This is a genomic window from Streptomyces spiramyceticus, assembly GCF_028807635.1.
Taxonomy (GTDB): domain Bacteria; phylum Actinomycetota; class Actinomycetes; order Streptomycetales; family Streptomycetaceae; genus Streptomyces; species Streptomyces spiramyceticus.
Genome location: NZ_JARBAX010000001.1, coordinates 3933117 through 4047629 on the forward strand (window position 1 = coordinate 3933117; position 114513 = coordinate 4047629).

A 114513-nucleotide genomic window follows, 5' to 3' on the forward strand; every position below is an offset into this window, starting at 1 on the left:
CCACCGCCACCGTGCTGGCCCAGGCACTGGTCCGCGAGGGTCTGCGCAACGTCGCCGCCGGCGCTTCCCCGGCCGCCCTGAAGAAGGGCATCGACGCCGCGGTCAAGGCGATCTCCGAGGACCTCCTCGCGAACGCCCGCCCGATCGAGGACAAGTCCGACATCGCTGCCGTGGCCGGGCTCTCCGCCCAGGACTCGCAGGTCGGCGAGCTCATCGCCGAGGCGATGGACAAGGTCGGCAAGGACGGTGTCATCACCGTCGAGGAGTCCAACACCTTCGGCCTGGAGCTCGACTTCACCGAGGGCATGGCCTTCGACAAGGGCTACCTGTCGCCGTACATGGTGACCGACCAGGAGCGTATGGAGGCCGTCCTCGACGACCCGTACATCCTGATCCACCAGGGCAAGATCGGCTCGATCCAGGACCTGCTGCCGCTGCTGGAGAAGGTCATCCAGGCCGGTGGCTCCAAGCCGCTGCTGATCATCGCCGAGGACGTCGAGGGCGAGGCCCTGTCGACCCTGGTCGTCAACAAGATCCGTGGCACCTTCAACGCCGTCGCGGTGAAGGCCCCGGGCTTCGGTGACCGCCGCAAGGCCATGCTCGGCGACATCGCCACCCTCACGGGTGCGACCGTCATCGCCGAAGAGGTCGGCCTCAAGCTCGACCAGGCCGGTCTGGACGTGCTGGGCTCCGCCCGCCGCGTGACCGTGACCAAGGACGACACCACCATCGTCGACGGCGGTGGCGACTCCGCCGAGGTCACCGGTCGCGTCAACCAGATCAAGGCCGAGATCGAGTCCACGGACTCCGACTGGGACCGCGAGAAGCTCCAGGAGCGCCTCGCGAAGCTGGCCGGCGGCGTGTGCGTGATCAAGGTCGGCGCCGCCACCGAGGTGGAGCTGAAGGAGAAGAAGCACCGCCTGGAGGACGCCATCTCCGCGACCCGCGCCGCGGTCGAGGAGGGCATCGTCTCCGGTGGTGGCTCCGCTCTGGTGCACGCCGCCAAGGTCCTGGAGGACGGCCTGGGCAAGACCGGCGACGAGGCCACGGGTGTCGCGGTCGTGCGCCGCGCCGTCGTCGAGCCGCTGCGCTGGATCGCCGAGAACGCCGGCCTTGAGGGCTACGTCATCACCGCCAAGGTGAGCGAGCTCGACAAGGGTCACGGCTTCAACGCCGCGACGGGCGAGTACGGCGACCTGGTCAAGGCCGGCGTCATCGACCCGGTCAAGGTCACCCGCTCCGCGCTGGAGAACGCCGCGTCCATCGCGTCGCTGCTGCTCACGACCGAGACCCTGGTCGTCGAGAAGCCGGCCGAGGAAGAGGCGGACGCCGGTCACGGCGGCCACGGCCACTCCCACTGACGTCCAGGACGCATGACGTCTGGCGTCTGACGCGTCCGTCCGACGCGTCGTAGAAGGCCCCTGTTCCTGCCGCTCGGCGGCGGGAACAGGGGCTTCCTGTTTTCGTTTCAGCTCAGGGCGCCGAGCTGCCGCATCAGGCCGAGGGCGTCGAAGTGCCACCAGCCTTCCTGGATCATTCCGTCGTGGAAGCGGAAGACCGTGGTGCCGGTCATCTTGCACTGCTGGCCGGTGGGGGCGATGCCCATGAAGGTGCCCCTGTGAGTGCCCACCCAGGTCCACAACGTCACTACGTCGTCGCCTTCGGCGATCTGCCTGTCGAGGTTGAAGGTGAACTCGAAGGCGTCGCGCCAGCCGGTCACGTCGCTGCGGATGACGTCGCTCCCGGTCGTGGTGTCCTCTTCCTTCATGATGTCGTGGTCCTTGTAGTCGGCCACGAACATCTCGTCGATGACGTCGAGGTTGCCTCCGACGGCCACCTCGTGGAAGAAGCGGCGGGCGGTCGCGGCGTTCAGCTGCTCGTCGCGGACCACGTCGAGGTCGGTGAACGACGGCATCCCGTCACAGAGCGCCACCATCTCCTGGAAGATCTGGTCGGTCTCCGGCAGCTGGGAGTTCTTCATTGCCTCTTCGTACGACGGGAACTCGACGATCTCGACGAAGTGCGAACCGTCGGCGCGGTCCTTGCCTATGAGGCTGTGGGTGGCGGTCCGCTTGCCCTTGGTCTGTTCGACCCACCGGTCCATGAGCTGGTTCATGCCGTCGAACCGCTGGGTCTTGTAGTCGACTATCTGTACGAACTTCATGGCGCCTCCCGGCGGTGGAGGGGGATATCTCCAGTTTAGGGAGGAATGCACCCGCGTGGGTGGGTTACGCAGAGTGACCCAGGGCCGCCGGGTGGACGGGATCGGCGAAGGGAAGTCCTGCGGTGTAACGCTCCAGCTCGTCCAGGGACCGGTCGGCCATGCGGTGGAGCTCGTCGCCGAGCGAGCCCGCGATGTGGGGGGTCAGGAGGACGTTCGGGAGGTCGTACAACGGTGAATCGGGCGGCGGCAGCTCGGGGTCTGTCACGTCCAGTACGGCGTTCAGGCGGCCGGAGGCGAGTTCGGAGAGCAGGGCGGACTCGTCGACGAGGGAGCCGCGGGCGGTGTTGATCAGGGTTGCGCCGGTCGGCATGGCGGCGAGCCGGCCGGCGCTGATCATGTGGTGGGTCGCCGGTAGCTGGGGGGCGTGGACCGATACGACGGAGCTCTGGGCGCAGAGGTCGTCGAGTCCGGCCGGTTCGGCGCCGAGTGCGCCGGCTTCCTGTGGGGTGACGTACGGGTCGTACAGCAGGACGCGGAGGTCGAAGGGGCGCAGCAGTTCGATCACGCGGCAGCCGATGCGGGAGGCGCCGATGATGCCCACGGTGCGGCGGTAGTTGCCGGCGGCGTGGAGCTCCGCGCGCCAGTCGTGGGCGGTGCGCAGGGCGCGGTAGCGGTCGGCGGAGTGCAGGACGCGTTTGCCGGCGAAGAGGATCGCGGCGAGCGTGTACTCGGCGACGGGCAGGGCGTTGGCCGCTGCGGCCGAGGTCACGGCGATGCCGCGGTCCCAGCAGGCGTCGGTGATGTGGTGCTTGACGGAACCCGCCGCGTGGATGACGGCGCGCAGTTTCGGGGCGGCGTCCAGCACTTGGGCAGTGAGCGGGGTGGCGCCCCAGCAGGTGAACAGGACCTCGGCGTCGGCGAGGGCGGCCGCGACGTGGGGTGCGGTGAGGTCGTGGGCGACGAGGTGGGGGTCGGTGCGCGCCAGGTCGGCGAGGCGGCTGCGGTGGTGGTCGGTGAAGAGGCGCTCCGCGATGCCGGGGCCCATGGCGAGCAGCGCGGACGGTCGGGGCGCGGACGTTCGGGGCGCGGACGGTTGATTGTCAGTGGCGTGGTGCATGGTGGAACTCGGGCTCCTCTTCAGTCACTTGACGCTTCCGGCGGTGAGCCCGGCCTTCCAGTGCCGCTGGAGGGAGACGAAGGCGACGATCAGGGGGATGACGGCGAGGAGGGAGCCGGTGACGACGAGGGGATAGAAGTCCGGCTCGGCGTGGGCGTTGCTGTTCCACGCGTACAGGCCGAGGCTCAAGGGGAAGAGCTTCTGGTCCGAGAGCATCACCAGGGGGAGGAAGAAGTTGTTCCAGATCGCGGTGAACTGGAAGAGGAAGACGGTCACGAAGCCCGGCATGATCATGCGCATACCGATGGACCAGAAGGTGCGCAGCTCCCCGGCTCCGTCGATACGGGCGGCCTCCAGGGCCTCGTCCGGGATGTAACCGGCGCTGAAGACCCGGGCGAGGTAGACGCCGAACGGGTGGACCAGCACGGGGACGAGCACGGCCCAGTAGGTATTGACGATGCCCACCTCGCTGGCGAGCAGATACATGGGCAGGGCGAGCGCGGTGGACGGGACCAGCACGCCCAGCAGGACGACGCCGAAGAGCTTTTCCTTGCAGGCGAAGTCGTACTTGTCGAAGGCATAGCCCGCGGCGACGCTGATCAGGGAGCTGACGACGGCGCCGCCGCCCGCGTAGAGAAGGCTGTTGAGGTACCAGCGGAGGTAGACGCCGTCGCTGTACGCCGCCAGGGCGGAGAGGTTCGTGCCGAGGTTGAAGTCCTCGAAGGAGAAGGCGTTTCCGGCAAGCAGGCCACCGGTGTCCTTGGTGGCTGCGGTGATCAGCCACACGAGGGGGAGAAGCATGTAGAGCATGGCGAGGACGAGTGCGCCGTTGACCGCGGTCTTGGACAGCAATCGGTTGGTGGAGGTCGAAGAGCTCATGCCTTCCTGCCCTTCCGGCCGGTGAAGCGGGTGACCGCGAAGGAGAGCAGCGCGGCGGTGAGCGCGAGGATTACGGATGCGGCGGCCGCGAGTCCGTAGTCGCCCCGGTCGAAGGCCGCGGTGTAGGCGTACATGTTCGGCGTCCAGGTGGAGGTGACGGACGATCCCGTGCCCTTGTTGATGATCAGCGGCTCGGTGAACAGCTGCAGCGAGCCGATGACCGTGAACAGGGCGACCATCACGACCGAGGCGCGGATCAGCGGGACTTTGATGCTGAACGCGATGCGCCAGGAGCCCGCACCGTCGACGGTGGCCGCTTCGAGCACGGAGCGGTCGACGGCCTGGAGGGCGGCGTAGAAGATCACCATGTTGTAGCCGAGCCATTCCCACAGCGCGATATTGATGACGGAGGGGAGGGCGCCTTCGGGTGAGAAGAAGTCGAAGCCGATGCCGCCGGCCTCCATCGCGTCGACGACCGGGCTGAGTTGGGGCGTATAGAGATAGACCCAGATCAGGGCGGCGATGATGCCGGGGACTGCGTGCGGCAGGAAGAGCGCGAGCTGGAAGAAGCGGCGGGCGCGTGCGAGCGCCGAGTCGAGAAGGAGTGTGAGGGCGAGCGCTCCGCCGATCATCAGCGGGATGTAGAAGACGCAGTATCCGAGGAGTACGGCGAAGCCCTCGCGAAAGGCCGGATCACCCAGCGCCGCCGTGATAGTTGTCGAGACCGGTGAAGACAGTCTCGGTTCCGCCGAAGCCCAGTCCTGACTGCTTCTCGGTGAACAGGCTCAGCCGGACCGCGTATCCGATCGGCACCACCATCACCAGGGTGAAGAGGACGAAGAAGGGAGTCAGCAGGACGCCGGCGGCGGCATTGGTGCGGGTGCGGGCCTTCACGTTCTGCTCAGCCCTCTACCTTCAGGCCGCGCTTCTTCAGCTCGGACACGGTCGCCTCGTGCCCGGCCTTCACCGCGTCGGCGATCGTGGCGCCGCCGTTGGCGATCTTGCCGAACTGGTCCTTGATGACGGTGTTGGTGGTGCCCGTGCCGGGTCCCCACGTCCAGTCGGGGCCGATGGAGGCGCCGGAGTCCTCGAAGAGCCGGTAGATGTCCTGACCGCCGAAGTACGTCGCGTCGAAGGCCTTCTTCGCGGCCGGACGCAGCTCGGCGGCGGCCGGGAAGGCGCTCGAAGTGCCGGACGCGATCCGGGACTTGATGCCGTCCTCGGTGGTCGTCATCCACGTCGCGAACTCGACCGCGGCCTCGGTCTTCTTGCTGCCCTTGGTCACGGCGAACGTGGAGCCGCCCAGCATGCCGCTGGCCGGCTTGCCGTCCCAGCTCGGCATCGGGGCGACGGCCCACCTGCCGCTCTGCTCGGGGAGGGTGCCCGTGAGGACGCCCGCGCCCCAGGAGGCGCCGAGGTAGCCGACGGTGCTGCCGTTCTTGAGGGAGTTGGTCCACTCCGGGCTGAAGGAGGCGTTGTTGTGGACCAGGTCGTCGTCGAGGAGCCCCTGCCAGTACGTGGAGACCTTCGTCGTCGCCGCGTCGGTGGTGTTGATCTTCCAGGTGTCGCCCTCGGCCTTGAACCACTGGGCGCCGGCCTGCCAGGCCATCGCCTGGAAGGTGGTCGGGTCGTCGGGGAAGAAGGTGCCGATGCGGGCCTTCTTGTCGGCCTTCTTGACCTTCTCGGCCGCCTTGCGGAAGTCGTCCCAGGTCTTGGGGACTTCGATGTCGTACTTCTCGAACAGGTCCTTGCGGTAGTAGAAAGCCTGCGGCGACGCGTCGCAGGGGACGGCCCAGTTCTTGCCGCCCAGGGTGGTCAGCTCGACTGCCTGCGGCAGAAACTTCTTCCTGACGTCGTCGGTGACGTACGGGCTGATGTCCTGGACCGATCCCTGGCTGACGAACTCCGGGAGCATCGGGTACTCGATGGAGACCAGGTCGGGGGCGTTGTCCGCCTTCACCGCGTTGGAGATCTTCGCGTAGCCGCCGGCGTTGCCGGAGGGTATCTCCTCGAACTTCACCCGGATGTCCTTGTGCGAGGCGTTGAAGGCGTCGACGACCTCCTTCGATCCCTTGGCCCAGCCCCAGAACGTGATGGTCACGGGCCCGTCTTCGCTGCCTTTTGCGTTGTCGTCACCGCCGCCGCCGCAGGCCGTGAGAACGGCGAGGGCGGTGGCGGCGCCGACTATGACATGGGACGTTCTGTTCCAACTGCGGCTCACGGCACGGCTCCTGAAAGGGCGGCGACAGTTACGTTGGCCGTGATCCTTGAGCCAGCCCTGACCGAAGTCAAGAGCGAAAGATTGATTGATCGAAAAAGGATCAGACCGTTGAGGCGCCGCAGGAAGCCCTGACGCGCAGCTGCGGAAGCAGGGTCACGTGCCGCCGCGGCTCCTCGCCGCCCGCGCCCCGCGCCCGGCCGAGCCGCTCCACGAGCAGCTCCGTCGCATGCCGCCCGACCTCGCGCTTGGGCGGTGCCACCGCCGTCAGCGGGGTGTCCGCGAGCGCCGCCACCTCGTCGTCGTACGCGATCAGTGCCAGGTCCCGCGGCACCCGGACACCCAGCTCCGCCAGCCGCTGCACCACCTGGATCGCGTCCACGTCGTTGTGGATCAGCGCCGCCGTCGCCGACCCCGAAGCAACCGCCGCGTGCAGAGCCTGCACCGCTGCCTCGAAGCGGTCCGGATGCAGCTCCGCCGGTACGGAATCGATCACGTCCCGCGGCGCGCGCAGCCCGAGCACGCCCAGCGCCTCCTCGTACCCGGCCCGCACCGCGAGCGCCGTCGGCGAGTCGTCGCGGGCCATCAGCAGCGGCGCCCCGTGCCCCAGTTCCACCAGGTGCCGCACGGCCAGCAGTGCGCCGCGCCGGTGGTCCGAACAGACCCGGTCGATGCCGTCCAGCCGGGACCCCGGCACCGGTTGCCGCTCCAGCAGTACGGCGGGTACGGGCAGCGAGGCGATCCAGTCGCTGTACGCCGCCGGGTCCCCGGGCCGTCGCCAGCCCGGCGCTACCAGCAGGCCCTCCGCGCCCGCCGCCAGCAGGCCCTCGGCGCGCGCCTGGTCCTCCTCGGGGCGGTAGTCGGAGATCCGCAGGATCAGCCGGGCCCCGGCGCGCGCCGCGGCCTCGTGCGCACCCCGGATGACCTCGGCGAAGTAGTACGTGGCCGAGGGCGCCAGCATGCCGAGCACCGGCCCGCCGCCGGCCCCGCGCGAAGCGGCACCCACAGCGCCCTGATCCTGCGGCCACGACACCGACCCGTGTACCCGGTCGAGCAGACCCCGCCCGGCCAGATCCTCCACGTCCCGGCGCACCGTGACGGGCGAGACGCCCAGCTGGGCGGCGAGGTCCGAGACGCGGGCCGAGCCCCGTTCCCGTACCAGGCCCAGCAGTCGGTCATGACGTTCAGCAGCACTCTCGCGCACGGCGGCAGTCCCCCTCGCAGTGTGTGGCGCGTCGCAATGTGTGGCGCAGGCCAATGTGATCGAACGATAGAAGTTTCGATCATTCAACCGCAATGCGTTGACGTTCGATCAGCCAAGGTTCTAGATTCCGTCAACGCAGCAGCCGCCTCCAGGCATCCAGGCACCCCGGGGAGCATCATGCCGTTCGGAAACCAGCGGAGCAGCTCGTACACTCGCTGGACCCGCGACAACTGGGAGGCGACAGCCGACCAGCTCCTGCTGGCCGTACGCCCCCACGCCTCCCCCCGCCGCGGCCTCATCAACCTGCCGGGCAAGCGCCCCAGTTCGTCGGGCCCGCGCTCCGACGGCCTCGAAGCTTTTGCCCGTACGTTCCTGCTCGCCGCTTTCCGGGTCGCGGGCGCAGACGGCCACGACCCCCACGGCCACCTCGCCCGATACGCCGAAGGCCTCACCGCGGGCACCGAAAACCCGGTCGCCACCGGCGAACTGACGGCCGAGGCACCCGAATCCTGGCCGCTCATGGCCGACGTACGCCAAGCGGTCGTCGAATCCGCCTCCATCGCACTCGCCCTGCGCCTCACCCGCCCCTGGCTCTGGGACGACCTCGACGAGCACACCCGCCACCGCACCGTCGACTGGCTGCTGCCCGCCCTCGACCCGTCCCCCGTCGACAACAACTGGTGGCTGTTCGGCCTCACCGTTGCCGGATTCCTCCAGGACATCGGCATCGAGACCGACCGCGCCCGGGCCACCATCGACCGCTCCCTCGCCCGCATCGAGGAGTGGTATCTCGGCGACGGCTGGTACAGCGACGGACCGAACCGAGCCTTCGACCACTACAACGCCTGGGCCCTGCACTTCTATCCCGTTCTGCACGCCCACCTCGCGGGCGACCAGAAGCTCCTCGACCGTTACGGCCCGAGGCTGTACGCCCAACTCGAAGCGCACACCCGTCTCTTCGACGCCAACGGCGCCCCCATGCCGTACGGCCGCTCCCTCACCTACCGCTTCGCCGCCGCCTCCGCCCCCTGGCTCGGCGCGCTGACCGGCCGCACCCCACTCACCCCCGGCGCGACCCGGCGCCTCGCCTCCGGCACCCTGCGCCACTTCCTCGACCGGGGTGCGGTCGGCGACGACGGGCTGCTTTCGCTGGGCTGGTACGGCCCGTACGAACCGGTCCTCCAGACGTACTCGGGGCCGGCCTCCCCCTACTGGGCGTCAAAGGGCTTCATCGGCCTTCTCCTGCCGGCCGACCACCCGGCCTGGACCGACCCGGAAGAGCCGCTGCCCGCCGAAACGCAGGACGCGGTCACCACACTCGCCCCGCCCAACATGCTGATCCAGTCCACCGTGGCCGACGGCCTCGTACGCCTCCACAACCACGGCAGCAACCACGTCACCGCGGGCGACGACCCCGGCTACGCCCGCTTCGCCTACTCCACGCGCACCGGCCCCACCACCGACGGCGACCCGGCCGACAACCACTTCGCCCTGCTCATCGGCGGCGTACCGACGACACGCGGCCCGGCCCAGCCGCTCGGCCACGGCCCCGGCTGGGCCGCGTCCGAACACATCCCGGCCCCCGGCATCCGCGTCGTCTCCGCCACCGCCGTCCACGGCCGCGCCGAAGTCCGCGCCCATCTCGTCGTCGGAGCACCGGAGGGCACGCCCGTACGCCAGACCGGCTGGGCCACCGACCACCGGGTGACCGCCCAACTCCACCCGGTCCACGGCTACGACAGCGCACAGGAATTGGCCACCGGCCCGACGCTGGCCGCCCCGCGCACCCGTACCGCAGCCCTCGAAGGCCGCACAACAGCGGGCGAGTCGCTCTTCGTCGCCCTGGCATCCCTCACGGCCGAGCCCGCGCCGACGCCCGTCGCCACCCTCGCGGACGTCCGGATCACCGGCCCCAGCACCCTCCGGGTGACCTGGAGGAACGGTCCGACTACCCAGCTGTTCCTAAGCCCTGACGAGCCGAACGAGCCGAAGGAGCCGAAGGAGCAGTAAACGCGAGACGCACTACTGAGGCCCGTACTTCCGCCCGGTCTTGGAGGTGATCCCTCCCAGCAGGCCGCGCGGCACCAGCTTCACAGCCCCCATCACCACCTTGTACCGGGGATCCGGCACGGAAAGCGACTTCCCGCGCGCCAGATCGCCCATCGCCGCGGCCACCAGCTTGTCCGCGTCGAGCCACATCCAGCCCGGGATGTTGTCCGTCCCCATCCCGGCCCGCTCGTGGAATTCCGTCCGTACGAAGCCGGGGCACAGCGCCATCAGCCGTACGCCGGACCCCGCGAGGTCCCGCGCCACACCCTGCGTGAACTGCACGACCCACGCCTTGGAAGCGCCGTACGTCCCACGCGGTACGAAGGCCGCGATCGACGCGACGTTGACGACCCCGCCCCGGCGCCGCTCCTTCATGCCCGTCGCGGCCGCCGCCGTCAGCCGCATGACCGCCTCGCAATGGACCTTCAGCATGGTCAGCTCGTCGGCCATGGACACTTCGAGGAAGCGCCCCTTGTTGCCGAACCCGGCGTTGTTGACCAGCAGATCGACCGGATGCTTGCGGTCCAGGAGCCGCGCCTCGACCGCCGCGATCCCGTCGTCCGTCGCCAGATCGGCGGTCAGCACTTCCGCCTCGATGCCGTGCAGGTCGTGCAGCTCTGTCGCCTGCTCCTGGAGCCGCCCGGTGTCGCGGGCCACCAGCACCAGGTTGTGCCCGTCCGTGGCGAGGCGCCGCGCGAAGGCGGCGCCGATGCCTGCTGTAGCTCCCGTAATCAGTGCAGTCGTCATAGCGGCACGTTAGTGCTTCGCGTGTCCCGCCCGTCCGTCAGGGACTCTCCCTTACGACACGCATGACGACACGCACTACGACACGCACCACGACACGTGTTACGACACGTACTTGCGCGCGTTCGCCAGCGCCTCGGGGTGCAGCGCCTCGCCGGCCGCGAGGATGCGCGGCAGCAGCTCCCGTTCCGTCGTCGCCGCACGGAACTGCAGGCTGACCGTGACGTCGTGGTCGGGCCGGTGCACGATCTCGACGGCGTCGCCCGCGCGGATCTCCCCGGGCTCGATCACCCGCAGATACGCCCCCGGGGCGGCCTGCCGCGTGAAGCGCTTGACCCACCCCTTCTCGCCGAGAGCGCCTGCGAACGTACGGCACGGAATGCGGCCGCAGGTCACCTCGAGCACCAACTCCGTCCCGATACGCCACCGCTCGCCGATGAGCGCGCCGTTCACATCGAGCCCGAGGGTGGTGAGGTTCTCCCCGAACGCACCATTGGCCAGCGGACGCCCCAGCTCCCGCTCCCATCCGTCGAGGTCCTCGCGCGCAAAGGCGTACACAGCCTGGTCGTTGCCGCCGTGATGACGCGTGTCGCACACCGCGTCGCCGGCCACTCCGCTCGCGCCGACACCCTTGGGACCCGGCGCGACCACCCGTACGGGCCCATCGGCCGGATGTTTGTGGACGCCCGTCGTCCCGCTCGGCGCGTCGGTGTAGTCCACGGCCTCGGGCCGCCCCACATTCACGGTCAGCAGTTTCATCAAGTGCATGGCACGCACGCTAACGGTGCGGCCCTCAAAGTCGCACATCGTTCCTCTGCGACTGCCCCAAGTGTCACTTATGCTTCAAGGGTGATCGAAGCCCGCCATCTCCGTGTCCTGCGCGCCGTGTCCGCCACCGGCTCCTTCTCGGCCGCCGCGCGCGAACTGGGCTGCACACAGCCCGCCGTCAGCCAGCAGATGAAGGCCCTCGAACACTCGACAGGCACCCCGCTCCTCATCCGCACGGGCCGCGAGATGCGACTCACCCAAGCGGGTGAAGCCCTCGTCCGCCACGCCGCCGGAATCCTCGCCGGACTGACCGCCGCCGAGGAGGAGGTCGCCGCCATCGCCGGCCTGCGCGCAGGCCGGGTACGCCTGGTGTCCTTCCCCAGCGGCAGCTCCACCCTGGTCCCCACCGCGCTGGCCGCCCTGCGCGCCGCCCACCCCGGCACCAGGGTCTCCCTCATCGACGCCGAGCCCCCGCGCTCGGTCGAGATGCTGCGCGAGGGCGACTGCGATGTGGCTCTGGCCTTTCGTTACGGGCCCGGCGGCGCCGCCGAGGACTGGCAGGACCTGGTCGTACGCCCGCTGCTCACCGACCGTCTCGTCGGCCTCGTCCCCGAGGGGCACCGGCTTGCGGAGGCCGGTCAGGTCGGCATCGGGGAGCTGGCGGACGAGCCGTGGATCGCGGGCTGCCCGCGCTGCCGGAGGCAGCTGGTGGAGGTGTGCGAGAGCGCGGGCTTCGCGCCCCGCATCGATTTCGCGACCGACGACTATCCGGCGGTGATCGGCCTGGTCGGCGCCGGACTCGGAGTCGCGGTCCTGCCGGAGCTGGCCCTGGAGTCGGTACGTCCGAAGCGTGCGCGCACTGTGGCGCTGGTGCCCGCCGTGCAGCGCGAGATCGTGGCGCTCACCCTGCCCGATCTGGCTCAGGTCCCGGCCGTCGCGGCCACGCTGGACCAGCTGGCGCTCGCAGCCGCCCGCTGAGCCGGCGGCCGGGGCTGGGAGTCGGGGCTAGGAGGTGGAGCGGTCTTGGTGAAGTTGGTGAAGAGGGAAAGAAGTGAAGAAACGTTTCAGCGTCCTGGTGCGGTGGTCGGCCTCGCGCCCGGCGCCGCCGGGGCGCCCGTGGAGGCGGTGATCAGGCGGTTGCGCGCGCGGCCCATGAGCTCCTCGCGCTCGTCCTCGGTCAGCCCGCCCCACACGCCGTAGGGCTCACGGACCGCGAGTGCGTGCGCCGCGCATTCCGCACGTACCGGGCACCTCATGCAGACCTCCTTTGCCGAGTTCTCACGCGCACTCCTGGCGGCGCCCCGCTCCCCCTCCGGGTGAAAGAAGAGCGAGCTGTCCACCCCGCGGCAGGCTGCAAGCAGCTGCCAGTCCCACAGATCGGCGTTGGGTCCGGGAAGGCGGGAGAAATCTGCCATTGCTTGTCCCCTTGCATCGATTGCATCGAGAGCGCATCTGGGCTGAGGCGGTACCTAGGTACCTACTTGTGTAAGCAGATGTAAATATGACCCATTGCGAATCTAGCCACAGGCGCCAGCAAAACGGAAGAAAAGCCGCTAAACGGGGCATGTCTTTACTTTGGGGACATCGCACCCCGCGATGCGCTTCTCTGCAACCGGGCCCTCACGTAGAGTGCCGAAGATGGCCGTCCACCCCGTAACTCTTTCGAGTGACCATCGTTGAGAGTGCGAGGCGGTTGAAAGAACAAGCGATCGGGCAGATGTCCGAGAGCGTCAATCGCACAGGTGACGAAATATGTACCAGCCTGGAGGCTCAAGGTGACGCGCATCAGCTGCGGAGGGCGGCCATGACATCCGTCCTCGTCTGCGACGACTCCCCGCTTGCCCGAGAGGCGCTCCGCCGCGCGGTCGCGACCGTGCCCGGCGTCGAGCGCGTGACGACAGCGGCCAACGGTGAGGAAGTCCTCCGCCGGTGGGGCGCCGACCGCTCGGACCTGATTCTGATGGACGTACGCATGCCCGGTCTTGGCGGTGTCGAGACCGTGCGCCGGCTGCTCTCCGCCGACCCGGGCGCCCGGATCATCATGCTCACGGTGGCCGAGGACCTCGACGGCGTCGCGCTCGCGGTCGCCGCCGGTGCCCGTGGCTATCTGCACAAGGACGCCTCGCGCGCCGAACTGCGGGCCACCGTCACGCAGGCGCTCGCCGACCCGACCTGGCGGCTCGCCCCGCGCAGACTGCGCTCGGCCGAGATGGGCGCGGCGCCCACACTCACCGCGCGTGAGATCCAGGTGCTCGAAGGCATGAGCCACGGCCGCTCCAACGCGGAGATCGGCCGTGAGCTCTTCCTCTCCGAGGACACGGTCAAGACGCATGCCCGGCGGCTCTTCAAGAAGCTCGGCGCCTCGGACCGGGCGCACGCGGTCGCGCTCGGATTCCGCTGGGGCCTGGTCCGTTAGGACCGGGGCCGGTGCGCTGCTGCACGGGTACGACGTGCCCCGTCCGCCGTCCGGCGGACGGGGTGACGGACGCCCGTGCCCCGTTCCGCCGCCGATGCCGCATCCTTGAGGGGTGGAGTTCCTCGGGGACGATTCGGTCGAGCGGGAGGGGAGGGCTCAGGAGATGAGTTCCGGCGTACCTGCTCATAACGCTTCGGTGCACAACTACGGGCGTGGTGCCACGGAAGGTTCGGCGCCAAGGCACCATGGACCGATGCGCGACGACGAGACGACGGTGATCGGTGCACTCGTCCGCCGTGCGGTCGATGGCGACGAGCAGGCCACGCACGACCTCCTGGCCCGGGTTCACCCGCTGGCCCTGCGGTACTGCCGTACGCGGCTGAGCCGGCTTCCCGGTGATGCCCGCCACTTCGTGGAGGACCTAGCGCAGGAAGTCTGCGTGGCGGTCCTCATGGCGCTGCCGCGCTACAAGGACACCGGCAGGCCCTTCGAGGCCTTCGTCTTCGCCATCGCCGCGCACAAGGTCGCCGATCTGCAGCGGGCCGCCATGCGGCACCCCGGATCGACCGCCGTGCCCTCCGACGAGATGCCGGAGCGCCCCGACGACTCCCTCGGGCCCGAGGAGCGCGCACTGCTCAGCAGTGATGCGGAGTGGGCCAAGAAACTTCTGGCAAATCTTCCCCAGGCGCAGCGCGAGCTGCTCGTACTCAGGGTCGCGGTCGGGCTGACCGCCGAGGAGACCGGGCAGATGCTGGGCATGTCCCCAGGTGCCGTGCGGGTTGCGCAGCATCGCGCGCTCAGCCGGCTGCGGGCGCTCGCCGGGCAGTGACGGGCCGAAACGGGCCCTGCGCGCAGGCCGTGCGAACGTACAAACTCTCTGGGTGATCTTGCTCGTGGAATGAGACACCTCGCGATCCCGTTAGCATGGACATCCGCGCCGAGCAAGACCATTTGGGAAGGTGTCATGACTGCCAACGTCGATGGAGTGCCCGAAAAATTCGCGATGCTCGGGCTGACTTACGACGACGTGCTGCTGCTGCCTGGCGCGTCGGACATGGCACCCGACCAGATCGACACCTCCTCGTACATCTCGAAGAACGTACGGGTGAACGTCCCGCTGCTCTCCGCCGCGATGGACAAGGTCACCGAGGCGCGCATGGCCATCGCCATGGCCCGTCAGGGCGGTGTCGGTGTCCTGCACCGCAACCTGTCGATCGCCGACCAGGCGAACCAGGTCGACCTCGTCAAGCGCTCCGAGTCGGGCATGGTGACCGACCCGATCACCGTGCGCCCGGACACCACCCTCGGCGAAGCCGACGAGCTGTGCGCCAAGTTCCGTATCAGCGGCGTACCGGTGACCGACCCGGCGGGCAAGCTCCTCGGCATCGTCACCAACCGCGACATGGCCTTCGAGACGGACCGCTCGCGCCAGGTCCGCGAGATCATGACCCCGATGCCACTGGTCACCGGCAAGGTCGGCATCTCCCGCGTGGACGCGGTGCAGCTGCTGCGCCGCCACAAGATCGAGAAGCTTCCGCTGGTCGACGACGCGGGCATCCTCAAGGGCCTCATCACGGTCAAGGACTTCGTCAAGGCCGAGAAGTACCCGAACGCCGCCAAGGACGCCGAGGGCCGCCTGCTCGTCGGCGCGGCCGTGGGTGTCGCCGGTGACGCGTACGACCGCGCCCAGGCACTCATCGAGGCGGGTGTCGACTTCATCGTCGTAGACACCGCGCACGGTCACTCGCGGCTGGTCGGCGACATGGTCGCCAAGATCAAGTCGAACTCCACGGTCGACGTCATCGGCGGCAACGTCGCCACCCGCGACGGCGCCCAGGCGCTCATCGACGCCGGCTGCGACGGCATCAAGGTCGGCGTGGGCCCCGGCTCGATCTGCACGACCCGCGTCGTCGCCGGTATCGGCGTACCGCAGGTCACCGCGATCTACGAGGCCTCCCTTGCCGCGAAGACGGCCGGTGTGCCGGTCATCGGCGACGGCGGCCTCCAGTACTCCGGCGACATCGCGAAGGCGATCGTCGCGGGCGCCGACACCGTGATGCTCGGCTCGCTCCTCGCGGGCTGCGAGGAGTCGCCGGGCGAGCTGCTCTTCATCAACGGCAAGCAGTTCAAGTCGTACCGCGGCATGGGCTCGCTGGGCGCGATGCAGTCCCGCGGCCAGGCCAAGTCGTACTCCAAGGACCGGTACTTCCAGGAGGGCGTCGGCACCGACGACAAGCTCGTGCCCGAGGGCATCGAGGGTCAGGTGCCCTACCGGGGTCCGCTGTCCGCCGTTGTGCACCAGCTCGCGGGCGGACTGCGTCAGTCGATGTTCTATGTCGGCGGCCGTACGATTCCGGAGCTTCAGGAGAACGGCCGGTTCGTCCGGATCACGTCCGCGGGTCTCAAGGAGAGCCACCCGCACGACATCCAGATGACGGTCGAGGCGCCGAACTACAGCAGGAAGTAATACGCACGCGTGCTGAGGGGCGGCCCCGGAGTTTCCCGGGGCCGCCCCTCACGTGTGTGTCGGGGATACTGGAACGGCATACCAAGAGGGAAAGGCCACACACGTGACTGAGATCGAGATCGGGCGCGGCAAGCGCGGCCGCAGGGCGTACGCGTTCGACGACATCGCCATCGTGCCGAGCCGGCGCACCCGGGACCCGAAGGAGGTCTCGATCGCCTGGCAGATCGACGCCTATCGTTTCGAGCTGCCCTTCCTGGCGGCTCCGATGGACTCCGTCGTCTCGCCGCAGACCGCGATCCGCATCGGTGAGCTGGGTGGCCTGGGCGTACTGAACCTCGAAGGTCTGTGGACCCGGTACGAGGACCCGGAGCCGCTGCTTCAGGAGATCGCCGAGCTGGACGAAGGCACCGCCACCCGCCGCCTCCAGGAGATCTACGCCGCCCCCATCCAGGCGGACCTGATCGGGCAGCGCATCAAGGAGGTGCGCGACTCGGGTGTCGTCACCGCCGCCGCGCTGTCCCCGCAGCGTACGGCCGAGTTCTCCAAGGCCGTCGTGGACGCCGGTGTCGACATCTTCGTGATCCGCGGGACCACGGTCTCCGCCGAGCACGTGTCGGGCGCCGCCGAGCCGCTGAACCTCAAGCAGTTCATCTACGAGCTCGACGTGCCGGTCATCGTGGGCGGCTGCGCGACGTACACCGCCGCGCTGCACCTGATGCGTACGGGCGCGGCCGGCGTCCTCGTCGGCTTCGGCGGCGGCGCCGCGCACACCACGCGCAACGTGCTGGGCATCCAGGTGCCCATGGCGACCGCGGTCGCCGATGTGGCCGCGGCCCGCCGCGACTACATGGACGAGTCCGGCGGCCGGTACGTGCACGTCATCGCGGACGGCGGCGTGGGCTGGTCCGGCGACCTGCCGAAGGCCATCGCGTGCGGCGCGGACGCCGTGATGATGGGCTCGCCGCTGGCGCGCGCGACGGACGCGCCCGGCCGCGGTCACCACTGGGGTATGGAGGCCGTCCACGAGGACGTGCCGCGCGGAAAGCGGATGGACCTGGGTGCGGTCGGCACGACCGAGGAGATCCTCCTCGGCCCGTCGCACACGCCGGACGGCTCGATGAACCTCTTCGGTGCGCTGCGCCGTTCGATGGCGACGACGGGCTACAGCGAGCTCAAGGAGTTCCAGCGCGTCGAGGTGACGGTCTCCCCGGCGGAGCACAAGCGCTGACGTTTTTGGCTGTCTGTACGGAAGGGGCCCGGACCGCTGTGCGGTCCGGGCCCCTTCCGTACAGACGTCGTTACGCGGCGGACTTCTTGGCGGCCGAGAAGGCGGCGAAGGCGCCGATGGCGAGGAAGAGGAAGGTCATCGGTCCCGCCTCCTCCTTCCAGCCCGTCGTCAGCACGCTGAACTCCTGGAAGAACATCTCCGTCACAGTGACGGGGAGTACGTCGGACAGGGCGATCGCGAACCCGAGCAGCTGGCCCAGGTAGACCGCGCCGAGCGACAGGATCGCGCCGACCACCGGCAGCGCCGGGTTGCTGCCGCCGACCTTGCCGGCCGCGAAGCCGATCAGGTAGCCGACGCCGACGGCCGCGAAGCCGATCTGGTACTCGGTGGCGCCGATGATGGCGCCGTAGATCCCGGCGGTGACGACCGCGGCGGCGAAGGCCGCCACGATGCCGAGGACGACGTTGTCGCGGGCCGGGGCGGGGGCCGGGGCCTGCGGGTAGGCGCCGTCGGCGAACGGGTTGCCGGACTGCGGCGGCGGTACGGGCTGGCTCATCTGAAAAATCCCCCCAGGGATGATGCGTGCGCACAGGTGTGCGGGAAATGACGCCGCAGGCTAGCAGTCCCGTACGACTGTGGGCCCGGAATTGCGAGCCACGGTGCCTTATCGGTGCTTGATAGGTGCCTTATAGGCGGTGGCTTGCTCCTGCAGGGGACGCTCCACGCGTGTCGAGGAGCAGCTGGGCCTTCACTGCGAGGCCCTGGAGGTCGTACGTGCGGTGGTGCTGGAGAAGGACCGTCAGGTCGGCGTTGGCGGCCGCCTCGTAGAGGGAGTCGGCGCGGGGCACGGGGACGTCCCGGACGCGCCAGTCGGGGACGTGCGGGTCGTGGTAGCCGACCTGGGCGCCCAGGTCCATCAGGCGGGTCGCGATTTCCTGGGCGGGGGAGCCCTGCTGGTCGGCGAGGTCCGGCTTGTAGGTGACGCCGAGGAGCAGGATGCGGGCGCCGCGGGCGGACTTGCCGTGCTCGTTGAGGAGGGTGGCGCAGCGCTGGATGACGTACTGCGGCATGCGGTCGTTGATTTCCTGTGCGAGGCCGACCATGCGCAGGGGGTGGCCGGGCGTACGGCTGCTGTGCGGAATGTAGTTCGGGTCGACGGGGACGCCGTGGCCGCCGACGCCGGGGCCCGGGCGGAAGGCCTGGAAGCCGAAGGGCTTGGTCTCGGCGCAGCGGATGACGTCCCAGATGTCGACGCCGAGGTCGTGGCAGAGCACGGCCATTTCGTTGACGAGTGCGATGTTGACGTGCCGGTAGTTCGTTTCGAGTACGCCGACGGTCTCGGCCTCGCGGGGGCCGCGTGCGCGGACCACCTTGTCGGTGAGGCGTCCGTAGAAGGCGGCGGCCGATTCGGTGCAGGCGGGGGTGAGGCCGCCGATGACCTGGGGGGTGTTGGCGTAACCGTGCACCCGGTTGCCGGGGTCCACGCGGCTGGGGGAGTACGCGAGATGGAAGTCCCGCCCTGCGCGCAGCCCGGAGCCCTCTTCGAGGATGGGGCGGAGGAATTCTTCCGTGGTGCCCGGGTAGGCGGCGGATTCGAGCAGCACGGTGGTGTGCGGGCGCAGTTGCGCGGCGAGGGCTCTGGCGGCGTCGCCGACGGCGGTGAGGTCGAGCGTACGGTCCGCGCCGAGCGGGGTGGGGGCGCAGATGACCGCGGTACGGACCCGGCCCAGAGCGGCCGGTTCGGTGACGGTACGGAAGCCTCCCGCGAGCATCCTGCGCAAGCCGGCGGCGGTGAGCGAGCCGTCGGCCGGGGTGCGGCCCGCGGCGAGTTCCGCGAGGAGGCGTGGGCCGGTGTCGTAGCCGATGGTGTCGATGCCGGCGGCGACGGCGGCCTGGGCGAGGGGGAGGCCGAGGTGGCCGAGTCCGATGACGGCGAGATCTGCGGGCATGGCGGTGAGCCGCGTCCTTCCCAATAGCCGGAGGGGAGGCAAGGCGCAAGCCCTGTGGACAGTTCGGGCGAGCGCAATGTCAGACTAGGCGTAAATATGACCGTTGTGCGGCATTGCGTGCGGCTGTGGTGCGGGAGTGTTGTCCACAGGCGGTGGCTGAACCCGGGGAGCACAGACAGAATCGAGGGGGTGGGGATGTGATCCCGACCACCCCGACCGCAACGGGAGGCAGCAGTGAGGACAGCGACACTGGGACCTGCGGAGCGCGCCGAGGCGCTCGCGGGGATGGCCGAGCGTGAACTGGACGTGCTTGTCGTGGGCGCCGGAGTGGTCGGTGCGGGGACGGCACTCGACGCCGCCACCCGCGGGCTCGCCACCGGTCTCGTCGAGGCGAGAGACTGGGCGTCGGGCACATCGAGCCGGTCGAGCAAGCTGATTCACGGCGGGCTGCGCTATCTGGAGATGCTCGACTTCGCGCTCGTACGGGAAGCGCTGAAGGAACGCGGGCTGCTCCTCGAACGGCTGGCGCCGCATCTGGTGAAACCGGTGCCGTTTCTCTACCCGCTCCAGCACAAGGGCTGGGAGCGGTGGTACGCCGGGTCGGGCGTGGCGTTGTACGACGCGATGTCGGTGTCCTCGGGGCACGGCCGGGGGCTGCCGATGCACCGTCACCTGTCGCGCAAGCGCGCGCTGCGGGTCGCCCCCGCGCTGAAGAAGGACGCGCTGGTGGGCGCGTTGCAGTACTACGACGCACAGATGGACGACGCGCGCTATGTGGCGACGCTGGTGCGCACGGCCTCGCAGTACGGCGCGCACGTCGCAAACCGGGCCAGGGTGATCGGCTTCCTGCGGGAGGGCGAGCGCGTTGTGGGGGCGCGGGTCCAGGACGTGGAGGGCGGCGGGGAGTACGAGATCCGGGCCAAGCAGGTCGTCAACGCGACCGGGGTGTGGACGGACGACACGCAGGCGCTGATCGGCGAGCGCGGGCAGTTCCATGTGCGGGCATCCAAGGGCATTCATCTGGTGGTGCCGAAGGACCGGATTCATTCGTCGACCGGGCTGATCCTGCGGACCGAGAAGTCGGTGCTGTTCGTCATCCCGTGGGGGCGGCACTGGATCGTGGGGACGACGGACACGGACTGGGATCTGGACAAGGCGCACCCGGCGGCGTCCAGCGCCGACATCGACTACCTGCTGGAGCACGTGAATTCGGTGCTCGCGGTGCCGCTGACGCGGGACGACGTCCAGGGGGTGTACGCCGGACTGCGGCCGCTGCTGGCCGGGGAGTCGGACGCCACCAGCAAGCTCTCGCGCGAGCACACGGTGGCGCATCCGGTGCCGGGGCTCGTCGTCGTCGCGGGCGGCAAGTACACGACGTACCGCGTGATGGCGAAGGACGCGGTCGACGAGGCGGTGCACGGTCTCGACCAGCGGGTCGCGGAGTGCGTGACGGAGGACGTGCCGCTCGCCGGCGCCGAGGGGTACAAGGCGCTGTGGAACGCGCGGGCGCGGATCGCGGCGCGGACGGGGCTTCATGTGGTGCGCGTGGAGCACCTGTTGAACCGGTACGGCGCGCTGGCCGAGGAGGTGCTGGAGCTGGTCGTCGGTGAGCCGTCGCTGGGCGAGCCGCTGGCGGCCGCGGACGACTACCTGCGGGCGGAGATCGTGTACGCCGCCTCGCACGAAGGGGCGCGGCACCTCGACGACGTACTGACCCGGCGTACGCGCATCTCGATCGAGACCTTCGACCGGGGGACGCGCAGCGCGCGGGAGTGCGCGGAGCTGATGGCTCCGGTGCTGGGGTGGGACAAGGGGCAGATCGAGAAGGAAGTCGAGCACTACGAGAAGCGGGTGGAGGCGGAGCGGGAGTCGCAGCGGCAGCCGGACGATCTGACGGCGGACGCGGCGCGACTGGGGGCGCCGGACATCGCACCGCTCCAGTGAGCGCCGTTGCGGAGAGTGGCGGCAGAGGTCCGATCTTGTAAAGGGGGGAAGTCGCGTGCGCTGTGGGGAGGTTCGGTGGAACCGTCCTCGCACTGCTGTGACCTGCGCAAGGTCCCTTTCGTCGGTTCTGTGAACGCGTCCTGGTGACCCGGGACCACGATCGGTCGCGCGGTGAGGGACAATGATGGCTCTGCCAGGGCGGGTTACTGCTTCACCCTGGAACGCAGCCATCACGGGTCGCGGGCGTAGATCAGGGATCGCAGAGGGGACGCATGTCGGACGCGGAGCAGTCCAAGGACACCAAGGGACGTCTTCTCGCCGGACGGTACCGGCTCGGAGATGTGCTCGGCCGGGGTGGCATGGGTACGGTCTGGCGTGCCGTCGACGAGACGCTGGGCCGCACCGTCGCGGTCAAGGAACTGCGCTTCCCCACGAGCATCGACGAGGAAGAGAAGCGCCGGCTCATCACGCGCACGCTGCGCGAGGCGAAGGCGATCGCCCGGATCCGTAACAACGGCGCGGTGACCGTCTACGACGTGGTCGACGAGGACGACCGGCCGTGGATCGTCATGGAGCTGATCGAGGGCAAGTCGCTGGCCGAAGCGGTACGCGAGGACGGGCTGCTGACGCCGCGTCGCGCCGCCGAAGTGGGCCTCGCCATCCTCGACGTACTGCGCTCGGCGCACCGCGAGGGCATCCTCCACCGCGACGTGAAGCCGTCCAACGTCCTCATCTCCGAGGACGGCCGGGTCGTGCTGACCGACTTCGGTATCGCACAGGTCGAGGGAGACCCGTCGATCACGTCGACCGGCATGCTGGTGGGCGCTCCTTCGTACATCTCGCCGGAGCGGGCCCGTGGTCACAAGCCGGGGCCTGCCGCCGACCTGTGGTCGCTGGGCGGTCTGCTGTACGCATCGGTGGAGGGCACTCCGCCGTACGACAAGGGCTCGGCGATCGCGACTCTGACGGCGGTCATGACGGAGCCCCTCGACCCGCCGAGGAACGCGGGGCCGCTGGAAGAGGTCATCTACGGCCTGCTGGCCAAGGACCCCGAGCAGCGGCTCGACGAGGCGGGGGCGCGGGCACTCCTGATCGACGTGATCGAGGCTCCTGACAAGACGACCGAGCCGGAGCCGTCGCCCGAGGCGACACGGGTGGTCGCGATGCCGCCCGTACCGGAGGACGCGGCTCCCGCGTCGCGCACCCGGAGCGATGCCGGGGCGGGCGAAGGCGGCAGCGACCGGGTTCGCGGTGCGCTGAAGTCCGTACGCAACGCGGCGGCGGCCCAGGCGGCCAAGCAGAAGCAGGCGTCCCAGGCGCGGTCGCAGGCACAACAGCAGTCGCAGGCCGCGGCCGGGCCGAAACCGCCCGTGCGGGCTCCGCTCACCGATGTCGTGCCGCGTCGCACGCTGGTGATCGTCGCGCTGGTCGCCGCACTCGCGGTGATCGGCACCGTGCTCGCTGTCGCGCTGAACGGCGGCTCGGACGAGGGCGATCAGGGCAAGTCCAAGGACGGGACGTCCGCTTCGAGCGGCGTCACGGCCGGCGGGGGCGCCAAGAGCGGGGACGAAGGCAAGGAAACGGACAAGGGCAAGGAAGAAGGCCAGGGCCAGGGCAACGCGGACCCGGGCAAGGGCGAGGGCGGCGGTCAGGACACCGGCGGGTCCAAGACGGACGACCCGCCGAAGTCGGACGGGCTGCCCGACGGGTACAAGAAGGTCAGCGACGACCGGTTCCACTTCACCATGGCGATGCCCGAGGGCTTCGAGCGGAACCGCATAGCAGGCCTGAACTCCGGCGGCATATACAACAAGGACGGCGGATTCCCGCGAGTCCAGGTCGACTTCAATGCCAGCCCCACGGACGACGCCCGCGCCGCCTGGGCGGCGGCGAGGCTGGGTGTCGCCGCGACCAGCACCAACTACAAGCACCTCGGGATCAGGCCCGTCGACTACAACGGCTATCCCACCACCGCCGACTGGGAGTTCGAGCGCGACCAGCAGGGGCAGCGGGTGCATGTGCTCAACCGCGGCTTCAAGGTGGACGCCCGTCACGGCTACTCCATCATGGTGAGCTGCAAGGCGAGCGAGTGGGACGGCAAGGAGTGCCGGACGCTGCGCGAGACCGCGTTCGACACGTTCAAGCCCAAGGACTGACGTACGGAGGGGCCGGGTTGCCAAGACCCGGCGGCACGGTCGGGTCCTGCCCCGTATCGTGAGAGCTCGTGGACTGTACGCGACCGGAATTGACGGTTTGATGCGGTCCTGGACCGGGGGAACAGCGCGCTCTGGGGAGGCGTCGTGGACGACTATGCGGGACGGGTGCTTGCCGACCGCTACCGCCTTCCCCTGCCGCCTTCCGACGAGTACGAACTGGTCGAAACCCGGGCCTTCGACACGTATAGCGGGCAGGAAGTCCTCGTCCGCCAAGTGCCGTTACCCGAGGTCGTGGACGCGGAGTTCCTGGACGGCGAGGGCGGCGGCGGGGCCGCGGCGCGGGGAGTGCGCCGGGCGGCCGGGCGTACGACACGGCGGCCGACCGATCCCGCCGTGCGCCGCGCCATAGAGGCGGCGCAGGCCGCGGCGCAGATCCCCGATCACCCCAGGCTGGACCAGGTCTTCGACGTCTTCGCCGAGGGCGGTTCGCTGTGGATAGTGAGCGAACTGGTGGCGGCGAGGCCGCTGGCGGCGCTGCTCGCCGAGAGGCCGCTGAACCCTTACCGCGCGGCGGAGATCGCCGCCGACGTGCTGACCGCGCTGCGGGTGCTGCACGCGCACGGCTGGACCCACCGGAACATCACCGTCCGCACGGTGCTCGTCTGCGACGACGGCCGCATCGTCCTGACCGGCCTCGCCGCCGGGGCCGCGGAGGAGGCGCTCTGCGGTTACGCCCCCGTGCCGGTGCCGGCGGAGCCGGCGGTGGATGCGGATGAGGACGACGGCAGTTGGGGTACGGCTGCCGACCCGGGGAACGCCGGTGCGCCCGGGCACGACGGGATCTCGACCACCGGTGCGGTGGAGGCGGTGCCGTACGCCAGTGTCCCGCCCGGCATGCGCGCCGCGCTGCCCTCGGGGGACGTCCGCCCGGGTGCGAATCCTGCCGCCGACGTCCGAGCCGCGCGCGCCGGGGCGATCGCGGCCTACCGCGCGGGCGCCCGTGCGGCGGCCAGGGTCAGCGAGGAGCAGCGGCCTGAGGGCACAGCCCCGCTCCCGGCCCAGCGGCCGTCGCCGCGCCCGGCCGGAGGCCCGCGTGCGATCAGCCCGTACGTGGACCTGGACGTCGATGCTGGTGCTGGTGCTGGTGCTGGTGCTGGTGCGAGTGCTGGTGCTGGTACCGCTGCCGGTACCGCGACCGGCGCACGCGGGGCGCTGGGCGCCGGTGGCGGCTGGCACTCCGGGCCGGGCGGGCCCGGTGCATCGGCAGCTAACGACTCGGCGGCCTCCGCGGGCGGCCGTACAGGCGCCGGGGCAGACTTCGACGAGACCTGGCACGGCGCCGTACCCCGTTCGGGGGCCGGAGACGGATTGCGCGCCGACGGCCTGCGACACGCGCACCCGCCGCGCGAGCAGGCCGAGGCATTGGCGCCGACGCAGGGCTACGCGCAGGGCCAGGCGGATGCGCAGCCCGGCACGCAGCCCGGCGTCCCGGCGCAAGCGCGACCCGGCGCTCCCGGCAGCCAGACGACGACCCGTGCGTACGCGCAGCCGTCCGGCGGGCAGGGCACACACGGCGGGCAGGGCACACACGCCGGGCAGGGCGGGCAAGCTGGACACGGCGGCCAAGGCCAAGGCTCAGCGTCGTCCTCCGCCACCGGGCGCTGGGACGAATACGTTGCCGGGGGCCACGTTCCCGCGCACCGCGGTCCCGCCACCCCGCTCGCCGCCGAGCGTGCCAGGCAGGCGCGCATCGCCGTCGTCGGCGCCGTCACCGAGCGCTGGGCGCCCGAGCAGGCGGGCTCTGTGCACGGGAACTGGCAGTTGGCACCGCCCATCGGGCCCTCGACCGACCTCTGGGCGCTGGGCGCCCTCCTCTTCCGTACCGTGCAGGGACACGCCCCGTACCCGGAGGACAGCGCCATAGAGCTGGTGCAGCTCGTCTGCGCCGAGCCGCCCGCCTTCGCCGAGGAGTGTGGCCCGCTGCGGCCCGTCGTCGAGTCGCTGCTGCGCCAGGACCCGACCGAGCGGCCGGACTTCGAGGAGCTGCGCGGCTGGCTGCGTTCGCTCGTACGGTCCGCCCCCGAGCCGGAGGCCGGGGTGGACGTCGTTCCGCTGCCGTCCGTCGACAGTGCGCGGCTTCCGATCGTGCGCCGCCGGGGTGAGCTCGTACGCAAGCGCCGCGGCGGCTCGGCAGACGCGCAGCACGGCAGGCACCGGCACAAGAAGGCCAAGGACAGCAGGAACACCGGGACGGGCAGGGAGAACAGACGCGAGAAGGAGCCCCGGGCAGCCAGAGAGCCGCGGATCAAGGAGCCGCGGATCCAGCCGAAGCAGCGCGGCGGCCCCCGTTCCCTCGGCCGCACACTGCTCGTCGTGATCCTCCTCGGCCTGGTCGCCGCGCTCGTGTACGCGTTGGCCTTCATGCCGAAGGCCGGTGAAGGGAGCGGGGAAGGCGACCAGGGCGACGCCAAGAACGTCGGTGACGAGCTGCGCACGAGCGCGCCGCCGACCCCCGGCCCCTCCGGAGGGACCGACTCCGCCCAGCCGCCCCCGCAGCAGACTCCGGACAAGACTCCTTCCTCGCAGCAGCCGCAGACCTCCGTCCCCGCGTCCGACGTCGCGAAGGGGTACGCGATCCGAAAGGACCCCGAGGGTTTCCAGACCGCCGTGGACAAGGACTGGGAGCGGCGGCCGATCAACGATGCGGGACAGGTCCGTTATCGCGGCGGCGGCTTCGAGCTGGTGATCGTCCCGGGCAGGGACACCGTCAAGGAGTACGGCAGCGACCCGATGGACTACCAGCTGAAGAAGGAGCGGGAGCTGCAGGCCGTCCGCGACTCGTCCTGGTCGACCTCGAACGGGCTGCGGCGCATCGACGTGGGCCGGCAGGTCATGGCAGAGGGCCAGTTCACCTGGCAGGACAGCAGCGGCCGCGATGTGTACGTCCGTAACCTCGCGATCATCGTCGGCGACCGTTACCACGTGGTCCAGGTGATCGGCCCCGAGTCGCAGCGCGACGAGGTCACCGAGATCTACGAACAGGCGTCGTCCGCCTACCGGGTGACAGGCTGAGCGCGCACCGGACAGGACAGCGATGACCACCGAAGGCAACGGACGCCTGATCGCCGGGCGTTATCGGCTCGGCGTGCGGCTCGGTCGTGGCGGCATGGGGACGGTGTGGCGGGCCACCGACGAGCTGCTCGGCCGACAGGTCGCCGTCAAGGAACTCAATGTCGACATCGGCGCGCACGAGGCAGGCCTGCCTGCCGCCGATGACGTGCGACCGTGGCGCGAACGCGTACTGCGCGAGGCCAGGACCGTGGCTCAGCTGGTCCACCCCAATGTGATCGTCGTGCACGATGTCGTCGACGACCAGGACACCAGGCTCTCCTACATCATCATGGAGCTGATCGACGGCGAATCGCTCGCCGACCGGGTCGCGACGAGCGGTCCCGTCAACACCCGCGAGGCGGCCCGGATCGGGCTCGCGCTGCTCGGGGCGCTGCGTACGGCCCATGAACACGGTGTACTCCACCGCGACATCAAGCCCGCCAACGTCCTGCTGGAAGCGGACAGCGGACGCGTCGTACTCACCGACTTCGGCATCGCGCGGCTCTCCGGAGCCACGACGCTCACCGACTCCGGATCCTTCGTCGGCTCCCCCGAGTACACGGCGCCGGAGCGCATGGAGGGCGTCGGCGCGGGTCCCGCGTCCGATCTGTGGTCGCTCGGTGTGCTGCTCTGTACGGCGCTGAGCGGCGAATCGCCGTTCCACCGCGATTCGTTGGGCGGTGTGCTCAACGCCGTCGTGAACGACGAGATCCGGCCGCCGGCCGCGGCCGGTCCGCTGCTGCCCGTCGTACGCGGCCTGCTGGAGCGGGATCCGGAGCGCAGGCTCGGCGTGGAGGAGGCGGAGCGGCTACTGGTCGCGCACCTGGCGGCCGGCGTGACGCCGGAGGCGGCGGCTCAGGCGCCGCCCTATTCGCCCACGCAACGGGACGTACCGCTCACCGCGCCGCCGCCCACGGCTGTCCCGGTCCTCGTTCCTGTCCCCGGCCCCGCCCTTGCGGCCGCCGAGCAGGCGCGGCCACGGGTCGGCCGGATCCGGAGGGCGCTTGTCGCGGGCGCGCTGGTTGCCGCGATGGCGGGGGCGGGGGCGGCGACCGCGATGCTGTTCCTGGGTGACGGCGCCGGCGGGGAGGGCGCGGGTGGGTCGAACGGCGAGTCCGGCGGACGTACGGACGCTGCTTCTACGCCGCCCACCCCTCCCACCCCTCCCACCCGTACCGTCACCTCGACTGCTCCGAGCAGGTCATCGGTCCCGACCGCATCGGTCACGCCCTCCTTCACGCCGCCCGCCGGGTACCGGAGGGTGAGCGATCCGGCGGGCTTCTCGCTCGCCGTCCCCGAGGGGTACAACCGGTCGACCGACGACAAGCGGGTCTTCTACATCTCGCCGGACCAGCAGATCAGGATCGGCGTACGGCAGCAGGCTCCAGTGTCGAGCGGACCGCTGGGCGCGATGCGGCTGTCGCACGCGAACGGGCCCGACACGAACCCCGGTTACCGCGACGGCAAGGTCACGCCGACCACCTACAACGGACTGACCGCCGCGCTCTGGGAGTTCACGTGGGACGGCTTCGATCCGGAGGACGAGGACCGGCACACGTACGACCTGTGCTGGGAGGAGGGCGGGCTGATGTACGACGTGTGGGTGTCGGCACCGGTCGGCCGCCAGGACGACGCGAAACGCCACTTCGACACGGCGCTGGATTCATTCACCCGCCGGTAGAGGGGTGGGTGAAAGCGCCGCAGGCTCCGCACACCCCTCCCCGCTGGCAACCCGCCCCGCGCGTGCGCCAGGCAGCCCACCCAGGCCGCTTCGGCGCCCACCGGCCCGCCCAGCGCCACCGCCGCGCCCACCGTCCCCGGCCAGGGCCGTCTCATCGGCGGGCGCTACCGCCTGGTCTCGCGGCTCGGGCACGGCGGCATGGGTACGGTCTGGCGTGCTCACGACGAGGTCGTGGACCGCGACGTCGCGGTAAAGGAACCGCGCGTGCCGGATCACCTGAGCGAGCGCGAGCGGCAGAACGTCTGCCTGCGCATGCAGCGCGAGGGCCCGCGCCGCCGCCCGGATCGACCACCCCTCCTTGGTGACGATGCACGACGTGGTTGTCGAGGACGGAAGCCATGGATCGTGATGGAGCTGGTGGCGGGACAGAACCTGTGAGCCGGGTGGCGGCGACGAGCCCCTGATCAGGGGTTATCTGCCAGTGGACACTGGCGCGGTGGTGTGGGCCTGGTGAAAAGCCGTTACCGGCGGGTACCAAAAGGCTCCGATCGGGCCTACTCTCGCCCTCATGACGGACTCGAAGGCCCCCGCAGCGCCTGCCCTCGGCACCAACCCGCTCGCCGCCGCCCCCGCAGGCGCCCGCACCGCGGCCGACGTGGTCACCCCCGAGGTGGTCGCACAGCTCACCCGCGGAGTGGTCGGTTCCGGCCGTACCGCCAACCACACGCCCTTCACCGGGGAGAAGCTGGCGGACCTGCCCGAGTCCAGCCCCGAGGACGTCGCCACCGCCTTCGAGCGGGCGCGGGCCGCCCAGCCCGCCTGGGCGGCCACGCCCGTCCGGAAGCGCGCCGCGATCCTGCTCCGCTTCCACGACCTGGTGCTGGAGCGCCAGGCCGAGGTCCTCGACCTCATACAGCTGGAGACGGGCAAGGCCCGCCTGCACGCGCACGAAGAGGTCCAGGCCGTCGCCATCGCCGCCCGCCACTACGGGCGCAAGGCCTCCTCCTACCTCAAGCCCAAGCGGCGCACCGGCGCGATTCCGACCCTCACGAAGGTCACCGAGCTGCGCCAGCCGCGCGGTGTCGTCGGCCAGATCGCACCCTGGAACTACCCGTTCGAGCTGTCCATCGGCGACGCGCTGCCCGCCTTCGTCTCCGGCAACGCCGTCGTGATGAAGCCCGACACCGAGACCGCGCTGACCGCCCTGTGGGCCCGTGACCTGCTCGTCGAGGCCGGTCTGCCCGCCGAGGTCTTCCAAGTGGTCCTGGGCGAAGGCCCGGTCGTCGGCCCCGAGGTCGTCAAGCACGCCGACTACGTCTCCTTCACCGGCTCCACCCGTACGGGCCGCGAGGTCGCCCAGGGTGCGGCCGCCCGTCTCGTCGGCGTATCCCTCGAACTCGGCGGCAAGAACGCCATGCTGGTCCTGGAGGACGCCGACGTCGAGAAGGCCGCGGCCGGCGCCGTCCGCGCCTGCTTCTCCTCCGCCGGGCAGCTGTGCATCTCCATCGAGCGGCTGTACGTCCACGAATCGATCGCCGACGACTTCGTTGCCCGGTTCGCCGCCCGTACGAAGGCGATGCGCCTCGGCACGGCCCTCGCGTACGGCGCCGACATGGGCTCGCTCGTCGGCGAGCGCCAGCTGGAGAACGTCAAGCGCCACGTCGAAGAGGCCGTCGCGAAGGGCGCCACGCTCGTCGCGGGCGGCGTCGCCCGCCCCGACATCGGCCCGCTCTTCTTCGAGCCGACCATCCTGGACGGCGTCGAGGCGCCGATGGCCGTATGCGCCGAGGAGACCTTCGGCCCGGTCGTTTCCATCTACCGGTTCACCGACGAGGACGACGTCGTGGCGCAGGCCAACGCCACCTCGTACGGTCTGAATTCGAGCGTCTGGACCAAGAACGGCAAGCGCGGCCACGCGATCGCCGCCCGCCTGCGCACCGGCACGGTCAACATCAACGAGGGCTACGCCCCGGCGTACGGCAGTGTCCAGGCGCCGATGGGCGGCATGAAGGACTCCGGTCTCGGCCGCCGCCACGGCTCCGAGGGCATCCTCAAGTACACCGAGGCGCAGACCGTCGCCCACCAGCGGCTGATCCCGATGGCCCCGGCCTTCGGCATGGACGACGAGAAGTACACGGCGTTCATGAGCACAAGCCTCAAGGCGCTCAAGGTTCTGCGTTTCCGCTGATTCACCCTTTCGGAACCCCCGGGTTCTCAACGAGGAGCGCCAATGTCACAGGAGAGCTCTGTCCGCAGCCAGGAGGCTGAGGACGATTCCGCGTACGACTACGACGTCATCGTCGTCGGATCCGGCTTCGGCGGGTCCGTCTCCGCGCTGCGCCTGACGGAGAAGGGCTACCGGGTCGGCGTCCTGGAGGCAGGCCGCCGCTTCACCCGCGAAACGCTGCCCAAAACCTCCTGGGACATCAAGAACTACCTATGGGCGCCCGCGCTCGGTCTCTTCGGCATCCAGCGCGTGCACCTGCTCGGGAACGTCATGGTGCTGGCCGGCGCGGGTGTGGGAGGCGGCTCCCTCAACTACGCCAACACGCTGTACGTACCCCCCGCTCCCTTCTTCGAGGACCGTCAGTGGGCGGGCATCACCGACTGGCAGGACGAGCTGGCGCCGTACTACGACCAGGCCAAGCGCATGCTGGGGGTGCGGCTCAACCCGACCATGACGCCGTCGGACATACACCTCAAAGCGACCGCCGAGGCCATGGGGGTGGGCGACAGCTTCCACATGGCACCGGTCGGTGTCTTCTTCGGCGACGGGGCGGACGCCGACGGTCATTCAACGGCCGGGCACGGCAAGGAAGTTCCCGACCCGTACTTCGGCGGCGCGGGCCCGTCCCGCAAGGCCTGCACCGAGTGCGGCGAATGCATGACCGGCTGCCGCCACGGGGCCAAGAACACCCTCAACGAGAACTACCTCTACCTCGCCGAGAAGGCCGGAGCCGTCATCCATCCCATGACGTCCGTCGTCGGCCTCGCCGAACACCCCGACGGCGGCTACCGCGTCACAACCGTCCCGACCGACGCCCGCCGCAAGGCCGAGCCACGTAACCTGCGTGCGCGCAAGGTCGTCGTCGCAGCCGGTACGTACGGCACGCAGACCCTGCTCCACACCATGAAGGACCGCGGCGACCTGCCCCGCATCTCGGCCAGGCTCGGCGAGCTGACCCGTACCAACTCCGAAGCGCTCGTCGGCTCGCAGACCACCGACCGCCGCTACCGCAAGAAGCACGGCGCGGCCAGGGCCGACTTCACGCGGGGCGTCGCCATCACGTCCTCGATCCACCCCAACGCCAGCACCCACATCGAACCCGTCCGGTACGGCAAGGGCTCCAACGCGATGGGCGCGATGTCCGTCCTCCAGGTCCCGTACGGCTCCCGGCGGTTCCTCGGCTGGCTCGGAAACGTCGCCAGGCACCCGACGCTGGCCGTCCGCTCCCTCTCCAACCGTCGCTGGTCGGAGCGGACCATCATCGGCCTGGTCATGCAGTCCCTGGACAACTCGCTGACGACGTACCGCAAGCCGGGCGGCGTCGGAAAGGGTCTGCTCACGGCCCGGCAGGGGCACGGCGCCCCGAACCCCAAGCAGATCGAGGAAGGGACCCGGGCGGCGACCCTCCTGGCCGAGGAGATCAACGGCTTCGCCGGATCGAACGTCGGCGAGCTGATCGGCACGCCGCTGACCGCGCATTTCCTGGGCGGCTGCCCGATCGGCGCATCCCCGGAGCAGGGCGTCATCGATCCGTACCACCGGCTGTACGGACACCCGGGCATCTCGGTCGTCGACGGCGCCGCGGTTTCCGCGAACCTGGGGGTCAACCCGTCTCTGACGATCACCGCACAGGCGGAGCGGGCCATGTCCTACTGGCCCAACAAGGGCGAACCGGACATACGCCCGGCCCAGGAGGCGGCGTACGAGCGCCTCGCCGCGGTCGAGCCCAAGTCCCCGGCAGTCCCGGCGGATGCCTTCGGCGCGCTGAAGCTGCCGTTCCTCGGGATGCCGGCGGTCCCGCCGAAGAAGTGAGCGGGCCGAAGAAGCCCAAGAAGCCGAAAAAGTAACAGGGCAGGTAAAAGGGGCTGCACTCCCCTCCGAGTGCAGCCCCTCTTACCGGCTTGTGACTAGTTCGGTCAGGCCTCGGAACCGGCCTTGCGGCGGCGTACGACGACCATCGCACCGGCGCCGAGCGCGACGGCCGCGCCGCCCGCCAGGGCGAACATCGGCATCGCGGACGAAGAACCGGTCTCGGCGAGGTTGCCGGTGACCGGGATCTCCTTGGCCTCACCCTGCGGCTTGATGTCGGCCGGCGGCTTCTCGCCACTCGGCTTCGAGTCCGGGACCTCGCCGGGCTCGCTACCGGCCTTGATGACCGCGAACGGGTAGACGTTTCCGTTCTCGAAGCACTTGTACGTCTCGTCCTCGGCGCCGTTGTCGTAACCACCGGCGGCGATCGCGAGGCCGTCACCCGCGGGCGCGCCCTTGTCGATCATCACGCGGAGATCGACGGTGACCTTCTGGCCCGCGTCGAGCGCGAACTCACCGAAGAAGAAGCCGTTGTTGAACCCGGAGCCTTCGAAGTCGTTGACCCACTCGCCGGACTCGGGGTCCTTGTACTCGAAGTGGGCGTACTTGTCGACGAGCTTGTCTTCGGGGCCGGCGGAGTCGAGGTACGTGGCGACGGTGTAGACGCCCAGGCTCTCGATGTCGTTCTTGCCGGTGTTCTTCACGTTGAACGTGAAGTTCTTCCACCCGCTGCCCGCCACGACCTTGCTCGGGAAGCCGCCGAGGGTGACCTGAATGGAGCCCTCTTCGCAGACCGGGAACTCGTCGTCGCCCGGGTCGGTCGGGTCCTCGTCCTCACCGGGGTCCGTGGCCGGGTCCTCGTCCGAGGGGTCCTCGTCCGTCGGGTCCGTGGCAGGGTCCTCGTCGCCCGGGTCGGTGGCCGGGTCCGTCTCGTCCGACGGGTCCTCGTCGGCGGGGTCGGTCTCGTCCGCCGGGTCGGTCGTGTCGGCCGGGTCTTCGTCGGCGGGGTCGGTGGTGTCCGCCGGGTCCGTGGTGTCGGCCGGGTCGGTCTCGTCGGCCGGGTCGGTGGTGTCGGCCGGGTCGGACGGGTCGGTCGCGTCCGACGGGTCCGTGGCGTCCGACGGGTCGGTGGCCGTGTCCGGGTCCGTGTCGGCGTCAGGGTCGGTCGCTGTGTCCGGCGTGCTGGTGCTGGTCTCGGCAGAGGGGTCGCCATCGGCGTAGGCGACCGGCGCCGCGAGGAAAGCGGCGGGAGCTATGACGGCCGTCGCGGCCGCAATGGCCATGGCACGGCGAAGCTTCATGTAGACCTCAGAAAGTCTGGCGTACCGCGCAGGAGGCGGTACGAGATGTGAGAGCCCGCCGTGGTGTGGGGGTGCACGGGTGGCCGTTGGTACGCATGGATGACCTGTGACCGGCGTAAAGGGTTGCGCGGAGTCTTATGAATTTCTCATGTGGTGTACGTCACACCGCGCCTCAATGCGAAGGGCCCCACGGACCGAAGTCCGCGGGGCCCTTGGCCGTCAGCACCGACGTCAGGGCAGCGCCGGTGCCGAGGGGCGGCGCCGGGGGTTGCGCCGCTGGCTCGTGCGGTGGGGCAGGTGCAGTGGTGCGGTAGGTGGAGCACGTGGCCAGGGTGGTGCGCCGGTCGCCGACCCGGCGCACAGCGGGCGCTCAAGTGGTGTTGACCAATGGCGGTCGCGGTGCGGGGTGCGGGTGGGCCTGTCTCTGCATCGTGCCGACCGGCCGGGGCCTGCGCAACAGTTTCGACCACATCTGAAGGCGCTGTCTTAAGGCGCTGAAGGCGGCTGGAGGAGCCGCGGCCGACCGGTTCCGGGCGTCCCCGGAACCGGCCGCCCTACGTGACCGGGCCGCTGTCCCCTGCGGACCGGTCACACGCGCCGGGACGAGGTCCCACGACGCACCTGCGGTGCGCCGCTCGCCCCGGCGTAGCCACGCGTGGTTCTTTCCTGCGAGACCGCTCCTGGCTGGTGCGGACACCGGGACCAACGAAGCCCCTCGGGACCCGGTCACGCGCCGTACGGGTGAGGACGTGCCCGAACTCAGATGCGGTCAGATGCGGCCGCGGCACAGCTCCAGCATCGTCATGGCGAGCGCCGTGCCGGGCTTGCCGAGCGCGTCCCTGTAGTGGGCGAGGACCTCCATCTCGCGGGACAGGTTCACGCGGCGCCCGCCCGAGGTGATCCGGGCCTCCTGGATGACGGCCGAGACGGCCATCCGTTCCTGGATCAGACCGATGATCCGGTCGTCGAGCGAGTCGATGCGCTCGCGGGCGTTGCCGATGAGGTCGGCGGCCTCGTCGGTGCGGGCGCCGGTCTTCTCAGTGGCGGTGAGGATGCTCATGTCCGTAACTCCTGAGGTGAAGGGGTACGGCACCCCGGGCGGCGAACCGGCCGGGAAAAGACAGAACGCCCCGGGCCTTGTCGGCCCGGGGCGCCTGCGAAGTCGCTTGTCAGTTGCTCAAGCAGCTCGACCAATGGCACCGGTCGGACCGGGTGCCATAGGTAAAGAGGAAGCTCAGCTGCTTGTGCATGGCGCCCAGTATGGCCCGGTCCCGCCGGTCGGCCAATTCCGGGTTCGGATGGTGAGACAAGGGGAATGCGGCGCCGCCGTTAGAATCGACAACAACGACTCCCCTTCACCGCCGGAAGGCCGCCCCGTGCCAGCAGTGCCCCCCGCCGCCCCCGACGCCGTCCTCGTTGTCGACTTCGGCGCGCAGTACGCCCAGCTCATCGCCCGCCGTGTCCGTGAGGCCCGGGTCTACAGCGAGATCGTCCCGAGCACCATGCCGGTGGCGGAGATGCTGGCCAAGAACCCCAAGGCGATCATCCTCTCCGGTGGTCCGTCCTCCGTGTACGCCGAGGGCGCCCCGACCCTCGACCGCGAGATCTTCGAGTCCGGGGTCCCCGTCTTCGGCATGTGCTACGGCTTCCAGCTGATGGCCACGACGCTCGGCGGCACCGTCGACGACAACGGTGCGCGCGAGTACGGACGTACCCCTCTCGCCGTCTCCAAGACCGGCTCCACGCTCTTCGAGGGCACCCCCACCGAGCAGTCGGTGTGGATGTCGCACGGCGACGCCTGCTCGGCCGCGCCCGAGGGCTTCACCGTCACCGCGTCCACGGACGTCGTGCCGGTCGCCGCCTTCGAGAACGACGAGAAGAAGCTGTACGGCGTGCAGTACCACCCCGAGGTGATGCACTCCACGCACGGCCAGCAGGTCCTGGAGCACTTCCTCTACCGGGGCGCGGGCATCGAGCCCGACTGGACCACGCACAACGTCGTCGAGGAGCAGATCGCCGCCATCCAGGCGCAGGTCGGCACCAAGCGCGCCATCTGCGGTCTGTCGGGCGGCGTGGATTCGGCGGTCGCGGCAGCGCTCGTGCAGAAGGCCATCGGCGACCAGCTGACCTGCGTGTACGTCGACCACGGTCTGATGCGCAAGGGCGAGACCGAGCAGGTCGAGAAGGACTTCGTCGCGGCGACCGGCATCCAGCTGAAGGTCGTCGACGCGCAGGAGCGCTTCCTGAGCGCGCTCGCCGGGGTCTCCGACCCCGAGGAGAAGCGGAAGATCATCGGCCGCGAGTTCATCCGCGTCTTCGAGCAGGCCCAGGCGGAGATCGTCGCCGAGGCCGGCGCGGAGGGCGAGGACGTCGCGTTCCTCGTGCAGGGCACGCTCTACCCGGACGTGGTCGAGTCCGGCGGCGGCACCGGCACCGCGAACATCAAGTCCCACCACAACGTGGGCGGCCTCCCCGAGGACCTGGAGTTCGAGCTCGTCGAGCCGCTGCGCCAGCTCTTCAAGGACGAGGTCCGGATGGTCGGCCAGGAGCTCGGCCTCCCGGAGGAGATCGTCCAGCGCCAGCCGTTCCCCGGCCCCGGCCTCGGTATCCGCATCGTCGGTGAGGTCACGAAGGAGCGCCTCGACCTGCTGCGCGAAGCCGACGCGATCGCCCGCGAAGAGCTGACGGCGGCCGGTCTGGACCGCGACATCTGGCAGTGCCCGGTGGTGCTGCTCGCGGACGTACGGTCCGTTGGTGTCCAGGGTGACGGCCGGACGTACGGCCACCCGATCGTGCTGCGCCCGGTCTCGTCCGAGGACGCGATGACGGCGGACTGGACGCGGATGCCGTACGACGTACTGGCGAAGATCTCGACCCGCATCACGAACGAGGTCGCGGACGTGAACCGGGTGGTGCTCGACGTGACGTCGAAGCCGCCGGGCACGATCGAGTGGGAGTAGTCCCCGCTCAGCAAGGTCAACGCCGACGCCGTCGCTCATTCGTTTGGGTGGCGGCGTCGTCGTATCTCCTGGGTACGCTGGCCGTACGGACGAGAATCCCGTCCACGGGAGGACTCCTCATGACCGCTGAGCTCGCGCACCCCTGGCCGGTGCCGCCGCAGGACGGGTACACCGTGGACGACCTGCTGACGCTGACGGCCATCGGCAATATGTAAACACTCTTCTCAGTTGGGGTGCCGCGAGGTAGCTTCCCGCGCATGACCGAGATGCCCGCGCCCGTCCCCGTCGACCAGCTGCAATTCGCGATGCCGCCCACCCATGCGACCGCCGCCGAGGAACGCCGGTACCGCAAGGAACGGCTCGCCGCGGCGTTCAGGCTTTTCGGGCGGTACGGGTACGAGGAAGGGGTCTCGGGGCACATCACCGCGCGCGACCCGCACTACCCCGACTGCTTCTGGGTGAATCCCTTCGGTCTCGCCTTCGCGGACATGACCGTGAGCGATCTGATCCTCGTCAACGGGGAGGGCCAGGTCGTCGAAGGCAGCCGCCACGTCAACCAGGCGGCCTTCACGGTCCATGCCCAGGTGCACCGGGCCAGGCCGGACGTCGTGGCCGTCGCGCACACCCACTCCGTCCACGGCCGGGCCCTGTCCGCGCTCGGCGAGCTGCTCGACCCGATCACCCAGGAAGCCTGTGCTTTCTACGAGGACCACGCTCTGTACGACGCGTACACCGGAGTGTCCGTGGACGAGGAGGAAGGGCGCTGGATCGCCGGTGCGCTCGGCGCCAACAAGGCCGTCATCCTGCGCAATCACGGGCTGCTGACCGTCGGGGACTCGGTGGACGCGGCGGCCTGGTGGTTCATCTCGATGGAGCGCTCCTGTCAGGTGCAGCTTGCGGCGAGGGCGGCGGGCAGGCCCGTGCTGATCGACCACAAGGACGCGGTCGCCACCCGCGAGCAGCTCGGAAGTGATCTTGTTGCGTGGATCAACCACCAGCCGCTGTGGCGGCAGATCAGCCGCGCCGAGCCCGAACTGCTGGTGTAGCTCATACGGCTGGTTGCGCGCGGTGTTCTCTTCGTACGGCACAATTTCCGGACAGCGTGGGGGAGTTCTCTTCGACGGGTTCGAATGACAAGGGCGGCGTTTTCCGTGGCGGTGCAAGAGGCGAGACAGAGCACGCACAGTGGTGGCTGCATGTGCGGTGACTGCCCGCACGGTGCGCGTGAGGGCCACCGTCGCGCGGTGGCGGAATTCCTTGCCAAGCGGGACGGCCTGGCCGCCGGCCAGGGGCTGCCCGCCGCCGTCGCGCACTCCACGGGCGCCTCGCGCCAGTGGGTGTCCGACGAGCTGACCCAGTCGGCCCGCGCGGTCGCCGAACGCAGCCGTGAGGCGGGCGAGGCGTGGCTGCAACTGGTGTGGCGGAGCACGCTGTTCGTGGTGTGGGGCGGGGTGATCGTGCTCGTACTCGCGCAGGCGTTCACCGCCATCGGCGCCGGATGGACGACCGCGCGTACGGCGGGGATGCTGGCCGGGCTCATCACCGCCGCCCTGCTGACCGTTGCGGCACGTGTGCACCGGGCGCGCGGCGGGCTCCTCGCGCCGATCATCGGCGAGGACAACCGGCTGTCCACCTCACGGGCCGTCGCCGCGGCCTGGGTGCTGCTCGTCGTCTTCGCGGTGCTGGTCATCGCGATCCAGCTGGCCGGCGCGTCCGACCACGCCGACCGTGACGCGCTCATCGCGGGCCTCGAACTCGCCCGTGGCGTCGGCATGGTGACCGTCCTCGCCCTGACCTGCGGAATCGCCGTCCTCGTACGCCACGTGGTGACCGTACGCATCCTCGCGCAGCGCCTCCAGAAGGTACGGGCCGACCGCCCCCGCGCCGCCGACCTTCTCACCGACGACGCGGGCCGGGGCAGCTTCGCCGACGTGCAGTACGTCCTGGTGAGCGCGGTCGCCGTCGTCTTCGCGGCGGTGCGGCTGGCCCGGCGCCCCGAGCAGCTGCCCGACCTGCCGTGGGGCCTCGCCCTGCTGGTGGCCGTGTCGGCGGCGACGTACTTCGCGGGCAAGTACGCGGAGGGCGGGCGTCCGGTCATCCTCTCCGTCGTACGGGCCAGGGAGGCGGGCGATCTGGACGCGCCCATCCGTACCGGCGACGACATCGAGATCCGGGGCGCGGGATTCGTACCGCCGGGCGCGCAGACGCCCGACCGGTTGGCCAAGATGGTCGTACGGATCGGCACGGTGCACGTCCATGTGCCGCTGATTCCGGTGCCGGGCGGCTTCTCCAACCCGACGGACACGGTGCTGACGGTGCCGGTGCCGGTGGAGGTGGAGCCCGGGCGGGTCGACGTACAAGTGATCACTGCGGCGGGTGCGGAGACCGACCGGGTGACGATCGACGTCACTGACTGAGCCGACTTGCGCCCCACTTGGGCCGACTTGAATCCCTTCTTGAGCCCGACCGGTGCTGCATACGTATGCCTCTTCGAGGGGCGCGGGGAGAATCAGCCCCGCGCCGCAAGGGCGTTTGGGAGAGGCGGACCACCATGGCTCACGGCGGCTATTCGACCGGCGGCATCATGACGGACATGGGCGAGGGCCCGCGCGGGCGTGGCGGCTGGAAGGCGACCGCGAGCCGGTACGCGCTCCTGCCGCTTCGGGTCTTCCTCGGTGTCACCTTCATCTACGCGGGCCTGGACAAGATCACCGACGACGTCTTCCTCTCCGCGAGCGGCACCGGCTCGATCGGCGAGATGATGAACGCGGTACGCGACAGCGCGGCGATCCCGGAGATGGTCGACCTGGCCCTGAAGAACCCGGAGGGGTTCGGCCTCGCCATCGGGGCCGGTGAAATCGCCGTCGGCATCGGCACATTGACCGGCCTGCTCGCACGGCTCGCCGCGCTCGGCGGGGCGCTGATCTCGCTGAGCCTGTGGCTGACCGTGAGCTGGCAGACCGAGCCGTACTACTACGGGAACGACCTGGCCTACCTGATGGCGTGGCTGCCGCTGCTGCTGGCGGGAGCATCCGTGCTGTCCGTCGACGCCGCCCTGGCGGCGCGACGGCGCAGGCCGTAGCTCACCCAGGTCGCCGCGCCCGCGAGCAGCAGCCCGAAGCAGACCGCCGGAAGCGCCACGTAGGACGGGGTCTGCCAGGCGCCCGCGGCGTCACCGAGGTACGCGCCGGCCGTGCCCGCCATCACCAGTCCGAGGATCAGCTTGCCGGGACGGAACTCGTGCCGGAAGCGGGAGCGCCGCCGCTCAGGACTGGTGCTGTGGTTCGCGCTGCTGTGGTTCTGGTCGCGGTGGTTGTCGGGGCGGCGGTTCTCGCTGCTGTCGTTCTCACCGTGCGGCACGGGTCACCTCCACCTGTCCTACGCCGACTTCCAGGTGCAGCTCAAGCGTCCCGGCGGGCTTGGTGCCCTTGTCCTGGGGCGCCTTGAGCGTCTTCTGCGTATCCACACCTGTCCGGATGTCGAAGTCCTGCCGCCTCTCCCCGGGCAGCTGTACGTCGCCCAGGCCCACGTCGATGTCCGTCTCCACGGTCGCGCCCCTCGGTACGACGACCTTGGCCTGCCCGGCGCCGACCTGCACCCGGGTGGTGACCGTCCCGTCGGGCGGGATGCGTACGCCGCTGAGGTCGAGCGTGCCGATGCCGGACCCGAGTTCGTACACCGGCTGTACGGACGCGGCCGTCGTGGGCTTCCAGTCCGTACGCATCCAGTCCGTCGTGATCTCCTTCGGCAGCGCGGCCGACCCGGCCAGCAGGGCCGCCGTGACCATGGTGAGCAGGATCGTGCCGAGTCCCGTACGCCCGCGGAAGGCGCTGACCGCTATGCCGAGGCCGAAGACGGCGAGTGCGCAGGAGAGGCCGATCTGAAGGCTCGTACCGAACGGCTGCGCGTCCCACGACAGGCCGGTGCCGAGCCCGCCCGCGAGTACGGCCAGCAGGAACACCCGGCCGCCGATGCCGCGCGGCCCGCGCGTCGCCGGGTCGCGGCGCGGCTGCTGCTGCGGCGGGCGGCCCGGCTGCGGGGACGGACCCGTGGCCGGAGGCGGTACGTCGTCCACGGCCGCGCCCTCGGGGCCCCACAGGTAACCGATGCCGACCGGGCCCGTCGTGCCGTCCTTGATGATCGGGTCCCGCCACCACGAGGGGGCGCCGGGAACGGGCGGCGGCTGCGTCTCGGGCGGCGCGACCGCCACGGCCTGTGCGGCCACCGGGTCGAGCGGGCCGGTCTCGGGGTCGGCGTGGCGGCGGCGCTGGGACCAGTACGTTGCGCCGGTGAGGGCGATCGACAGCATCACGGCGAAGCCGAGAACGCTGCCGTTGCTCAGCATCGACAGGAACAGGCCGCAGCCGACCAGGGCGAACAGCACGGCGACGAGCGTGGCCCCGTCGACGCGGCCCGTCAGCAGCCGACGGGCCTCGTTCTCGTCCTCGCCGTCGAGCGGGATGAACAGCCAGGCGAAGCCGTAGAAGATCAGGCCGATGCCCCCGGTCACAGCCAGGACGCCGAGCCCGATACGGAAAATCACCGGGTCGAGGTCGAAATGCCGGCCGAGCCCGCCGCACACGCCGCCCACGACCTTCTGCCGCTTGATGCGGCGCAGCGGCGGCTGACCCGGGCCCGGTTCGGCGTCGGCGCCCACCGGGGCGGCCTGCTGCGCATCTGTCATGGGTCCATGGTGACGGGCGGTTCGGCGCGGCGGGACCATCGGCGACCCTGGACGATCCCTGATTTCGACCCCGAGAGGGCTTTTCGGCACGTGGTGCGGGATACGTAGCGGGATACGTAAGGGACACGTAGGGGACCGACCCTGATGCCCCTGCCTGCCCGTACATGTGACTATCGGGACATGCCAGTCGCCACGCCCCGCCGGGCCACCAGCTCCCGCGCCCCCGAACCGGAGGAGCCGCAGCCGCGCAAGCTGTACCGCAGCGCCGAAGGGCGGATGCTGGGCGGCGTGGCGCGCGGGCTCGCCGGGCATCTCGGGCTGCCGGTGGTGTGGGTACGGATCGTCTTCCTGGCGCTCTTCCTCGCGGACGGCATGGGCGCGCTGCTGTACGCCGTCTTCTGGTTCGTCGTCCCGCTGGGCGTGGGAGGTGTCGACGCGCCGCGCTCGGTCTTCGAGACCACGCTCGACGGGCGCCGCAGGCTGCGCAAACCCGACAAGGGCCAGGTCTTCGCGCTCTTCGCGCTGCTCGTCGGCGCCGTCACCTTCGTCAGCAACGTCCAGGTGGGCGGCAACGCCGGACGGTACATCTGGCCGACGCTGCTGATCGGTCTCGGCGTGGTCCTCGTATGGCGCCAGGCGGACAACGCGCGCCGCGCCCACTGGATGGAGATCGGCCGCCGCCGCCGGATGCTGCAGATCGCGCGCGGCATGGCGGGCGTCGCCCTGGTCGGCATGGGCCTGACCGCGTTCCTGGTGGTACGCGGCTCCGCGGCGCAACTGGGCAACGTACTGACGGCGGCGCTCGCGGTGCTCGTGGGCATCGCACTGCTGGCGGGTCCCTGGCTCGTACGCATGACCCAGGACCTCTCCGAGGAGCGCCTGATGCGCATCCGCGCGCAGGAACGCGCCGAGGTGGCCGCCCACGTCCACGACTCCGTCCTCCACACCCTCACCCTGATCCAGCGCAACGCGGAGGATGCGGGCGAAGTACGCCGCCTGGCCCGCGCGCAGGAACGCGAGCTCCGCAACTGGCTGTACAAGCCCGAGGGCACGGGCAAGGAGGAGTCGGAGGAGCCCGCCACCCTCGCGGAGGCGGTGAAGCGCTCGGCTGCCGAGGTCGAGGACAAGCACGGCGTACCGCTGGAGGTCGTGGTCGTCGGCGACTGCCCCCTCGACGACAAACTGGCCGCCCAGATGCAGGCCGCACGCGAGGCGATGGTCAACGCCGCCAAGTACGGTGGCGAGGGCGGAGCGGTGCAGGTCTACGCGGAGGTCGAGGGCCGGACGGTCTTCGTCTCCGTACGGGACCGGGGACCCGGGTTCGATCTGGATTCGGTGCCTGGCGACCGTATGGGCGTACGAGAATCAATCATCGGCCGTATGCAGCGCAACGGCGGTACGGCGAGGCTGCGTTCCGCGCCCGACGGGGGCACGGAAGTCGAGCTTGAGATGGAGAGGGCGGCGGACGCATGACCGAGGCAAGCGGGGCAAGCGGGGACGGCGTGGAGCGCAGGGTACGAGTGGTGCTGGTGGACGACCACCGGATGTTCCGTACGGGCGTGCAGGCGGAGATCGGCCAGACCGAGACGACGGGCGTCGAGGTCGTCGGCGAGGCCGCCGACGTCGACCAGGCGGTCACCGTCATCACGGCGACACGGCCCGAGGTCGTCCTGCTCGACGTACATCTCCCGGGCGGCGGCGGCGTCGAAGTCCTGCGCCGCTGCGCGCCGATGATGGGGGCGGCGGAGAATGCGGTGCGCTTCCTGGCCCTGTCGGTGTCGGACGCGGCGGAGGACGTGATCGGCGTGATCCGGGGCGGGGCGCGCGGCTACGTCACGAAGACCATCACGGGCGCGGACCTGGTGGACTCCATCTTCCGCGTCCAGGACGGCGACGCGGTCTTCTCACCGCGCCTTGCGGGCTTCGTACTCGACGCGTTCGCTTCGACGGACGCGCCGCCGGTGGACGAGGACCTGGACCGGCTGACGCAGCGGGAGAGGGAGGTGCTGCGGCTGATCGCGCGTGGTTACGCGTACAAGGAGATCGCGAAGCAGCTCTTCATCTCGGTGAAGACGGTCGAGTCGCATGTGTCCGCGGTCCTGCGCAAGCTGCAGCTGTCGAACAGGCATGAGCTGACGCGCTGGGCGACGGCCCGCCGCCTGGTCTGACGTATCTGATCTGTCCGACCCGTCTGACCTGTTTGACCTATTCCAGGTGCTTACGGGCATCCATCAGGGCAAAGCCGAGGAGGTTGAGCCCGCGCCAGGTGGCGGCCGATGCGGCCCGTTCGTCGTCGGCTGCGAGGCCGATGCCCCAGACCCGGTCGAGGGGGCTGGCTTCGACCAGGACGCGGTTGCGGGTCGCGCCGAGGTACTCACGCAGTGCGTCGTGCCGGCCGAACTTGGCGATGTTGCCGCGCACGACGATGCCGTAGCGGTGCTCGCGCCACGTCTTCTCGTCGAAGTTGCGGATCCGGCGGCCCAGGGCCTTGGCCTCGGCGGGATGCTTGGTGTCGAGAACCTTGGTGGCGATTGCGGGATCGTCGAACAGCCACGCCTTGTGGGCCATCATGTAGTGCTCGGCGGAGCGGTAGGTGTGGCCGTCCTCGACGAAGTCCACGGGCCACCACTGGCTGAGACAGCCGGGACCGGCGGCGGCGCCGCGGGTGGGCCGGTGGCCCCAGAAGTAGTGGTAGCGGAGGGGCCGTTCGGTGCTCTGTTCTGCTGCGATGGCCTCCTCTACGGACATGGGAAGCGGTGTGTGACGGTCGTTCAACATTGACGCACCGTTACATACCTGCGCCGACGGCCTCAAGCGAATTGACCTCGAACCACACCGTTTTGCTGATCCTGCACGCACGCAACTGGTGCGCCCCACCCACTGAGCCGCGCGCCCAGGCAGCGAAAGCCGAGCGGCGAATTCAGCTGCTCCGGGGCCCGGCTCCCGGGGGCGGCCCCACAGCAGAAGCAACCAACGCCCCCGGCCGGCGCGCGACTGATGTCAGTTGCAGCAGTCGCACCCAGTACGGCAGCCACAGCCATCGGCCTCGGCCTGCGGCGGCGCCGGCACAGCGGCGGCGGCGGGGGCTGCGCAGCAGGTTTTGCCCTGCCAGGCGTCCCTCCCCTCCTTGGCCGCCACCGCTGCGATCGCGAGCGCCGCGATCGGGTCGGCCCATGACCAGCCCAGGGTGGCGTTGAGTACCAGGCCGACCAGCAGTACGGCCGACAAGTACGTGCACAGCAGGGTCTGCTTCGAATCGGCGACCGCCGACGCCGAGCCGAGTTCGCGCCCCGCCCTGCGCTGGGCGGCCGACAGGACCGGCATCACCGCCAGCGACAGGGCGGCGAGCACGATGCCGGGGACGGAGCGCTCGGCCTCGCCGGTGCCGGCCAGTGCGCGTACGGCGTCGAACGTGACGTAGGTGGCCAGCGCGAAGAACGACACGGCGATGATCCGCAGCGTGGTCTTCTCCCGCGCCTCGCGCACGGCATGATCACGGGCGGAGAACTGCCAGGCGACCGCCGCGGCGGAGGAGACCTCGACGACCGAGTCCAGGCCGAACCCGACCAGGGCGGTGGAAGAGGCGATCGTGCCCGCGGTGATGGCCACAGCCGCCTCGACGAGGTTATAGGTGATCGTGGCGGCAACCAGTATTCGTACACGGCGAGTGAGCGCATCCCGGCGGGTCGGCGCCGGACCGGTGGATGTCTCCGCGCTCATGTCAGCAGCAGCCCTTGTCGTCGGCGTCGACGCAAGTACGGTCGGTCTCCACCGCCACCACGGCGGTGCGCAGGTCGTCCAGCGCGTGACCGAGGCGGGGGTCGGCCAGCTCGTAGCGGGTGCGACGGCCCACGGGGACGGCGATGACCAGGCCGCAGTCGCGCAGGCAGGCCAGGTGGTTCGACAGCCGGGTGCGGGAGATCCCGAGCGCCTCGGCAAGGTCGGACGGATGGGCGGGCGCCTGGCGCAGGGCGAGCAGCAGCCGGCAGCGGATCGGGTCGGCGAGCGCGCGGCCGAACCGCACCAGCACCTCGACGTCGGAAGCGAGAGTCAGCACAGCAACGACAGTACATGGATTTCTGAATTCAGAAAACCTTGGATCCCGATGGAACCACCGAGCGTAGATCAGCCTCTGGCTAGTGAGTCAGACCCAATATGCAGCCAGTACGCAGCCAGTACGCACCCAGTACGCACCCGATACGCATCAGCCGTACCAACTCTCCGGAGGACACGTGAAGATCACCGCCACCGCCATATCGCTGACCGTCGACGACGTACCCGCCTCGGCCGCCTTCCTCACCACCCACTTCGGTTTCCAGGAGGCCATGGCTGCCGACGGCTTCGCTTCGCTCACGCGGGAGGACGCGGTGAACGTGATCTTCCTGAAGCGGGGGGTCGAGGTACTGCCCGAGGGGTTCCGGGATCAGCACGCGGCCGGGGTGATCGTCGCGTTCACCGTCGACGACCTTCCGGCGGAGTACGAGCGGCTCAAGGGCGCGGGCGTCGACATCAGCATGGAGCTGCGTGAAGAGCCGTGGGGCGAGCGCCTTTTCCAGGTCACTGACCCCAACGGCGTGATCATCCAGCTCGTCGACTGGGTCACCCCCGCCGGGGAGTGACCCGCGTACCCGCCCCGGGCCCGTCTACGCCGGCCGCGTCGCACCCGCGTACGGCATCTCGTCGATCGGCGCGACGCGGACCGGGGCGCCGGGGCGGGGGGCGTGGATCATCTGGCCGTCGCCGATGTAGAGGCCTACGTGGGTGATGCCGGAGTAGAAGAAGACCAGGTCGCCGGGGGCGAGTTGGGAGCGTGGGATGCGCTGCCCGGCGTTGATCTGGGTGTACGTCGTACGGGGGAGGGCCACGCCCGCTGCGTGCCAGGCTGCCTGCGTAAGGCCCGAGCAGTCGAAGGCGGAGGGGCCCGTGGCGCCCCAGACGTAGGGCTTGCCGATGGCTCCGTAGGCGAACGAAATCGCTTCTGCGGCCCGGGCGTTCGGGGCCTGGACCGGACCCGCGCCGCGTGTGGCGGCGCGGTCGGCACGTGGGGCGGCGGAGGAGTTTCCGTGGCCGTCCTCGGCGGCGTACTGCGCGCGCTGAGCCGCGGTCAGCCGGGACAGGAGGTCCTCGGCAGCGCCGATCCTGTCCTGGATCGTCGCCTTGTTCTTCCTCAGTGCTGCCTGGTGGGACTTGAGTTCTTCGAGGCGGTCGTCCGCCTCGCCGCGCAGCCTGCTGATCTCGCCGAGCTGCCGGCGGATCCCCGTGACGGCCGCGGACTGCCGGTCACCGGCGCGGTCGGCGATCGAGGCGCGCTCCAGGTACTGGTCCGGATCGGAACTCAGCGCGACCTGCACGGCCGGGTCGATGGCGCCCGTACGGTACTGGGCGGTGGCGAGCGAACCGAGCGCGTTGCGCGAGGCGTTGAGCCGGTCGGTCCTGCGGGCGGCTTCGTCGCGCAGCTCGTCCAGCGACTCGCGGGCCTCGCCCGCCTTCTCCTTCGCGCCGTTGTACTTCTCGGTTGCGACCTCGGCATCGTGGTAGAGCTGGTCGACCTTGGCCTTCACCTGAGCGGGGGTGAGGGCGGGCTCCGCGTGTCCGACACCCTCGAAGGCGGTGGCGCTCGCGGCTCCGGCGAGGGCGAGGGTGGCGGCGGTGCGGGCGGTACTGCCGGTGAGCGTGCGCTGCTTGGGCTTTCGGTGCGCGGCCACGAGGGCGTCCACGTCCTTCCGTCCTGTACGTCGTCCGTTCGCGTCCGGCGGCGGTCCGCCACAGGGGGAGCGGGCCGCCGCCGGACTTTCGGCGGTAGGCGGCCGACTGCCGCTCCGGGGAGGGGCGGCGGTGGGGAGCCGGTCACCTGGGAGGGACGCTAAACCGGAGGTCACGGGAGAGCGACGGAATAGCCGACAGTGACTGAATTAGGTGATGTGGTGATCGTGAGTGACAACTGGGCTCACGGGGGAGCGGGGTGTTCCCCTACTTCCGTGACCGATGTGGCGAATGAGGGGTACCTGGGCGCCCGGTGCTGCTAGGGCGTGTCCGGCGGATCAGGCCGGCTTCAGGGGGCGGCGCCATATCAGCGCAGATGTGCGTGCCAAGCCCCGCGGCCCAGGCATGATCCGCCGGACACGCCCTAAGGCCATGGCTAGGCTCCGGCCCATGCACGTACTGATCAATGTCTTCGTCGGCCTGCACATCATCGGAATCGCCTCGCTGCTCGGCGGCTTCCTGACCCAGATGAAGGCCATGGGCGAGGGCACGGCCCGTTTCACCCCGGCGATGCTGCACGGCGCGCTGACGATGCTGGTCACGGGCGTGGCGCTGGTGGGGCTCAACCAGGCGGACGGCCAGGCGGTGAACAACCTCAAGATCGGGATCAAGCTGGCGATCCTCGTGGTGATCCTGGGCCTGGTGTACGTCAAGCGGGACGACGAGAAGATCGAGAAGGCGCTCTTCGGCGCGGTCGGCGGACTGACCGTCGCCAACATCTTCATCGCGGTGCTCTGGACCTGAGCCGGCCGGGAGGCGGAGCGCCTGCGGGTGGCTCAGGTCCAGAGTCGGTGCGGGCCGGCGGACCGGGCGGGTCGGCGGACCGGCGGACTTCCCGACCAGTGGGCCGACCGGCGGATCAAGCCGGTCGTACGCTGCCGTAGATCGGCATGTAGTAGATCGACTCCTCGCGGACGTACGCTCCGGGCTTCGGGGCGTGGATCATCTTGCCGTTGCCGATATAGATCCCTACGTGGCTGATGTCGTCGTAGAAGAAGACCAGGTCGCCCGGCTTGAGGTTCTCGGTAGCGACGCGCGTGCCGACCTCGACCTGGTCCCAGGTGGTGCGGGGGAGGTCGACCCCGGCGGCCTTCCAGGCGTCCTGGGTCAGGCCGGAGCAGTCGTACGAACTGGGGCCCGTGGCGCCCCAGACGTAGGGCTTGCCAATCTGGGCGCGGGCGAAAGCAATGACCTTCTCGGCCTTGGCGGCGTACGCGTCACCGGCGTCGGTTCCGGTTCCCGTCCCTGTGCCTGTTCCGGTCCCGCTCCCGGTGCCTGTGCCCGTACCGGTTCCCGTATCCGGATCGTCCTGCTGCGCCTCTTCCTGCTGGCGGCGGCGCTCCGCCTCGGCCTTCGCCTCGGCTTCCGCCTTGGCCTTGGCCTCCGCCTTGCGCCGCGCCTCCGCTTCCCTCTTCTTCTCCAGCTCCGCGAGCCGGGCCTTCTCCTCCGCCGTCAGCTGTGACAGCAGCTCGCGTGCCTGGCCGAGCTTGCGCTGTACATCCTGCTTGGCGGTCTTGAGGGAGGCCTGCGACTCCGTGAGGCTCTCCAGGCTCTTCGACGCCTCGGCGCGCTCCTTCGACGCCTCGGCCTGCTTCTTCTCGAAGTCGGTGACATCCGCCTGCTGACGGTCCGTCATCCGGTCCATCATCTGGTTCTGATCGAAGTACGCCTGCGGGCTGTCCGCGAGGAGCAGCGCGGCGGTCGGGGTGATTGCACCCGTCCGGTACTGCGCGGCCGCGTAGTTGCCCAGCTTGCGCCGGGCCTCGTTCAGCTTCTCGGTGCGCTTGGCCACGGCGTCGAGCAGGCCGTCCACCGACTTCCGCTGCTGCTCGGTGGCTTCCTTCGACTTGTTGTACTTCTGCGTCGCGGTGCCGGCCTGGCGGTAGAGGTCGTCGACCTTCTTCTGTACCTCTTCGACCGTCGGCTTGGGCTCGGCCGGGGAGATCGGCGCTACAGGAGCGGCCGGCGCAGCACCGGCGCTCTGGGCGAGCAGGCCGACGGAGGCGAGAGCGGCCGTCGATATACCGAGGGCGGGCGCGGCGGTGCGTGTGCGATTGCGCGGTTTGCGATGCGACGCCAAGGTCGGCATCTCCTTCCGTGGACCGCCTACCGGGTTAGCTGTCGGGTTCGGGCGGAACGGAAGGCTGCCCTACGGTCCGTGGGAAGTACGTACCGATTCACCCCAGGTGGTGCGTGTGGGTCCCCGGTTCCGAACTGCCATGTGGCAGCACGGATTCGGCGTGGGCCGCCCGCTCCGACGCCGTTCGCCGGTGGGGGTACGAGCCGCCCGTCGCTGCACGTTAGCCAACTCCCGTTACTACTGGGAAGTCTGATGTTCGAAATGCCCGATACATTTTCGTGACCTTTGCGGTCGGGGTGATCGGGGTGGGCGCTGCGGGGAAGGTGGAGGGGTGCCGCGGCTGGTACCTCGGGGGTGTACGAGGTGGGCGCGTGGGTCGCGCGCGGCGGTGCCGAGTGCGGTGCGGGCCGCCCCTCCACCCGCCCCCTCCCGCCTTCGCTCCGCGGCGTGGTCAACGTCACAAACGCCGGATTACGGGTCCCCTCCCGCCCGAAGTGAGGGGAGCAGGGGAATCCGGGGCGGGCTGTCGGCGGTCGCGCCTAAGCTTGGTAGACGATGAGCAGCCTCTTTGACGACAGCTTCCTGGCCGACCTCCAGCCCACGGAGGAATCGGCCCCGCCGCCCCCCGAGGACACCTCCCCGGAGGAGGTCCCGCACGACCTCTTCGGCGGTGCTTTCGACGTGCCCCCGGCGGCCAGGGACACGTACTACAGGGACGGCGCCCCGCGCCCCGCCGTGGACGCCGCCGCGCTGCTCGACGGCCTGAACGAAGAGCAGCGCGCCGCTGTCGTGCACGCCGGGTCGCCGCTGCTCATCGTGGCCGGCGCGGGCTCGGGCAAGACCCGGGTCCTGACCCACCGGATCGCGTACCTGCTGGCCAAGCGGGGTGTGCACCCCGGCCAGATCCTGGCGATCACCTTCACCAACAAGGCCGCGGGCGAGATGAAGGAGCGCGTCGAGGACCTCGTGGGTCCGCGCGCGGGCCACATGTGGGTCTCCACCTTCCACAGCGCGTGCGTGCGCATCCTGCGCCGCGAGTCGAAGAAGCTCGGCTTCACGTCCTCGTTCTCGATCTACGACGCCGCCGACTCGAAGCGCCTGATGGCGCTCGTCTGCCGCGATCTCGACCTCGACCCGAAGCGCTTCCCGCCCAAGGCCTTCAGCGCCAAGGTCTCGAACCTGAAGAACGAGCTGATAGACGAAGAGGCCTTCGCGGGCCAGGCCGCCGACGGCTTCGAGAAGACGCTGGCGCAGGCGTACGCGATGTATCAGGCGCGGCTGCGCGAGGCCAATGCCCTGGACTTCGACGACATCATCATGACCACGGTGCATCTGCTCCAGGCGTTCCCGGACGTCGCCGAGCACTACCGGATGCGCTTCCGTCACGTCATGGTCGACGAGTACCAGGACACCAACCACGCTCAGTACACGCTCGTGCGCGAGCTGGTAGGTCCTTCGGGCGAGGACCGGGCGCCGGCCGAGCTGTGCGTCGTCGGTGACGCCGACCAGTCGATCTACGCCTTCCGCGGTGCCACCATCCGCAACATCCTCCAGTTCGAGGAGGACTATCCGGACGCGAAGACGATCCTGCTGGAGCAGAACTACCGCTCGACGCAGACCATCCTCACCGCGGCCAACGCGGTCATCGAGCGGAACGAGAACCGCCGACCCAAGAACCTGTGGACGGAAGCCGGTGCCGGTTCCCTGATCACGGGATACGTGGCGGACACCGAGCACGACGAGGCCCAGTTCGTCGCCGAGGAGATCGACCGGCTGACGGACGCGGGCGACGCGAAGGCCGGCGACGTCGCCGTCTTCTACCGTACGAACGCCCAGTCCCGTGTCTTCGAAGAGATCTTCATCCGGGTTGGCCTGCCGTACAAGGTCGTCGGCGGCGTCCGCTTCTACGAGCGCAAGGAGGTCCGGGACGTCCTGGCGTATCTGCGCGTCCTGGCGAACCCGGAGGACACCGTTCCGCTGCGCCGCATTCTGAACGTACCGAAGCGGGGCATCGGTGACCGCGCCGAGGCGATGATCGACGCACTGTCGCTGCGCGAGAAGATCACCTTCCCGCAGGCGCTGCGGCGCGTGGACGAGGCGTACGGCATGGCGGCGCGCTCGGCCAACGCCGTGAAGCGCTTCAATACGCTGATGGAAGAGCTCCGTACGGTCGTGGAGTCGGGAGCCGGGCCCGCCACGGTGCTGGAGGCCGTTCTCGAACGGACTGGTTACCTCGCCGAGTTGCAGGCCTCGACCGACCCGCAGGACGAGACGCGCATCGAGAACCTTCAGGAGCTGGCCGCTGTTGCCCTGGAGTTCGAGCAGGAGCGCGAGGGCGACGAGCCCGGGACGCTGGCCGAATTCCTGGAGAGGGTCGCGCTCGTCGCCGACTCCGACCAGATCCCCGACGAGGACGAGGACGGGTCCGGTGTCATCACGCTGATGACGCTGCACACCGCCAAGGGCCTCGAGTTCCCGGTGGTGTTCCTGACAGGCATGGAGGACGGCGTCTTCCCGCACATGCGCGCGCTCGGCCAGACCAAGGAGCTGGAGGAGGAGCGGCGGCTCGCGTACGTCGGCATCACGCGCGCCCGCGAACGGCTCTACCTCACGCGGTCGACGATGCGCAGTGCGTGGGGGCAGCCTTCGTACAACCCGCCGTCGCGCTTCCTGGAGGAGATCCCGGAGACGCATCTGACGTGGAAGCGGAAGGGTGCGCAGGTCGTGGCGGGTTCGAGCGCCGGATCGGGTTCGATGTCCGGCGTCGCTTCGTCGCTTTCGGCCTCGCTGTCCTCGCGGTCGCGGTCCGGCGGTGGCGCTTCGGGGTTCGCGACGCGTCGGGCTTCGGACAAGCCGGTGATCTCGCTTTCGGTCGGTGACCGGGTCACGCACGACCAGTTCGGGCTCGGCACCGTGATGACGGTGACCGGGACTGGTGCGGACGCGCAGGCGACGATCGACTTCGGCGACGAGCGGCCGAAGAAGCTGCTGCTGCGGTACGCGCCGGTCGAGAAGCTGTAGCGGCTGTCGGCCGCCGGCCGTCGTAGCGGGGGAGGGTGGTTCGGTTTTACGTCGGGCTGAGGCTGTGGCTGCGGAGCCACGGCAGCGGGTCGACGGCCGAGTCGCCGCCGGGGCGCACCTCGAAGTGGAGGTGCGGGCCGGTGGAGTTGCCCGAGTTGCCGGAGTAGGCGATGACGTCGCCCGCCTGGACCGAGCCGGAGCGGACCTTTGTGCTGCTGAGGTGGCAGTACCAGGTCTCCGTGCCGTCGGCGGCGGTCACTATGGCCATGTTTCCGTAGGCGGTGTTGTACTGCGTGCGGACCGTGCCGTCGGTCGAGGCCATCACCGGTGTGCCGTACGAGACGGGGAAGTCGATGCCGGAGTGCACGGACATCCAGTTGACCCCGGCCTGGCCGTAGTACGCGCTGAGGCCCTCCTGCTCGACCGGCAGCGCGAACTTGGGGCGGGCGGCCTCCTTGCGGGCGGCCTCCTCGGCCTTGCGCTTCTTCTCGGCGGCCTGGCGGGCCCTGAGGTCGATGCGCTCTTGCGTACGGCTGGCGCGGTCGGCGAAGTCGTCGGCATCCGCGCTGAGGTTGGCGAGCTGGGTGTCCAGCTTGTTGTTCACGGCCACAGGTTTGACCGAACCCGGGTCGGCGGCGGAGGCCGTGGTGGCGGTGCCCTTCTTCTCCTCGGGCGCGCCGGTCCCGACGCCGCTGACCGATGCCGCGGCGATACCGGCGACGCCCATCACGCAGGCGGAGGGCACGGCGACGGTGAAGAGGGCGGAGCGCTTGGCGGGGGTGCGGCGGCGGCTGCGGCTCGCGGAGCGGCGGGCGGAGCGGGGGCCGACGGATACTGATGCGACGGGCGTTGCGGAGGCGAGTTCGCCTTCGTGGCCCGCCGGTTCGTCTTCCGGTTCGTCTCCCGGCTGGGCCTCGGGCGTGTCGTACGGCTCGGGTTCAGGTTCGTACGCATGACCGTACGGCTGCTCGTAGGCGTCGGGCGTGTCGTGGGTGACTTGGGTGTCGTGCGCCGTGTCGTGCGTTGCCTCGTACACCGCAGGTGTCTCGACCAGGTCGACCGCCGGGAACTCGGCTGTCTCGTAGGAGACTTGCTGCTGGGGCGGGATGGTGGCATACGCACCGGTATGGCTGGTGGTGGGTGCGGTGTGGTCCGTGTGGCCGGTGTTCCAGGCGGTGGTGTCGTACGCGCCGGTGTCGTATCCCGGTGCCGTGTTCCAGTGGCCGGTGGTGTCCGCGGCCTGTGTGAACTGCGCCGTTTCGTACTGGCCGGTCTCGTACTGGCCGTTTTCGTATGGGCCGGTCTCGTATGAGCCGGTCCCGAACTGCCCTGTCTGGTTCCAGGCGTTGGAGTCCCACTGGCCGGTGGACTGTGCCGGAATGTCCGTGGTTGTCTGATAGCCGGTGGTGGCCCAGGTTCCGGTGGTGTCGTACTGCTGCGTGCCGTAGGCGTCGTAACTCTGCGCCTGGCCGCCCGTTGTGTCCCACTGGGTGGAGTCGTACTGACCGCTGTGGCCTGCCCCGTAGTGGCTTTCCGTGTCGGGGAGCGCGCCGAAGAGGGGGTCTGTCTGGAAGCTGCCGGTGGAGTAGCCGTCGTACCCGGCGTGGGCGTGCTGGTCGTCCACCAACTTCTCTCTCGCCTCGGCAAATCAGGACCTGTGGGGGCTGGGGTCCCGGGAGGGGCCCCAGAGGCAAAGCAGTGGCGCGACTGTACCCGGCGGTAAGGGACGGCGACAATCTTCGCCAGGAATTGAGGGCACCGGAATCGGGCATTCGGCCGTCTTTTGGCGGACGGCGGGCACAGCTTTGATCCTACGTTCGACGAGTGTTCGACTGCGGTTCAGGCGACCGAGACCGAGCCCGACGCTCCTGCGGCCGCGTCCTGAGTCTGGAGCGCCTGCCGGATGCCGGCGGCGACTGCCGGGTGTACGGGCAGGGCGAGATGGCCGATTCCTGTCACTCGGACGTTCTGCACGATGAGGTCCTGGTGCGTGACGCAGGCCGTCTCCACGGGGAGCATCAACTGGTCGAGATCGCTCCAGAAGCTCACGAACCGGGTGCGGCAGCCGGGAGCCGGCCTGCGGAGCTCCTCGATCACGTCGGAGCCGGGGCGCATCTGCCGCACGATGGGGTGGGCGCTCATGGGTGGGGCCACTGTGGTGCCCGAGTGCGGGGTGCCGAGGGTGACAAGGGTGCGTACCCGGATGTCGCCGCCGAGCCTCTGCACGTAATAGCGGGCGATCAAGCCGCCGAGGCTGTGGCCGACGATGTCGACCTCGGTGTGGCCCGTACGCTCGCGGATCTCGTCGACATGGCGGGCGAGCAGCTCGGCTGCGGTGCGGATGTCGCAGGTCAGCGGTGAGTAGTTGAGCGACTCCAGGTGGCGCCAGCCGTGCCGGGCGAGGGAGCGGCGCAGCAGGACGAAGACGGACCGGTTGTCCACGAAGCCGTGGAGCAGGACGACGGGCAGGTGGTCCGGTCCGGACGTGGGCAGCCGGGAGGCTTCGGGCGGGATCGGAGCGACCGGCTCGGGGAGCGGGGCGGGGGCGTCCCGGCGCTCCTGGGCAATGCCCGACGGGTAGAGAAACAGGTGCCCGGCGAGGATCGCCAGCTCCAGGGCGGTTGCTCTCAGGAACGCGGCGGACAGTCGTATCTGGCGCAGGCGGGGCGGAAAGAAAAAGAAGAAGGGTAAGACCCTCATGGCCGACCTCCCGAACGGCACGCGGGGTGGCGGCTCTGTCCCCCGTGGGCCCTCATGGGGTGCCGGGCCGAGACGCTCAGCGGCCGTACCACCGTGCCGGGCGGCTGACGGCACGGTGGTACGGCGACCTCGTTGCGGCTCCCCTTGCGATCGCCCCCGACTGCTGCTGTTGCTGCCCTTTGTGGCAGGAGCGACGCATAGCGAACATGTCCCACGTGTGATTTCCCCCTCCCTATCCACCGTGAAACGGCCGGTTGCGGGATGCTGGAGATAACGTTCGTTCACTTCCCCGTCCTTTTCAGGTGCGGGGGCGCGTGCCAATGACGGCGCAGTCGGTACATGGAGGCAGTGATGGGTGTGACCGGGCCGATCCGCGTGGTGGTCGCCAAGCCGGGACTCGACGGGCACGATCGCGGGGCGAAGGTCATCGCGCGTGCGCTGCGCGACGCCGGTATGGAGGTCATCTACACCGGACTTCACCAGACGCCCGAGCAGATTGTGGACACCGCCATCCAGGAGGACGCCGACGCGATCGGCCTGTCCATCCTCTCCGGCGCGCACAACACGCTCTTTGTGAAGGTCATCGAGCTGCTCAAGCAGCGCGACGCGGAGGACATCAAGGTCTTCGGCGGCGGCATCATCCCGGAGGCGGACATCGCGCCGCTGAAGGCGCAGGGTGTCGCGGAGATCTTCACGCCGGGCGCGACGACGCAGTCGATCGTCGAGTGGGTCAACAGCCACGTCCGCCAGGCGGCGCAGGCGTAGGCGCCGCCGCAATACGGGGGGCCGGACACCGGAGAGGCTGGGCACCGGAGGGGCCTTGGCGTTCCTGCCCGTGGTGTCCTCGTCCCCGGGCGCAGTACTTGGGGGAGTCCGAGGACTGGGGCCCCCGCGGTGGCCCTCACGCGGCGGCAGCCGCAAAATGTCACCGCGGGAAGGGGCGGGGCGGGGTAGCTCCGCTTCCCGCCACGGGCTGCGGCGTCCCGTGCAGCTCCGCGAGCATCGCCGCCCTGAAGCGCAACGTGCCGACCAGCCGCTGGAACGCTTCCGACCAGTACCCACCGGCCCCGGGCGACGCGTCCTCCTGCTCGTCCGGCGTCGTCGTGAGTATTTCGAGGCGGCCCGCTTCGCCGGGGTCCAGGCAGCGCTCGGCCAGGCCCATGACCCCGCTGAAGCTCCACGGGTAACTCCCGGCGTCCCGCGCGATGTCGAGCGCGTCGACCACCGAACGGCCGAGCGGCTCCGCCCAGGGCACGGTGCAGACCCCGAGCAGCTGGAAGGCCTCGGAAAGGCCGTGCGCCGCGATGAACGCCGCCACCCACTCCGCCCGCTCCCCCTCGGGCAGCGTCGCCAGCAACTTCGAGCGCTCCGCGAGCGATGACGTGCCGGGACCGGTGTCCGGGGGTGTGGAGGGTGCGCCGAGCAGCGCCCGGGACCAGGCGGCGTCCCGCTGGCGCACCGCCGCCCGGCACCAGGCGGCGTGCAGCTCCTCCCGCCAGCCGTCGGCCACCGGCAGGGCGACGATCTCCTGCGGCGTACGGCCGCCGAGCCGGTGCGTCCACGCGGACAGCGGAGCCGACTCCACCAACTGGCCCAGCCACCATGATCGTTCGCCCCGCCCGGCCGGGGGCTTCGGCACGACGCCGTCGCGCTGCATGTCCGCATCGCATTCGTGCGGCGCCTCCACGGCGATGCGCTCGCCGCCCCTCATGCGGTCGGAGCGGTCCAGGCTGACGCACGTGGTGGCACGGGCAGCCATCCGGCCGGCCAGGGCCGAGCCGGGCAGGGCGGAGAGCAGTTCGGCGGCGGTGGAGCGCACATTGCGGCTGCGGTCGGACAGCGCCTGTTCCAGGAACGGCTCGTCCGCGTCGCAGAGGCCGGTGCGCAGCGAGTCGAGGAACATCAGGCGGTCCTCGGCCCGCTCGGTGGGCCACGTCGTGGCGAGCAGCGCGAGCGCGGCGCCCGATTCGTGCGCCCGTACGGCGGCGAGGAGGCCGACGCGCTCCGCGAACAGGCCCTCCTCCCACAGACGTCGTACGGCGGCCGCGTCTTGGGGGTCAGGCAGTGAGGCGCCGCCCGACGCACCGCGCAGGGCGAACCGCCAGTCGGCATTGAGCCCGGCCAGCCACAGTCCGCGCGGCCCGGCGAAGGTCAGGGCGTGCGGCCGCAGGTCCGTACGGGCGCGGGCGGCGTCCAGCAGTGCGGGCAGCAGGGCCGGTGGTGCCTGATGGCGGCACCGGTTGGCAGCGGCGAGCCACTGAGGGAGCAGCTCGGTGAGGTCGGGCGTCGTGCCACGACGCCCTCCGGCGCCGGCGGGCGACGCCGAACGGCCGGCCAGCAGCTGGGCGAGGCGGCGCCGGGCGGCCGGGGGCAGCTCGGGACGCGGATCGTGGGGCGCGGGCTCGGGGCGCGCGGCGGCGGGCGCGGGGAGCAGACCGGCCCTGCGCCGTACGGTCTGGTGCGCGGCGGCATCCAGCAGCGCGACCGGTGCTTCCTTGCCGGGGGCGGCGGCGGGCGGCGTCCGTCGGTCGGTGCCGAGCAGGGCCACGGTGACGAGCTCCTCCCACGCAGTAGTTTCCCAGGCGCCGGGGGCGGTGGCTGGGGCGTCAGCGGCGGTGGTGCCGGCGCTGGCGGTGCCCGCGGTTGTGGTGAGTGCGGTGGCGGTGCCTGCCGTGGCGGTGCGTGCAGCGGTGGTGGTGGCGCCTGCGGTAGTAGTGCCTGCCGTGGTGGTGCCTGCGGCGGTAGTGGCTGTCGTGCTCGTGGTGCTGGTCATCGGGGCCCTCCGTACGGTCAGGTGTCGATGAGCGGGACTGTTTCCGCCGAGCCTTCGGGCCAGGCCGTCAGTGGGGTGAAGCCGCGGTGGCCGCACTCGCCGAAGACCGTGACCGGGCCGCCGCCGGACAGGGCGGTGAGCTTCCACAGCCCGGGCCGGGACAGTGCCCTGGGGTCCACGGGCAGCGCCGCTCCTCCCCCAGAGCCTTCGGCCAGTTGCCAGCCGTCGCCGGACGGGACCGGTATGACGTCGCTCAGAGTCACCGGCCAGGCCTCCAGCCAGGGATCGTCCCTCAACGCCCTCCCGTAGGCGCTGAGGGCTTCGGCCGTGCCCCGGCCGGGCGGTGGCGCGTCGATTGCGACCGGGGCGCCGAACCGCTCACCGACGTCGGCCCGGAGCTGGCCCGCGCCGGGGTAGTAGGTGAGCTCGGTGTCGAGCATCAGGCCCACGGGCAGGGCGATTTCGGGTGCGCGGCCCGCGGCGCCGAAAGACAGCACCAGCGCCGTACGCCCCGATTCCTTGCCGTACAGCCATATGCGGCGCGTGACGAGCTTTCCGTCCGGGGTGTCGTACTGCGCCAGCACCAGCCAGCGGTCCCGCACCGGCGGGCCCGCTGCGGGTGCGGTGAGGCCGACGCGCGTCCGCACGGTCGCGGCCAGCGGCTCCGGCAGCCGGTCGCGGCCCAGCCAGGCCACGTCCAGCAGGTGCAACATCGCGCACTCCTCCAGCAGCCGCACCGGCCAGCCCGGTCCCGACGCCGGTATCGCACCCAAATCCCGTACCCGAGCGGCCAGTCCTGGTGCCTGTGCATCGACCATGCGGGCGGCCGTCTCCTCCCACATCGCGTACCCCGTCTGCTCGGCGGCGGCGAGACCGCCGCGCAGCAGGTCGGTCAGTCGTTGCTCCAGCTCTGTGGCCCCCATGGTGATCCGCTCGGCCCGGCGCTCGGCCCTGCGCCTGGCCGCCTCCGGGTCGGCCGCCCCGCCGGATGTCCCCTCGCCTTCCCCGGACTTCGCGTCCGGCGAACCCGCCTTGCGCCCGGCCTTCTCGCTGCGCGCAGCCAGCCATTCACGGGCCCAGTCGGGCACCTCCGAATCCCGCACGGTCGGATCGTCCGCAGCCCACAGCAGCAGCAGCCCCAGCGCGTGCTTGCACGGGAACTTCCGGCTCGGGCAACTGCACTTGTACGCCGGGCTGCCGCCCGCCGTATCGACCACCGTCCGATAGGGCTTGCTGCCGCTGCCCTTGCAGAGCCCCCAGACGGCTCCTGAACCGCTGCTCCCCGCCTCCGACCACGACCCGGCCGTGCCGAGCCTGCTTCCCGTCTTGCGTGACGCATCGTCAGGAGCCAAAGCCAGCACCTGTTCCGCAGTCCAGCGCACCCCCTGCTGATTCATGGGAAAGACGCTACGGGCCACCACTGACAATGGGCTCCCACCTGCGGTTTCGCCGGGTGTAGGCGGCCGGAGTCGGCGTATCATGACTGCACTTCGCCCCCTTGACGGGCGCGAGGTCCTGAAGCTGAAAACCGGGGGGTCCCTCATGAACCGCATCGTCCGCGCAGCCGTCTGCGCCACCGCCGTCACCGGCCTCGCTCTCGGCCTGGGCGCCTGCGCCACGACCGTCGACGAGGTCGACAAGGCGGTCAACGAGACGTACGAAGTCACGTACGAGGTCACGGGCAAGAGCGTCGAATCCATCGAGTACACGGGCGGCGAGGGCACGGCCATGAACCCGAAGATGGAGTCGGCCAAGAAGCCCACGCTGCCGTGGAAGAAGACGGTCACGCTCCGCGGCATCATGGCGCCCGCCGTCTCGCCGATCAGCATCGACGGCTCGGCCGATCTGACCTGCAAGGTCATCTACAAGGGCGAGACGATCAAGGAAGCGAAGGGCGAGAAGGCCATGGTCGGTGGCTGCGTCGCGGTCTCGCCGATCGCGAAGTAACCTCCGGGCTCTGCCATTTGGGCCCTGACCTGCGATGACGGTCGATTGTCAGTGGCGTGGTGCACGGTGGATCCCACATCCGGGAAATCTGGAGGGGGATCCATGACCGTGCCCGAAATCAAGCCCGTCGACGGTGTCGCCAGTACCGGCAGCGCCGCCGGTGCGGACAGCGTCGAGGCCCTGCGGCCGCACGCCGAGGACGCGTTCGCCGACGAGCTCAAGGCGCTGGCCGCGGCCGACGACCGGGCGCGGCCCGCCAGATGGCAGTTGTCGCCGTGGGCCGTCGCCACGTACCTGCTCGGCGGGACACTGACCGACGGCACGGTGATCACGCCCAAGTACGTGGGCCCGCGCCGGATCGTCGAAGTCGCCGTCACCACGCTCGCCACCGACCGGGCCCTGCTGCTGCTCGGCGTCCCCGGCACCGCGAAGACCTGGGTCTCCGAGCACCTCGCCGCCGCCGTCAGCGGCGACTCCACGCTGCTCGTGCAGGGCACCGCCGGTACGCCCGAGGAAGCCATTCGCTACGGCTGGAACTACGCCCGGCTGCTCGCGCACGGACCGAGCCGCGACGCCCTCGTGCCCAGCCCCGTCATGCGGGCCATGGCCGACGGCATGACAGCGCGGGTCGAAGAGCTCACCCGCATCCCGGCCGACGTGCAGGACACCCTGATCACGATCTTGTCGGAAAAGACGCTGCCCATCCCCGAGTTGGGGCAGGAGCAGCAGGCAGTACGCGGTTTCAATCTCATCGCCACCGCCAATGACCGCGACCGGGGGGTCAACGACCTCTCCAGCGCTCTGCGCCGGCGCTTCAACACGGTCGTCCTGCCGCTGCCCGCGACGGCCGACGCGGAGGTCGACATCGTGTCGCGCCGCGTCGACCAGATCGGGCGCTCCCTCGATCTGCCGGCCGCGCCCGACGGCTTCGACGAGATCCGGCGTGTGGTCACCGTCTTCCGCGAGCTGCGGGACGGCGTCACGGCCGACGGGCGTACGAAGGTCAAGTCCCCTTCGGGCACGCTTTCCACGGCGGAGGCGATCTCCGTCGTCACCGGCGGCCTCGCCCTCGCCGCGCACTTCGGGGACGGCGTCCTGCGCTCCGGCGACGTCGCGGCCGGGATTCTTGGTGCGGTGGTGCGCGACCCGGCGGCGGACCGCGTCATCTGGCAGGAGTACCTGGAGACGGTCGTCCGCGAGCGTGACGGCTGGAAGGACTTCTACCGCGCCTGCCGGGAGGTCTCGGGATGACGGGTGGCCCTCTGCTGCTGGGCGTGCGCCACCACGGGCCCGGTTCGGCCCGCGCGGTGCGGGGCGCGCTCGACGCGGCGCGGCCCCGCGCCGTACTGATCGAGGGACCGCCCGAGGGCGACGCGCTGCTGGCGCTGGCGGCGGACGATGCGATGCGCCCGCCCGTGGCCCTGCTGGCGCATGTCACGGACGACCCGGGGCGGGCCGCGTTCTGGCCGCTGGCCGAGTTCTCCCCGGAGTGGGTCGCGATCCGCTGGGCGCTGGGGCACGACGTCCCGGTGCGTTTCATGGACCTTCCGGCGGCGCACTCGCTGGCGCTCGCGGAGGAGACGGGGGACTCGGCCGAAGCCGACGCCGGCTCGGGGGAGGATCCGGCGATCGATCCCCTTGCGGTGCTCGCGGAGGCCGCTGGGTACGACGACCCGGAGCGGTGGTGGGAGGACGTCGTCGAGCACCGCGGGGGCGGCGTGGGAGGCGGCGATCCGTTCGCGCCCTTCGGTGCGCTCGCCGAGGCCATGGGCGCGCTGCGTGAGATGCACGGCGACGGCGGGCACCCCCGCGACCGTGTGCGCGAGGCGTACATGCGCCTCCAACTCCGCTCCGCACGCAGGGAGTACGGCGCCGACATCGCGGTCGTCTGCGGTGCCTGGCACGTGCCCGCGCTCGGTGACAAGGTCGCCACCGCCACGGCGGACCGGGCGATGCTCAAGGGCCTGCCCAAGGTCAAGGCCGAGATGACCTGGGTGCCCTGGACCCACCGCAGGCTCGCCCGACGCAGCGGATACGGCGCGGGCATCGACTCGCCCGGCTGGTACGGGCACCTCTTCGGCGCTCCTGACCGGCCCGTCGAGCGCTGGATGACCAAGGTCGCCGGGCTCCTGCGGGACGAGGACCGGATGGTCTCCTCCGCCCATGTCATCGAAGCCGTCCGGCTCGCCGAAACCCTCGCCGCCATGCGCGGCCGCCCCCTCGCGGGCCTGACCGAGACGACCGACGCCGTCCGCGCGGTGATGTGCGAGGGCTCCGACGTCCCGCTCGCGCTCGTACGCGACCGGCTCGTCGTGGGAGACGTACTCGGCGAGGTCCCGGACGCGGCGCCCGCCGTGCCGTTGCAGCGCGACCTGACCAGGTCGCAGCGCAGCCTGCGACTCAAAGCTGAGGCGCAGGACCGCGAGTTGGAACTCGACCTGCGCAGGGACACCGACGCGGCCCGCAGCCGACTGCTGCACCGGCTGCGGCTCCTGTCCATCGGCTGGGGCGAGCCCGCGGCGTCGCGCGGGAGTACGGGTACGTTCCGGGAGAGCTGGCGGCTGCGCTGGGAGCCGGAGCTGTCGGTGCGGGTCGCGGAGGCCGGGGTGTGGGGCACCACCGTGCTCTCCGCCGCCACTGCCAAGGCCGAAACACAGGCTGCCTCGGCCACAGCACTCGCCGATGTCACCGCTCTCGCCGAGCGGTGCCTCCTGGCCGAACTGCCCGACGCCCTCCCGGTGGTGATGCGGGCCCTGGCCGACCGCGCCGCGCTGGACGCGGATGTCGGCCACCTCGCCCAGGCGCTGCCCGCCCTCGCCCGGTCCCTGCGGTACGGCGACGTGCGCGGCACGGACACGGCCGCGCTCGGTGAGGTGGCGGCGGGGCTGGCCGAGCGGATCTGCGTAGGGCTGCCGCCCGCCTGTACGGGACTCGACGCGGACGGCGCGGCAGAGATGCGCCGCCATGTCGACGCGGTCCACACAGCGATCGGTCTCCTGGCGGAGACGACGGCGGGCGACGATGCCGACCTGCGCGGGCGTTGGGCGGGCGTGCTGCGCAAGCTGGCCGCGCGGGAAACCGTGGGCGGGGTGATACGCGGGCGGGCCGTGCGGTTGCTGCTGGACGACGGGCGGCTCGGGGAGGACGAAGCAGCGCGCTTCATGGGGCTCGCCCTTTCCCCGGGCACGCTGCCGGCCGACGCCGCGGCTTGGGTCGAGGGCTTCGTCGGCGGAGCGGCGGGCGGCGGAATGCTCCTCGTGCACGACGAGCGGCTGCTGGGTCTGGTCGACGCCTGGCTCACCGGCGTGTCCGACGACGCCTTCATCGACGTACTGCCGCTGCTGCGCCGCACGTTCTCGGCGTACGAGCCGGGAGTACGGCGGACTTTGGGCGAACTGGTCAGACGCGGCCCGTCGGCCGAACGCCAGGCGAGATCGGAGGCCGGCGCACCCGGTTTCGGCCCGGGGCTCGACGAGGAGCGCGCGGACGCTGTGGTGCCGGTGCTGCGGCTGTTGCTGGGCGACACGGATGGCGAGGGCGAGGTGACGGGCGAGGCGGTGGCGCGCGAGGTGGCGGGCGACGGGGTGAGTGACGTGGTGGATGACCTGGTGGACGACCTGGCGGGGGAGGCCCGATGAGCGTGAAGGGCAGGGACGTAGGGGCGGCACCGGCGGATGCGTCGGTGACGTCGGAGCGGCTTCGGCGGTGGCGGCTTGTGTTGGGTGGCGGGGAGGGGGATGGGACCGGGTGCTCGCTCACCGGGCGGGACAGTTCCATGGACGGAGCGCTCAGTTCGCTCTACGGCGGTGGGCGCGACGCGGGCCGCAGCCGATCCGCCGGGCTCGGCGCTTCCGCGCCGTCCGTCGCGCGCTGGCTCGGCGACATCCGTACGTACTTCCCCAGCTCCGTCGTCCAGGTCATGCAGCGCGACGCCATAGAGCGGCTCGGGCTTTCGGCGCTGCTGCTGGAGCCGGAAATGCTGGAAGCCGTCGAGGCCGACGTCCATCTCGTCGGGACGCTGCTCTCGCTCAACAAGGCGATGCCCGAGACGACCAAGGTGACCGCGCGCGCGGTCGTTCGCAGGGTCGTTGAGGATGTGGAGAAGCGGCTTGCCACCCGTACCAGGGCCACTCTGACCGGCGCCCTCGACCGCAGTGCCCGCGTCAGCCGCCCCCGGCATCGGGACATCGACTGGGACCGTACGATCCGGGCCAACCTCAAGAATTACCTTCCGGAGTACCGGACTGTCGTTCCCGAGCGGCTCGTCGGGTACGGCCGCGCTTCGCAGTCCGTGAAGAAGGACGTCGTCCTGTGCATCGACCAGTCGGGGTCGATGGCCGCATCCGTCGTCTACGCCTCCGTCTTCGGCGCGGTCCTTGCCTCCATGCGCTCGATCGCCACCCGCCTCGTGGTCTTCGACACGGCCGTCGTCGATCTCACCGACCAGCTGGACGACCCGGTCGACGTGCTCTTCGGCACACAGCTCGGCGGCGGTACGGACATCAACCGGGCCCTCGCGTACTGCCAGTCGCAGATCACGCGGCCTGCCGACACCGTCGTCGTGCTGATCAGCGACCTCTACGAGGGCGGGATACGGGACGAGATGCTGAAGCGGGTAGCGGCGATGAAGGCGTCGGGAGTGCAGTTCGTCGCGCTGCTCGCGCTCTCCGACGAGGGCGCCCCGGCGTACGACCGTGAGCACGCGGCGGCTCTCGCGGCGCTGGGCGCACCCGCTTTCGCCTGTACGCCCGACCTCTTTCCGGAGGTGATGGCGGCGGCAATCGAGAAACGACCACTGCCCATACCGGACATGGTGACTCATCAGTAACACAAGACTTGCGTAACCCCGGGAGTCTCGTGCGAGCATCACCCCCGTCGTTCCCTTCGTCGTTCCCTCCCTCGTTTCTGAAGGATTCCGGTCCCTTGACTGCCGTAGTCGCTCCACCCGCCGCTGCCCTGCGCGTAATGCGCCGGGCGGCCGGGCGGCGTGCGCTGCAGGTGGTGCTGGTGCTCGGCGGACTGCTGGCGCTCGGGTTCCTGTGGGGCGGGCAGGCGTACGCCGCCGAATCGCCGACGCCGGCTCGTGACGCAGAATCGGCCGTTGCCGGCGCCGTCGTGGCTCCGGTCGAGGAGCAGTCGACCCGGCCTGTGCACAAGGGCGCCGAGGCCGTGCGAGAGGCCGCGGAGTCGGTGACCGTCGTGGCTCAGCCGGTGATTGGGGTCGCGCAGCGCGCCACCCGGCCCGTCGGCGAGGTGGCCGAACAGGTCGACAGGCGGCTGCCCATGAACGAACCGCCCGCGGCGGAGCTGCCGGTCGTGCCGAAGGCGCCTGGGATACCCGGGGCGTCGGAGCTTCCCGCGGCGTCGCCGGTTCCGGATCCGTCCTCGGACGGTGCGGAGGAGGCTGCGCACCTGGGCACCGGCGAGCGGGCGCAGCGGGGCGCGAGTGGGGGCGTAACCCTGCCCGTAGCGCACAAGGCCGGTGTGGGCGACAGGTCGTACCTGTCCCTGTACCTGGCAGGTGGTTGGGGCGAGTCGGTCCCCGACGGGCATCGGGATGGCTACCGGAGCCCGGACGTTCCTCGGTACGGCCAGGCGCCTGTGCAGGCGCCCGGCGGGCCGTGCCGTGACGGCGTACGACCGGCGGCCGGTGACGTGAGCGCGCCGCGTTCCGGTGATCAGGCGGCCGCGTTCGCCGGGGACGCCCGTTTCGGACTCGTGCGCGGGGCCGCGCTTCCGGCGACCGCCGCACCGACCTGCGAACAACCTGACGAAATTCTCGAATTCCCCGGCTAGGGCAGACCGTCCCCCGCTCAATGACCTGCCGCGCGGGGGCGGGACAGGTCTGCCCGCCATCCGGAAATCTCCGGCCAGCCGAACGAATTCGAAGGATCTGACGCAAGCATGAACAAGAACATCCGCCGTTCCATAGCCGTCGCCGCCACCGCCGGTGGTATGTGGGCCCTCGGTACCGCTGCCGCGAGCGCGTCCGAGCTGTCCGTCTCGGTGCCGCTCTCCACGCCCGACACGGCAGCCGACGCGGTCGAGGACCTCAAGGAGGTTGACGTCGACGTCGAGGTCGACACCAACGTCGTCCAGGACACCAAGGCCGCCACGCAGGACGTTCGCCAGGACGTGCGCCACGAGGTGCGTCACGACCTGCCCGCCGCCCCCTCCGTGGCTGATGTGCCCGACGCGGCCGACGCCCAGGGCGAGGTGGACTACCTCTTCGGGCCGCTCTCCGCCTTCGCGCCCGACCTCGAGCAGGCCCCCGACCGCGCCGAGGGTGCGGTCACCGCCGCCTCCCCGTTCGTCGACGCCGCCGCTCAGGACGTCCTGCCGCCCATCGCCGCCCGGGCCGTGAACAGCGCGCTGCCCGTCGCCGGTCAGGCGGTCGGCGACGCCGGCGGTCTCGCCCAGGGCGCGGTCGCCGATGTGACGCCCTTCGCGGGCGGCGTCGCGAGCGACGTCCAGCCGTTCGCCGGTGGCGTCGCCTCCGAGGTCGGCCCGTTCGCGGGCGGCGTCCAGGGGGCGGCCCAGCCGTTCGTCGAGACCGTCGTCAACCAGGTCCAGCCCGTCGTGCACGGCGTCGGCGGCAGCGCCGGCAACCTTGCGTACGGTGTCGCCGGCGACGTGACGCCGTTCGCCGGGGGCGTCGTGTCCGACGTCCAGCCGTTCGCGCAGGACATGTACGGCACGGTCGACTCGACCCCGCTCGCCGGCAACGCGATCTCCGGCGCCCAGGGCACGGCGACCACGGTCACCCCGGGCTACGCGTCGTACGTCACCCAGGGGATCTGAGGCAGGGCATCCGTCGCGTGACACCCGTCGCGTGACATCCGTCGCGTGTCACCCGACGCGCGGCGTCTGCCGCGGGACGTCTGACAGGCGGGTCCGATGTTCCTTCCCCGGGCGGTCTCCATTGGGGTGGAGGCCGCCCGGCTCTGTGTCCACTGCTGTGTCCTCCTCCGAGCCCTGCCGACCTGTTCACATGTGTGATCTGTGACAGGTATCACCGCTCAGGTGTGATCTGCGATTTAGGGTCCTACGGCACACGGGGATAACCTGCGAGACGGACATGCCGCGTACCGGAACCGTGTACGCCTCCCTTGTGACAGTGCCGTCACGTTGCCCTTCGCGGCACGCCCATCGCATTCAAAGCAACGAACCGCGATCACCAGAAAAGGGACGGACGCGCGTGGACCTGTTCGAGTACCAGGCGAGGGACCTCTTCGCCAAGCACGGTGTACCGGTGCTGGCCGGTGAAGTCATCGAAACGCCTGAGGCGGCGCGCGAGGCCACCGAGCGGCTGGGCGGCAAGTCGGTCGTCAAGGCGCAGGTGAAGGTCGGCGGCCGCGGCAAGGCCGGCGGCGTCAAGCTTGCCGCCACCCCGGACGAGGCCGTCGCCCGCGCGACGGACATTCTCGGCATGGACATCAAGGGCCACACGGTCCACAAGGTGATGATCGCCGAGACCGCGCCCGAGATCGCCGAGGAGTACTACGTTTCGTACCTCCTCGACCGCACCAACCGCACCTTCCTCGCCATGGCGTCCGTTCAGGGCGGCATGGACATCGAGGAGGTTGCGGAGAAGACCCCCGAGGCCCTCGCGAAGGTCCCGGTCAACGCCAATGACGGCGTGACGATCGAGAAGGCCCGCGAGATCGTCGCCCAGGCGAAGTTCCCGGCCGAGGTTGCCGAGCAGGTCGCCGAGGTTCTGGTGACGCTGTGGGACACCTTCGTCGCCGAGGACGCGCTCCTCGTCGAGGTCAACCCGCTCGCGAAGGTCGCCGACGGCCGCATCATCGCCCTCGACGGCAAGGTGTCTCTCGACGAGAACGCCGACTTCCGCCAGCCCGACCACGAGGCGCTCGAGGACAAGGCCGCAGCCAACCCGCTCGAGGCTGCCGCCAAGGCCAAGAACCTCAACTACGTCAAGCTCGACGGCGAGGTCGGCATCATCGGTAACGGTGCCGGTCTGGTCATGTCGACCCTGGACGTCGTCGCGTACGCCGGTGAGAACCACGGCAACGTGAAGCCCGCCAACTTCCTCGACATCGGTGGCGGCGCCTCCGCCGAGGTCATGGCGAACGGCCTGGAGATCATCCTCGGCGACCCGGACGTCAAGTCCGTGTTCGTCAACGTCTTCGGTGGCATCACCGCTTGCGACGAGGTCGCCAACGGCATCGTTCAGGCCCTGGCGCTGCTCAAGTCCAAGGGCGAGGACGTCACCAAGCCGCTGGTCGTGCGCCTCGACGGCAACAACGCGGACCTGGGTCGCAAGATCCTCTCCGACGCCAACCACCCGCTCGTGCAGCGCGTGGACACCATGGACGGCGCGGCCGACAAGGCCGCCGAGCTCGCCGCGGCTGCGAAGTAAGGGACGAGGGACACCACAACCATGGCTATCTTCCTCACCAAGGACAGCAAGGTCATCGTCCAGGGGATGACCGGTGCCACGGGCATGAAGCACACCAAGCTCATGCTGGCTGACGGCACCAACATCGTCGGCGGCGTGAACCCGCGCAAGGCCGGCACGACCGTCGACTTCGACGGCACCGAGGTTCCGGTCTTCGGCTCCGTCAAGGAAGCGATGGAGAAGACCGGCGCCGATGTGTCGGTTCTCTTCGTGCCGCCGGCGTTCGCCAAGGCCGCGGTCGTCGAGGCGATCGACGCCGAGATCGGTCTCGCCGTCGTCATCACCGAGGGCATCGCGGTGCACGACTCCGCCGCGTTCTGGTCGTACGCCTCCAGCAAGGGCAACAAGACGCGGATCATCGGCCCGAACTGCCCCGGTCTCATCACCCCGGGCCAGTCCAACGCCGGCATCATCCCGGGCGACATCACCAAGCCCGGCCGCATCGGTCTCGTGTCCAAGTCCGGCACGCTGACCTACCAGATGATGTACGAGCTCCGTGACCTCGGCTTCTCGTCCGCCGTCGGCATCGGTGGCGACCCGGTCATCGGTACGACGCACATCGACGCCCTCGCTGCGTTCGAGGCCGACCCCGACACCGACCTGATCGTCATGATCGGTGAGATCGGTGGCGACGCGGAGGAGCGTGCGGCCGACTACATCGCGAAGAACGTGACCAAGCCGGTCGTCGGCTACGTCGCGGGCTTCACCGCGCCGGAGGGCAAGACCATGGGTCACGCCGGTGCGATCGTTTCCGGTTCTTCTGGCACCGCACAGGCCAAGAAGGAGGCCCTTGAGGCCGCGGGCGTCAAGGTCGGCAAGACGCCGACCGAGACGGCCAAGCTGGCGCGTGCGATTCTTGCCGGCTGACATCCGGTGTGCTGCTTTGCCGGCTGACGCTGGTTGATACCGCTTTGCGGTGACTGTCCAGCTTTGCGCTGACTGTGCGGGCCCGTACCTCCCTTGTGGGGTACGGGCCCGCCCGCGTTCACTGGGCTTCCGGTGCCAGGCGGTGCGGGCCGTTCATGGGTTCCGCGCGGAGTTTGTCGCGCAGTTCCTTGTCCTCCGGTGACAGGTTCTGCGGGCCGCCCCTGACCGGGACGCCGATGATCGGTTTGCCCGGGGAGGGCGGAGGCTCGTACCGCGTGGGGGCGTTGACCACCGTGAACGCCGTCGCTCCGACGATCAGTGCAGTGAACGCGAGGGCCGCTCTTGTCCAGAAGCTCGTCTTGCGCTCGCTGCCTGTCCGTACGGCGCGGGCGGGTACCAGCCCGATCTTTGGGACGGCTTGGTCGAGGGCGTGCAGGCGTTGCTGGAGCAGCGCGGACAGTTCGGCGGGTGTCGCCGCCTCTGCGAGTTCCGGCAGCCGTTCGATCAGCGCCGCGCGTGCGTTGAGGAGGCGGCTCGCGGCCGCGGGGGTGCTGGCCTCGGTCTCGGCCGCCGTATCGGGGAGGTCCAGGCCCAGTCCGTCGTACAGGAGCAGCGCGCGGCGGTGCGTGGGGCGCAGGCGCAGCAGGGCGTCGAGCAGCGCCCGGGTGGCGGGGTCGGTGGGGGGCCGGTCGGGGTGCTTGTGGGCGCGGCGCAGCCGGTGCCAGGGGGCCATCGCGTACTCGTACGCCGCTGCGCGCGCCCAGCCTGCGGGGTCCCGGTCCGTCGCCACCTCGGGCCAGCGCTGCCAGGCGAGGTGGAAGGCGTACTCGACGGACTCCTGCGCCAGGCGGCGGCGTCCGGTCAGGAGGTAGGCCTGGCGCAGGAGGGCCGGGGCGGAGCGGACGTACAGGGCGTCGAAGGCTTCGGCGGCGGTGCGGGGCGGGGGCGTGAGGTCGGGGGCGGGCGCGAGGGGAGTGGCGTCTGGGGTCGGTGCAGTGTCTTGGGGTGTGGTGTCGGGGTGTGGTGCGGTGTCTGTTGGTGTGGCGTCGGGTTCAGGCGCGAGGGGAGTGGCGTCCGCGTCCGGGGTCGGTGCGTCCTGGGGCGTCGCGTCGGGGTGTGGTGCGGTGTCCTGGGGCGTGGCGTCGGGGGGCGTGGCGGTTTCTGGCGTCGGGGCGTCCGGGGCCGGTGCGGTGTCCTGGGGCGGGGCGTCCGGGGGCGGTGCCGTTTCCGGTGGCGTTGCGTCTGAGGGCGTGGCGGTTTGCGTCGTGTCCGGGGGCGGTTCGTCTTGTGTGGGTGTGGTGGGCGTGGGTGCGGTGGCTTCGGGGGCGGTGCCGCGCTGGGGCGTCTCCTCGGGTGCCGAACGGGCGGGGGGGTGTGTTTGTACGCCGCCCAAACTGTGTTCGACACCCTGCGGGGAGTGCCCCTGCACGTCCCCTCCCGGCGGCTCCGTGTCCGCAACGGCGTCGGGCTTTTTCTCCCTCTCCGCGCTGATGGTGGACAGGAGTTTCGCGTACGCCGCGCGTTTGCGGCCCTTCGGACTCGTGCGGCCCGACTCCCACGAACGGAGCGTCTCGCGCCTCACACCCAGGGCGGCTGCGAGCTGCTCCAGGGACATTGCTTTCGCTTGGCGCAGCCTGCGCCGCTCCTTGGGAGAGGGGAGGGGGGCGGCCGAGGGGGTGTGGGCGCTCTGTGTCATGAAGGGCTCCCCGCGGCGCTGTACCAAGCGAAAAAGTACATAAACGTATATTGGGCGACACGGCAGTCATTCGCCTGTTACGCGGAATAAGCGCGTGTCGTTGGCAGCATGGCCGCGTGACTCAAGTGACTGGCCCTCTGTTGCCGTCCGTGCACAGCCGCCCTTCGGCGCAGGCCGCCTGTTTTGTACGGGGGGCCATCGCGGCGGGGCTCGGGCTGGGCTCGCTGGCCGCGGTGGTGATGGTGCTGTGGATCAGCTCGCCGTACCCCGACAGCGGGCCCGGCGCTGCACTGCACGTCGCCGCCGGGCTGTGGCTGCTCGCCCACGGCACGGAACTCGTCCGGTACGACACGCTCTCCGGTGCCCCCGCGCCGGTCGGGCTGACCCCGATGATGCTTTTCGTGCTGCCGGTGTGGCTGGCGCACCGGGCCGCCCGGGATGCGCTGGAGCCGGAGGAGGGGCGTGCGAAGCCGTCGGCGGGCGTTGCCTTCTGGGGCGTGACGAGCGGGTACCTGGTGGTCGGTGCGGGCGCGTTGCTCTACGCGTCGGGCGGGCCGCTGCCCGCCGCGCCGCTCAGCGCCGCGCTCCATCTGCCTCTTGTTGCGGCGACGGCCGCAGCCGCTGGGGTGTGGACGGCCTGTGGGCGTCCGCGCGGCCCCCTGCCGCGCTGGGTGCCGCAGCGCGTGCGGGAGGCCCTTGCGCGCTCCCGGACCAGGGCTGCGGTTCTGGCCGGGGGCGCCGGGGTTGTGGCGCTGGTGGGCGGTGGCGCGCTGCTATTGGTGGCCTCGCTGGTGTGGCACACGAGGTCGGCACAGGGCGCGTTTCTGCAGCTCGCGGGGGCTTGGTCGGGCCGGCTCGCGTTGATGCTGCTGGTTGTGGCTCTGGTGCCGAACGCCGCTGTGTGGGGCGCCGCGTACGGTCTCGGGCCCGGCTTCGCCCTCGGTACGGGTGCCACGGCGACGCCGCTGGTCGTGGCGGGCACCCCTGCGCAGCCGCACTTCCCGCTGCTCGCGGCACTCCCGGGCGAGGGGGTGGCGTCACCCGTGGCCTGGGCCTCGCTCGCGGTGCCGCTCGGCGCGGCGGGCGCGGTCGCGTGGTTCACGGTGGCTACGGCGGCGCCTCCGTACGCCCTGCGCGAGGAAGCGTGGGGCTGGCGGGACACGGCGCTCACGGCGGCGCTGGCGGGCGTCGGCTGCGGGGTCGCCGCCGCGGCACTCGCGGCGCTGGCCGGCGGGCCGCTGGGCGTGGGGGACCTGACGCAGTTCGGGCCCGTGTGGTGGCGTACGGGCGCTGCGGCGCTGGTGTGGACGGTCGCACTCGGAGTCCCGGGCGCACTGACCCTGCGCGCCTGGCGGCTGCGCGAACGTGCGCCGCAGTCATGGTGGGGGCGGCGGGGTGCGCGGGCGGAGAAGGCAGGGGAGGGCGAGAGGACGCCGTGGTGGCGGAGGGGGAGCCGGGCAGCCGTGCCGAAGGCCGGGCCCTCTACGGAGGGGACGCCGCAGCGGCGAAGGACTGGGACGTCGGCGGATACGGGCGCTCTGGTCGAGTCGACGCCGTGGTGGCGCAGAGGCCGGAGGGTCTCCGTGCAGGCCGGCAAGGCAGCTGCCCCCGCTCCTGAGGGGTCGGTGGCGGGGCGGGGTGGGGGCCGTGCGGGTGTTGGCGGTGTCGAGCCCGTGGGCAGTGGGTCGGTTCGTGCTGGTCTCAAGGAGTCCGCCGCGGCGGCCGGCGAATCGTCCCCGTGGTGGTGCGTAGGCCGGGGTACGGCGGGTGCGGTTGTCGGTGGCGGTGAGCCCCCTGCTCGGCGACGTGGGGCAAGGGCCTCCGTACAGGTCGGCGACACGACCATCCCTGCTCCTGCCGAGCCGAAGGGCGCGGGTGTCGGCGGGGCCGCTGCTGGGGTGCGCGCGGGAGGGGGCTCCCGTGGTGCGGGTGCCCCTGAAGCCGCTGTTGCGCCCGGCGAATCGTCCCCGTGGTGGCGCCGGGGTACCGCAGGCGCGGGTGCCGGTGATCCTGGGGCCACTGCTCAGCCGCCCGGGGCCGGAGGGCCGGGGGTGGGTGGCGCCCAGCAGGCCGAGGTCGCTTCCCGTGCTTCCGGCAGGTCCTCGGCCTGGTGTCGCCCTGGTGGTCGTGAGGCCCGTCCCGGTGGCCGGGACAGTGGGCACCTGCCCTCCCCGGGCCCGGGCGTCGCCGGGGAGCGCTGAGCGGCTACTCCTTCACGCCGAAGATCGGGCGCAGAGACTCTGGCAGCAGGTCATTGCAGGCCACCTGTGCGGTTTGGGTGAGGGAGTCCTCCACGCACGTGTAGTAGTCGCGGTAGACGAGCTGCACAGTGAAGGTCGTCGCCACGATCGCCAGCGCCAGCACCGCCGTCACCAGGCCACTCACCGCCGCCGTCGTCTGCGGCCTGTTGCTGGTGCCGGCACCCGCCTGGGGCTCCGCCGGAGACTGGCCGGCAGCCGCCTCCTGGCGATCGCGCGGCTTCGCGCGCAGTGAGCTGATGCCCCAGTAGAGCGCGAGCGTCCCGAGCAGCAGTGCCACCTCGGGCAGGTCGAAGAGGGCGAAGAAGAAGGCCCACATGCCGGAGAGCAGGGCGTAACGGGCCCGCCGCTGCATGGGGTCCGTCGGATCCCAGCGCATGCCTGTGCCGCCGTTGCCGCTCGGTCCTTCGGGGCCCCCCTGGCGTCCGCCGGGCCCGCCGAAACCGCCGCTCTGGCGCCCCGGCTGGCGCGGGCTCCACTGGCTGCCCCCGTTCGGCCGTTCCTCCGGCGAGGAGCCGGTGGAGCCTTCAGGGTTCTTGCTGCCAGGCTCGTCGTTGGACGGCTTGCGCGGCTGCCACGGCTGGTCCGGCCTGCCCTCGGGCGGCGGCGCGAACGGATTGTCGTCACCCTGCGGCGACGAGGGCGGGGTCGACGAGGACTGGCGTTCCCGCAGCAGCCACTGAGAACCGCCCTGTCCCGCATACGACTCGGACAGCGGCCTGCGGAGAGCCGCGCGGCGGCGTCGGTCCGTCATCTGGTGAACGTCTTCCCCTCAGACCCCGTGCACAGAGGGTCTTGTGTCGTCTGTTCCCGTCCGGAGACGGAATGTTTCCGTCCATAAACGGAACCTGTCCCCTGACGCTACCTCCCGGCCGTGCACCCGTCCCGTGGGGGCCGCTCGGTGTGCCGGTATCGTTGCCGACGGTCGGCGTCTTCGTAGAGTTCCCCGTATCGGGGGGCGTGATTCGTTCGTACGACCACACAAACCGCACCACCCGCGAGAAAGAGCCCCGCCGTGGCCTCCCCGCCGTCCCCGCCCTTCCCGCCGTCCGCCCGCACACCGGCCCGCCTTGTCGTCCTGGTCTCCGGTTCGGGTACGAACCTTCAGGCCCTCCTCGACGCCATCGGCGACGACCCCGCCGCCTACGGCGCGCAGATCGTGGCCGTAGGCGCCGACCGGGACGGAAGCGCGGGTCTGGAGCGTGCCGAACGCGCCGGGCTGCCGACCTTCGTCTGCCGCGTCAGGGACTACCCCACCCGCGAGGAGTGGGACCTGGCGCTGGCCGAGGCCACAGCGGCGTACGAGCCCGATCTGGTCGTCTCCGCGGGCTTCATGAAAATCGTGGGGAAGGAATTCCTCGCGCGCTTCGGCGGGCGGTTCGTGAACACCCACCCCGCCCTGCTGCCCAGCTTTCCCGGAGCCCACGGCGTACGCGACGCTCTCGCGTACGGCGCGAAGGTCACCGGGTGCACCGTCCACTTCGTCGACGACGGTGTCGACACCGGCCCGATCATCGCGCAGGGCGTGGTCGAGGTGCGGGACGAGGACGACGAAGCCGCTCTTCACGAGCGCATCAAGGAAGTCGAGCGACGGCTGCTCGTCGATGTCGTGGGGCGCATGGCCCGTAACGGCTTTCACATTGAGGGACGAAAGGTAGTTGTCAAGTGACCGCCGAAGGTACGAAGCGGCCCATCCGCCGCGCGTTGGTCAGCGTCTACGACAAGACGGGTCTTGAGGAGCTGGCCCGAGGTCTGCACGAGGCCGGGGTGACCCTGGTCTCCACCGGCTCCACGGCCGGGAAGATCGCCGCGGCCGGTGTGCCCGTCACCAAGGTCGAGGAGCTCACCGGCTTCCCCGAGTGCCTGGACGGCCGCGTCAAGACGCTGCACCCGCGCGTGCACGCCGGCATCCTCGCCGACCTGCGGCTCGACGCGCACCGCGCGCAGCTGGACGAGCTCGGCGTCGAGCCCTTCGACCTCGTCGTCGTCAACCTCTACCCGTTCAAGGAGACCGTCGCCTCCGGCGCGACTCCCGACGAGTGCGTCGAGCAGATCGACATCGGCGGCCCGTCGATGGTGCGCGCCGCCGCCAAGAACCACCCGTCCGTCGCGGTCGTCACCAGCCCCGAGCGGTACGCCGACGTGCTCGAAGCCGCCAAGGGCGGCGGTTTCGACCTGACGACGCGCAAGCGCCTCGCGGCGGAGGCCTTCCAGCACACGGCGGCGTACGACGTCGCTGTCGCGTCCTGGTTCGCCGCCGACTACGCGGCGGCGGACGACAGCGGCTTCCCGGACTTCCTCGGTGCGACGTACGAGCGCAAGAACGTCCTCCGTTACGGCGAGAACCCGCACCAGCCCGCCGCGCTCTACGCGTCCGGTACGGGCGGCCTCGCCGAAGCCGCGCAGCTGCACGGCAAGGAGATGTCGTACAACAACTTCACCGACACGGAGGCCGCGCGGCGTGCCGCGTACGACCAGGCCGAGCCCTGTGTCGCGATCATCAAGCACGCCAACCCGTGCGGCATCGCGGTCGGTCAGGACGTGGCCGAGGCGCACCGCAAGGCGCACGCATGCGACCCGCTGTCCGCCTTCGGCGGCGTGATCGCCGTCAACCGGCCGGTCTCCGTGGCGATGGCCGAGCAGGTCGCCGAGATCTTCACCGAGGTCGTCGTCGCGCCCGGCTACGAGGACGGCGCGGTCGAGGTGCTCGCCCGCAAGAAGAACATCCGCGTGCTCGTCTGCCCCGACGCCCCGTCCGACGTGGTCGCCCGCGACAGCTATATGGACTTTAAGGCGATCGACGGCGGCGCGCTGCTTCAGGTCACCGACCGCCTCCAGGCCGAGGGCGACGACCCGTCGAGCTGGACGCTCGCGGCCGGCGAGGCGCTGTCCGAGGGCGACCTCGCCGAGCTGGCCTTCGCCTGGCGTGCCTGCCGCGCCGTGAAGTCCAACGCGATCCTGCTCGCCAAGGACGGTGCCTCCGTCGGCGTCGGCATGGGGCAGGTCAACCGTGTCGACTCCGCGAAGCTCGCGGTGGAGCGGGCGGGGGAGGAGCGGGCGCAGGGTTCGTACGCGGCTTCCGACGCGTTCTTCCCGTTCCCGGACGGGCTCGAAGTCCTGCTGAACGCCGGGGTCAAGGCCGTGGTGCAGCCGGGCGGTTCGGTCCGTGACGAGCTGGTCGTCGAGGCCGCGAAGAAGGCGGGCGCGACGATGTACTTCACCGGCACGCGCCACTTCTTCCACTGATTCGCACGCGCTGCAAGGGAAGGCCGCGTCCCCTTTCGGGGGCGCGGCCTTCCTGTCGTGCGCGCAACCTCTGACTTCACAGGTGCCGGGAGAGGCACCACCGGTGGTTCGCTCTTCTCACGGCGAAGTTTCGGTGTCCACGGGGGGTACCGAGGGCCGTGACGAGAGGAACCAAAGTGCACAAGTTCCAGGGGAAGGCCGCCGCGCTTCTGATCGCGTCCGCGGCCACGGTGGGAACCCTCGCAATGTCGTCGCCGGCGTCCGCCGCCACGTCGGGGCAGGTGGCTGTCGCGTCGCAGGATTCGGCGGCGCGGGCCGTGTGCAGCTCGTGGCGCACGATCAGGACCAGTCAGGGCAAGCTCGTCTACAAGGAGTGCCGGACGAAGGTCAACGGCAGGTACTACTCCAAGGTCAACGGCCGGGTGGACGACACGAGGCCCGGCAACGGCCGCTGCGTCTACGCCACCATCAGGATCGGCTCGTACAAGCAGACCGAGCGTGACTGCGGCACCGGCTACAACAACTTCAAGACCGGCTGGAAGCGCGGAGCCGACGCCAGGGTGACCCTGGGCTGACCCGGCCGGCAGCCCGCGGCTGAAGCCTGTGACGGGCCCTGCCGGACGCCGGCGTCCGGCAGGGCCCGTCCGCACCGCGGCGTGTCAGCAGTGCGTGATCCAGCGATGCGACAGCGGCGCGTACTCGCCCGTCAGATTGCCCTGCGTGTTCACCGTGGAGCAGCCGATCCGCGCGTCGCCCTTGACCGCCCGGTCGTCGCCGTACGCCTTGGGCTTCCAGTCGCGCTCCCAGTAGAACGCGAGATCGTGGGTCTTCCTCGACTCCTGGTCGTTGTTGAAGACCGACCGCACATTCCGGGTGCGGCTCCACTCGCACGTCTCGCGACCCGAACGCCAGTCCTTGTCGTTGCCGCGCCAACTGCACATGAGCCCGTTGCCGTTGCGCTCGCTGAAGAAGCACACGGAACCCGCCTCGCAGCGGTGGTACCCGTACGTCACAGGCTCCTCCCGCAGCGCGGTCGTCAGCGCGACAGTGAGCGCCGCCGCCCCTGTCGCCGCGATCGCTGCCATGTACGCCGGGCGCAGTCCCCTGCCTCTACGGAAACGGAAACGGAAACGGGAACGGGAACGGGAACCCAGCCGGGGCAGTTTCGCCGAACGCGCCGCACCCGCCGCCTCTTCCACCCGGCGCAGCAGCGAGGCCGTGTCCTGCCCGGCCCGCTCCTCGTGCGTACGGGCGAGGCAGTCGGTGACGATCTGCCGCCACTCGGCGGGCAGTTCGGCGGAGAGCCGCAGATCGTCGGCGCCGCGCGCATAGCGGACCGCCGCGTCCCTGCGAGCCGCCGGCGTGCCGCCCGGCAACGGTGGCGTACCGGTGAGCACGAAGTGTGCGAGGACGCCGAAGGCCCAGATGTCGGCGGTGGGGCGGATCTGCTGGCCGTGCTCGCCCATCTCGGCCCAGAGCAGCTCCGGCGGTGTGTAGTCGGGTGTCGCGAAGGCCGCTGTGTAGGCGTGCGTACCGTCCATCTCGGCCGCCATGTTGAAATCACCCAGGCGTGCGGAACCATCCGCCATGAGCAGGACGTTGGCTGTTTTGAGATCACCGTGGACCCAGCCCGCGTGGTGGAGCTGGTGCAGGCCCTCGCAGATCTGGGCGAGCAGCGCGGGGCCCGTCGGCGGGCGGGGCGACCGGGCCAGCAGCTCGTCCAGCGACGTCTCGGCCCGTTCGAGTACGAGCACGGTGGCGCCGTCGAGTCCGGGCTGCGCGGCGTCGTCCACCGTCAGCGCCTCGTACATCCGGATCAGCCGGGGATGGCGGAGCCTGCGGTGCAACGCCAGCTCGCGCTCGGCGAGCTCCTGCAAGTGGCGCAGCTGCCGGGGCGTACGGGTCCCGGTCGGCAGGAACTTCAGCGCGGCCCGCCGGGGCAGTCCGGCGGCCTGCCCCGGCCCCGCGGGCCCCGCGACGCGCCGGGCCGCGTAGACGCCGGCGAAGGCCCCGGACGCGAGGTGCTCGCCGACCTCCCAGCGCCCGACCCGGTAGCCCTTGGGTACGGCGACGGCGACGGTGGAGTGCGGCGGCCGGCCGGTCACGGCTGCACCTTCGCGGCCTGCCCGAGGGACGGGAGGCCGCGCAGATCGGTCTCCCGTACGAGGTCGAAGCGCAGCGCGAGCGAGACCAGCGACTCCTTCTTGCCGTTCAGGCGGGGCCCGCAGTCACCTGTGTCCGGGGCGGGCTTGAGCCGCAGCTTCACCGCCAGGTAGTCGATGTTCCACTGCACAGCGGCCCGGTTGGCCGACGGCCAGCCGGGCCGCAGCCGCTCGACGACCTGCCCCATCGTCGGCAGCGGCGCGTGCGGCTCGCCGCGCAGCCGCGGCTCGCACAGTGCGGTCAGTACGGCGAAGTAGCGCTTGGAGCGGTCGAGCGCGAACGCCGGTGTGGTGGCTGCTCCTTCCGTCGCTCCCGCCCGTTCGCGCGGCCCGCTCACGTAATCGTGCCGGGGCGCCCACACCTCGAAGCTGAGCAGGTCCCCGGCGGCGGGCAGTACCACCCGCGAGAACTCGAACGGCACGGGTGCGTCGAGTCGGCCCGGCGCCACCTTGATGTGCTCGCCGGCCCCCTCCGGGTTCTCGACGACGTACGTCTGGCGGGCGCTGAGGTTGCTGAGTACCCAGTAGGCGCCGTTCGCCGTGATCTCCCCGGCCGAACGGGAGACTCCGTCGTGCGCGATGGAGAGCCACTTGACGCCGCTGACTCCGCCGCCCCCGTTGACCCCGTCGGCTCCGTCCGCGCGCTGGCCGCCGACGGGCGGGCCGGAAGAGCGTCCGAAGAGCAGGGTCTCGCCCGGTTCGAGCCGGACCTGGTCTCGCGGTCCCGCGCTGTGTGCGGGCACCACAATGATGCTGTGCATCTCTGGTTCCTTCCCCCGATGGACCAGCCAGACAGCCTAGGGAGAAAAGGGCGGCCGGAGAAAGGCCGAAGGCCGCAATTCCCCTAGGAATTGCGGCCTTCGGTACCGTCAGTGCTGTTGTCAGAAGCGCGGGCGGTTGAACCAGGCGCCGCCGTCCTGCTTGCCGACGAACACGGCGATCAGGATCGCGAGAACCGTGTGCACCAGGCCGACCAGGACGAACGGGTAGATGCCGAGGATCGCGGTGATGATGCCGAACACCAGCGCGGTGATGCGGATGCCGTTGCCGCCGCTGCCGAACTTCACGGCGAGGAAGATCGCGAGCGCGCCCCACAGCAGGATCACGATGGTGGCGGCCCACAGGCCACCGGTCGAGTAGTCGGCCAGCTGCTGGAACTGGACCTCGTCCTTGAGGGCCGGGTCGTCCTGCGCAGCGCCGATGGTGGCCGCGGAGAGACCGCAGAGGATCGCGCCGAGGACCTGGAAGCCCGCGATGACGTACAGCATGACGCGGGCGGCCTTCACGCCACCCGGCATCTCCTGCGGGACGCCGGGGTAGCCGCCGCCTGCGTAAGCCTGCTGGACCGGGGGCGCCTGCGGGTAGCCGTAGCCGGGCTGGCCCTGCGGCGGTACGCCCTGCGGGGCCTGCTGCGGGTAGCCGTAGCCGGGCTGGCCCTGCTGGGGCTGCTGGCCCTGGGCGTACGGGTTGTTCGGGTCGCCGAAGCTCATGGCGGGTTTCCTCCGTTGGAAGTGCTGGGGACGACGCGGCCGGCGCGGAAGGAACTGCACCATGACAAGCCGTCTGCCCCCCGCCGCTGCCCGCGGCACTGCGCCGATCATCGTCGTAGCTGTGTCGTTAATTTGTCCAGTCGGTATCCGTATGTGTTGTGCAAGTGCAACCTCGCAGGCGCTCGCGGGGCCGGTCTCGTAGGCCGGATTGGAACCAGAGCGGGTCCATCCGCGAGGATGGGCGGCATGACCGCCCAGATTCTCGATGGCAAGGCCACCGCAGCCGCGATCAAGTCCGACCTGACCGCCCGCGTGGCGGACCTCCTGGCCAAGGGCATCGTCCCCGGGCTGGGCACTCTGCTGGTCGGCGACGACCCGGGCAGCAAGTGGTATGTCGCGGGCAAGCACCGCGACTGCGCCCAGGTCGGCATCGCGTCGATTCAGCGCGAACTGCCCGCGACCGCCTCCCAGGAGGAGATCGAGGCGGTTGTACGGGAGCTCAACGAGAACCCGGAATGCACGGGTTACATCGTCCAGCTCCCCCTCCCCAAGGGCATCGACACCAACCGCGTCCTGGCCCTCATGGACCCGGCCAAGGACGCCGACGGCCTGCACCCGATGAGCCTCGGCAAGCTCGTGATCGGCGAGCCGGGCCCGCTGCCCTGCACGCCGTACGGCATCGTCCAGCTGCTCCGTCACCACGGCGTGGAGATCAACGGTGCGAACGTCGTGGTCGTAGGCCGCGGCATCACCATCGGCCGACCCATGCCGCTGGTCCTGACCCGCAAGTCCGAGAACGCGACCGTGACGCAGTGCCACACCGGTACGCGCGACCTGGCCGCGCACCTCAAGCAGGCGGACATCATCATCGCCGCGGCGGGTGTGCCGCACTTGATCAAGCCCGAGGACGTCAAGCCGGGCGCGGCCGTGCTCGACGTCGGCGTCAGCCGCGACGAGGACGGCAAGATCGTCGGCGATGTCCACCCGGGCGTCACCGAGGTGGCCGGCTGGGTCGCCCCGAACCCGGGCGGTGTCGGCCCGATGACGCGCGCCCAGCTGCTGGTCAACGTGGTGGAGGCGGCTGAGCGAGCCGCTGCCGACGCCGAAGCTGCCGCGAGCTGAGCGGGAAGGAAGCGCCTCCCATGGGTGCCAGTACGAGCAGTCCGGACGACTCGGCGACCGCCCGCCGGGGCGCCGCCGACGCGGTGCAGGACGCAGGCCCGGAGGACACGGCCTCCCCCACTCTCGGCTCCGCTCGAGCGGGGGGACCCCCAGCCGGCGCCGTCGCCGCCCCTGCGGCGGCCCCCGAACCGCAGCGGCCCGCCCCCGGGCCGGGCGCCCCTGAGGGCGCCGCGCTTGAGGACGACCTGCCTCGGGGCGGGGACGCGGGGCTTGCGGGTTCTGCGGCCCACGGGCCGGACGGCCCCCGGTCCGACGGCCGTGCGGCCGCCGAGTCCGACGGTGCCGAGGCTGAGGGCTTCGGCCAGGATCGCCGTACGGCTTCCGAGCCTGACGGCTCTGCGGCTTCCGAGTCCGACGGCCCCGGGCCCGAAGGCTCCGGCCGCGAACGTGGCACGGCTCCCGTGCCCGCAGCGACCGCCGCGCCCGTCCGTGCCGCCTCGCGGCGCTTTCCGCTCTTCACCCGCGACACCGCACGCCCCGAGGGCGGCGGTCGCGCCGCGCCCGGGGGCGCTGCCGCGCCGGTCCGGCAGTGGCCGTTCCTGACCGTCCTGGGGGCGGTGGCGCTCGGGCTGCTGCTCGTGGGCGTCAACGCCTTCGGCATCGGCTTCCGGCTCGGCACGCTGCTGATCGGTCTGGCCCTGATCGGCGGCGCCGTGCTGCGCCGGCTGATCCCGTCGGTGGGCATGCTGGCGGTGCGTTCGCGCTTCACCGACATGGCGACGTACGGACTGCTGGGCATCGTCATCGTGCTGCTCGCACTGATGGCGCAGCCCCAACCGTGGCTGGAAATCCCGTTCCTGGAGTCGGCGGTCCGCTTCACCGTGCGCTAGAGGTCTGTCCCGTACGCTCGGACCGCTGTCATCCGGCCTCGCCGACCCAGCCGAAGCGTGAGAGGGATGTTCCGCCTCATGGCCAAGATCAAGGTAGTCAACCCCGTCGTCGAGCTCGACGGCGACGAGATGACCCGCATCATCTGGTCCTTCATCAAGGACAAGCTGATCCTTCCGTACCTCGACGTCGAGCTGAAGTACTTCGACCTGGGCATCGAGCACCGCGACGCCACCAACGACCAGGTGACCGTCGATGCCGCCAACGCCATCAAGGAGCACGGCGTCGGCGTCAAATGCGCGACGATCACGCCGGACGAGGCCCGGGTCGCCGAGTTCAAGCTCAAGGCGATGCACCGCTCGCCGAACGGCACGATCCGCGACATCCTCGGCGGCGTGATCTTCCGTGAGCCGATCATCATGGAGAACGTGCCGAGGCTCGTCCCCGGCTGGACCAAGCCGATCGTCGTCGGCCGTCACACCTTCGGCGACCAGTACCGCGCGACCGACCTGAAGGTCCCCGGCGAGGGCACCCTCACCATGACCTTCACCCCGAAGGACGGCTCGGAGCCGATCGAGCTGGAGGTGTACGAGTTCCCGGGCGCCGGTGTCGCGCTGTCCATGTACAACCTGGACGCGTCGATCCGCGACTTCGCGCGCGCCTCGTTCGCGTACGGCCTGAGCCGGAACTTCCCGGTCTACATGTCCACGAAGAACACGATCCTCAAGAAGTACGACGGTCGCTTCAAGGACCTCTTCCAGGAGGTCTTCGACGCCGAGTTCAAGGACCGGTTCGACGCGAAGGGGCTCACCTACGAGCACCGCCTCATCGACGACATGGTCGCCGCGGTCATGAAGTGGGAGGGCGGCTACGTCTGGGCGTGCAAGAACTACGACGGTGACGTCCAGTCAGACATCGTCGCCCAGGGGTTCGGCTCACTCGGCCTGATGACCTCGGTCCTCATGTCCCCCGACGGCAGGACCATCGAGGCCGAGGCCGCGCACGGGACCGTCACCCGTCACTACCGTCAGCACCAGGCGGGCAAGGCGACGTCGACCAACCCGATCGCGTCGATCTTCGCCTGGACCCGCGCTCTGGCCCATCGCGGCAAGCTGGACGGCACCCCCGAGGTCACGAGGTTCGCGCAGACGCTGGAGCAGGTCTGTGCCGAGACCGTCGAGGGCGGCCAGATGACGAAGGACCTGGCGCTGCTCGTCTCCAAGGACCAGCCGTGGCTGACGACCGAGAAGTTCCTCGACGCGCTCGACGAGAACCTGCAGAAGAAGATGGCGGCCGCCGACTACGGCTCCGGGGCCTGATCCGCCTGATCCGTCTGATGAGCGAACACGACGGCGCCCGTCCTCTCCCCCGAGGAGGACGGGCGCCGTCACTTGCTTAAGCGTCATGGACGCGCCAAAAGCGATCAAGGGCTGGTTACGCCCTGTAGCACGGAGGTGACCATTCCGGCACCGCGCGAACACCGCGCAACAGGGGGGTTACGGGCGGATCCGGGAGGCGGCAGATGGGACACTGTCCAGGGAATTCGGGACCGGGGGCGTGCAAGGGGGCTCGCCGGAGTCCTGAATGCTCCCGTGCGCTCCCACCCGAGGAACTGACATCCTGGCTTTGCGCATCCCTCTGAGTAGTTCTGAGTAGTCCGGAGTTCCGGAACGACGCGGACTGCGGAGGGCGGGGCAGGGGGAGCACGAGAGCACGGGGCACATCAGGCACATATGGGGGGACAAGGGGGGAAGCAATGCCTCGTTGGAAAGCTCTACCGGAGGAACTCGACCCACAGGTCAGGGAATTCGCGAGCCAGTTGCGTCGGCTCGTCGACCGGAGCGGTCTCAGCATCGCGGCGGTGGCGGACCGGACCGGGTACAGCAAGACGTCCTGGGAGCGCTATCTGAACGGCCGGCTGCTCGCGCCGAAGGGCGCGGTTGTGGCCCTGGCCGAGGTGACCGGTACGAACTCGGGCCACCTGACCACGATGTGGGAGCTCGCGGAGCGCGCCTGGAGCCGTTCCGAGATGCGCCACGACATGACGATGGAAGCCATACGGATCTCCCAGGCACGCGCCGCGCTGGGTGAGTTCGGCCAGAGTCCCGCGCCCGTCAAGGGCGGCAGGACCGCACGGCGCACCGCCACGGACTCCGCCCCCGGACCGGCTGCCGCGGGCGTCGGAACCGGTGCGAGCTCCTTCGGCAGTGCGGGCCTCGGCTCCGTGGGTACGGGCACGGGTGGCCGTGTGCCGGTCACCGCGCCGCCCGGATCCGGGGTACCGCCGCAGTCGCCTCCCGGCGGTTTCGGCGGCGGCTCCGGCTCGCCGGACGGCCGTCGCAGGCGCAGGAAGGTGACGATGTTCCTCGCGGGCGTCGTCGGCGCGCTCCTGGTCATAGCCGCGGCCGCGCTGCTGACCGACCTCGGCGGCAAGGACAAGGACCCCGTCGCGAACACCAAGCCCACGCCCAGCCCGACCACTTCGGCGCCCGAGCTGCCGCTCGGCGTCAAGTGCAGTGGCGACGACTGCACGGGCGAGGACCCGGAGAACATGGGCTGCGGCGGCGAGTTCGCCAGGACGGCGTCCAGCGTGACCGTGGGCACCGCCCTCGTCGAGGTCCGGTACAGCAAGACATGCGGGGCGGCGTGGGCACGTATCACCCAGGCCACACCCGGCGACAAGGTGCAGGTCACGTCGGCCTCCGAGGCCGGTGAGAAGGGCCAGAACGGCACGGTCGACGCGGACAAGGACGCGTACACACCGATGGTCGCCGTCACCAAGGCCGCTGACGCGAAGGCCTGCGCCACCCTGACGACCGGCGTGAAGGGCTGCACCACCACGCAGGAGTGACCGACGAACAGAAGTTGGTGAAGCAGGTGCAGTAAGGGGGAATGCCCGCGCCATTACGGGGAAGGCGCACGGTATCCCCCCACGGGTGCACAGCCCCCTGTGCAGGCCGTCCGCGCTCCCCCCTCTGGCGCGGACGGCCGCCCGCTTTCGGGGGTATGTGCGCGGCACCACACGGGGCCGGGGGACCGGCACTGCCGGGGTCGGATAGCCTGACCGCTGGATATCTCTTCACGTCAAGATTCGCGCGATGTACGGAGATGTCCCGCACCAGGGGCAGGGACCCCCAACCGCCAGCTGTCTTACGGAGATCGCCATGACCCGCACTCCCGTGAATGTCACCGTCACCGGCGCGGCCGGCCAGATCGGTTACGCGCTGCTTTTCCGCATCGCATCCGGCCACCTGCTCGGCGCGGATGTGCCGGTCAAGCTGCGTCTCCTCGAAATCCCGCAGGGCCTGAAGGCCGCTGAGGGCACCGCGATGGAGCTCGACGACTGCGCCTTCCCGCTGCTCCGCGGCATCGAGATCACCGACGACCCGAACGTCGGCTTCGACGGCGCGAACGTGGCGCTCCTCGTCGGCGCCCGCCCCCGTACCAAGGGCATGGAGCGCGGCGACCTGCTGTCCGCCAACGGTGGCATCTTCAAGCCGCAGGGCAAGGCCATCAACGACAACGCCGCGGACGACATCAAGGTCCTCGTCGTCGGCAACCCGGCCAACACCAACGCGCTCATCGCGCAGGCCGCGGCCCCGGACGTACCGGCCGAGCGCTTCACCGCGATGACCCGCCTGGACCACAACCGTGCGCTCTCGCAGCTCGCGAAGAGGACCGGCGCGACGGTCTCCGACATCAAGCGCCTCACCATCTGGGGCAACCACTCGGCCACGCAGTACCCTGACATCTTCCACGCGGAGATCGCCGGCAAGAACGCCGCCGAGGTCGTGAACGACGAGAAGTGGCTCGCCGACACCTTCATCCCGACCGTTGCCAAGCGCGGCGCGGCGATCATCGAGGCCCGCGGCGCGTCCTCGGCCGCCTCGGCCGCCAACGCCGCCATCGACCACGTGCACACGTGGGTCAACGGCACGGCGGACGGCGACTGGACCTCGATGGGCATCCCGTCGGACGGCTCGTACGGCGTCCCGGAGGGCCTCATCTCCTCCTTCCCGGTCACCACGAAGAACGGCAAGTACGAGATCGTCCAGGGCCTGGACATCAACGAGTTCTCCCGTGCGCGCATCGACGCGTCGGTGCAGGAGCTCAAGGAAGAGCGTGACGCGGTCCGCGAGCTCGGCCTGATCTAGTACGACCCTTTACGCGCGGAGGTCCCGGCCCACTTGGGTGGCCGGGACCTTTTGCGTTCCCGCGCCAACTCCCGCCCTTCAGTTTGTACTTCGACTCCGGTATGTAGTACTTCTTATACATGAGCGAGCAGGTACACAACAGGCTGGCGATGGTCCGGGCCGAGCGCAAGGTGTCCCGGCAGGCGTTGGCCGAGGCGGTCGGGGTGCACTACCAGACCATCGGGTACATCGAGCGAGGGCAGTACAACCCGAGTCTCGACCTCGCCCTGAAAGTCGCCGAGTTCTTCGAACTGCCGGTGGAGGCGCTGTTCTCCCTCCGGCCGTTCCGGCCGCTCACTGATGAGGTCTACGGGAGGAAGCAGTAATGACCGCAGTTGCAGGAACGGGTGCTGGCGCAGGCGCCAAGGGCACGCGCTACGACCGGCGCATGTTCGCGCTGATGAACCGGCCGGAGGGCGCCGCCCTCCACGCCACGGCGAGCCGCAGGCGGATCGTCGTCGGCGCCCATGTGCTGCTGACCGTCGCCTCTGTGGCGGCGTGGAACCTGGTCGTCTTCGGGGAGCGCCAGGTGTGGGCCCTCGTCGTCACGTTCGCGCTGCTCCTGCCCTGGTGCTTCGCGACCGGCGTGATCAACAGTGCCACCCGCGGCCTCCTCGAACTGCGCGGCCGCGTTCTGGACGAGCGGCAGCTCGCCGAGCGCGACCGGGCCCGCGCGCGTGCGCACCGCCTGACCTCGGGGCTGCTGCTGGCCGCGGCTCTCGGGGTCGGTGCGGCCGGGTGGCTGGGGGAGGTGCGGGTCGAGGGGCTGATCGCGCCTGTGCTGATCGCCGTGCTTGTCGCGCACTGGCTCATGCCGCTGTGGGTGGCCGGCCTGATGGTGCGGGACGAGCCCGCCGACACGCCTGTGGACGACTGAGGGAGCGAGTCGTCAGCCATTCCCGTCGCCTTTCGCACCATAATGACCCTTTTTGACCGATCGCGGTCGTGATACAGGGCACTTTCGGACACGTAATGCGCATGGTTCCTGTCCCCGGGGGGAGGGCTCCAGGTTGCTGGTCGCAAACCGGCGAGGAACATAACGGGAACGGAAGGCGAAACGCGACGTGTCGGCACAACAGACCATCCATGTGGGCGGGAAGTGGCAAGCAGCCGCTTCCGGCGCCACGCGCGAGATCATCGACCCCGCGGACGCCAAGCCCTTCGCCGTCGTCGCCGAGGGCGGTGCCGCGGACGTCGATGCCGCCGTGGCGGCTGCCCGTACGGCCTTCGACACCGGCGAGTGGCCCCGTACCCCGGTGGCCGAGCGGGCCGCGCTGCTGCGCCGCGTCGCCGAGCTCCTCCAGCGTGACCGCGAGGAGATCGCGCTCCTGGAGAGCCGCGACGCGGGGAAGACGCTGGAGGAGGGCCGGGTCGACGTCGACTGCGTGACCGACGCCTTCCGGTACTTCGCCGACCTCGTGATGAACGAGAGCGGCGGCCGCGTCGTCGACGCCGGTTCGCCGGACATCCACAGCGTCGTCGTGCATGAGCCCGTCGGCGTCTGTGCGCTCATCGCGCCATGGAACTATCCGCTGCTCCAAGCCAGCTGGAAGATTGCCCCGGCCCTCGCCGCGGGCAACACCTTTGTGCTCAAGCCCAGCGAGATCACCCCCCTGACGACCGTCGCGCTCGTCGAGCTCCTCGTCGAAGCGGGCCTTCCCGCCGGCGTCGCCAACCTCGTGACCGGCGCGGGCGACCCCGTCGGCGCGCGCATGTCCGAGCACCCCGACGTCGACCTCGTCTCGTTCACCGGCGGCCTCGCCAGCGGTACGAAGGTGATGCAGGCCGCGGCCGTGACCGTGAAGAAGGTCGCGCTGGAGCTTGGCGGCAAGAACCCCAACGTCGTCTTCGCCGATGCCTGCGCGACCGAAGAGGGCTTCGACACCGCCGTCGACCAGGCGCTCAACGCCGCCTTCATCCACAGCGGCCAGGTCTGCTCGGCCGGCTCCCGGCTGATCATCGAGGAGTCGGTGCGCGAGCGCTTCGTCGCCGAACTCGCCCGCAGGGCCGCGAAGATACGCCTCGGCCGCGGTACGGCCGACGGCGTGGAGTGCGGACCGCTCGTGTCCGCACAGCAGTTGGCGAAGACCGAGATGTACGTCGCCTCCGCGCTGGAGGAAGGCGCCGTACTGCGCGCCGGCGGCGCGCGGCCCGGGCCGTCCGACGTACGGCCCGAGGGCGGGTACTTCTACGAGCCGACCGTCCTCGACCTGTGCCACGGCGAGATGCGCGTCGTACGGGAAGAGGTCTTCGGGCCCGTCCTGACCGTGGAGACCTTCCACACCGAGGACGAGGCCGTTGCCCTCGCCAACGACACCGAGTACGGCCTGGCCGGCGGCGTATGGACGGCGGATGCCGGGCGTGCGCGGCGGGTCGCGGGGCGGCTGCGGCACGGCACGGTGTGGATCAACGACTTCCATCCCTACCTGCCGCAGGCGGAGTGGGGTGGGTTCGGCAAGTCGGGTGTCGGGCGTGAGCTCGGGCCGTCCGGACTGGCCGAGTACCGCGAGGCGAAGCACGTCTACCAGAACCTGAATCCGCGCCCCGTGCGCTGGTTCGCGGGCTGAGGGTTTCTTCCCCACCCCGTCCCCTCCCGTCCCTTCACGCAGTGAGATTTTGCGGCTGCCACCGCGCGAGGGGCTCCGCCCCGGACCAGTGGCCGCACGAAAGAGGAGCAGCAACCCATGCCCGTATACGACTACGTCGTCGTCGGGGGCGGCACCGCAGGATCGGTGATCGCGTCCCGTCTCACCGAGGACCCGTCGGTCCGTGTCGCCGTCATCGAGGGCGGCCCCACGGACATCGACCGGCCCGACGTCCTGACGCTGCGCCGCTGGATGGGCCTGCTCGGCGGTGACCTCGACTACGACTACCCCACGACCGAGCAGCCCCGCGGCAACTCCCACATCCGGCACAGCCGCGCCCGCGTCCTGGGCGGCTGCTCCTCGCACAACACCCTCATCGCCTTCCAGCCGCTGCCGTCCGACTGGGACGAGTGGGCGGCGGCCGGGGCCGAGGGGTGGGACGCCGCGGCCATGGGGCCGTACTTCCACAAGCTCCGCAACAACATCGTGCCGGTCGACGAGAAGGACCGGAACGCCATCGCCCGCGACTTCGTCGACGCGGCGCAGGACGCGCTCGGGGTGCCGCGCGTCGAGGGCTTCAACAAGAAGCCCTTCCACGAGGGCGTCGGCTTCTTCGACCTCGCGTACCACCCCGAGAACAACAAGCGCTCGTCCGCCTCGGTGGCGTATCTGCACCCGTTCCTCGACCGGCCGAACCTCCACATCATGCTGGAGACCTGGGCGTACAAGCTGGAGCTGGACGGCACCCGGGCGACCGGCGTGCAGGTCCGGACGAAGGACGGCACGGAGATCCTCGTCGAGGCGAGCCGTGAAGTGCTGGTGTGCGCGGGCGCGGTGGACACCCCGCGGCTGCTGATGCACTCCGGCATCGGCCCGAAGGCCGACCTCGAAGCGCTCGGCATTCCCGTCGTGCTCGACCTGCCCGGCGTCGGCGAGAACCTGCTCGACCACCCGGAGTCGGTCATCGTCTGGGAGACGGACGGGCCGATCCCCGAGAACTCGGCGATGGACTCCGACGCGGGTCTGTTCGTACGAAGGGACCCCGAGAGCCGGGGCCCCGACCTGATGTTCCACTTCTACCAAATCCCGTTCACCGACAACCCGGAACGGCTCGGGTACGAGCGCCCCGAGCACGGTGTGTCGATGACCCCGAACATCCCCAAGCCGCGCAGCCGCGGCCGTCTCTTCCTGACCAGCGCCGATCCGTCGGTCAAGCCCTCGCTGGACTTCCGTTACTTCACGGACGAGGACGACTACGACGGCCGCACGCTCGTCGACGGCATCCGCATCGCCCGCGAGATCGCCAAGGCCGAACCGCTGGCGAAGTGGCTGACGCGCGAGGTGTGCCCCGGTCCCGACGTCACCACCGACGAGGAGATCAGCGAGTACGCCCGCAAGGTCGCGCACACCGTTTACCACCCTGCGGGAACCTGCCGAATGGGCGCTTCCGACGATGAACTTGCCGTAGTGTCACCGGACTTGAAAATCCATGGCCTCGAAGGCATCCGTATCGCCGATGCATCCGTCTTCCCGACGATGCCAGCCGTGAACCCGATGATCGGGGTCCTGATGGTGGGGGAGAAGTGCGCCGAACTGCTTGCCGCAACCACTACACCGGGAGGTGATGCGTGATGACCGCCATTGAAAAAGCCACCGAAGCAACCACCGAAAAGACAACCGCCACCGAACCGGTCTTCTCCGTTCGTAATCTGTGGAAGGTCTTCGGACCGAAGGCCGGCCGGATACCGGCCGACAACGAGTGCGCCGAGCTGTCCGCCGAAGAGTTGCGGTCCCGCACCGGCTGCACCGCCGCCGTGCGTGACGTCTCCTTCGACGTGCACAAGGGTGAGGTCTTCGTCGTCATGGGGCTGTCGGGCTCCGGCAAGTCCACCCTCGTACGCTGCCTCACCCGCCTCATCGAGCCCACCTCCGGCGCCATCGCCATCGACGGCGAGGACGTGCTCTCCATGGACAAGTCGCGGCTGCGCGAACTGCGCCGGCACCGCGCCTCCATGGTCTTCCAGCACTTCGGCCTGCTGCCGCACCGCTCCGTCGTCGACAACGTCGCCTACGGCCTGGAAATCCAGGGCATGGGCAAGTCCGAGCGCCGCGCCAAGGCCGCCGAGGTCGTCGAGAAGGTCGGCCTCGCGGGCATGGAGGAGCGCCGCCCCGGTCAGCTCTCCGGCGGCCAGCAGCAGCGCGTCGGCCTCGCCCGCGCCCTCGCTGTCGACCCGGAAGTGCTGCTCTTCGACGAGCCGTTCAGCGCGCTCGACCCGCTGATCCGCCGCGACATGCAGGAAGAAGTCATCCGCCTGCACCGCGAAGAGGGCCGCACGATGGTCTTCATCACCCACGACCTCAACGAGGCGCTGCGGCTCGGCGACCGGATCGCGCTCATGCGCGACGGCCGGATCGTGCAGCTCGGCACGCCCGAGGAGATCGTCGGAGCGCCCGCCGACGACTACGTACGCGACTTCGTCCGCGACGTACCGCGCGAGCAGGTCATGACCGTACGCACGGCCATGCGCCCCGCCGACGCCGGCGAGGCCGAGACAGGCGCGTCCGTCGCCCCCGACGCCACTGTCTCCGACGCCATCGAGGCCGTCGCCCGCACCGGCGAGCCCGCCCGCGTCATGCAGGACGGCCGCTGCATCGGCATCGTGGACCACAAGGGGCTGCTCGCCGTCGTCGCGGGCATCGGGCCCTCGGACCCGAAGGCGGTCGCCGCATGACGGCGGCCGTCACCGCGCCCGTGAAGGACCGGGCAACGGCAGGCCAGAAGGGCCCGTTCGCGGGCCTTGTACGCCACCGGGTCGGCCGGAAGCTGCTGCCGCTCACCGTCGCCGCGTTCGTGCTCGTACCGCTCGGGGTCGTGCTGTGGGGCGGTGGCAGCTGGCCCGCCGACCTGACCGTGGACGTGTCCGGACCGCTCGACGACGCCAACGCGTGGGTCATCGACAACCGCGAGACCCACCCCCTCTTCCTCTACTTCCTCCTGCACCTCTCCAACACCGCCACCGACGCGGTCAACGCCGTCTACAACGGCCTCGACGCGCTCGGCTGGGTCGGCTTCGCCGTCATGGCGGTGCTCTTCGCCTGGCGCGCTGCCGGGCTCGACCGGCGCGGCGCGAAGACCGCGGGCATCGCGGTAGGCGTGTTCGCGGTGTGCGGGCTGCTGGGCATGTGGGACGCGACGCTGCTCACCATCGCCCTGATGGTGGTCGCGGTCGGGCTGGCCTCCGTGGTCGGCATCCTGCTCGGGCTCGCGGCGGGTCTTTCCGACCGCTTCAACCGGATGCTGCGCCCGGTGCTCGACACCATGCAGGTCATGCCGGCCTTCGCGTATCTGCTGCCGTTCGTGCTGGTCTTCGGCACGGGTACGCCCGCGGCCCTCTTCTGCACCGTCATTTACGCCGCCCCGCCGATGGCCCGCCTCACGGCGCTCGGTCTGCGCGGCGCGGACGCCGGTGTGCTGGAGGCCTCGGCCTCGCTGGGCGCCAGCGGCCGACAGCGGCTGTGGACGGCGCGGCTGCCGCTCGCCCGCAAGGAAATGCTGCTCGGGCTCAACCAGACGATCATGATGGCGCTCTCGATGGTCGTCATCGCGGCCCTCGTCGGCGCCGGCGGTCTCGGCGAAGAGGTCTACTCGGCGCTTTCCACGGTCGACGTCGGCAAGGCGCTCGCGGCCGGCATCCCGATCGTGCTGATCGCGGTCTGGCTGGACCGTACGACCGCTGCTGCGGGCGAGCGCATCGGCACGTCCGTGCCGGGCGAAGGCCTCTCCCTGCTGCACGGCTGGCGCGCGTGGGCCCTGGTCGGCGCCGTCACCGCGGCCGCCGCCGTCGCCGGGCGCGTGCTCACTTCGCAGACCTGGCCGGAGAGCTGGACGTACAACATCTCCACGCCCGTCAACAAGGCGCAGGACTGGATCACCGAGCACCTCTCCTCCGGTGTCCCCGTTCTCGGTGGCACCGAAGTCTGGTCGGAGACCTTCACGCTGTGGGTGCTCAACCCGCTGCGCGACGGCCTGTTCTGGCTGCCCTGGTGGTCCCTGCTGCTGCTCGTCGCGGCGCTGGCCTGGCTGGTCGGCACGTGGGCGACCGCGCTCACGTCGACGTTCGCGATGGGCCTCATCGGCGTACTCGGCGTATGGACGAAGTCCCTCGACACGCTGTCCCAGGTGATCGCGGCGCTCGTCGTCACCCTGGCGCTCGGCTTCGCGCTGGGTGTCGCGGCGGCGCGGGCGGGCCGGTTCGAACGGTGGATGCGGCCGGCGCTGGACGCGATGCAGACCATGCCGCAGTTCGTCTATCTGATCCCGGTGGTCGCCCTGTTCGGCGTCACGCGCGCGTCCGCGATCATCGCGGCCGTCGTGTACGCGCTGCCCGCGGTCGTACGCATCACCACCCAGGGCATCCGCGAGGTCGACCCGGCGGCGCTCGAAGCCTCGCGCTCCATGGGCGCCGGCTCCCGGCAGCAGCTCCTCCAGGTGCAGCTGCCACTGGCCCGTCCGGCGCTTCAGCTCGCCGTCAACCAGGGCGTGGTCCTGGTGCTGGCCGTGGTCGTCGTCGGCGGCCTCGTCGGCGGTGGCGCGCTCGGCTACGACGTGGTCAAGGGCCTCTCGCGCGGCGAGATGGGCATCGGCATGACGGCCGGCGCCGCGATCGTCTGCCTCGGCCTCGTCCTCGACCGCCTGACTCAGCCCGGCGCGGGCCGCTCCCGCGGCCGTAACGACAGCTGACCACCTCCCCCTGCCTGACTCCCCGCCAAAGAAAAGAGACACCCTCACCATGCGCATGAATACGCGAAATACGCGAGTACTCCGCACAGCGACCGCTTCCGCCGCCGCCCTCGGCCTGCTCGCCCTCAGCGGGTGCGGCGCCGCCGAGACCGGCAAGAGCGACGAGGCCGGCGGCAAGAAGGTCGTGAAGCTGACCGTCCCGTCGTGGGTCGGCGCCCAGGCCAACACGGCCGTGGCCTCGTACCTCCTGGAGAAGGAGCTCGGCTACACCGTCAAGACCCAGCAGATGGGCGAGGTCCTCGCGTGGGATGCCCTGTCGAAGGGCGACATCGACGGGATCATGGAGGACTGGGGCCACCCCAAGGAGGAGAAGCAGTACGTCGACACCAAGAAGACCGTCGTCAAGGGCGGCGACCTCGGTGTCACCGGGCACATCGGCTGGTACGTGCCGAAGTACTACGCCGACAAGCACCCGGACGTCACGGACTGGAAGAACCTCAACAAGTACGCCAAGGACTTCAAGACCGCGGAGAGCGGTGACAAGGGCGAGATCCTCGAAGGCTCGCCCGACTACGTCACCAACGACGACGCGATCATCAAGAACCTGAAGCTGAACCTCAAGACCAACTACTCGGGCTCCGAGGCCAGCCAGATCACGGCCATGAAGAAGTACGCCAAGGCGGAGAAGCCGTTCCTGACGTACTGGTGGACGCCGCAGTGGCTGAACGCCGAGATCGACATGGTCGAGGTCAAGCTGCCGGCGTACAAGGACGGCTGCGCGGACGACCCGAAGAAGGTCGCCTGCGCCTACCCGAACACGCCGCTCCAGAAGTTCTTCAACGCGGACTTCGCGAAGAAGGGCGGCAAGGCGGCGGAGTTCCTGAAGAACTTCAAGTGGACGACCGAGCAGCAGAACGAGGTCGCCCTGATGATCGCGGACGAGAAGCTCTCGCCCGAGGCCGCGGCCGAGAAGTGGGTCAAGGCGAACGAGTCGACGTGGAAGGCCTGGATGCCGAAGAAGTAGCTTTCGGTGCTCGGGTGACGAGGGGCCTGTTTCTGGTAAACAGGCCCTTCGTCATGCGACGACGTACAAGACGGCGTACAAGACGCTGTGCAACACGGGGGGACCACCGATGGACTTCATGTTCTATGCCATACCCGCGCTGATCGCGGCGCTGGCGCTCTTCATGGCGGGCAAGACCGTCGTCTCGCTGCTGCGGCTGAAAGCGGCCTGGCGCAGCGGGCTCACCGCGGAGGGGCGCTGCGTCCGTACGTACACGACGACGAGCCGGGGCGGCGACGACAACCGCATCCGCACGACGATGCATCACGTGTACGAGTTCACTGTCCCCGGCGGAGACGGCCGCCCCGTCCGCTTCGAGGAGACGGACGGTCCGGGCACGGTCATCGAGGGCGACATCGTCCCCGTCCACTACCCGGCCGACCGCCCGGAGCGGGCCACGGCGCTGTCGCCGGAGCGCGCGACGCGGGCCACGGTGAGTGCGGTGTTCGTGGTGGGGTTCTGCGGGGTGGTGACGGCGGGCTGCGTCTTCTTCGCGCTGACGTACGCGACGTACGCGACGGTCTTCGACTTCTGAGCAGATTCTGAGCAGAAAAAGAGGCCCCGGCCGGACGGGGGGACCGACCGGGGCCGTACATGGGGTGAGTGCGGATGGCGGCGCCACACTCACGTAAAGATGAACGATAAACCAGTCTCCCTGGTTCCCGCACATCTCAGTCCTTTGCGGAAGGATTGGTGGCCTGTTCCGTGGCGGGGGCGACCGGGGCCTCCCCGAACCGTGCCAGGGCCAGTGCGCCCGCCACCGCCACCGCGAAGCCGCTGATCGCCAGCCATGCCAGGTCCTCGCGCGTACGGTCGCCGAGCCAGACGACGCCCACCAGGGCGGGGCCGATCGTCTCGCCGATCACCATGCCCGCCGTCGCCGTGGTCACAGAGCCGCGGTGAAGCGCCGAGGTGAACAACAGGAACGCCGTGCCGCCGCCGAGCAGCAGTGCGTACAGCGCCGGATTGGCGAAGACCGCCGACGGCGCCGGGTCTTCGTTGATCAGCCGCACAGAGACCGACACCACCCCGAAGCCCGTGCCCGCGCCGAAGCCGAGGACCAGGGAGCGGGCCGGGTCGCGGAGGCGGCCCGCCAGCGCACCCGCGACCAGCAGCCCGCACGCGACGCCGAGCAGGGCGTACGGCAGGGCTGACGGGGTGTGGATGTCGCCCTCCGCGCCCGAGGAGAAGCCGAGCGCCGCCAGGCCCGCGCAGACGACGGCCACCGCACTCCACTCGATGCGGCTGAGCGGCACTTTCAGGACGCGGGCGGCGATCACCGCCGTAACGGCGAGGCTGCCGGCCTGGGCCGCCTCGACGGCGTAGATCGGGACGGTAATCAGGGCGACGAGCTGGAGTACGAAGCCGAAGAAATCGAGGGTGAGACCGGCGACGTAACGCCACTGGCGCAGCGCGCGCATCAGCAGAAGGAGGTCGACGCCGCTGCCGGTGCCCGGCTGCACGGCGCGGGCCGCGGTGGCCTGGAGCACGGAGCCCGTACCGATGCAGACCGCCGAAGAGAGCGCGCAGATCATCCCAAGGATCACAAAAGCGACTTTAGATGGGGAGGGATCGTGCACCGGGTTCCGGCGGCGGAAGCGGGCCCTCTAGTCTGTCGGACGGTCTGGAGAGTGTGTTCGAACGACGGGGTAGGGGCCAGCACATGGCGGTAACACGGCGCAAGATGAGGTCCGGCACGGTGCTGCTCGGCGGCATGGGGGTGCTCGCCGCGACGCTCACGGCGTGCGGCTCGGAGCCCGACGAGCGGTGCGTGGACGCGATCACCCAGGAAGTGCTGCCGGACTACGAGTGCGACGGCGACAGCAGTAGTGGCAGCAGCAGCGGCCGGTACTACTACGGCGGCAGCGTCAGCAACGGCAAGGTCTCGGGCGGCAGCTTCGACAAGTCCGCGGTCGACACCGGCGGCTTCGGGTCTTCGGGCTCCAGCGGCGGCTGACGGATCGCAGGCGGCACGTACTGATGAAGCGTCACACGATCGAACCGCGCCCCGGCTGGCAGCAGACCGTCGAGGAGCAGGGCCTGATCTACCCGCTGACCCGCTATCCCGACGGCTCTCTGCGCCCGTACTGGGACGAGAGCGCGTACTACGAGTTCTCGCTGCCCGAGGTCGAGGCGATGGAGGACGTCGTCGAGGAACTGCACGCCATGTGCCTGGCCGCGGCCGCGCACATCGTCGAGCACGACCGCTTCGCCGACCTCGGCATCACCGACCGCCGGCTGGTCTCGCGGATCGCCACGTCCTGGCGCCGGCGTGCCGAACTCCCCTCCATCTACGGCCGGTTCGATCTGCGGTACGACGGCACCGGCCCGGCCAAGATGCTGGAGTACAACGCCGATACGCCCACCTCGCTGGTGGAGGCGGCCAGCCCGCAGTGGTTCTGGATGGAGGAGCGCTTTCCCGGCGCCGACCAGTGGAACTCGCTGCACGAGCGGCTCGTCGACGCCTGGAAGCGGCAGGCGCCGCTGCTGCCGCCCGGGCCTGTGCACTTCGTCCACTCGGAGGGCGACGAGCTGGGCGAGGACCTGATGACGGTGGCGTATCTGCGCGAGACCGCGCAGCAGGCCGGGCTCGCCACGGAGGCGCTGTCGGTCGAACAGATCGGCTGGGACCGGCTTTCGGGCCGCTTCGTCGACACCAAACTGCGCTTCATCCGCAGCTGCTTCAAGCTCTACCCGTGGGAGTGGCTGGCGACCGACCGCTTCGGGCCGCACGTCCTCAATACGCTCGACAACGGTGGCGGTACGGGCACTACGTGCTGGATCGAGCCGGCCTGGAAGATGCTGCTCTCCAACAAGGCGCTGCTCGCGATCCTCTGGGAGCTCTACCCCGGCCACCCGAACCTGCTGGCCGCGTACGTGGACGGGCCGCGCGAGCTGGCGGAGGCTGACGGTCCCGGGTACGTCGCGAAGCCGCTGCTCGGGCGTGAGGGGGCGGGGGTCACGATTCACGAGCCCGGCTCGGCTCCTCCGGCTCGCGTCGTCGGCGAACCCCCGGTCTGCTACCAGGAGTTGGCGCCGCTGCCGGACTTCGACGGGAACCGGGTGGTGCTCGGTGCGTGGGTCGTGGAGAACGAGGCGGCGGGGCTCGGCATCCGGGAGTCGTCGGGCCTGGTGACGGACGAGTACGCGCGCTTCTTGCCACACGTGATTCTTTAGGGCGTGTCCGGCGGATCACGCCTGGGCCGCGCTGAGATGGCGCCGCACCCTGAAGCCGGCCTGATCCGCCGGACACGCCCTAGGCGGCCGCGGGGCGGTGCGGGCACCGCCCCGCACCGCCGCAGGTCCCGCTACGCACCGCGCCCCGGCGGATTCCGTCCCGCACCCGCCGCCGCCCCCACAACCGCCCCCAGCAGCCCAGGAAACCGCGCCTCCAGATCCGCCCGCCGCAGCGTGTTCATCTTCGCCGCCCCCCGGTACCGCTGGCGTATCACGCCCGCCACCCGCAGCACCCTGAAGTGATGCGTCGACGTCGACTTGCTCACCCCCAGCTCCGCCGCTGCCGCTGAGCAACTGACCAGGCCCCCCTCGTCGAGCGCCGCGAGCACGCAGACGACCTGCAGCCGTGCCGGATCGGCCAGAGCCTGAAGCACGCTCTCCAGCCGTATCTCCTCCCGCGCCGGGTGCACCAGCTCGCGGCCGGCGCCCCCAACTCCCGTGTTCTGCACGGTGATTCCCCCTCTTTCTGACGTCTTCACTCTTCCGGGTTGACGCACTCTCCTTCGCGAGGCAATATTGCGTGCACAAGCAACGCTTGCGCAAGCAATGAATATGGAGGAGCTCGACATGGCCTGGATCTACTTGCTCATCGCCTCGGTCTTCGAGGTGATCTTCGCCCTCGGCACCAACGCCACCGAAGGCTTCACCAAGCTCGGACCGTCCCTGCTCACCGCCGTAGCCGCCGGCTTCGGCATCTTCTTCCTCAGCCTCGCGCTGAAGACGCTGGACGTCGGCGTCGGCTACGCGATCTGGACCGGCATCGGCTCCGTCGGCACCGTCCTCCTCGGCACCGTGATCTTCGACGAGTCGCTGAATCTCGGCAAGGTCGTCTGCTTCGTCGCCATCCTCGGCGGAATCATCGGCCTCAAGCTGGTCGACCGCAGCTCCGCCGATGCCGAAGCGACAATCCCCGCAGCGACGGCGACGGTCCCCGAGCCGGTCCGCTGACGCGGCCCGCCACGACGACCGACGGGTGACCGACATGCCTCTGAAGATCGAGATCTGGTCCGACTACGTCTGCCCGTTCTGCCTTCTCGCCAAGAAGGTCCTGGATCAGGCGACCGAGGGCAAGGACGTGGAGATCACCTGGCATCCGTACGAGCTGCGGCCGGAACCGACGCCGACCCTGCTGGTCGAGGGCGACTACCTCCAGACCATCTGGAAGAGCGTGGTCTATCCGATGGCGGCCCGCATGGAATCGCCGATCGTCCTGCCGGACGTGTCACCGCAGCCGTACAGCCGGCTTGCCTTCGAGGGCTACCAGTTCGCGCTGGAGCACGGCAAGGGAACCGAGTACAACGAACGACTCCTGACGGCCTTCTTCCTGGAGGAGCGCGACATCGGCGATGTCGAGGTCCTCACCGAACTGGCCGCCGGACTGGGCCTGGACGCAGAGCAGTACCGCACCGCCCTGCAGACCGGCCGCTACTACGAGACACACCAGCGGATCCAGCGCCACGCACACGAGGACCTCGGGATCAAGACCGTCCCCACCATCTTCGTCGGGGAGGGCCGCACCAAGGTCGAGGGCATGCCCCAACGTGCGTTCCTCACCAAGGTCGTCGACGAGGTACTCGCGGCAGAACAGCTCGCAGCAGAACAGCTCGCAGCAGAACAGCCTGCGACAGAACAGCCTGCGGCAGAACGCCCCGCAGCAGTACCGCTCCCCGTGGCCTGAAGGCCCGCCGCGCCGCACCCCCCAAGAACCCACATCACCAAGGAGAACCACGTCATGGCCTGGATCTGGCTGCTCATCGCCTCCGTCTTCGAGGTCGCCTTCGCCCTCGGCACCAACGCCACCAAGGGCTTCACCCGCCTGTGGCCCTCGGTCTTCACTTTGCTGGCCGCCGCCGGCGGCATCTTCACCCTGAGTCTCTCGCTCAGGACGCTGGACGTCGGCGTCGGCTACGCGATCTGGACCGGCATCGGCTCGGTCGGCACCGTCCTCCTCGGCTCGGTGATCTTCAAGGAGAAGATCACCAAGGAGAAGGTCCTGTGCTTCGTGTCGATCGTCGGCGGCATCATCGGCCTCAAGCTGGCGTCGGGCATCTGAAACGGCCGGCCCCGGCCGGTGCTCCGGCTGGTGCTCCTCCGCGAGCAGAGCCTCCCGGCCGGGAGCGTCACCGCGCGCCCCACTGCGCCCCCACCACGCTCCCGCCACTCCGGCGCCCCGTGCCCGCACCGCGGCGCCGACACCCAAGACGGAACCCCGGCCGCCAGTACCGATCCCCCGCCCGGCGGCCGGGGTTCCCACCCCCTCTGCGAAAGCGATTGCGAGGAGACCATGCCTTCCCAGGGATTCCTGGACCACCTCACCGACCAGGCGGCACTGCGACCGCACGGGACCGCCCTCGTCTTCCGCGAGGAGCGTGTCAGCTACCGGGACCTGCTGGGTACGGCCCAGGACCTGCGTACGCAGCTGGCGGACCTCGGCCTCCGGGCCGGGCGGCCGCTCGCCGTCTCCGCCAAGAAGTCACCCGGCGCGATCGCCCTGGTCATCGCCCTTCTGATGGAGCAGCGGCAGATCCTGCTGCCCTCGCCGGAGCTGGGCGAGGACGTCTTGCAGACCCTCGGGCGGCAGGCCTCCTGCTCCCACATCCTGACGGTTTCGTACGACGCCGACGGCGGCGGCCGTGCCACGGTCGAAGCACGGGAGGTGACAGGGCCCCCGGGCGCCGAAGGTTTCGTACTGCCGCCGGCCGCCCAGGCATCGCTGTTCCTCACCACCTCGGGCTCGACCGGCACCCCGAAGATCGTCCCGCTGCTCGGTACGGCCGTGGACAACTTCCTCGACTGGGGCGCCGGACAGTTCGCCGTGGCGGCGGGCAGCGCGGTCCTCAGTTACGCCCCCCTGAACTTCGACCTGTCGCTGCTGGACATCTGGTCCACGCTCGCGGCCGGCGGCAAGGTCGTCCTCGTCGACCAGGACCGGGCCACCGATCCGGCGTATCTGCTCGGCCTCTTCGAGCAGGAGGGGCCCGAACTCGTCCAGGCCGTACCGATGTTCTTCCGCCTGCTGGCGGAGGCGGCCGAGGCTGCGCAGGTTGGCGGTCTGGTCTTCAAGCAGGCGCGGCATGTCGTCTTCACCGGCGACGCGATGCCGTACGCCCTGCTGACCCGGCTCGCGGCGCTCTTCCCCGCCGCCCGCTTCCACAACCTCTTCGGCTGCACGGAGACCAACGACAGTCTGATCCACACGGTCGACGTCGCACGGCTCTCCCCCGACGAGGAGATCCCGATCGGCCGCCCGCTCCCCGGTGTCGACGCCCTGCTGCTCGACGAGGACGGACGGATCATCCCCGGCGAGGGCACCGGCGAACTGCTGGTCGCCACGCCGTTCCAGACTTCCGGGTACCTCGAAACCGCCCGCAATGAGGGCGTCTTCGTGCCGCACCCGGACGGCGCCCACCTCGGCGCCTATTACCGCACCGGCGACATGGTCGCCCGCCGCCAGGACGGTACGTACGTCCTGGAGGGCCGTAACGACTTCCACGTGAAGGTCCGCGGCGTGCGGACCAACATGCAGGAGGTCGAGCAGGTCATCCTCCAGCACCCGGACGTCCGGGAGGCGGCCGTGGTCGCCCTCCCCGACGAGCTGGCCGGCGTGAAACTGCACGCCCTGGTGCAGCGCCGGGAGGGTTCCAAGCTCGGTGGCCTGTCGCTGCGCACCCACTGTGCCGCGGCGCTCCCGCGCCCGGCCATCCCCGGATCGATCGTCGTCGGCGACGTACCGCTGCCGCGCACGCCGACCGGGAAGCCCGACCGCAATCTCATCAAGAAGAACCAGATCGAGAGGAACGCAGCATGAGCAGCAGAAGCACCAGCACCACGACTGACCGGATAACCGAGTTCGTCACCAGCCAGTTCCTGCCGGACGTCGACGCCTCCGAACTGGCCGCGGACTACGACCTGGTGGACAACGGCGTGATCGACAGCCTGGGCCTGATACGGGTCATCTCCTGGGTCTCGGAGACCTTCGAGCTTCCCCTGGACGACATCCCGATCGCCGCCGAGAACTTCCGCTCCGTCGAGGCCATCGACCGCTTCGTCACCGAGGCGAAGGCCCCCGCCGCGGCTCTCTGAGCCGTCCCGCACCCCGCTTTTTCCGAATCACCCATCGACAGAGATCCGTTGAGGAGAGAACAGAAATGATCATTCGCGGTCTGACAGACGTCAAGCACGTGGAGTGGGGCAACGGCCTGAGCCGGCGCTTCCTGACCGAGGCCGACGGTATGGGGTACTCCCTCACGGACACCGTCGTCTTCAAGGGCACCGTCTCCAAGCTCCAGTACCAGCAGCACCTGGAGGCCTGTTACTGCATCTCCGGCAGCGGTGCGGTGGAGACGGTCTCGGGCGAGCGCATCGAGATATCGGAGGGAATGATGTACGCCCTCGACGAGCACGACGCGCATCTGCTGATCGCCTCGGAGAACGAGGACTTCCGCCTCGTGTGCGCCTTCGCCCCCGCCCTGCGCGGCGACGAGGTCCACTCGCTCAGCGCGGACGGCTACTCACGCTACTGAGCCGGTTCTTGTCCACACCGTTTCACCCCCTTCACCGCTTCACCCCTTCCCCCGAACTGCGTCGGCCCGCTCGACGGCGGGCGGGCCGGCGCTCCCCCTTTTGAACCTCTTCGACCCCTCATCTCCTAAGGACCGAAATGATCACGTGGACGGCTGAGCAGCAGGAGTTCCGGGACCTGATGGCCCCCTTGGCGGACGAGCTGAACGAGGGGCACATCGAGTGGGACGAGAAGGAGGAGTTCCCGTACGACAAGTGGAAGACGGTCCAGCGCTCCGGCCTGCTGGCCGTGCCCTTCCGCGAGGAGTGGGGCGGCCGCGGCCAGTCGCTGCCGACCACGATGTACGCACTGGAGGGGCTCGGCTACCACTCGCGTGACGCCGGGCTCAACTTTTCCGCCTCCACCCAGATCGTCTCCACCGGCATCCCGCTCCAGCGCTTCGGCTCCAAGGCGCTCAAGGATCGCTATCTGCCGCGGATCCTGGACGGCAGCCTGATCGGCGCACATGCGATCACCGAGCCGGACCACGGTTCGGATGCGACGAACATCCGGTCGGTCGCGGTCAAGGACGGCGACGACTACGTCATCAACGGCTCCAAGATGTTCATTTCCAACGCCACGATCGCCGACGTCTTTCTGCTGTACGTACGTACCGGCGAGCCCGGCAGTCCGCTGGGGATCAGCGTCTTCCTCGTGGAGCGCGACACCCCCGGCCTGAGCGTCGGGCCGAACATCAAGAAGATGGGCCTGCACAGCTCGCCGCTCGCCGAGGTGTTCTTCGACAACCTGCGGGTGCCTGCCTCGAACATGCTCGGCTCCGAAGGTGCCGGATTCCTCATCCTGGACTACGTGATGAAGCGGGAGATCCTCTTCTCCTTCTCCATCAACCTCGGCGAGATGCAGCACCGGCTGGAGCGCGTCGTCGCGTATGCCAGGAGCCGCGAGCAGTTCGGTCAGCCCATCGGCAAGTTCCAGGGCGTCTCGCACAAGATCGCCGACATGAAGATCGCGGTCGAGACCGCCCGCAAGTGGCTCTACGACACGGCCGAAAAGGTCGTCGCCAACAAGGACAGCACGATCGATGTCGCCGCCACCAAGATCACGGTGAGCGAGGCGAACAAGGCCACGGCCCTCACCGCCCTCCAGATATTCGGCGGCTACGGCTACCTCACCGAGCACGGCATCGAGAAGGACGTGCGCAACGCGCTCGCCGGAACCATCTACTCCGGTACGTCCGAGATCCAGCGCAACCGCATCGCGTCAATGCTCGGCCTCTGACCCTCGGCGCCCTTGCACGACGCACCACCGCATTGCTTCCCGCACCCGTACGAGAGTCCCCGGAGGGACGTGCCATGACCATCGTCACCGAGCAGAGCCCCGACACCTTCGAGTACCTGCTGCGGCCCACCTACTTCCTCGACCACGACACCCCGGAGATCCAGGAGTTCGTGGACCGCTGGGTCACCGACCGCGACGCCCCGGCCGCCCAGAAGGCCGTAGAGCTGTACTACGCGGTCCGCGACAACGTCTTCTACGAGGTGTACGACGCCGACCTGTCCCGCGAGGGACTGCGGGCCAGCTCCATAGCCATTGGCGGGCAGGGCTTCTGTCTGCACAAGTCGATCCTGTACGCGGCCGCCGTCCGCGCGGTGGGCATACCCAGCCGCCTCGTCTACGGCGACGTACGCAACCACCTGGCCTCCGACCGCCTCAAGCAGCACATCGGCGGAGACGTCTTCTTCCACGGCCTGACCTCGGTCTTCCTCGACGGCCGCTGGATGAAGGCCACCCCGGTCTTCAACAAACTCCTGTGCCGGCTGTACGGGATGACCCCGCTGGAGTTCGACGGCACCGGCGACAGCCTCTACCACCCGTTCGACGGGGACGAGGGCGACTCCTCGCAGGCCATGCAGTTCCTGCGCATGCACGGCGAGTTCGACGACCTGCCCTACGACTACGTCATGACGAACATGCGGTCCAAGCACCCGAAGTTCGTGCACGGCGACGGCACGGTGGCGGGCGGCTCGCTGGCCGCCGAGGCGTCCTGAGCCCCTACTTCCTCCTGGAGAACCGATGAGCAACGTCACCACCCCCACTGACGGCTGGCGGGCCCGTGCCCGGGTCGGCGTCGTCGTCCCGCACGCGGACGTCGGCCCCGAGTCCGAGCTCCAGGCGATGGCCCCCGAGGACGTCTTCATCCACGGCTCGCGCCTGCACTTCGGGGCGATGCGCCCCGGCGGCGAGATGGACCCGAAGATCCCGCATTCGCCCGTGTACGCGTTCATCGAGCCGCCGCACGTGGACATCGCCACCGAACTGCTGGCCGCCTCGCCCATCGACTCGATCGCCATGGGCTTCACCAGCTCGTCGTACGTCGTCGGGGTGGCCGGTGAGAAGGCGCTGTACGAGCGGCTGGCCGAGCGCACCCGCGGCATCCCGATCACCGGCACCACCACGGCGGCCGTCGCCGCGATGCGCGCACTGGGCGCGGAGCGCCTGGCGCTGGTCAACCCGCCGTGGTTCGACGACGAGCTGTCCGGGCTGGGCGCCACGTACTTCACCGACCAGGGGCTGCACGTCGTGCACCACGGGCCGTGCGGACTGCCGAGCAACCAGAAGGAGATCACCCCCGAGGCGCTCTCCGCCTGGATACGCACCGAGGTGGCGTCGTACAAGCCGGACGCCGTACTCGTCGCGGGCAACGGGATCCGCGCGGTCGGTGTCATCAAGGGCCTGGAGGAGGAGCTCGGCTTCTCCGTCCTGACGGCCAACCAGGTGCTCTTCTGGCACGCGCTCCATCTGGCCGGCGCCGCGGACGTGGCCAGAGAAATCACCTCGTACGGGCGACTCTTCGGGAGCACTGATGGCCCTCTTGCCGGCTGACGGTTTCGTCGCGCAGTTCATGACCCAGGACGGCGACCGTTACACCGAGCCGCTGATCTGCTGGCGGGAGGACGACACGTGCGTCTACGGCATGGTGCTGCACAAAGGATCCCTGCGCAGGGCCGAGGCCCTGAACGGCTTCCTGAACTACCGCACGGCGGAAGAACAGGCGGAGCGCCGCCTCCACGCCGTGGGCTGACAGCAGCCCGTACGGGGCGGTCGCTCTTTCCGCGAGGGGTGGTCTTCACCGAGGCGGCGGCGGACATGTGGGAGCAGCCCCTCCCTGCCGCCGAGGAGCAGCACTTGGCGGGCGCTGTACCGCGGCGGATAGGGGAGTTCCGGGCGGGCAGGCACAGTGCCCGGGCCGGGCTCGCCAGGATCGGGCTGCGGCCGGAGCTGCTTCTCCCCGCCCCTGGCGGCGGAGTCCGCTGGCCGGCAGGGGCCGTCGGATCCATCTCGCACAGTGGCCGATATTGCGCCGCAGCGGTCGCCCCGGCCGCGCTGGTGGCCGGGATCGGCTTCGACGCCGCCCAGCGGACCACCGTGACGGGGGTGATGGCCCGGGCGGTCTGCCGGCCGGAGGAACTGGACTGGTGCGAGCGCGATCCTTACCCGGCCGAGGAGCGGGCGACCCTCGTCTTCTCGGCCAAGGAAGCGCTCTACAAGGCACTCCACCCACTGACCGGAGTGCCGCTCGGTTTCCAGGACGTGACCGTCACCGTCCCGGCCGCCCGGCTGACCTCGGGCCGCTTCTTCGCCCTGGTCCTCGCCCCGGGCCCGTTGAACGGCCTCAGGGTGCGGGGCCGCTACGCCTTCACTGCCACGGAGGTCCTCACCTCCGTGGTCCTCACCCACCACCCCACGACCGGCAAGGAGCCGACCCGATGACCACTCCCTCCTCCGCCTCCACAGCGGCCGCCGACGCCGACCCGCAGCTCGTCGAGTACGTGAACCAGGCCGTCCGACTCTCCTCCGAGCACGTGGCCCGTGGCGGCATCCCCTTCACCGGCCTCGTCGTCGGACGCAAGGGCGACCTGCTCGGCACCGGCGTCAACACCGTGAGCGAGGACCGCGACGCGACCGCCCACGCGGAGATCGTGGCCCTGCGCGCGGCGGCGAAGCAGCACGGTCTGCGGGCCGTGGCCGGGTCCACCCTGATCGCCTCGGGGGAGCCGTGCGCGCTGTGCTACATGGCGGCGCTCCACTTCGGCGTACAGCACATCGTGTACGCGGCGGACCGGCACATGGCCGCGCGGGCCGGCTTCGACTACGCCGACTCCTACCGCATCTTCGCCACCGACCCCACCCAGTGGCCCCTGAAGGTCACCGCGCTTCCCGTGGAGGGTTCGGAGCGGCCCTTCGACGAGTGGCGCGGCGTACGTCTGCACCACTGAACCGAACCGAATCCCACCACCGCACCGTACTGAGCACGAAGGAGCCGACCGCATGACGGTGAACATCAAGGTCTGGTCCGACTACGTCTGCCCGTTCTGCCTGCTGGCCGAGGAACCGCTGCTCAAGGCGGTGGAGGGCGAGGACGTCGAGATCGAGTGGATGCCGTTCGAACTCCGCCCGCACCCGGTGCCGACGCTGCACCCCGAGGGGGAGTACCTCCAGACCGTCTGGAAGCGGGCGGTCTACCCGATGGCGCACCGCATGAAGGTGGACATCAAGCTGCCGGACGTTTCTCCGCAGCCGTACACCGGGACCGCTTTCGAGGGCTACCAGTTCGCGAAGGAGCACGGGAAGGGCACGGAGTACACGCCGCGGATGCTGCGGGCATTCTTCCAGGAGGGCCGGAACATCGGCGAGATCGATGTACTGACCGACATCGCCACCGAACTGGGCCTCCCGGCCGCCGAATTCCGGCAGGCGCTGGAGGGCGGCACCTACCGGCAGGCGCACCAGGACGCGCTGAAGATGGCGGAGAAGAATCTGATCCAGAGCGTGCCCACGATCATCGTGGGCGGCACCCACCGCATCGAGGGAGTCCCGCACCCCGCGCAACTCCGTAAGGCGATCGAGGCCGCGAAGGCAGAGACCGCGCAGGCGGAGAAAGCCGCGGCCGAGAGCGCGGCCGCCGAGGCCGGAGGGGCACCCGCCGACTGGGGTGCCACCTGCGGAATCGACGGATGCTGAGCGAGGCCGCCCACTGGCGTGACCTGATCGTGCTGACCGGCCGGGTCGGTCACGCCGTCGACAAGGCGATGCTGCGCCACCACGGCATCTGCCTCTCCGGCTTCTTCGCGCTGTCGGCGCTGAAGGAGACGGAGGGACAGCTGCTGCGCGTGCAGGAGTTGTCCGATGCGGTGGGGCTGACGCAGTCGACGGTGAGCCGGCTGCTGAACCGGCTGGAGGATTCGGGTCTGGTGCGGCGGCGCATCGGAAACCACGACCGGCGCGCTACCTATGCCCTCATTACGGAGGCGGGTCTTGCGGCGGTGGACGAAGCCACCGGCACCTTCGAGAAGGAAGTAGGAGCGGCTCTCGCGGCCGTTCGATTGAAGTTCTGACAACTTTAGTGGAAAGAAACCGGACGTCCGGTATAGTCTCCAGGTGGGTAGTCACGAGGGGTGGGCCCGTGCGTTGCGCGGTCTGCGGACTCAGTGACTGCCCACCAAGTCTTTGGTGACGAGCGGGGTGGGGGATGGCCATGTACAGCGATGACCGTCAGGCGCGGGACTCCGGGGCGTACGCAATACACGGACACGGACACGGGCGTTCCGGCGGCCGTACGGGAGTGCTTGCCCCGAGCGGCCGGGGGGCTGTGGGGCAAGGTTCAGGGCAAGTCCGGGGAGGGCCGGTCCCGGATGCGCTCCCGGCTGCCGTCCGGCCCGCCGGGCCTTCCGCCCACGCGGCCATCGATCTGGAGGCGCTGCTGGCGGACGCGGTACGTGCCCCCGGCGGCTGCTCGGTGCGTTTCCTGCCCGAGCTGGAACGCCTCGTCGAGTCGCTCAACTCTCAGGCCCGGCTGACCACCGGGGGAGCGGCCGCCGTCGTGGAGGGGCTGCGTACGGCGCTCACCCGGCCGGTGCAGCTGCGCATGCTGCGCAGCGCCGTACCGGCGATCGCGCACATCGAACCGGCGCCGGTCTTCATCACCGGGCTGCCGGGCAGCGGGGCGGGGCTGCTGCACAATCTGCTGGCCGAGCACCCGGCGGTGGACGCCCCGACGCTGTGGGAACTGGCGGAGCCGGTCGCCCGGGCTGCTGGGCCGCGCGAGTTCCGTGCCCTGATCGGGCGCGGGCGGGCCGCGGCGGAATCCGGCAGCCAGTCGCTGCACGGCCGGCCCGCCGGGCTGCTGCGCACGGCGACCCGTCCCGGCGGCTGCTCCTGGCTGCTCGGCAACGCCTTCCAGAGCGTGGCGTTCGCACTGCGCTGGCGGGTGCCGGGATACGCGGACGGGCTGGCGGCTGGCTCCATGACGGAGGCGTACCACTTCCACCGTGAGCAGCTCCAGGCGATCTGCCACCGGATTCCCGGCCCGGCGCCACTGCTGCGCGACCCGTTCCATGCGGGGCGCTTGGGGGACCTGTTCGACGTATATCCGAGCGCGCGCGTGATCGTCGTGCACCACGACCCGGTGCGTACGGTGACCGCCACCGCCGGGATCAGCCACGCGCTGCGCGGCGCGGGCAGTGACGGCGGTGACCCGCGCGAGACGGGGCGCGAGTGGACCGGCCGTATCGAGCGCCAGCTGGTGGCCTCGGAGGTCGCCCGCCGCAACCTGCCGGGCGGGCGCATTCTCGATGTGCGGCACGCGGATCTGGTGGGGGCGCCGACGAGTGAGGTTCGCCGGGTCCTGGCATTCATGGGGGTGGAGCAGGTGCCGGTGGTGGAGGGCAATGTGGCGGAGCTGGCGGCCCGGACCATGCGGGCAGCGAATCGGAGCGTTCCTTTCAGGCCGGCGGAATTCGGGATTTCGAGGGGCGCTCTCGCCGGCCGGTTCGCCTTTTACCGTGAGCGGTACGGTCTTTGATCGCCGCCTTTGATCCCGCCTTTGATGTCCGCTTCGATCTCCGTCTTGTTCTCCGTCTTGTTCTCCGCAGTCCCACTGCATAAATGCTTGCGTAAGCATTACACTTGCCTGAGCGGGCGCCGATCGGCGCCCAGGGCAGGAGGTGGCCGCGATGGCCGAGGCGGCGAACGGCACGGCAACCCTTGCCGGCCTGGACCTTTACCGGCAGCTGACCATCCTCGTCGGTCAGGCGAGCGGCACGCTCGAAAAGCGAATGCTGAGAAGGCACGGCGTCACCCCGCTCGAATACATGGCGCTGTCCAAGCTCGCGGACGCGGGCGACGACAGCCTGCGCATGAACGACCTCGCTGAAGCCGTGGGGGTCAACCCCTCCACGGTGAGCCGGCTCATGGGCCGCCTGGAGGCCGGTGAGCTGGCCCGCAGGGAAATCTGCGAGGCGGACCGCAGGGCGACGTACGCGCGGATCACCGAACAGGGGCAGCGGGTGGTGCGGGAGGCCGCGGCCACCTTCGACGACGACTTCGAGACGGTGCTGGACACTGCCGCGGTCGATTCCCGTACGGCGGCTCTGGTGGCGGTGCTGCGCCGGGAGTAGCGGACGGCGGATGCGTCCGCAGAGGCCGGCCCACGACGGACTGTCGGGGTCGGCTTTTTTCTGTGCGTTTTTCTTCGGATCGCGGTGGAAAAAAAACCGGTGGGCAGGTATGTTTTACGAGTCGAACCGTCACCGAGAGGATTCGCGAACATGGCTGTACTGCTTGAGCCGCCGGTCGTCACCGCGCAGCACGACGCGCCGGCCGGGGAACTCATCACCCATTGCCAGGCCGAGGACGACCGCACGTACGAACTCTCCGCCCGATGGCCGCGCGAGCACGGCCTCTTCGGGCCCGTGCTGGAGCGCTGGCACAATCCGCTGCTGGCCGCCGAGATCATCCGGCAGTCCGCCCTCGCGGTCGCGCACACCGGCTTCGCCGTCCCGCAGGGCCACCGCTTCCTGATGTGGAACCTGAAATACACGCTCTCCCCGGTCGGCCTGCGCGTCGGCCCCGCGCCCACCGGACTCACCGTCAGGATCGTGTGCCGCGACGTCAAGCGGTCCGGCGCCGAACTGTCCAGCATGCGCGCGACGGCCGACCTCTACCGCGGCACCGCCCTCATCGGCCGCGGCGAGACCACCTTCACCTGTGTCTCGCCCCAGGAGTACGAGCGGCTGTGCGGCGTCAATGAGCCCGCCACCGCCCCGGCCCCCGAACTGCCCGCCCCGGTCTCCCCGCCGCTCGTCGGCCGGACCGACCCGGCCGACGTACTCCTCGCCCCCACCGGGACCGCCGGCGCCTGGCAGCTGCGGGTCGACCGCGCGCACCCCGTGCTCTGCGACCCGGCCGCCGACTCCGTCCCGGGCATGGCCCTCATGGAGGCCATGCGCCAGGCCGCCCAGATCGCCGCCGGATGCGGCACGGTCCTCTCGCTCGACTTCGCCAGCGAATTCACCCGGTACGTACGCTTCGACCGCCCAGCGCTGGTCACCGCCGAGGTCATCGGCTCCTCGCACGGCGGTGGCGTCCCGGTCCATGTGGCCGTCGAACAGGACGGCGAACTCGCCGCGTTCGGCACGCTGCAGCTTCAGCCGGTGCGTTCGGCGTGAGCGGAGTACCAGTGACGACCACCACCGAGGCCGCCCGAACCGCGGAGGCGGCCAACGGCCCCCGCATCCTGGTGACCGGGGCGACCGGCTTCATCGGCTCCGCCGTACTGCGCGATCTCGCCGCGCGGCACGGCGGGACCGGCGGGCAGGTACGGGCCCTGGTCAGAAACGTCCCGAGACCGCGGATCAGCCGCCCCGTCATCGACCCCGGCATCGAGTACGTACAGGGCGACGTAACGGACCCCGCCTCCCTGCGCGGGGTCTGCGACGGCATCGACGTACTGATCCATCTCGCCTGCTACATAGGCCCCGACGAACGGCTCTGCACCGCCGTCAACGACCACGGCACCCAGGCCCTTCTCGCCGAGGCGGCCCGGGCCGGCACCCGCCGCATCCTGACCGTCTCCACCACCGCGGTCTACGGCGGCGGCCCGCACCGGAGCATCGGCGAACACGACGTCGAGCCCGCACCGGTGTCGCCCACCAGCCGCAGCAGGCTGCTCGCCGAGCAGGCCGTGCTCGCCGCGGGAGGCGTGGTCCTGCGGCCGGGACTCGTCTACGGCACCGGCGACGAATGGGTCGTACCGGCCGTCGCTGAACTCCTCGGCCGGGTGCCCGCCTGGTGCGACGGCGGCCGTGCGCTGCTGTCCGTGATCGCCGTCGACGACCTGGCCCGGCTGCTCACCACGGCGGCCATGTCGTACGACCCGGTGCTGCCGCCCGGCACGGTGCACCACGCGAACCACCCCGAGCCGGTCTCCCTCCGGGACCTGCTGATCGAGCTCTGCCTGGGCGTCGGGCTGCCGCTGCCGCAGGAGGACCTGACGTACGAGGAGTACCGCGGGCGTCTGGCAGCCGTGCCCGGCTGGGTGACCGAGCGTCAGCTCTCCCTGCTGGCCACCGATCACTGGTACCGCAGCTGTTCCGTGTGGCAGCTCGCCGGGTGCCTGCCGGGGCCCGGGTTCCAGGCCCGTATGCGCTCGTACGCCCCCTGGTACCGGGCGTTTCTCGACCAGGCCCCGGCCATGCATCCTGTCCAGCCCACGCACCCTGTCCCGCCCACGCACCCTGTCCCGCCCACGCTCCCTGTCCAGCCCACGCCCTCTGCCCCGCGCAGCGCCGCATCATCCGTTCCGACCTGGATCGAGACCTCCGCATGACCACCTCCCCCCAACGGCTCCACCCCGCCCTCGCGCCGGTCGACTTCGCCGGACTGCGCCTGGACAACCGCCTCGCGGTCGCGCCGATGACCCGCGTCTCGGCCACCGCACAGGGACTGGCGACCGCCGAGATGGCGGCGTACTACACCGACTTCGCCCACGGCGGCTTCGGCCTGGTCATCACCGAAGGCACGTACACGGACAGCGCGTACAGCCAGGGCTACGCCAACCAGCCCGGCATCGTGTCGACCACGCACACCGCCGCCTGGCAGCGCGTCACCGACCGGGTCCACGCGGCCGGTTCCCGGATCGTGCTCCAGCTCATGCATGCCGGTGCGCTGGCCCAGGGCAACCGGTTCCGGCCGGGCACCGCCGCGCCGTCCGCCGTGCGGCCGCGCGGCGAGCAGCTGGCCAACTACGGCGGCGGGGGGCCGTGGCCGGTGCCCGTGCCCATGACCCAGGAGGAGATCACCGAGGCCGTCCGCGGCTTCGCGGACTCCGCCGCGCGGGCACGGGAGGCGGGCTTCGACGGGGTCGAGGTGCACGCGGCCAACGGCTATCTGCTCGACCAGTTCCTCACCGACTGCACCAACCTCCGCACCGACTGCTACGGCGGCCCGATCGGGCAACGCGTCAGGCTGATGCGCGAGACCGTCGCCGCCGTGCGGTCCGCGACGGGCCACGGCTTCACGGTCGGCGTCCGTTTCTCCCAGGCGAAGGTCAACGACCACGCCCACCGCTGGGCGGGCGGCACCTGCGAGGCCGAGACGATCTTCACGGCGGCCTCGGCGGCGGGAGCGGACTATCTGCACATCGCCGGCAGCGGCCGGGACTGGTTCACCGCCGAGCGCCTTGACGACGGCCGGACCGTCGCCGCCGTCGCCCGTGAGTCCACCGGGCTGCCGGTGATGGCCAACGGCGGCATGCACGACCCCGACCAGGCAGCGCGGGTCCTGGAGGAGGGGCACGCCGATCTGCTCTCGGTCGGTACGGGCGCTCTCGCCAACCCCGATCTGCCGCGCCGTCTTGAGGGCCGCGCGGCGCCCGCCCGGTTCGATCCGGCGGTGCTCAAGCCGCTTGCCACGCTCGCCAACGCCCGTCGGGTGCGGGCGGGGCAGCCTCTGTGAGCATCCCTCACAACTGGCCGGAACCCCTCGCTGGAGTACGGCAGTTCAAAACCATCTGGTAGGTTTTTTGCTTCGGTGAACTACAGGCGACGAACGGTCGATCGGGGTGTGGCATGGCGGAGCAGGAAAGGGCCAGGCGGACCCGGAACCGGCTGGTCGTCGCGGCGGCCGAGGTGTTCGACGCCATCGGGTACGAGCGGGCGACGATGGCCCGCATCAGTGCCGCGGCCGGGGTGACCAAGGGAGCCCTCTACTTCCACTTCTCCACCAAGGACGAGCTGGCCAGGGCTGTTCAGGCGCGGGCGTGCGAGGGATCCGCCGAAGTGCTCGCCGGGCTCGACCGGCCCGGCGCACCGGCGCTTCAGGTGCTCATCGATGTGACCCATGCGCTGGCCCGCCTGGTGCGGGACGACATGGTGGTACGGGCCGGCGTGCTGCTCTCGCGCGAGCGCGGGAGCGCCGATGCGGCCCTGGACTGTTACGCGGTCTGGCTCCGCTGCGTACAGGCACTGCTGCTGCGCGCCGAGGCCGAGCGCGCGCTGCGGCCCGGCGTCTGCCGCGACGCGGTCACCGCTCTGGTGGTCTCCATGATCTGCGGGACCGAGTTCTTCGCCCGCAGGGACGTGCTGGACACCGGACTGGACCCGGCCCTGTCCACAGATACGGACACGGACACCCGCGCGGACGCCAATACGGACACGGCCCGCGACCGGTCGGACGGGGCGTTCGAATGGCTTGCGCGCATCTGGGGCCTCGTCCTTCCCGCGCTGGTGGAGACCGGCGTCGGCGCGGCACTGGACGCGTCGGGCAGGGCGTCCGGCCCGTCCGCCGGCTGACCCCCGATCGGCCTCCGGTTCTTCCTCTCCCTGTTCCTGCAAGCGTTTCTGCTGCCGTTTCCGTCCCTAAGTCGCGGCGCTGCCCTCTGCCTTCAGGTGCGGCAGCATGCCCGAGACGGCGATGCCGGGCAGCAGTGCGCGCCACAGCACGGCGATGCGCTGGGGCAGGTCGGCCCTGTTCGTGTAGAGCTGGGAGAACAGCTGCACACCGCTGTACGCGGCGACGAGCAGCTCGGAGAGCTCCCGGGGGTCGGCGTGCGGCAGCAGCTCCCCCCGCGCCTTGGCCGCGTCCAGGTGCTCGCGGAAGGCCTTCACCCACAGCTCGTACGGCGTGGTGTCCTGCACGCCGAAGGAGGACTGCTCGATCGAGAGCCGCACACCCGCGCGCAGCAGGACGTTCGTCTGCAGTTCGCGCGCGAGGTACAGGGTCGTGTCGATGAGTGTCTGGAGCCCCGGTTCCCCCTGGGGGAGTTCGAGGGAGTCGCCCTGCGCCGACATGACGCCCTGCGCCAGTTCTTCCTTGGAGGGGAAGTGGAAGTACAGGGCTCCACGAGTGACGCCCGCTTTGGCCAGGATGTCGTTGATGCTCGCGGTCGTGAAGCCGTGCTCCTCGAACACGGCGGCGGCGGCGTTGATGAGCGTCTCGCGCGTCTTGATCGCTCGCTCTTGTTTGGGCTTCGCCATGGATACCTCTCGAACAGGGGTAGAAAAAAACCATCCAGCCAGTATCTTATCAGTGTGCACCTCGCCGGCAGAGACTGCGGCGCCAGGTGATTTTTGCCTGTTCCAAGGGGAGGGAACTCGCTTGTCCAGCACACATGCCACCATCGCCCACACCGGTTTCGAGCACGTTGCGCGGTCTGGTTTTCAGCACGGCTTCGGGGGGTTCGGGAACGAGAAGCTGACCACCATGGTTCCGAAGGAGTTCGTGCACCGCGCCGCGGCCGCCGAAGTATTCCTGACAGGCTGGAAGGACACCGGTGAAGACCGCTTCTCGGTGACTGCCCAATGGCCGCGCGCGCACGCGTTCTACG

The 114513-nt window shown here is 70.2% G+C and carries 102 protein-coding genes, 3 pseudogenes and 1 riboswitch (2 of these 106 running past the window's edge); of the genes and pseudogenes, 73 read left to right on the forward strand and 32 right to left on the reverse strand.

All coding sequences use genetic code 11. From position 1 onward, the window contains the following. A protein-coding gene (gene groL / locus PXH83_RS18065) for a chaperonin GroEL (protein WP_274561408.1) crosses the window boundary here: on the forward strand, positions 1-1361 show its 3' portion. It extends 265 nt beyond the left edge of the window; only the last 1361 of its 1626 coding nucleotides appear in the window; its start codon lies beyond the left edge, outside the window; the stop codon is at positions 1359-1361. A 107-nt stretch (positions 1362-1468) separates the two neighbouring features. Here the strand turns inward: groL and PXH83_RS18070 are convergent, their stop codons facing one another. The 6 genes and pseudogenes from PXH83_RS18070 to PXH83_RS18095 all read right to left on the reverse strand — a co-directional run bounded on the left by PXH83_RS18070 (position 1469) and on the right by PXH83_RS18095 (position 7582). Further along, complete coding sequence (locus tag PXH83_RS18070; protein ID WP_274561409.1) at positions 1469-2164, reverse strand: ester cyclase; 696 nt, start codon at positions 2162-2164, stop codon at positions 1469-1471. 64 nt (positions 2165-2228) lie between these two features. Then, the gene (locus tag PXH83_RS18075) at positions 2229-3281 is read right to left on the reverse strand and encodes a hydroxyacid dehydrogenase (protein WP_274561410.1); all 1053 of its coding nucleotides are present in this window, start codon (positions 3279-3281) and stop codon (positions 2229-2231) included. 24 nt (positions 3282-3305) lie between these two features. Then, positions 3306-4160: a carbohydrate ABC transporter permease gene (locus PXH83_RS18080; RefSeq protein ID WP_274561411.1), complete on the reverse strand. Its 855-nt coding sequence runs from the start codon at positions 4158-4160 to the stop codon at positions 3306-3308. Next, a pseudogene (locus PXH83_RS18085) lies at positions 4157-5054 on the reverse strand (carbohydrate ABC transporter permease). The gene PXH83_RS18080 and the pseudogene PXH83_RS18085 overlap by 4 nt, the downstream one beginning before the upstream one ends. 7 nt (positions 5055-5061) lie before the next feature. Further along, on the reverse strand, positions 5062-6381 hold the full coding sequence (locus PXH83_RS18090; protein WP_274561412.1) for an ABC transporter substrate-binding protein: 1320 nt from the start codon (positions 6379-6381) through the stop codon (positions 5062-5064). A gap of 100 nt (positions 6382-6481) precedes the next feature. Further along, positions 6482-7582 carry a substrate-binding domain-containing protein gene (locus tag PXH83_RS18095; RefSeq protein WP_274561413.1) on the reverse strand — a complete coding sequence of 367 codons (1101 nt, stop codon included), beginning with the start codon at positions 7580-7582 and terminating at the stop codon, positions 6482-6484. Between the two features lie 177 nt (positions 7583-7759). Here PXH83_RS18095 and PXH83_RS18100 point away from each other — a divergent pair, with 177 nt between their 5' ends. Then, complete coding sequence (locus PXH83_RS18100) at positions 7760-9592, forward strand: DUF2264 domain-containing protein (protein ID WP_274561414.1); 1833 nt, start codon at positions 7760-7762, stop codon at positions 9590-9592. A 12-nt stretch (positions 9593-9604) separates the two neighbouring features. Here the strand turns inward: PXH83_RS18100 and PXH83_RS18105 are convergent, their stop codons facing one another. Both PXH83_RS18105 and PXH83_RS18110 read right to left on the reverse strand, forming a co-directional pair. Continuing rightward, positions 9605-10378 carry an SDR family NAD(P)-dependent oxidoreductase gene (locus PXH83_RS18105; RefSeq protein ID WP_274561415.1) on the reverse strand — a complete coding sequence of 258 codons (774 nt, stop codon included), beginning with the start codon at positions 10376-10378 and terminating at the stop codon, positions 9605-9607. A 99-nt stretch (positions 10379-10477) separates the two neighbouring features. Beyond that, the gene (locus PXH83_RS18110) at positions 10478-11134 is read right to left on the reverse strand and encodes an MOSC domain-containing protein (RefSeq protein ID WP_274562883.1); all 657 of its coding nucleotides are present in this window, start codon (positions 11132-11134) and stop codon (positions 10478-10480) included. Between the two features lie 90 nt (positions 11135-11224). Here PXH83_RS18110 and PXH83_RS18115 point away from each other — a divergent pair, with 90 nt between their 5' ends. Next, the gene (locus PXH83_RS18115; protein ID WP_274561416.1) at positions 11225-12121 is read left to right on the forward strand and encodes a LysR family transcriptional regulator; all 897 of its coding nucleotides are present in this window, start codon (positions 11225-11227) and stop codon (positions 12119-12121) included. 86 nt (positions 12122-12207) lie between these two features. On the opposite strand, the gene PXH83_RS18120 is transcribed toward PXH83_RS18115, so the two are convergent. Next, positions 12208-12558 (reverse strand): WhiB family transcriptional regulator, encoded by a 351-nt coding sequence (locus PXH83_RS18120; RefSeq protein ID WP_274561417.1) that lies wholly within the window; start codon positions 12556-12558, stop codon positions 12208-12210. Between the two features lie 389 nt (positions 12559-12947). Between PXH83_RS18120 and PXH83_RS18125 the strand changes: the two genes are divergently transcribed. The 4 genes from PXH83_RS18125 (at position 12948) to PXH83_RS18140 (ending at position 17254) form a co-directional block, all read left to right on the forward strand. Continuing rightward, positions 12948-13559 carry a response regulator transcription factor gene (locus tag PXH83_RS18125; protein WP_003948568.1) on the forward strand — a complete coding sequence of 204 codons (612 nt, stop codon included), beginning with the start codon at positions 12948-12950 and terminating at the stop codon, positions 13557-13559. A gap of 253 nt (positions 13560-13812) precedes the next feature. Beyond that, a complete protein-coding gene (locus PXH83_RS18130) occupies positions 13813-14388 on the forward strand; it encodes a sigma-70 family RNA polymerase sigma factor (RefSeq protein WP_274561418.1) in 576 nt (191 codons plus the stop codon). Positions 14389-14523: 135 nt separating this feature from the next. Then, positions 14524-16026, forward strand: a complete 1503-nt coding sequence (gene guaB / locus PXH83_RS18135; protein WP_274561419.1) for an IMP dehydrogenase — start codon at positions 14524-14526, stop codon at positions 16024-16026. Positions 16027-16129: 103 nt separating this feature from the next. Next, positions 16130-17254 (forward strand): GuaB3 family IMP dehydrogenase-related protein, encoded by a 1125-nt coding sequence (locus tag PXH83_RS18140; protein ID WP_274561420.1) that lies wholly within the window; start codon positions 16130-16132, stop codon positions 17252-17254. 70 nt (positions 17255-17324) lie between these two features. Here PXH83_RS18140 and PXH83_RS18145 read toward each other — a convergent pair whose 3' ends face one another. Together PXH83_RS18145 and PXH83_RS18150 are read right to left on the reverse strand one after the other, a co-directional pair. Further along, positions 17325-17810, reverse strand: a complete 486-nt coding sequence (locus PXH83_RS18145; RefSeq protein ID WP_274561421.1) for a hypothetical protein — start codon at positions 17808-17810, stop codon at positions 17325-17327. A 130-nt stretch (positions 17811-17940) separates the two neighbouring features. Further along, complete coding sequence (locus tag PXH83_RS18150) at positions 17941-19203, reverse strand: nucleotide sugar dehydrogenase (RefSeq protein ID WP_274561422.1); 1263 nt, start codon at positions 19201-19203, stop codon at positions 17941-17943. A gap of 234 nt (positions 19204-19437) precedes the next feature. Between PXH83_RS18150 and PXH83_RS18155 the strand changes: the two genes are divergently transcribed. The 7 genes and pseudogenes from PXH83_RS18155 (at position 19438) to PXH83_RS18185 (ending at position 32134) form a co-directional block, all read left to right on the forward strand. After that, positions 19438-21147: a glycerol-3-phosphate dehydrogenase/oxidase gene (locus PXH83_RS18155; RefSeq protein WP_274561423.1), complete on the forward strand. Its 1710-nt coding sequence runs from the start codon at positions 19438-19440 to the stop codon at positions 21145-21147. 272 nt (positions 21148-21419) lie between these two features. Continuing rightward, positions 21420-23303 carry a serine/threonine-protein kinase gene (locus PXH83_RS18160; protein ID WP_274561424.1) on the forward strand — a complete coding sequence of 628 codons (1884 nt, stop codon included), beginning with the start codon at positions 21420-21422 and terminating at the stop codon, positions 23301-23303. A gap of 144 nt (positions 23304-23447) precedes the next feature. After that, a complete protein-coding gene (locus tag PXH83_RS18165) occupies positions 23448-26375 on the forward strand; it encodes a protein kinase (RefSeq protein WP_274561425.1) in 2928 nt (975 codons plus the stop codon). A 22-nt stretch (positions 26376-26397) separates the two neighbouring features. After that, positions 26398-28095: a serine/threonine-protein kinase gene (locus PXH83_RS18170; protein WP_274561426.1), complete on the forward strand. Its 1698-nt coding sequence runs from the start codon at positions 26398-26400 to the stop codon at positions 28093-28095. Positions 28096-28248: 153 nt separating this feature from the next. Continuing rightward, positions 28249-28530: pseudogene (locus tag PXH83_RS32495) on the forward strand (protein kinase domain-containing protein); the annotation flags it as partial. A gap of 133 nt (positions 28531-28663) precedes the next feature. Continuing rightward, positions 28664-30283, forward strand: a complete 1620-nt coding sequence (locus tag PXH83_RS18180) for a succinic semialdehyde dehydrogenase (RefSeq protein ID WP_274561427.1) — start codon at positions 28664-28666, stop codon at positions 30281-30283. 42 nt (positions 30284-30325) lie between these two features. After that, complete coding sequence (locus PXH83_RS18185; RefSeq protein ID WP_274561428.1) at positions 30326-32134, forward strand: GMC oxidoreductase; 1809 nt, start codon at positions 30326-30328, stop codon at positions 32132-32134. A gap of 104 nt (positions 32135-32238) precedes the next feature. Here the strand turns inward: PXH83_RS18185 and PXH83_RS18190 are convergent, their stop codons facing one another. Then, positions 32239-33432, reverse strand: coding sequence for an LAETG motif-containing sortase-dependent surface protein (locus tag PXH83_RS18190; protein ID WP_274561429.1), 1194 nt, complete (start codon positions 33430-33432; stop codon positions 32239-32241). 769 nt (positions 33433-34201) lie between these two features. Then, a complete protein-coding gene (locus tag PXH83_RS18195) occupies positions 34202-34492 on the reverse strand; it encodes a chorismate mutase (protein WP_274561430.1) in 291 nt (96 codons plus the stop codon). Positions 34493-34808: 316 nt separating this feature from the next. Here PXH83_RS18195 and guaA point away from each other — a divergent pair, with 316 nt between their 5' ends. The 5 genes and pseudogenes from guaA (at position 34809) to PXH83_RS18215 (ending at position 39474) form a co-directional block, all read left to right on the forward strand. Continuing rightward, complete coding sequence (gene guaA / locus PXH83_RS18200; protein ID WP_274561431.1) at positions 34809-36392, forward strand: glutamine-hydrolyzing GMP synthase; 1584 nt, start codon at positions 34809-34811, stop codon at positions 36390-36392. A gap of 119 nt (positions 36393-36511) precedes the next feature. Next, a pseudogene (locus PXH83_RS32500) lies at positions 36512-36586 on the forward strand (Uma2 family endonuclease); the annotation flags it as partial. 63 nt (positions 36587-36649) lie between these two features. Continuing rightward, positions 36650-37438 carry a class II aldolase/adducin family protein gene (locus PXH83_RS18205; RefSeq protein WP_274561432.1) on the forward strand — a complete coding sequence of 263 codons (789 nt, stop codon included), beginning with the start codon at positions 36650-36652 and terminating at the stop codon, positions 37436-37438. A 105-nt stretch (positions 37439-37543) separates the two neighbouring features. Beyond that, positions 37544-38809 (forward strand): hypothetical protein, encoded by a 1266-nt coding sequence (locus PXH83_RS18210; protein WP_274561433.1) that lies wholly within the window; start codon positions 37544-37546, stop codon positions 38807-38809. 167 nt (positions 38810-38976) lie between these two features. Continuing rightward, positions 38977-39474 (forward strand): DoxX family protein, encoded by a 498-nt coding sequence (locus tag PXH83_RS18215; RefSeq protein WP_274562886.1) that lies wholly within the window; start codon positions 38977-38979, stop codon positions 39472-39474. On the opposite strand, the gene PXH83_RS18220 is transcribed toward PXH83_RS18215, so the two are convergent. After that, positions 39384-39752, reverse strand: coding sequence for a hypothetical protein (locus tag PXH83_RS18220; RefSeq protein WP_274561434.1), 369 nt, complete (start codon positions 39750-39752; stop codon positions 39384-39386). The two genes, PXH83_RS18215 and PXH83_RS18220, sit on opposite strands and share 91 nt — an antisense overlap. Continuing rightward, positions 39739-41076: a PspC domain-containing protein gene (locus PXH83_RS18225; protein WP_274561435.1), complete on the reverse strand. Its 1338-nt coding sequence runs from the start codon at positions 41074-41076 to the stop codon at positions 39739-39741. Before PXH83_RS18225 ends, PXH83_RS18220 begins: the two co-directional genes overlap by 14 nt. Before the next feature lie 180 nt (positions 41077-41256). Here PXH83_RS18225 and PXH83_RS18230 point away from each other — a divergent pair, with 180 nt between their 5' ends. Then, complete coding sequence (locus PXH83_RS18230; protein WP_274561436.1) at positions 41257-42549, forward strand: ATP-binding protein; 1293 nt, start codon at positions 41257-41259, stop codon at positions 42547-42549. Then, positions 42546-43244, forward strand: a complete 699-nt coding sequence (locus tag PXH83_RS18235) for a LuxR C-terminal-related transcriptional regulator (protein ID WP_274561437.1) — start codon at positions 42546-42548, stop codon at positions 43242-43244. The genes PXH83_RS18230 and PXH83_RS18235 overlap by 4 nt, the downstream gene beginning before the upstream one ends. A 37-nt stretch (positions 43245-43281) precedes the next feature. Here PXH83_RS18235 and PXH83_RS18240 read toward each other — a convergent pair whose 3' ends face one another. The 3 genes from PXH83_RS18240 to PXH83_RS18250 all read right to left on the reverse strand — a co-directional run bounded on the left by PXH83_RS18240 (position 43282) and on the right by PXH83_RS18250 (position 45133). Further along, positions 43282-43824: an NADAR family protein gene (locus PXH83_RS18240; RefSeq protein ID WP_274561438.1), complete on the reverse strand. Its 543-nt coding sequence runs from the start codon at positions 43822-43824 to the stop codon at positions 43282-43284. 252 nt (positions 43825-44076) lie between these two features. Beyond that, complete coding sequence (locus PXH83_RS18245) at positions 44077-44796, reverse strand: cation efflux transmembrane domain-containing protein (protein ID WP_274561439.1); 720 nt, start codon at positions 44794-44796, stop codon at positions 44077-44079. 1 nt (position 44797) lies between these two features. Continuing rightward, entirely contained in the window at positions 44798-45133 is a 336-nt protein-coding gene (locus PXH83_RS18250) for an ArsR/SmtB family transcription factor (RefSeq protein WP_274561440.1), read from the reverse strand. Between the two features lie 175 nt (positions 45134-45308). Between PXH83_RS18250 and PXH83_RS18255 the strand changes: the two genes are divergently transcribed. Next, positions 45309-45695, forward strand: a complete 387-nt coding sequence (locus PXH83_RS18255) for a VOC family protein (RefSeq protein WP_274561441.1) — start codon at positions 45309-45311, stop codon at positions 45693-45695. A gap of 24 nt (positions 45696-45719) precedes the next feature. Here the strand turns inward: PXH83_RS18255 and PXH83_RS18260 are convergent, their stop codons facing one another. After that, entirely contained in the window at positions 45720-46793 is a 1074-nt protein-coding gene (locus PXH83_RS18260) for a C40 family peptidase (RefSeq protein WP_274561442.1), read from the reverse strand. Between the two features lie 436 nt (positions 46794-47229). On the opposite strand from PXH83_RS18260, the gene PXH83_RS18265 reads away from it, so the two are divergent. Beyond that, positions 47230-47583, forward strand: a complete 354-nt coding sequence (locus PXH83_RS18265) for a hypothetical protein (RefSeq protein WP_274561443.1) — start codon at positions 47230-47232, stop codon at positions 47581-47583. 115 nt (positions 47584-47698) lie between these two features. Here PXH83_RS18265 and PXH83_RS18270 read toward each other — a convergent pair whose 3' ends face one another. Next, positions 47699-48928, reverse strand: a complete 1230-nt coding sequence (locus tag PXH83_RS18270) for a C40 family peptidase (protein ID WP_274561444.1) — start codon at positions 48926-48928, stop codon at positions 47699-47701. Beyond that, a riboswitch (cyclic di-AMP (ydaO/yuaA leader) is annotated at positions 48927-49090 on the reverse strand. (Overlaps the previous gene by 2 nt.) A gap of 384 nt (positions 49091-49474) precedes the next feature. Between PXH83_RS18270 and pcrA the strand changes: the two genes are divergently transcribed. After that, the gene (pcrA, locus tag PXH83_RS18275) at positions 49475-51940 is read left to right on the forward strand and encodes a DNA helicase PcrA (protein WP_274561445.1); all 2466 of its coding nucleotides are present in this window, start codon (positions 49475-49477) and stop codon (positions 51938-51940) included. A gap of 46 nt (positions 51941-51986) precedes the next feature. Here pcrA and PXH83_RS18280 read toward each other — a convergent pair whose 3' ends face one another. Next, positions 51987-53564: a M23 family metallopeptidase gene (locus tag PXH83_RS18280; RefSeq protein WP_274561446.1), complete on the reverse strand. Its 1578-nt coding sequence runs from the start codon at positions 53562-53564 to the stop codon at positions 51987-51989. Between the two features lie 215 nt (positions 53565-53779). Beyond that, complete coding sequence (locus PXH83_RS18285; protein ID WP_274561447.1) at positions 53780-54640, reverse strand: esterase/lipase family protein; 861 nt, start codon at positions 54638-54640, stop codon at positions 53780-53782. 351 nt (positions 54641-54991) lie between these two features. On the opposite strand from PXH83_RS18285, the gene PXH83_RS18290 reads away from it, so the two are divergent. Continuing rightward, entirely contained in the window at positions 54992-55405 is a 414-nt protein-coding gene (locus PXH83_RS18290) for a coenzyme B12-dependent isobutyryl CoA mutase small subunit (protein WP_274561448.1), read from the forward strand. 160 nt (positions 55406-55565) lie between these two features. Here PXH83_RS18290 and PXH83_RS18295 read toward each other — a convergent pair whose 3' ends face one another. Then, positions 55566-57413 carry a DUF5691 domain-containing protein gene (locus tag PXH83_RS18295; RefSeq protein ID WP_274561449.1) on the reverse strand — a complete coding sequence of 616 codons (1848 nt, stop codon included), beginning with the start codon at positions 57411-57413 and terminating at the stop codon, positions 55566-55568. 17 nt (positions 57414-57430) lie between these two features. Beyond that, complete coding sequence (locus PXH83_RS18300) at positions 57431-58810, reverse strand: SWIM zinc finger family protein (RefSeq protein WP_274561450.1); 1380 nt, start codon at positions 58808-58810, stop codon at positions 57431-57433. Between the two features lie 145 nt (positions 58811-58955). Between PXH83_RS18300 and PXH83_RS18305 the strand changes: the two genes are divergently transcribed. From PXH83_RS18305 to sucD, 8 genes are all read left to right on the forward strand, one after another. After that, positions 58956-59360 carry a hypothetical protein gene (locus PXH83_RS18305; protein ID WP_274561451.1) on the forward strand — a complete coding sequence of 135 codons (405 nt, stop codon included), beginning with the start codon at positions 58956-58958 and terminating at the stop codon, positions 59358-59360. A 102-nt stretch (positions 59361-59462) separates the two neighbouring features. Beyond that, positions 59463-60611, forward strand: a complete 1149-nt coding sequence (locus PXH83_RS18310) for an ATP-binding protein (RefSeq protein ID WP_274561452.1) — start codon at positions 59463-59465, stop codon at positions 60609-60611. Beyond that, positions 60608-62998: a DUF5682 family protein gene (locus PXH83_RS18315; protein ID WP_274561453.1), complete on the forward strand. Its 2391-nt coding sequence runs from the start codon at positions 60608-60610 to the stop codon at positions 62996-62998. Before PXH83_RS18310 ends, PXH83_RS18315 begins: the two co-directional genes overlap by 4 nt. After that, complete coding sequence (locus PXH83_RS18320) at positions 62995-64188, forward strand: VWA domain-containing protein (protein WP_274561454.1); 1194 nt, start codon at positions 62995-62997, stop codon at positions 64186-64188. Before PXH83_RS18315 ends, PXH83_RS18320 begins: the two co-directional genes overlap by 4 nt. Positions 64189-64283: 95 nt before the next feature. Further along, positions 64284-65156, forward strand: coding sequence for a hypothetical protein (locus tag PXH83_RS18325; protein ID WP_274561455.1), 873 nt, complete (start codon positions 64284-64286; stop codon positions 65154-65156). A 108-nt stretch (positions 65157-65264) separates the two neighbouring features. Beyond that, entirely contained in the window at positions 65265-66161 is an 897-nt protein-coding gene (locus PXH83_RS18330; RefSeq protein ID WP_274561456.1) for a hypothetical protein, read from the forward strand. A 397-nt stretch (positions 66162-66558) separates the two neighbouring features. Then, positions 66559-67740 (forward strand): ADP-forming succinate--CoA ligase subunit beta, encoded by a 1182-nt coding sequence (sucC, locus tag PXH83_RS18335; RefSeq protein ID WP_214921171.1) that lies wholly within the window; start codon positions 66559-66561, stop codon positions 67738-67740. Positions 67741-67761: 21 nt separating this feature from the next. Further along, on the forward strand, positions 67762-68646 hold the full coding sequence (sucD, locus tag PXH83_RS18340) for a succinate--CoA ligase subunit alpha (RefSeq protein ID WP_214921172.1): 885 nt from the start codon (positions 67762-67764) through the stop codon (positions 68644-68646). 118 nt (positions 68647-68764) lie between these two features. Here the strand turns inward: sucD and PXH83_RS18345 are convergent, their stop codons facing one another. After that, positions 68765-70342 carry a helix-turn-helix domain-containing protein gene (locus PXH83_RS18345; protein WP_274561457.1) on the reverse strand — a complete coding sequence of 526 codons (1578 nt, stop codon included), beginning with the start codon at positions 70340-70342 and terminating at the stop codon, positions 68765-68767. Positions 70343-70458: 116 nt separating this feature from the next. Here PXH83_RS18345 and PXH83_RS18350 point away from each other — a divergent pair, with 116 nt between their 5' ends. Beyond that, a complete protein-coding gene (locus PXH83_RS18350; RefSeq protein ID WP_274561458.1) occupies positions 70459-72543 on the forward strand; it encodes a cell division protein PerM in 2085 nt (694 codons plus the stop codon). A gap of 4 nt (positions 72544-72547) precedes the next feature. Here PXH83_RS18350 and PXH83_RS18355 read toward each other — a convergent pair whose 3' ends face one another. Next, positions 72548-73354, reverse strand: a complete 807-nt coding sequence (locus PXH83_RS18355; protein ID WP_274561459.1) for a hypothetical protein — start codon at positions 73352-73354, stop codon at positions 72548-72550. Positions 73355-73615: 261 nt separating this feature from the next. On the opposite strand from PXH83_RS18355, the gene purN reads away from it, so the two are divergent. From purN to PXH83_RS18370, 3 genes are all read left to right on the forward strand, one after another. After that, entirely contained in the window at positions 73616-74269 is a 654-nt protein-coding gene (purN, locus tag PXH83_RS18360; protein ID WP_274561460.1) for a phosphoribosylglycinamide formyltransferase, read from the forward strand. Further along, positions 74266-75846, forward strand: coding sequence for a bifunctional phosphoribosylaminoimidazolecarboxamide formyltransferase/IMP cyclohydrolase (gene purH, locus PXH83_RS18365; protein ID WP_274561461.1), 1581 nt, complete (start codon positions 74266-74268; stop codon positions 75844-75846). The genes purN and purH overlap by 4 nt, the downstream gene beginning before the upstream one ends. Before the next feature lie 176 nt (positions 75847-76022). Then, positions 76023-76421: a hypothetical protein gene (locus PXH83_RS18370; RefSeq protein ID WP_274561462.1), complete on the forward strand. Its 399-nt coding sequence runs from the start codon at positions 76023-76025 to the stop codon at positions 76419-76421. An 84-nt stretch (positions 76422-76505) separates the two neighbouring features. Here PXH83_RS18370 and PXH83_RS18375 read toward each other — a convergent pair whose 3' ends face one another. The 3 genes from PXH83_RS18375 to PXH83_RS18385 all read right to left on the reverse strand — a co-directional run bounded on the left by PXH83_RS18375 (position 76506) and on the right by PXH83_RS18385 (position 79498). Beyond that, entirely contained in the window at positions 76506-77951 is a 1446-nt protein-coding gene (locus PXH83_RS18375) for a serine/threonine-protein kinase (protein ID WP_274561463.1), read from the reverse strand. Further along, on the reverse strand, positions 77948-78769 hold the full coding sequence (locus PXH83_RS18380; RefSeq protein WP_274561464.1) for an FHA domain-containing protein: 822 nt from the start codon (positions 78767-78769) through the stop codon (positions 77948-77950). Before PXH83_RS18380 ends, PXH83_RS18375 begins: the two co-directional genes overlap by 4 nt. A gap of 120 nt (positions 78770-78889) precedes the next feature. Then, positions 78890-79498, reverse strand: coding sequence for a hypothetical protein (locus PXH83_RS18385; RefSeq protein ID WP_274561465.1), 609 nt, complete (start codon positions 79496-79498; stop codon positions 78890-78892). 246 nt (positions 79499-79744) lie between these two features. Here PXH83_RS18385 and PXH83_RS18390 point away from each other — a divergent pair, with 246 nt between their 5' ends. From PXH83_RS18390 to PXH83_RS18450, 13 genes are all read left to right on the forward strand, one after another. Continuing rightward, complete coding sequence (locus PXH83_RS18390; protein WP_274561466.1) at positions 79745-80620, forward strand: bifunctional methylenetetrahydrofolate dehydrogenase/methenyltetrahydrofolate cyclohydrolase; 876 nt, start codon at positions 79745-79747, stop codon at positions 80618-80620. Positions 80621-80640: 20 nt separating this feature from the next. Further along, positions 80641-81510 (forward strand): DUF3017 domain-containing protein, encoded by an 870-nt coding sequence (locus PXH83_RS18395; RefSeq protein WP_274561467.1) that lies wholly within the window; start codon positions 80641-80643, stop codon positions 81508-81510. A gap of 78 nt (positions 81511-81588) precedes the next feature. Continuing rightward, positions 81589-82827: an NADP-dependent isocitrate dehydrogenase gene (locus PXH83_RS18400; protein ID WP_274561468.1), complete on the forward strand. Its 1239-nt coding sequence runs from the start codon at positions 81589-81591 to the stop codon at positions 82825-82827. 437 nt (positions 82828-83264) lie between these two features. Further along, a complete protein-coding gene (locus PXH83_RS18405) occupies positions 83265-84359 on the forward strand; it encodes an XRE family transcriptional regulator (protein WP_274561469.1) in 1095 nt (364 codons plus the stop codon). Between the two features lie 313 nt (positions 84360-84672). Continuing rightward, entirely contained in the window at positions 84673-85662 is a 990-nt protein-coding gene (locus PXH83_RS18410) for a malate dehydrogenase (RefSeq protein WP_274561470.1), read from the forward strand. Between the two features lie 119 nt (positions 85663-85781). Then, on the forward strand, positions 85782-86027 hold the full coding sequence (locus tag PXH83_RS18415; protein ID WP_214921187.1) for a helix-turn-helix transcriptional regulator: 246 nt from the start codon (positions 85782-85784) through the stop codon (positions 86025-86027). Then, a complete protein-coding gene (locus tag PXH83_RS18420) occupies positions 86027-86578 on the forward strand; it encodes a hypothetical protein (RefSeq protein WP_274561471.1) in 552 nt (183 codons plus the stop codon). The genes PXH83_RS18415 and PXH83_RS18420 overlap by 1 nt, the downstream gene beginning before the upstream one ends. Before the next feature lie 187 nt (positions 86579-86765). Next, on the forward strand, positions 86766-88268 hold the full coding sequence (locus tag PXH83_RS18425; RefSeq protein ID WP_274561472.1) for an aldehyde dehydrogenase family protein: 1503 nt from the start codon (positions 86766-86768) through the stop codon (positions 88266-88268). A gap of 117 nt (positions 88269-88385) precedes the next feature. Then, positions 88386-89918: a GMC family oxidoreductase gene (locus tag PXH83_RS18430; RefSeq protein WP_274561473.1), complete on the forward strand. Its 1533-nt coding sequence runs from the start codon at positions 88386-88388 to the stop codon at positions 89916-89918. After that, a complete protein-coding gene (locus PXH83_RS18435; protein ID WP_274561474.1) occupies positions 89918-91018 on the forward strand; it encodes a quaternary amine ABC transporter ATP-binding protein in 1101 nt (366 codons plus the stop codon). The genes PXH83_RS18430 and PXH83_RS18435 overlap by 1 nt, the downstream gene beginning before the upstream one ends. After that, complete coding sequence (locus PXH83_RS18440) at positions 91015-93027, forward strand: ABC transporter permease subunit (RefSeq protein ID WP_274561475.1); 2013 nt, start codon at positions 91015-91017, stop codon at positions 93025-93027. The genes PXH83_RS18435 and PXH83_RS18440 overlap by 4 nt, the downstream gene beginning before the upstream one ends. 55 nt (positions 93028-93082) lie before the next feature. Next, the gene (locus tag PXH83_RS18445; RefSeq protein ID WP_274561476.1) at positions 93083-94051 is read left to right on the forward strand and encodes an ABC transporter substrate-binding protein; all 969 of its coding nucleotides are present in this window, start codon (positions 93083-93085) and stop codon (positions 94049-94051) included. A gap of 109 nt (positions 94052-94160) precedes the next feature. Further along, positions 94161-94625, forward strand: coding sequence for a DUF3592 domain-containing protein (locus PXH83_RS18450; protein WP_274561477.1), 465 nt, complete (start codon positions 94161-94163; stop codon positions 94623-94625). Between the two features lie 136 nt (positions 94626-94761). Here PXH83_RS18450 and PXH83_RS18455 read toward each other — a convergent pair whose 3' ends face one another. Continuing rightward, a complete protein-coding gene (locus PXH83_RS18455; RefSeq protein WP_274562888.1) occupies positions 94762-95625 on the reverse strand; it encodes a DMT family transporter in 864 nt (287 codons plus the stop codon). A gap of 128 nt (positions 95626-95753) precedes the next feature. On the opposite strand from PXH83_RS18455, the gene PXH83_RS18460 reads away from it, so the two are divergent. Both PXH83_RS18460 and PXH83_RS18465 read left to right on the forward strand, forming a co-directional pair. Continuing rightward, positions 95754-96047, forward strand: a complete 294-nt coding sequence (locus PXH83_RS18460; protein WP_274561478.1) for a hypothetical protein — start codon at positions 95754-95756, stop codon at positions 96045-96047. A 23-nt stretch (positions 96048-96070) separates the two neighbouring features. Then, positions 96071-97267: a glutathionylspermidine synthase family protein gene (locus PXH83_RS18465; RefSeq protein WP_274561479.1), complete on the forward strand. Its 1197-nt coding sequence runs from the start codon at positions 96071-96073 to the stop codon at positions 97265-97267. Positions 97268-97398: 131 nt separating this feature from the next. Here PXH83_RS18465 and PXH83_RS18470 read toward each other — a convergent pair whose 3' ends face one another. Further along, complete coding sequence (locus PXH83_RS18470) at positions 97399-97776, reverse strand: ArsR/SmtB family transcription factor (protein ID WP_274561480.1); 378 nt, start codon at positions 97774-97776, stop codon at positions 97399-97401. Positions 97777-97894: 118 nt separating this feature from the next. Between PXH83_RS18470 and PXH83_RS18475 the strand changes: the two genes are divergently transcribed. The 20 genes from PXH83_RS18475 (at position 97895) to PXH83_RS18570 (ending at position 113479) form a co-directional block, all read left to right on the forward strand. Further along, positions 97895-98275, forward strand: a complete 381-nt coding sequence (locus PXH83_RS18475) for a DMT family transporter (RefSeq protein ID WP_274561481.1) — start codon at positions 97895-97897, stop codon at positions 98273-98275. A gap of 34 nt (positions 98276-98309) precedes the next feature. Next, complete coding sequence (locus PXH83_RS18480) at positions 98310-99005, forward strand: DsbA family oxidoreductase (protein ID WP_274562889.1); 696 nt, start codon at positions 98310-98312, stop codon at positions 99003-99005. Positions 99006-99059: 54 nt separating this feature from the next. Further along, a complete protein-coding gene (locus PXH83_RS18485) occupies positions 99060-99380 on the forward strand; it encodes a DMT family transporter (RefSeq protein ID WP_274561482.1) in 321 nt (106 codons plus the stop codon). Between the two features lie 231 nt (positions 99381-99611). After that, entirely contained in the window at positions 99612-101135 is a 1524-nt protein-coding gene (locus tag PXH83_RS18490) for an AMP-binding protein (RefSeq protein WP_274561483.1), read from the forward strand. Next, the gene (locus PXH83_RS18495) at positions 101132-101410 is read left to right on the forward strand and encodes an acyl carrier protein (RefSeq protein WP_274561484.1); all 279 of its coding nucleotides are present in this window, start codon (positions 101132-101134) and stop codon (positions 101408-101410) included. Before PXH83_RS18490 ends, PXH83_RS18495 begins: the two co-directional genes overlap by 4 nt. A gap of 65 nt (positions 101411-101475) precedes the next feature. Next, positions 101476-101850, forward strand: a complete 375-nt coding sequence (locus PXH83_RS18500) for an ectoine synthase (RefSeq protein WP_274561485.1) — start codon at positions 101476-101478, stop codon at positions 101848-101850. Between the two features lie 137 nt (positions 101851-101987). Then, entirely contained in the window at positions 101988-103127 is a 1140-nt protein-coding gene (locus PXH83_RS18505) for an acyl-CoA dehydrogenase family protein (RefSeq protein WP_274561486.1), read from the forward strand. Between the two features lie 74 nt (positions 103128-103201). After that, positions 103202-103897: a transglutaminase-like domain-containing protein gene (locus PXH83_RS18510; protein ID WP_274561487.1), complete on the forward strand. Its 696-nt coding sequence runs from the start codon at positions 103202-103204 to the stop codon at positions 103895-103897. A 25-nt stretch (positions 103898-103922) separates the two neighbouring features. Next, complete coding sequence (locus PXH83_RS18515) at positions 103923-104732, forward strand: maleate cis-trans isomerase family protein (RefSeq protein ID WP_274561488.1); 810 nt, start codon at positions 103923-103925, stop codon at positions 104730-104732. Continuing rightward, on the forward strand, positions 104713-104931 hold the full coding sequence (locus PXH83_RS18520; protein WP_274561489.1) for a DUF6253 family protein: 219 nt from the start codon (positions 104713-104715) through the stop codon (positions 104929-104931). Before PXH83_RS18515 ends, PXH83_RS18520 begins: the two co-directional genes overlap by 20 nt. Positions 104932-104996: 65 nt before the next feature. Beyond that, positions 104997-105620, forward strand: a complete 624-nt coding sequence (locus PXH83_RS18525) for a 4'-phosphopantetheinyl transferase family protein (RefSeq protein WP_274561490.1) — start codon at positions 104997-104999, stop codon at positions 105618-105620. After that, on the forward strand, positions 105617-106126 hold the full coding sequence (locus PXH83_RS18530; protein ID WP_274561491.1) for a nucleoside deaminase: 510 nt from the start codon (positions 105617-105619) through the stop codon (positions 106124-106126). Before PXH83_RS18525 ends, PXH83_RS18530 begins: the two co-directional genes overlap by 4 nt. 52 nt (positions 106127-106178) lie before the next feature. Then, positions 106179-106871, forward strand: a complete 693-nt coding sequence (locus PXH83_RS18535) for a DsbA family oxidoreductase (RefSeq protein ID WP_274561492.1) — start codon at positions 106179-106181, stop codon at positions 106869-106871. Further along, a complete protein-coding gene (locus PXH83_RS18540; protein ID WP_274561493.1) occupies positions 106865-107245 on the forward strand; it encodes a MarR family winged helix-turn-helix transcriptional regulator in 381 nt (126 codons plus the stop codon). Before PXH83_RS18535 ends, PXH83_RS18540 begins: the two co-directional genes overlap by 7 nt. Before the next feature lie 254 nt (positions 107246-107499). After that, positions 107500-108711 carry a sulfotransferase family protein gene (locus PXH83_RS18545; RefSeq protein WP_274561494.1) on the forward strand — a complete coding sequence of 404 codons (1212 nt, stop codon included), beginning with the start codon at positions 107500-107502 and terminating at the stop codon, positions 108709-108711. A 151-nt stretch (positions 108712-108862) separates the two neighbouring features. Further along, a complete protein-coding gene (locus PXH83_RS18550) occupies positions 108863-109306 on the forward strand; it encodes a MarR family winged helix-turn-helix transcriptional regulator (protein WP_274561495.1) in 444 nt (147 codons plus the stop codon). Between the two features lie 150 nt (positions 109307-109456). After that, on the forward strand, positions 109457-110356 hold the full coding sequence (locus tag PXH83_RS18555) for a ScbA/BarX family gamma-butyrolactone biosynthesis protein (protein WP_274561496.1): 900 nt from the start codon (positions 109457-109459) through the stop codon (positions 110354-110356). Between the two features lie 11 nt (positions 110357-110367). Then, the gene (locus tag PXH83_RS18560; protein ID WP_274561497.1) at positions 110368-111516 is read left to right on the forward strand and encodes an NAD-dependent epimerase/dehydratase family protein; all 1149 of its coding nucleotides are present in this window, start codon (positions 110368-110370) and stop codon (positions 111514-111516) included. Then, positions 111513-112643: an NADH:flavin oxidoreductase gene (locus tag PXH83_RS18565; RefSeq protein ID WP_274561498.1), complete on the forward strand. Its 1131-nt coding sequence runs from the start codon at positions 111513-111515 to the stop codon at positions 112641-112643. Before PXH83_RS18560 ends, PXH83_RS18565 begins: the two co-directional genes overlap by 4 nt. Before the next feature lie 113 nt (positions 112644-112756). After that, on the forward strand, positions 112757-113479 hold the full coding sequence (locus PXH83_RS18570; protein WP_274561499.1) for a ScbR family autoregulator-binding transcription factor: 723 nt from the start codon (positions 112757-112759) through the stop codon (positions 113477-113479). Between the two features lie 66 nt (positions 113480-113545). On the opposite strand, the gene PXH83_RS18575 is transcribed toward PXH83_RS18570, so the two are convergent. Beyond that, a complete protein-coding gene (locus PXH83_RS18575; protein WP_274561500.1) occupies positions 113546-114163 on the reverse strand; it encodes a ScbR family autoregulator-binding transcription factor in 618 nt (205 codons plus the stop codon). A gap of 121 nt (positions 114164-114284) precedes the next feature. Here PXH83_RS18575 and PXH83_RS18580 point away from each other — a divergent pair, with 121 nt between their 5' ends. Continuing rightward, positions 114285-114513 carry the beginning of a ScbA/BarX family gamma-butyrolactone biosynthesis protein gene (locus tag PXH83_RS18580; RefSeq protein WP_274561501.1) on the forward strand. 770 nt of this gene lie beyond the right edge of the window, so the window shows 229 of its 999 coding nt (coding positions 1-229); the start codon lies at positions 114285-114287; the stop codon falls past the right edge of the window.

Bases quoted from the DNA above. Each gene is read 5' to 3' on its own strand.
- PXH83_RS18190 (WP_274561429.1), bottom strand. From the start codon at position 33,432: ATGAAGCTTCGCCGTGCCATGGCCATTGCGGCCGCGACGGCCGTCATA.
- PXH83_RS18240 (WP_274561438.1), bottom strand. From the start codon at position 43,824: ATGTCCGTAGAGGAGGCCATCGCAGCAGAACAGAGCACCGAACGGCCC.
- PXH83_RS18575 (WP_274561500.1), bottom strand. From the start codon at position 114,163: ATGGCGAAGCCCAAACAAGAGCGAGCGATCAAGACGCGCGAGACGCTC.
- PXH83_RS18380 (WP_274561464.1), bottom strand. From the start codon at position 78,769: ATGCACAGCATCATTGTGGTGCCCGCACACAGCGCGGGACCGCGAGAC.
- PXH83_RS18070 (WP_274561409.1), bottom strand. From the start codon at position 2,164: ATGAAGTTCGTACAGATAGTCGACTACAAGACCCAGCGGTTCGACGGC.
- PXH83_RS18310 (WP_274561452.1), top strand. From the start codon at position 59,463: ATGACCGTGCCCGAAATCAAGCCCGTCGACGGTGTCGCCAGTACCGGC.
- PXH83_RS18345 (WP_274561457.1), bottom strand. From the start codon at position 70,342: ATGACACAGAGCGCCCACACCCCCTCGGCCGCCCCCCTCCCCTCTCCC.
- guaB (WP_274561419.1), top strand. From the start codon at position 14,524: ATGACTGCCAACGTCGATGGAGTGCCCGAAAAATTCGCGATGCTCGGG.
- PXH83_RS18285 (WP_274561447.1), bottom strand. From the start codon at position 54,640: ATGAGGGTCTTACCCTTCTTCTTTTTCTTTCCGCCCCGCCTGCGCCAG.
- PXH83_RS18500 (WP_274561485.1), top strand. From the start codon at position 101,476: ATGATCATTCGCGGTCTGACAGACGTCAAGCACGTGGAGTGGGGCAAC.
- PXH83_RS18510 (WP_274561487.1), top strand. From the start codon at position 103,202: ATGACCATCGTCACCGAGCAGAGCCCCGACACCTTCGAGTACCTGCTG.
- PXH83_RS18265 (WP_274561443.1), top strand. From the start codon at position 47,230: ATGCACGTACTGATCAATGTCTTCGTCGGCCTGCACATCATCGGAATC.
- PXH83_RS18355 (WP_274561459.1), bottom strand. From the start codon at position 73,354: ATGACGGACCGACGCCGCCGCGCGGCTCTCCGCAGGCCGCTGTCCGAG.
- PXH83_RS18305 (WP_274561451.1), top strand. From the start codon at position 58,956: ATGAACCGCATCGTCCGCGCAGCCGTCTGCGCCACCGCCGTCACCGGC.
- PXH83_RS18245 (WP_274561439.1), bottom strand. From the start codon at position 44,796: ATGAGCGCGGAGACATCCACCGGTCCGGCGCCGACCCGCCGGGATGCG.
- PXH83_RS18160 (WP_274561424.1), top strand. From the start codon at position 21,420: ATGTCGGACGCGGAGCAGTCCAAGGACACCAAGGGACGTCTTCTCGCC.
- PXH83_RS18235 (WP_274561437.1), top strand. From the start codon at position 42,546: ATGACCGAGGCAAGCGGGGCAAGCGGGGACGGCGTGGAGCGCAGGGTA.
- PXH83_RS18215 (WP_274562886.1), top strand. From the start codon at position 38,977: ATGACGGACATGGGCGAGGGCCCGCGCGGGCGTGGCGGCTGGAAGGCG.
- PXH83_RS18385 (WP_274561465.1), bottom strand. From the start codon at position 79,498: ATGAGCTTCGGCGACCCGAACAACCCGTACGCCCAGGGCCAGCAGCCC.
- PXH83_RS18315 (WP_274561453.1), top strand. From the start codon at position 60,608: ATGACGGGTGGCCCTCTGCTGCTGGGCGTGCGCCACCACGGGCCCGGT.
- PXH83_RS18080 (WP_274561411.1), bottom strand. From the start codon at position 4,160: ATGAGCTCTTCGACCTCCACCAACCGATTGCTGTCCAAGACCGCGGTC.
- PXH83_RS18480 (WP_274562889.1), top strand. From the start codon at position 98,310: ATGCCTCTGAAGATCGAGATCTGGTCCGACTACGTCTGCCCGTTCTGC.
- PXH83_RS18130 (WP_274561418.1), top strand. From the start codon at position 13,813: ATGCGCGACGACGAGACGACGGTGATCGGTGCACTCGTCCGCCGTGCG.
- PXH83_RS18535 (WP_274561492.1), top strand. From the start codon at position 106,179: ATGACGGTGAACATCAAGGTCTGGTCCGACTACGTCTGCCCGTTCTGC.
- PXH83_RS18150 (WP_274561422.1), bottom strand. From the start codon at position 19,203: ATGCCCGCAGATCTCGCCGTCATCGGACTCGGCCACCTCGGCCTCCCC.
- PXH83_RS18405 (WP_274561469.1), top strand. From the start codon at position 83,265: ATGCCTCGTTGGAAAGCTCTACCGGAGGAACTCGACCCACAGGTCAGG.
- PXH83_RS18395 (WP_274561467.1), top strand. From the start codon at position 80,641: ATGGGTGCCAGTACGAGCAGTCCGGACGACTCGGCGACCGCCCGCCGG.
- PXH83_RS18445 (WP_274561476.1), top strand. From the start codon at position 93,083: ATGAATACGCGAAATACGCGAGTACTCCGCACAGCGACCGCTTCCGCC.
- PXH83_RS18230 (WP_274561436.1), top strand. From the start codon at position 41,257: ATGCCAGTCGCCACGCCCCGCCGGGCCACCAGCTCCCGCGCCCCCGAA.
- PXH83_RS18100 (WP_274561414.1), top strand. From the start codon at position 7,760: ATGCCGTTCGGAAACCAGCGGAGCAGCTCGTACACTCGCTGGACCCGC.
- PXH83_RS18570 (WP_274561499.1), top strand. From the start codon at position 112,757: ATGGCGGAGCAGGAAAGGGCCAGGCGGACCCGGAACCGGCTGGTCGTC.
- PXH83_RS18330 (WP_274561456.1), top strand. From the start codon at position 65,265: ATGAACAAGAACATCCGCCGTTCCATAGCCGTCGCCGCCACCGCCGGT.
- PXH83_RS18320 (WP_274561454.1), top strand. From the start codon at position 62,995: ATGAGCGTGAAGGGCAGGGACGTAGGGGCGGCACCGGCGGATGCGTCG.
- PXH83_RS18490 (WP_274561483.1), top strand. From the start codon at position 99,612: ATGCCTTCCCAGGGATTCCTGGACCACCTCACCGACCAGGCGGCACTG.
- PXH83_RS18300 (WP_274561450.1), bottom strand. From the start codon at position 58,810: ATGAATCAGCAGGGGGTGCGCTGGACTGCGGAACAGGTGCTGGCTTTG.
- PXH83_RS18555 (WP_274561496.1), top strand. From the start codon at position 109,457: ATGGCTGTACTGCTTGAGCCGCCGGTCGTCACCGCGCAGCACGACGCG.
- PXH83_RS18390 (WP_274561466.1), top strand. From the start codon at position 79,745: ATGACCGCCCAGATTCTCGATGGCAAGGCCACCGCAGCCGCGATCAAG.
- PXH83_RS18170 (WP_274561426.1), top strand. From the start codon at position 26,398: ATGACCACCGAAGGCAACGGACGCCTGATCGCCGGGCGTTATCGGCTC.
- PXH83_RS18505 (WP_274561486.1), top strand. From the start codon at position 101,988: ATGATCACGTGGACGGCTGAGCAGCAGGAGTTCCGGGACCTGATGGCC.
- PXH83_RS18450 (WP_274561477.1), top strand. From the start codon at position 94,161: ATGGACTTCATGTTCTATGCCATACCCGCGCTGATCGCGGCGCTGGCG.
- PXH83_RS18420 (WP_274561471.1), top strand. From the start codon at position 86,027: ATGACCGCAGTTGCAGGAACGGGTGCTGGCGCAGGCGCCAAGGGCACG.
- PXH83_RS18530 (WP_274561491.1), top strand. From the start codon at position 105,617: ATGACCACTCCCTCCTCCGCCTCCACAGCGGCCGCCGACGCCGACCCG.
- PXH83_RS18195 (WP_274561430.1), bottom strand. From the start codon at position 34,492: ATGAGCATCCTCACCGCCACTGAGAAGACCGGCGCCCGCACCGACGAG.
- PXH83_RS18515 (WP_274561488.1), top strand. From the start codon at position 103,923: ATGAGCAACGTCACCACCCCCACTGACGGCTGGCGGGCCCGTGCCCGG.
- PXH83_RS18180 (WP_274561427.1), top strand. From the start codon at position 28,664: ATGACGGACTCGAAGGCCCCCGCAGCGCCTGCCCTCGGCACCAACCCG.
- PXH83_RS18495 (WP_274561484.1), top strand. From the start codon at position 101,132: ATGAGCAGCAGAAGCACCAGCACCACGACTGACCGGATAACCGAGTTC.
- PXH83_RS18125 (WP_003948568.1), top strand. From the start codon at position 12,948: ATGACATCCGTCCTCGTCTGCGACGACTCCCCGCTTGCCCGAGAGGCG.
- PXH83_RS18565 (WP_274561498.1), top strand. From the start codon at position 111,513: ATGACCACCTCCCCCCAACGGCTCCACCCCGCCCTCGCGCCGGTCGAC.
- PXH83_RS18270 (WP_274561444.1), bottom strand. From the start codon at position 48,928: ATGCCGACCTTGGCGTCGCATCGCAAACCGCGCAATCGCACACGCACC.
- PXH83_RS18110 (WP_274562883.1), bottom strand. From the start codon at position 11,134: ATGAAACTGCTGACCGTGAATGTGGGGCGGCCCGAGGCCGTGGACTAC.
- PXH83_RS18290 (WP_274561448.1), top strand. From the start codon at position 54,992: ATGGGTGTGACCGGGCCGATCCGCGTGGTGGTCGCCAAGCCGGGACTC.
- PXH83_RS18455 (WP_274562888.1), bottom strand. From the start codon at position 95,625: ATGATCTGCGCGCTCTCTTCGGCGGTCTGCATCGGTACGGGCTCCGTG.
- sucD (WP_214921172.1), top strand. From the start codon at position 67,762: ATGGCTATCTTCCTCACCAAGGACAGCAAGGTCATCGTCCAGGGGATG.
- PXH83_RS18430 (WP_274561473.1), top strand. From the start codon at position 88,386: ATGCCCGTATACGACTACGTCGTCGTCGGGGGCGGCACCGCAGGATCG.
- PXH83_RS18145 (WP_274561421.1), bottom strand. From the start codon at position 17,810: ATGAGCCAGCCCGTACCGCCGCCGCAGTCCGGCAACCCGTTCGCCGAC.
- PXH83_RS18225 (WP_274561435.1), bottom strand. From the start codon at position 41,076: ATGACAGATGCGCAGCAGGCCGCCCCGGTGGGCGCCGACGCCGAACCG.
- PXH83_RS18185 (WP_274561428.1), top strand. From the start codon at position 30,326: ATGTCACAGGAGAGCTCTGTCCGCAGCCAGGAGGCTGAGGACGATTCC.
- PXH83_RS18440 (WP_274561475.1), top strand. From the start codon at position 91,015: ATGACGGCGGCCGTCACCGCGCCCGTGAAGGACCGGGCAACGGCAGGC.
- PXH83_RS18410 (WP_274561470.1), top strand. From the start codon at position 84,673: ATGACCCGCACTCCCGTGAATGTCACCGTCACCGGCGCGGCCGGCCAG.
- PXH83_RS18435 (WP_274561474.1), top strand. From the start codon at position 89,918: ATGACCGCCATTGAAAAAGCCACCGAAGCAACCACCGAAAAGACAACC.
- PXH83_RS18485 (WP_274561482.1), top strand. From the start codon at position 99,060: ATGGCCTGGATCTGGCTGCTCATCGCCTCCGTCTTCGAGGTCGCCTTC.
- PXH83_RS18415 (WP_214921187.1), top strand. From the start codon at position 85,782: ATGAGCGAGCAGGTACACAACAGGCTGGCGATGGTCCGGGCCGAGCGC.
- PXH83_RS18475 (WP_274561481.1), top strand. From the start codon at position 97,895: ATGGCCTGGATCTACTTGCTCATCGCCTCGGTCTTCGAGGTGATCTTC.
- PXH83_RS18120 (WP_274561417.1), bottom strand. From the start codon at position 12,558: ATGGCAGATTTCTCCCGCCTTCCCGGACCCAACGCCGATCTGTGGGAC.
- PXH83_RS18550 (WP_274561495.1), top strand. From the start codon at position 108,863: ATGGCCGAGGCGGCGAACGGCACGGCAACCCTTGCCGGCCTGGACCTT.
- PXH83_RS18520 (WP_274561489.1), top strand. From the start codon at position 104,713: ATGGCCCTCTTGCCGGCTGACGGTTTCGTCGCGCAGTTCATGACCCAG.
- PXH83_RS18105 (WP_274561415.1), bottom strand. From the start codon at position 10,378: ATGACGACTGCACTGATTACGGGAGCTACAGCAGGCATCGGCGCCGCC.
- PXH83_RS18540 (WP_274561493.1), top strand. From the start codon at position 106,865: ATGCTGAGCGAGGCCGCCCACTGGCGTGACCTGATCGTGCTGACCGGC.
- pcrA (WP_274561445.1), top strand. From the start codon at position 49,475: ATGAGCAGCCTCTTTGACGACAGCTTCCTGGCCGACCTCCAGCCCACG.
- PXH83_RS18075 (WP_274561410.1), bottom strand. From the start codon at position 3,281: ATGCACCACGCCACTGACAATCAACCGTCCGCGCCCCGAACGTCCGCG.
- PXH83_RS18400 (WP_274561468.1), top strand. From the start codon at position 81,589: ATGGCCAAGATCAAGGTAGTCAACCCCGTCGTCGAGCTCGACGGCGAC.
- PXH83_RS18295 (WP_274561449.1), bottom strand. From the start codon at position 57,413: ATGACCAGCACCACGAGCACGACAGCCACTACCGCCGCAGGCACCACC.
- PXH83_RS18205 (WP_274561432.1), top strand. From the start codon at position 36,650: ATGACCGAGATGCCCGCGCCCGTCCCCGTCGACCAGCTGCAATTCGCG.
- PXH83_RS18460 (WP_274561478.1), top strand. From the start codon at position 95,754: ATGGCGGTAACACGGCGCAAGATGAGGTCCGGCACGGTGCTGCTCGGC.
- PXH83_RS18465 (WP_274561479.1), top strand. From the start codon at position 96,071: ATGAAGCGTCACACGATCGAACCGCGCCCCGGCTGGCAGCAGACCGTC.
- PXH83_RS18525 (WP_274561490.1), top strand. From the start codon at position 104,997: ATGTGGGAGCAGCCCCTCCCTGCCGCCGAGGAGCAGCACTTGGCGGGC.